Source organism: Brucella sp. TWI559 (assembly GCF_039674265.1).
Taxonomy (GTDB): Bacteria; Pseudomonadota; Alphaproteobacteria; order Rhizobiales; family Rhizobiaceae; genus Brucella; species Brucella chromiisoli.
The window spans coordinates 1-115,343 of sequence record NZ_JBDJNE010000004.1 but is presented as its reverse complement, the minus strand read 5'-3'; the positions used below and the strand labels follow the sequence as shown (position 1 = coordinate 115,343).

The window sequence follows — 115,343 nt, the reverse complement described above, 5'->3', positions numbered from 1 at the left end:
AGGTTTCAGCCCATCGTAAGGCTGAAAATGCTCGTAACTTCACCCAGTGCGACAGTCTCCTGATCGGCAACGATTGCGGAGCGCATACCGTGCCCTATATCGAGGCGAAAAACGCCACGGCACAGTTTGAGCACGAGGCAACCACCTCCAAAATTTCCGAAGACCAGCTGTTCTACGTTATGCAGCGCGGTATTCCGGAAGAGGAGGCAATCGCCCTCATCGTCAATGGTTTTGTGAAGGAAGTTATTCAGGAGCTGCCAATGGAATTCGCCGTCGAGGCGCAGAAGCTCATTGGCATTTCGCTTGAAGGCAGCGTTGGTTAATCCGACGCGCTTTAACTGCCTTTCTCCAATTTTTCTGACCAGCCTTTTCCTGGTACAAGAACAAGGTTTATACCCATGCTTGAGATCAAGAACCTTCATGCAAAGATCGCTGACACGGATACTGAAATTATCCGTGGTCTGAACCTCACGGTAAACAAGGGCGAAGTTGCCGCCATCATGGGCCCGAACGGCTCGGGCAAGTCGACATTGTCTTACATCCTTGCAGGCCGCGATGATTACGAAGTGACCGAAGGCGACATCCTTTATAACGGCGAGTCGATCCTCGAACTGGATCCTGCTGAACGCGCTGCCAAGGGTATCTTCCTTGCGTTCCAGTACCCGATGGAAATCCCAGGCGTTGCCACGATGGAATTCCTCAAGGTTGCCATGAACAGCCAGCGCAAAGCGCGCGGCGAGCCAGAACTCAAAATTCCTGAATTCATCAAGCGCGTGAAGGAAGCGGCTGGCGGCCTTAACATCGATATGGACATGCTCAAGCGTCCGCTCAATGTGGGCTTCTCGGGGGGCGAAAAGAAGCGCGCTGAAATTCTTCAGATGCAGCTTCTGGAGCCAAGCCTCTGCGTTCTCGACGAAACAGACTCCGGCCTCGACATTGATGCGCTGAAGATCGTTTCCGATGGTGTGAATGCGCTGCGTTCGCCAGACCGGGCTGTGATCGTGATCACCCACTATCAGCGTCTGCTTGATTATATCGTTCCAGACAGCGTGCATGTTCTTTACAAGGGACAGGTCATCAAGTCGGGTGACAAGACCCTTGCAAATCACCTTGAAGAAAACGGCTACGCCGACATTATTGGCGAAGTAGCCTAAGGAGGCGGATTATGAATATCCAGACCTCAAAGCCAAGGACGCAAGCCGAAAGCGCACTGATCGACAGTTTCGCGACCCGTATGGGCGAGCTTCCGGGCAATGCCGATGTCGTGGTTGCACGCGACAATGCGCTGGAATCGTTGAAAGTGAACGGTCTTCCGTCGCGCCGCATTGAAAGCTGGCATTACACGGATTTCCGCACGTTGCTCAAAGGCGTTGCTGATTTCAACCCGAGTGCAGGCACCAATGCGCTTCCCGCATTGCTGGCAGGCTCTTCTGTCATTGCGGTGAGCAATGGTGCAACGCTTGCAGCCAAGGCACCGGAAGGTGTGACCTTGACTGCCGTGCGTGACCGGCTTGCTGATGGTTCGCTCGTTTCGCAGCTTAACACTCGGGGAACCGATGATACGATTGGCCAGATCAACGCTGCCTATGTCAGCGACGGCTGGGGATTGTCGATTGCGGCTGACACTGAGCTTGAAGCACCACTTGAACTTCAGAACATCCAGAAGACCGGGCAGGGCCACACGCGCTTTCCTGTTGAAATTGGGGCGAACGCCAAGGCAACGATCATTGAACGTCAGTCAGGTGGCGAAGGCGATGCTTTCTCAACCTCTGTCAGCCATGTGAGCGTTGGCGATGGCGCTGATGTCATCTGGGTTATTCTGCGTGATTTTGGTCAGGCAACGCAGCTTGCTCAGTTCAACGCAACCATTGGCACGGGTTCGAAGCTCACGCTTTACATCGTCAATGCTGGCGGCAAGCTGGTTCGGCAGGAAGTGCATCTGACAGTGGCAGGCGAAGATTCGGATTTCGAGCTTCGCGGCCTCAATCTGCTGGCAGACGATTCCCACACCGATGTCACCATGACGGTTGCACATCTTGTTGAGAACACGCGTTCGACCCAGATTATCCGCAACGTGGTCAAGGATCACGCACGCGGCGTTTTCCAGGGCATGATCCGTGTTGCACAGATCGCCCAGAAAACCGATGCGCGTATGGCCTGCAACACGCTGCTTCTATCGGATGATGGCGAGTTCGATGCAAAGCCAGAGCTGGAAATCTTCGCTGATGACGTGGCTTGCGGCCATGGTGCAACGGTTACCGAGCTGTCGAAAGACTACCTCTTCTATTTGATGGCGCGCGGTATTCCGGAAAATGAAGCACGCGGCTTGCTGATTAAAGCATTCATCGCCGAACTGATAGAAGAGCTGGAAAACGAAGCTTTGGTTGAGGCGCTGGAAGACGTGCTCTCGAACTGGCTTGCAGCCCACGCTTGATTGAACAAGGCGGAGTCATGCTTGCTCCGCCTTTTCTGCCTCAAGGGTAGAAGGAACGGTCATGGATCATAAGAATCCGCTTGTAGCGCGCTATGATGTTGAAGCGATCCGCAGAGACTTCCCCATCCTGTCACGACAGGTTCATGGAAAGCCGCTTGTTTATCTGGATAGTGGTGCTTCTGCACAAAAGCCGCAAAGCGTCATCGACGCTGTCACACATGCCTATGCAAATGAATACGCAAATGTGCATCGCGGCCTGCACTTTCTTTCCAATGCTGCCACAGATGCTTACGAAAAGTCGCGCGAAACCGTGCGCCGCTTTCTGAATGCTGGCTCTGTTGACGAAATTGTCTTTACGAAAAATGCCACCGAAGCGATCAACACGGTCGCTTACGGCTACGGTATGCCCAATATCGGCGAGGGTGATGAAATCCTTCTGTCGATCATGGAGCATCACTCCAATATTGTGCCGTGGCATTTCATCCGTGAGCGGCAGGGTGCAAAGCTTGTCTTCGCGCCGGTGGATGACGAAGGCGTGTTTCATATTGAGGAATTTGAAAAGCGCCTGACCGAACGCACGAAGCTTGTGGCAATCACCCATATGTCCAATGCGCTTGGCACAGTGACACCGATCAAGAAGATCGTTGAACTGGCCCATGCACGCGGTATTCCGGTGCTGGTCGATGGCAGCCAGAGTGCTGTCCATATGCCAGTTGATGTGCAGGATCTGGGCTGTGACTGGTATGTGTTTACTGGCCACAAGGTTTACGGCCCGTCAGGAATCGGCGTTCTCTTTGGTCGTGCTGAAATGCTCGAAAAGATGCGCCCGTTTCAGGGCGGTGGCGAAATGATCGAAGAAGTGACGGAGGAAAACGTTACGTATAATCATCCGCCGCACCGTTTTGAGGCTGGCACACCACCAATCGTTCAGGCGATTGGGTTAGGCGCAGCGCTTGAATATATGGAAAAGATCGGCCGTCATGCGATCGCAGCCCACGAGGAAGACTTGCGCAACTATGCGCATGAGCAACTGGGTAAGATCAATTCACTGCGCATTTATGGCAATGCACCCGATAAGGGTGCGATCATCTCATTTGCGCTTGATGGCATTCACGCGCATGATGTCTCGATGGTCATTGACCGGGCAGGGGTCGCGGTGCGTGCGGGCACGCATTGCGCACAGCCACTCTTGAAACGCTTTGGCGTTACCTCTACATGCCGTGCATCTTTTGGCATGTATAACACCCGTGCTGAAGTTGACGTGCTGGCAGAAGCCTTGGAAAAGGCAAGGAAGTTTTTCGGATGACCGAGACCGAGCAAAAAGTTCAGGAACAGACTGAAGCCAAAGCCGATGATGTGAATGCATCGGCGGATGGAAAGTCTGTTTTTTCCGCCTCTGCTATTCCTCAGGAAGAGCTGCTTCGGCTGACCGATGACATCATCAGTGCGTTGAAGACGGTCTATGACCCTGAAATTCCAGCGGATATTTACGAGCTCGGTCTGATCTACAAGATCGACATCGAAGATGACCGCACGGTTAAAATCGAAATGACACTGACGGCTCCCGGCTGTCCGGTTGCAGGCGAAATGCCGGGATGGGTCGAGAACGCGGTTGGAGCTGTCGAAGGTGTTTCCATGGTCGAAGTCACCATGACCTTCGATCCACCATGGTCTGCTGACCGCATGTCGGAAGAAGCACAGGTCGCTGTCGGCTGGTACTAAAGCGTGTCGCGCTTAATCGTACCCGATACGCTCACTCTATCTTCTTATTTTAACGCATGTCGTTGTCGGATCGTGGCGGGAATAGCAATCAGTCCGGTTGGACTGATTTCCCCGCGAAGGCGGTCCCCACTTTTCCGTGACATGCTCTAATAGTCAAAGAGAAGCCCCTCGCATTGCGTGGGGCTTTTTCTATTTGGCATTAAAAACCAGTCGTATTGGCGTAATGAAGAGATTTTCTTCCAAAACACCCCTGAAACAGACCAACGACGCCACCGAGAGCCGTGGCCGCTGAAACAAGGCCTTGGCCGCCCCTGAACGGTATGGAGAGGCTTGCGCCTAAAAACTTTAACCCGCGGCCTGCAATCTTGAGCGGCAGCTTTTTAAGTGTCTTATTGGGGTTTTCCCGATAACGCGCACCGAACTCGGTAATATTATGATCGCGATTGCGGCGATAATGATAGCTCAGTGTCAGGCGAGACGGGGGTACGGTTTCGTAGACGATGGCATCACAAGCCCAACCAGTTTTGGCGCCAAGCGACTTTGCTTTCGTCCAGAGGTTCCAGTCTTCGCCGCCAGTCAGGCCAAAATGGGAATCAAAACGCAAACCGGTCTCGCGGAAAAAGTCCAGTTTTCCCATCCAGCTTCCCGTCGCAACTTTGATCGAATCGCCACGCCCCATTGCGCATTTCTGTCGGCACTTGCGCTCGGATTTATAGCCACTGCGTTCGATCCCCGACCAAACAAGTTTCTGAACAATTGTCAGGTTCTCATCAAATGGCTTCGGCCTTACTGGAGAGCCGACAATATCGAGATCAAGTCGGTCACGCTCTGAAAAAAGTTTCACGAGCCAGTCTGCCTCTACAAACTCGTCGTCATCCACATAGACAAGATAATCAAAACCCTGTTCAATGGCGTGGTTCAGCGCACGGTTACGCGCCGATGATATGCCTAAAATGACCTCGACAACATAGTCGATCGGATCGTTTGGCATAAGCGCACGAAAATCTTCGATGGTTCCATCAAGCGTAGGGGAGGCGTTATTCTCGACGACAAGGAAGGATACATCTGTATCGTTTGGCTTCTGAATAGAAGCCAAAGACGAAAACAGATTACAGAGCATCTTAGGCCTGTTCCTCGTGACGACGGAAATGCAGATACGCCGTTGATGCATGATTAATCAGCCTAAGTGATCATTTGATATATTCAGTAAGCTTAATATACAATTATTATGGAGGCAATAGTTGTATTGAGCGTAAATATAGCCGCGATAATGGCTGACATCTATTACAGGGTAAGTTATTTTTTTTGAAAAAATACAGTGTTCATACACAACTGCTTAAAGTGGTGCCCCCAGAGAGACTCGAACTCCCGACCCCCTGATTACAAATCAGGTGCTCTACCAACTGAGCTATAAGGGCAGCACTGGCGTCGAATTAGCATAATTCTGGCGCGTGTAAAGCAAAAATTCACATCGAGCAGGGAATAGTCAGCAGGTTTTGCATATGATAGCCATTAAGCCTGTGGAAACAGCATCTTTTTGGGCGCATTGGAACCGAATAATATGAACGATAAATCTCTGGCGCTTCACTTTTTGCCATCTGGAACAGAAGAATCACTGGCTGCACAAAAAGAGCTGGTGAAGCGCTATGGGCATGTTGCGGCTGAGGATGCGGATGTTGTCGTGGCACTCGGGGGCGACGGCACCATGTTGCAGGCACTGCGAGATTTCATGAATAGCGGGGTGCCTGTCTATGGCATGAACCGTGGTTCGGTCGGCTTCCTCATGAACGAGTTCAGCATTGAGGATTTGCCCACGCGCATTCTCGCCGCACAAAAGGAAACGATCCGCCCGCTCGAAATGATTGCAGAGACGGAAGATGCGCCGCCTTTCAAGGCGCTGGCAATCAACGAAGTGTCGCTTTTCAGGCAATCCTATCAGGCGGCAAAGGTTCGGATCACCATTGATGGCAAGATACGGCTTGATGAACTTGTCTGCGATGGCGTGATGGTTGCCACGCCTGCGGGTTCTACCGCCTATAATCTCTCGGCACAGGGGCCAATTCTGCCGTTGGAAGCGCCTCTACTCGCCTTGACACCCGTCAGCCCATTTCGCCCCCGCCGGTGGGGTGGCGCGCTTTTGCCAAAACATGTGACCGTGCGCATGGATGTGCTTGAAACGGAAAAGCGCCCCGTGAATGCGGTTGCTGACAACAACGAGGTTAAATCAGTAAGATCAGTCACAGTGCGCGAAGATCTGGACAGTCAGGTTGCGATCTTGTTTGATCAAAATCATTCTTGGGATGAGCGAATTCTAACAGAACAATTTAGACATTAGTTGGCTATGATTTTAGTAAATTCACGCATTGGTGTTGGAGGAAGCACAATAAAATACAAATAATAAGCATTTTTATATTCTTTGATGGTATTTTAGTTGACTTTTGCACGCTGTGGACGTAGGCGATGCTACGTGAAAACGCTTTTTGCGTTGCAGACGCCTTTTCTGCCTTGGTTCCTGCGCCGGATGACGCGGCTGCAATGACAGGATGGGTGCAATTCATTTCCAAAAAAGAGAGCTGCGCCTCCATTGACGACATTTGCCGAACTCGGTCTTTCCCCGAAAGTGCTCGCCGCTGTTGAAGCTGCGGGTTACACCGCGCCAACGCCTATTCAGGCAGGTGCCATTCCTCCCGCGCTGGAGCGCAAGGATGTGCTCGGCATCGCCCAGACAGGCACGGGTAAGACTGCATCTTTCGTTTTGCCAATGCTTCATCTCTTGGAAAAGGGGCGTGCACGTGCTCGAATGCCGCGCACGCTTATTCTTGAACCGACGCGCGAGCTCGCAGCGCAAGTTGAAGAGAATTTTGTTAAATATGGCGTCAATCAGCGTTTGAATGTAGCGCTGCTGATCGGTGGCGTCTCGTTTGATGAGCAGGAACGCAAGCTTGAGCGCGGTGCAGATGTACTCATCGCGACCCCAGGTCGTCTTCTTGACCATTTCGAGCGCGGTAAACTGCTTCTGACCGGCGTTGAAATTCTGGTTATCGATGAAGCTGACCGTATGCTTGATATGGGGTTCATTCCTGACATTGAGCGTATTTGCAAGCTGATCCCATTCACCCGCCAGACGCTGTTCTTCTCGGCGACCATGCCGCCGGAAATCACCAAGCTGACGGAGCAGTTTCTGCATTCGCCGACGCGCATTGAGGTTGCAAAAGCATCCTCAACTGCCAAAACAGTGACCCAGCGTCTTGTGAAGTCTGGCAAAAAGGATTGGGACAAGCGCGCAGTGCTGCGTGATTTGATTCGTGCTGAAGGAGATTCGTTGAAGAATGCGATCATTTTCTGCAATCGCAAAAAAGACGTATCCGAACTCTTCCGCTCGCTTGTTCGCCACGAGTTTGATGCCGGTGCTCTGCATGGTGATATGGACCAGCGCGCGCGCATGGCGATGCTTGCCGGTTTCAAAGAGGGTAAATTGCGGCTTCTCGTGGCTTCGGATGTCGCAGCCCGTGGCCTCGATATTCCTGACGTCAGCCACGTCTTCAACTATGATATTCCGATCCATTCGGAAGATTATGTGCACCGTATCGGTCGCACAGGGCGTGCAGGCCGTTCGGGCAAAGCTTTCACGCTGGTGACTGCTTCGGACACGAAATACCTCTCGGCAATCGAATCCATGATTGGCGAAAAAGTTGAATGGCATGACGGTGATCTTTCGACCTTGCCAGCAACTGACGAATCTGACGATACGTCACGCAAGGGCAAGAATGCTCGTGGCAAAGGTAAAGACGCCAGGGGCAAATCGAAAGATAAGCAGAAGGTCGAGACACCTGTGATTGTTCAGGCAGATGAGCCGCAGCCGGTAATCAGCGAAATCAAAGAACGCCGTGATCCGATCCGTACGTCAAATGATGATCGCCGCGGCAGGCCGCAAAACGATCATCACAAGCGTCGTCGTGATCGTGATGATGATGACGGTCCGGTGCCGATTGGTTTCGGCAATGATATCCCAGCATTTATGCTGATCCCCACCGGGGTTCTGGCATAAGACAATAAAAGCCGATCTGGTTAAACCAGGTCGGCTTTTTTAGTGTGTTTCCCACAAACGTGCGAAGTGTTTTGCGCGGAATAATGACGAAAACCAGATAGTTAGATTATTTCCACTGTTTCAATTCAAACAGAAAATGCTTTAGTTTTTCGTACGGGAGCGAAGACTGGCTGCAAATGCCAGTTTTACCCAGTCGGCCATGATTTCCGGGTCATCAAAGGCGTCATCGGGTACGCTCCAATAGGGCATTGCGACCGGCTTACCGCTCTTTCGGTTATCATATGACCATTGTCTTGATCCAGCCTCTATGAAAGCTGGCGCTGTTTGTGCGTCCACCTTCAAAAGCAGCTCGTCGTTAACAACGAGCGCTACGATCAGACCCTGGTGATAAATGCCTTTGCCGCCAAACATACGGCGAATGCTGATCGCACCTAAGCCTTCAAAAAACTCCCGAAGAGATTGGTCATCCATCCAGCTTTAAACAGCGTCCTGAATTTGGTGCAGCCTTTCGGCTGATGCAGGCTGAATCTCAACAGATTCACCACAGCCACAAGCCGACGTCTGATTTGGATTGTTGAAAACAAATCCTGTTCGCAAAGTTGTCACTTCAAAGTCCATTTGGGTGCCCAGCAGGAACAGCACAGCTTCGGGCGCGATATAGACCTTCGCATCATCCTTTTCGACACAATCATCACCGGCTTTTGGCTCTGTGACGAGATCGATTGTATATTCCATACCGGCACAGCCACCTTTTTTCACGCCCACGCGAATGCCCAGTGAGCCTTCACGGGAGGCCATGATTTCACGAACGCGCGCTGCGGCTGCATCGGTAAGCGTCAAGACTGAGAAACGGCCCATTTTCATCTCTTCCGGTGTTGTGCTGGTTTACGATTGAAGAATCATTCAATCTGCCCGAGGCAAAGCGCTTTTGTGTTAGGTTGCCACGTTTTTACTATAGTTAGTGTTGTAACATCATTACTGCAAGACGCCAAATCAGAGAGCCGCGATAACCGGCCTACACAAGTTGGTGTGCTGTAACAAAAGAATTGCTGGAAGAGGAAAAGCGAATGTCGATTAAGCGCATGCAGCCTTTGATACTTGCCGGAGTTGCCGGCGTTTTCAGCACGATTTTTTTTATATCTGGCACTCAAGCGCAGGATGCGCCGAAAAAGGCCACTTCCGCACAGGAGCAGGTCAACCCTGTCGAGGAAACCAAACCCTCAGAGCAGACACAAGACGTAGCTGATGGTGCGATTCTTCCTGATTATCGTGATGATCGCTCAACACCACAGGCACTCATTGAATCCTATTATAACGCCATTAACCGTCAGGAATATGCCCGCGCATACGGGTATTATTCGGAAGAGGGGCGTGAGCCTGACTTCGCGAAGTTCGTCAAAGGTTATAAGGGTACGAAGAGCGTAAAGGTTGCCGTTCGGAAGGTTGAGCCAGATCCGGGCGCAGGACAGATCTACTGGAGTATGCCGGTCGCGATAGAGTCGGAGAGCGAGGATGGCAAGAAGCAGGTATTCACTGGCTGCTACACGATCAACCTGACCAATCCCGGCATTCAGGCAGTGCCTCCATATAAGCCAATGCAGATTATGACGGGTTCTTTGACCAAATCGCCGATAGAAATTGAAAAAAGCGTACCGGAGAGCTGCGAAGCACCATAGTCAAATTATTGGCTTGACCTTGCCACGATGGAAAGCTGCATCATGGAAAAAGTTCAGACAAGGAGTAATTTGAATGGTGACGTTTTCAATCCCAACGATGAAATGTGGCGGCTGCGCGAAAAGTGTTACAAGCGCTTTGCATGAAGTTGATCAAGCAGCCAAAGTGACGGTTGATCTCGATAAAAAGGAGATCACCTTGGACAGCGTTGCATCCGAACAGCAAGTGCTGGATGCGCTTAAGGCTGCCGGTTATCCAGCAACCATCGCGTAATGATTTGACATAAATTTGATTGTACGTGTCTCGTAACACAAACATACAAAGCACAATTGCCGGACCTTTAACACGCCCGGCATTTTATGAGAGCGCTCTGCACCCAAAAGGGTGTACGGCGCTCTAAGACCATGCGGGATTGGCGACCAAGTGTTGCAGTCGGTCGTGCGTTTCTTGTGTTTGATTGACTGTAGGGCCGTTTTTTGCCACATCAACGACAAATCTCGTTTATGGTACCCGTAGCGACAGCGAATTTCGATGGGACGGCTTTGCCGTGCCAACAGGGGCTGGTCGTAAAAGGGGATCGGAACATACAATCATCGCATGACCGCGATAAAGAAGGATGTAAGGCATGGCTATGGTAGCCGATTTCCAGGATCTTCGCACGAAGATGGTTGATAATCAGATCCGCACAACGGATGTCACGGACCTTCGGGTTATTGATGCTTTTCTGACCGTTCCCCGTGAAGTCTTTGTTCCTGCAAACCGTCAGGTCCTTGCCTATATCGACGAAGACCAGTTGCTTGAAGGCGAGGGCGCTGCGCCGCGCTATCTCATGGAGCCGTCGCCTTTCGCGAAGCTGGTACAGCTCGCAAAAGTGAGCAAGGACGATGTCGTTTTGGATGTCGGCTGCGCCACTGGATACTCTTCGGCTATTCTTTCTGAGCTCGCAGGTTCGGTTATTGGCCTTGAAAGTGATTCCGCTTTGTCCGCTGTTGCAGCGGCTCGTTTGCAGGAACTTGGCCATGACAATGTTGTGATCGTTTCAGGTGATCTGAATAAAGGTTATGCATCGGAAGCGCCCTACGATGTGATTTTCATCGAGGGTGCAGTTGATTTTGTACCTGAAGTACTTTTCAATCAGCTTAAAGAAGGTGGCCGTCTGGTCGTTGTCGAAGGGCGTGGAAATGCCGGAATTGCGCGACTTTACGTAAAAGAAAACGGGATTGCTTCGGGGCGCACCGTTTTCAATACGGCAGTTCGTCCGCTTCCTGGTTTTGAACGCGTTGAGCAGTTCGAGTTTTGATCCAGCGCGTGGGGCAATTCTGCAACGATGTGAAAATTGTTTGTGAAAGCACTGGTGGGAAAGATGGAAATAACCGAATTTACACGTTATTAAGTCTTCCCGAACCAATCGGTTCGATTGTGGATTCGTTTGTTCTTATATGAGGTATACGGTGTTCAAAGCGTGCAAAGGACTTATGGCAGCAGCAATCCTTCTGTCGGGCACCGTATTATCGGGACAGGCCGCTCTGTCAGAGACGCTGACTGGCGCTCTCGTGAAAGCCTATAAGAACAACGCGACACTCAACTCGTCGCGTGCTGGCGTTCGTATTCAGGATGAAAACGTAGCGATTGCGAAATCCAATTATCGCCCGCAGGTGACCGGGTCTTATAATGTTGGCCGCAGCAAGTCGCCCGTTTCAGGCTATCGCACAACCGGCACATACGGCATTGAGCTCAATCAGATGCTGTTCGACGGCTTTCAGACGAAGAATAACGTCGCAGCCGCAGAAACCACTGTCTTTGCGCAGCGCGAAAACCTGCGTAACACTGAACAGAACACACTTCTATCGGCTGTTCAGGCTTATATGAATGTGTACCAGCTTCGTCAGATTGCAGTGCTGCGTGAAAAAAATCTTGCAGCTATGAACGAGCAGGTTCGTGCTTCGCGCGCGCGTCTTGATGTTGGTGAAGGTACACGCACTGACGTTGCTCAGTCGGAAGCGCAGCGTTCGACTGCTATCGCACAATTGAATGCAGCCCGCGCTGACGTTAAGTCTGCAGAAGCGACATATGTTCAGATTGTCGGTGCACAGCCTGATCGCCTTTCACTGGCACCAGCAGCTAAAAACCTGCCGCGTTCTCCAGAAATGGCTTTTGCGAATGCAAAGAATATTCATCCCGGCATTCTTGCAACTCAGTATGCAGTTAACGCACAGGGCTATAACGTCAAGGCCAAGGAAGGCGCATTGCTTCCGACTGTTGGCTTGACCGCGAGCGCAAGCCACCTCGACACTTATGCCGGTACCAATGCAGGCGATGGCAACTCGGCATCGGTCGGTCTCGGTGTGAGCATTCCGATTTATACCGGCGGACGCACATCGGCACAGGTCCGTCAGGCGAAGGAACAGTTGGGGCAGGCTCGCATTGAGGTTGATGTTATTCAGGATCAGGTTCGTCAGGCAATCAGCTCTGCTTGGTCGCAGCTGGAGGCAGCGCGTGCTTCTGTGAAGGCTAATCGCGACGGTATTGCCGCTGCTCAGCTTGCACTTGATGGTGTTATCGAAGAGCGCAAGGTCGGTCAGCGGACCACACTTGATGTTTTGAATGCGCAGAATGCTCTTGTTGATGTTCAGATCGCGCTTGTGCAAGCAGAACATGACTCGATTGTCGCGAGTTATGCACTTCTGGCTGCCAGTGGTCGTATGACAGCGCAGGATATGCAGTTGCAGGTTGCTCAGTATAAGCCGGAAGAGCATTACAATGCAGTCAAAGACAAATGGTTCGGCCTGCGTACGCCGGATGGTCGTTAAGCAATTGCTGCAATAAAGTTTACCGAACGGCGCCAAGGGCGCCGTTTTTGATTCTCGAAACAAAGCATAATTCTTAATAAATTGATAAAGCTGTGGGTTCGGATTGCACATGGCTGTGCAGGGATTCTCAAATCATCGAAGGTTCTGTACCCTTAATCCATTGATTCTTTGCCTCTGCAGGCAATTGACAATAAGGAAAGACGGACAGCTATGGCACAAACATCAAGCGCGGCGCGTGAACCGTCAATGGAAGAAATTCTCGCTTCCATTCGCCGGATCATTGAAGACAGTGATGTTTCCCGCCACCCGATTGTTGCCCCGCCTTCGTTTTCGGCGCGTAGCGAGGTTGCAAAATTTCGCAAGCCTGTTTCCGTTCAGGAAACTCTGCCCGAACCGGGCATCCTTTCTGAAGAGACCGTACTGCGTGGTTCCATTCAAGAACCGGCACTGAAAGAAATCAGAGCAGTGGAAGCACCGGAGGCGGACGACGACGAAGATTTCGTTCTGGATGCACAGAATGATGACAAGCGTAGCGACGTTTTAAAACCTGCCGCCAGGATCGATGATATGCCTCCACTTGAAACGCAGATTGCGAACGAACTGAAGGTTTCGGAGCCAGTTGAAGAGCGCAAGCCGCAGGTTGAAGTCCCGCCTGCCGATTTGAAGCCGCAGAGTGCCGCACATATTTTATCGGAAGGTACGGAGCGAAAGGTCGCTGCCGCATTTCAGGATTTAAACCACGCTGTTCATTCAGAACCGCGGCGTTCGTTCGATGATATTGCGGCTGATATTCTGCGTCCGATGCTACAAGACTGGCTCGATAAGAATTTGCCGACGCTCGTCGAACGGCTCGTTCGCGAAGAAATCGAACGCGTGGTGCGTGGCGAACGCTAACAAAACTGCACCAGAGCGGACTATTTGACCCGTCTGTCTTGCAGGCGGGTTTTCACTTTTAGGGTGATTTGTTGGCTGTTAGTTGCTATTGAGCCGTCAATCAATTCATTCCGAATTCAGACCGGATATTTCTATGCTTGAGAAGACTTATGACGCTGCGGCTGTAGAGCCGAAAATCGCTGAACGCTGGGAAGAAGCCGGCGCTTTCAAGGCGGGTGCAGGTTCAAAGCCGGGCGCTGATCCTTTTGCAGTCGTCATTCCGCCACCCAATGTGACGGGCTCGCTGCATATGGGCCATGCGCTGAACAACACCGTTCAGGACATCATGGTTCGCTTTGAGCGTATGCGCGGCAAGAATGTTCTCTGGCAGCCGGGCCTCGACCATGCGGGTATCGCCACGCAAATGGTGGTTGAGCGTCAGCTTGCAGAACGGCAGGAGCCGAACCGTCATGCCATGGGCCGCGAAAAGTTCATTGAACGTATCTGGCAGTGGAAGTCTGAATCGGGCGGAATGATTTCTAATCAGCTTCGTCGTCTTGGCGCATCCTGCGATTGGTCGCGTGAGCGTTTCACGATGGACGAAGGTCTGTCGCGCGCTGTCATCGAAGTCTTTGTTTCGCTTCATAAGCAGGGACTGATTTATCGTGACAAGCGGCTCGTGAATTGGGATCCAAAGCTTCTGACCGCGATTTCCGATATTGAAGTCGAATCCCGTGAGACCAAGGGTCATCTTTGGCATCTGCGTTATCCGCTGGAAAACATTCCGTTTGATCCCGAAAACCCGCACACCTTTATCGTGGTTGCAACGACCCGTCCTGAAACTATGCTGGGCGATACAGGGGTTGCTGTAAACCCGAAGGACGAGCGTTATCACGCCTCTGTCGGCAACAACATTGTTCTGCCGCTTGTTGGCCGTCTCATTCCCGTTGTTGCGGATGATTATGCTGATCCTGAAGCAGGTTCCGGTGCCGTCAAGATCACACCGGCACATGACTTCAACGATTTTGAAGTCGGCAAGCGCAATGATCTGCGCGCGATCAACATCCTGACACCATCGGCTGCCATCACGCTGAAGGACAATGTTGACTTTCTGGAAGGTCTGGAACTGACGTCCGAACTTAACGCGCTGATAAGCGTGTTTGAAGGTCTCGATCGCTTTGCTGCGCGCAAGCGCCTTGTCGAAATGCTTGATGAACAGGGCTATCTGGAAAAGATTGAAGATCACACTCACGCCGTTCCGCATGGTGATCGTGGTGGCGTGCCGATCGAGCCTTATCTGACAGATCAGTGGTATGTGAATGCCGCAGAGCTGGCAAAGCCTGCCATGGCTGCCGTTCGTGATGGCCGCACGCAGATTGTACCCAAAAATTGGGAAAAGACCTACTTCGACTGGATGGAAAACATTCAGCCATGGTGCGTTTCACGTCAGCTCTGGTGGGGACATCAGATTCCGGCATGGTACGGCCCAGACGGCAAATACTTCGTTGAAAAGAGCGAAGAGGAAGCCAAAGCCGCTGCGCGCGCGCATTATGGCGAAGAGGTTGAACTTGAACGCGATACCGATGTTCTGGATACCTGGTTCTCGTCGGGTCTCTGGCCATTCTCCACACTTGGCTGGCCCGACAAAACGCCTGAGCTCGCAACTTATTATCCAACAAGTGTTGTGGTAACGGGTTTCGATATTCTGTTCTTCTGGGTCGCCCGCATGATGATGATGGGCTTGCATTTCATTGAGGAGGTTCCGTTCCATACGGTCTATCTTCATGCACTCGTGCGCGACAAGCACGGCGCCAAAATGTCCAAGTCCAAGGGCAATGTCATTGATCCGCTGGAACTCATGGACGAGTACGGCGCGGATGCGTTGCGCTTCACCCTTGCCATCATGGCGGCGCAAGGCCGTGACGTGAAGCTCGATCCAGATCGGATAGCAGGCTATCGCAATTTTGGTACCAAGCTCTGGAATGCAACGCGTTTTGCACAGATGAACGGCGTAAAGCTTGACCCGAATTTCAAGCCGGCTGATGCAAAGCTTGCCGTCAATCGCTGGATTTTGACTGAACTGACCAAAGCAGCTGCTGCTGTTACGGATGGTATTGCAACTTATCGTTTCAATGAAGCGGCAGGCGCTGCTTATCGTTTCGTCTGGAACCAGTTTTGCGACTGGTATCTTGAGTTGCTCAAGCCGATTTTCATGGGTGAAGATGAGCTGGCCAAGGCGGAAGCGCAGGCAACGGCTGCTTACTGTCTGGATGAAATCTACAAGATTTTACACCCATTTATGCCGTTCATGACCGAAGAGCTCTGGACGCTGACCGCAAGCGAGGGCGAAAAGCGTGATACAGTTCTTGCTTTGGCGAAATGGCCGGAATTGACGTTCGAGGATGGAGACTCCGCTAACGATATCAACTGGCTGGTTGATCTTGTTATGGGGATTCGCTCTGTTCGTGCAGAGATGAATGTTCCTGCGCGCGCGGTCGCTCCGATTGTGGTCCTCGAGGCCAATGCCGCCACTGTTGATCGGTTTGCGCGTCACGATGCGGCAATCAAGCGTCTGGCACGCGTTGAAAGCGTATCATTTGCACAGGAAGCGCCAAAAGGTTCTGCCCAGTTGGTACATGGTGAAGCGACGATCTGCCTGCCGCTTGGCAGCCTGATTGATCTTACGGCTGAAGCAGCGCGTATGGCCAAGGAAGCGGGTAAAATTGCCGCCGAAATGGAAAAAATCGAGAAGAAGCTCTCGAATGAGAAGTTTGTGGCCAATGCCAAGGAAGAGGTCGTTCGGGCCGAACGTGAACGCTTGACCGAACTAAAGGATGCTGCCGCACGCGTTGCGACGGCTCAAGCACGTATCCGCGAAGCAGGCTGATTCAGGCTTCCAGCTGAAGCCTAAATCGAATCAAGCACCCGGCAGCTCTGTGTTGCCGGGTGTTTTCGTTAAACATGTTGGTAAATGGCCCCTTTCAAGGAGCCTGTGCCCTCATCGAACCACGGTTTCGATTGTTTTTTACTGATGTTGCGCTTTAGCAACAAGGCGGAAAAAGGGCTTAAAAGTGGCCGAAATTGGCAATTCTCGAACGTTTATCTCCAGGAAACTTAGCAGAATTCCTGCTCGCTCCCATTATTTTGGGGTTTTCGATAAACCTAGGCTCCGATAGGCCGAACCTGTTCCATTTATGCATCTTGCAGCTTGAATCATTCCTGATTTACGTTTGCGTCAAAGTAAAAGTTTCGGGTTCACGTTATTTTGTTTGGGAGGACATTTCATGAAGGCCAACAGCCTGAAAATAGCGGGTATTGCAACTGCGCTGCTTGGGAGTGCGGTTGTTGCACATGCAAGCGGCCTGGAGCGCAGTTCGCAGGATTTTGATATCCTGTTTGAGCAGGGCACGGTCGTTGATACGACAGGAACGTTTGTTGCCCCGCAACGTAAGCTCAAGAATATTCGTGGTTCGGCCGTGGGGGCAGCAACTGGGGGCATTAACCCAATCACCAGACAGCCTTATGGTACTGAAGTTGATGAAGCCAAGAGTTATTGGGTTCCCAAATTTTCAGCTAAGGTTGATCTGACAAACGACCTCGCTTGTGCTGCACAGTACCGCCAGCCTTGGGGTATTCATACCGACGTTGGCACTGACACAGTGCGTATGTTTACGGCCATTGAGCAAAAAATTTCTTCACATGATTATGGTCTGAACTGCTCGTACAGGTTCTCCGCAGGTGAAAAAGGTTTTTTCCGCCTTCTCGGTGGCGTTAGTTATCAGGAGCTTAGTGGCGAGCAGACGCGCATGATCCCACCGGGATCGGCTTTTGGTGGCTCGTTCCGTGTGGCTTCGCTTGATGTGGAAGATAAGTCATTCGGCTGGCGTATTGGCGCTGCCTATGAACTCCCTGAATATGCAATCCGCGCAAGCGTTGTCTACCAGTCGGAAGTGAAATACACTCTTGAAGGCACCATTGATAATCTGGCTCTAAGCCCGATTACCGGGCGTGGGCTTCCGATTAGCGTTGCTGGCGATGTCTCAACGCCACAGTCAGTGGAATTCAAGTTCCAGACCGGTATTGCCCCGGATTGGCTTGCTTTCGGTTCGGTCAAATGGACTGATTGGTCAAGCGTCGAGAAGGTTGCATTCAATTCTTCTTCAAACCTTCAGCTGGCACCGGGTGTTGTTATTCCTAAGGGAACAAATATCACCAACCTGAACCTCTACTATCAGGATGGCTGGACTGTCAGTGGTGGTGTCGGTCATAAGTTCAATGAACAGTGGTCTGCGGCTGCAACGGTTACGTGGGATCGCGGGACGACAACCGGGCTTACATCGCAGACAGACGTTTGGCTGTTTGGTCTCGGAACAAACTACAAGGCAACGGATAATTTCGAAGTTCGTCTTGCTGGTGCCGCTGGCTGGCTGACGTCCGGTGAAATGGACGACACTTATATCAATGGTAAGTTCAATCCGACTGGTTCTAAGGGCGATTTTGGAAACGATTTCGTGGGCGCTTTGTCGCTGACGGCCAAGGTCAAGTTCTGATCGTTTAATGTCGACAAAAAAGCCCGGCTCGAAGCCGGGCTTTTTTGTTCAGAGCAGCGTTTTATTACTCAAGGCGTGCAAGCAGTGACGATGTATCCCAGCGTCCGCCACCGTTTTTCTGGACTTCCTTATAGAACTGATCAACAAGCGCTGTGACGGGCAAAAGCGCACCGTTTCGGTCCGCTTCGTCAAGGCAAATTCCCAAATCCTTGCGCATCCAGTCGACCGCAAAGCCAAAGTCATATTTGCCTTCATTCATGGTGCGATGGCGATTTTCCATCTGCCACGAACCAGCTGCCCCTTTGGAAATGACCGCAATCAGCTTTTCTATGTCGAGGCCGGCCTTCTTACCGAAGTGAATGCCCTCGGCCAGCCCTTGCATGAGACCGGCGATGCAAATCTGATTGACCATCTTCGCCAACTGACCAGAGCCGACAGGTCCCATCAACCCAACGGAGCGCGCATAGGCTTCGATGATTGGCTTGGCACGGTCGAAAATTGGTTCCTCTGCGCCGACCATTACAGTGAGAACGCCGTTTTCAGCACCTGCCTGACCGCCGGAAACCGGGGCGTCTATGAAATGAAAGCCGCGCGATTGCGCTTCTGCGTCGAGCTCGCGCGCAACCTCTGCGGAAGCCGTTGTATTGTCGATGAAGATCGCTTCTTTTTTCATGGCGGAGAAGGCGCCATTTGCCCCCACCGTCACTTCGCGCAGATCATCATCATTGCCGACACAGCAGAAAATGAAATCGGCATCTTTCGCTGCTTCCGCCGGAGAGGCTGCATGCTTGCCGTTAAACTGTTCTGCCCATTTGATCGCTTTCGCATCTGTCCGGTTATAGACCGTAACGTCATAGCCACCTTTGTTTTTAAGGTGGCCTGCCATTGGATACCCCATGACGCCGAGGCCGAGGAAGGCTACTTTAATTGCAGTCATTGTCTGTTACCTCCGAGAGGGAATATAAGAATGCTTAAAAGCAGGGATAAATATATGTCGCTGTGCAAGTGCCGCGGTTAGGTTAGGGGCGTCATCACGGCTTTCCGATAGGCCGCGCGCTGCGAAAGGCGCTGATACCAGTCTTCAAGATGAGGCATTGACGGACGTGTGATCGGAAACGCGAACCATGCATAGACATAGCAACCAAGTGGTATGTCACCAATGCCGAAATTTTCCCCCGATAACCATTTCTGCTGGGAAAGAGCATGATCTGCAATCTTGAGCGATCGCGTCAGGCCCTCAATTCCGTGCTGCGCAACGGCCTTGTCGCGCTTGTCTTCGGGAAGCCGGATCAAATTTGCCATCACATTGCGAAAATCCGCATAAAGCGTGGAGGATGCCCAATCCATCCACTTTTCCGCCTGCGCACGTTCGGCAGGGGCTTCAATCCAAAGGCCGCTCTTTGCATGCGTTGCTGCAAGATAGCGAACGATCACATTGGATTCCCAGAGTGTTGTGTCTCCATCTTCGAGAAGCGGAATGAGAGCATTTGGGTTACGAGCGAGGAAACTCGCCTCCTGCAGGCCACCAAACTGCCCGCCTAAATTGATCTGCTCATAGTCGAGCCCGAGTTCTTCAGCTATCCAAAGCACCTTTTTGACATTGGTGGAATTGGTTCGACCCCAGATTTTCAGCATGATTAAGCCTGTCGATTTGCGATTGAAAGACGTGCGTTGCGCTTAAGAGAGGTATGTATTTAAAGCAGATCGCCCCCGGTAGCTGCAAGGCGAACGGGGGCGATAAATTTTCTTTATTCGTAATCTCAGCGGATCAAATGCCGTGTCAGGCGCCTTTCTAGGAAGTCCCAGACGTGCCGGAGACATTCAACGATAATCAAATAGATGACTGCCGCCCAGATATAGGTCTGAAAGTCGAATGTGCGCGAATAAGCGCGGCGCGTCTCTCCCATAAGATCGAGCACAGTGATGATCGCGACAATAGCCGATCCCTTGATCATCAGAATGATTTCGTTGCCATAAGGGCGCAGAGCAACGATCAGAGCCTGTGGCAGGATCACTTTAACAAAAGTCACGCGTTTGGAAATGCCGAGCGCTGCAGCGCCTTCCCATTGGCCGAGTCCAACGCTTTGAATGGCCCCGCGCAGGATTTCTGCCTGATAGGCGGCCGTGTTCAGCGAGAAGGCGAGGATCGCGCAATTCCACGCATCACGGAAGAACACCCAAAGACCGACGCTTTCAAGAAAAGGGCGGAATGTGCCAAAGCCGTAGTAGATCAGGAAGGTTTGAGCCAGAAGCGGTGTACCGCGAAAGAAATAGACGTAGCCAAACGCAAGGCTGCGCAGCCAACGGTTTTTGGACATACGCGCAGCCGTAATCGGTAGCGACAAAATCGCTCCAATCACGATGGAAATAGCAACCAGTTGCAGGGTAACGAGAAGCCCCGACCAATAGCGCGGTCCATAGGTCTCAAAAAGATCAATGCGCCAGCTGTTATAGAGATAAATTGCAAGACCGAGGAACATCAAAGCCCAGAAGGCAACGATGATATGTCCGGCAATTCGTGTGCGTGTCCAAACTTTTGCAACGGGGGGCGGGGCCAGAACTTTTGCAGTGCCTGCAGAGATGACTTCACTCATAATCATGCTCCCCGCGATGCATTGTTACTGGCATCGGCCCAGCGAGCGATGCGGTTTATGAAATAGGACGAGATAATCGCAAGTCCAAGATAAAGCAGACAAGCCACGCCAAAAAACAGGAAGGGCTCTTTGGTGACGCGTGCGGCAATCGATGTCTGACGTAAAATATCCGACAATGTGATGACGGACACCAAAGATGTGTCTTTAAGCAGAACCAGCCAGAGATTGGCGAGGCCGGGAAGGGCAATGCGGATCAATTGCGGAAAAATGACTTTGCGCATGGTCTGCCAATAGGAAAGACCGACGGCATAACCACCTTCATATTGTCCGCGTGGAATGGCGCGGAAAGCCGACAGAAACACTTCACTCGAATAGGATGAAAACACAAAGCCAAGCGCAATCATGCCCGCTACAAAAGCGTTGATCTCAATATTCGCATTGATATTGAAAAAGGTGAGCAATTGCTGGAGCAGAAGCGACGCACCGAAATAGACGAGAAAAAGCGTCAGAAGCTCCGGCAGGCCACGAAAAATAGTGGTGTAGATATTGCTGGCCAGTCGCATCGAGCGTTCACTCGACTGCTTTCCTAAAGCCACAATAAAACCCAGAACAAGACCGACGGGCAAGGTTGCAAGGGCCAGACTGATTGTGACGACAAATCCCCAAGCGATACTTTTACCCCATCCCCCAGGGCCAAAGCTTAACAATGTGGCGTAATGTTCCATGCGCCTAATCTCTTTCTGAGGGCTTCAAATCGATTGCGAAAATGCGATTTGACAACTTTTGAAAGTTTCTCATTATAGCCCAAATAGTTACGCCGGTTTACGTGGGCGTAAACCGGCGTCTGATATTAAGAAATTTTAATTTTCTGCACCGTAGGCGTCGAAATCGAAGTACTTGTCATTGATTTCTTTGTACTTGCCGTTGGCGCGGATTGCCTTGATGGCTTCATTGAATTTTTCGATGAGTTCCGGGCGGCCTTTTTTGAATGCAACGCCTGCACCCGGACCGTGAATCTCGATCACCGGCGGGAACGTGCCGACCATCTTGCAGCATGCACCATCTGGGGTCTTGAGCCACTCGGAAAGCGTCACGCTGTCGTCGTTGACGGCATCAAGTCGACCGTTTGCAAGATCCAGACGATATTCTTCGGCCGTTGGATAGGCTTTGATCGTGCTGTCGGTAAAGGTTTTTTCCGAGTAATTGGCATGCGTGGTTGATCCCTGCACGCCAATGGTCTTGCCAGCGAGGTCTTCCTTGGTCACGCCTTTGATGTCGGTGTCTTTCGGAGCCGCAATGCCGGGAGGGGTGTTGTAGTACTTGTTGGAGAAATCGACCTGCTTCTTGCGTTCATCCGTGATGGACATCGAGGCAATAAAGGCATCGAACTTGCCCGACTGAAGGGCAGGGATGGCGCCATCCCAATCCTGGGTTACGAATTCACATTGGGCCTTCATTTCATCGCAAAGTGCCCTGGCAATATCTACGTCGAAACCGGAAAGCGTGCCATCTGGCTGAATGAAGTTGAAGGGAGGGTAAGCGCCTTCTGTACCAATCTTAAGCTTCAGAGGCTCCTGAGCATTGGCAATGCCCGCGCTCATGCTGCCAAGAGTAATTGCAAGTGCTGCTATTGATGTCGCCGCAGCGATACGCTTAATAACGCGCATTCTTAGTCCTCTCGTTTTGTTTCGGCTGGCTCCCTGATTATTTTTCTGGTTCAGCCGTATTTAAGGAGCATTATCGACGAGGATTGTTCGGTCGCAGGTCTGACAATGTGATCCCTGATTTCTATAATTAGATGCTAGAGCTGATAACGCGCAATAATTATTCGCACTTATGCCCATCCATCCGCCCATAACCCCATAATCCCACCATTTTTCATCGAATGGCAAGACGGTTTGAGTAATTTAATTTTTAGCGTAAAAAGGGATTTTCCAAAGAAAAGGCATGATCGAAAGATGTTTTTCAGTGTTTTCCGTGTCGATATAATCAATTGTTAGTGAAAACCTCAAAGCTCCATCAATTGTTGAATGAAGTCTGCAATTTCTTCGATTTGATCAAGATGAAACACCGGTAATCTTTCATGGCTTTGCATATGATCGCTGGCAATGGCAACAATGCTGGAATCGCTATCGCAAAGCGGTGGCCCTTCGTGGCTGCCAATACGCCTAAGTTCGATCTTCTTATGAGGTTCGTTTTTGTAGCCTTCAATCAGAACCAGATCGCAGGGGGCCAGCTTGCTGACAATGACTGGTAATGACGGCTCTTCTTCGCCAAGATTTTCATGCATGATCGCATAGCGTGCAGATGAAACGATTGCGACTTCCGCAGCGCCAGCATTGCGGTGCCGCCAGGAATCTGTCCCGATATGATCAATATCAAAATTATGATGAGCGTGTTTTACCGTCGAGATGCGATAGCCACGTTTGGTCAGCGCCTGAACGAGGCTTTCCGTCAGTGTGGTTTTGCCAGCATTTTTCCAACCGGTGATTCCGAACAGTTTATGGGTCATTGGATGGCCTCAATCAGCAGCTTTGCTACCTCAAGATCTTCAGGTCTGTTGATGTTGAAGAAGGGGTCATAAACTGCGCCATTGGATGTAAGTGCCACGAGCGCAAACACCACCTCTTCAAAACCGACATTTTGCGCGAAAGCAAGCACACTGGCCGTTTCGGTGCGTGCCAGCCAGTCAATAAGCGGTTGCAGCAGCTCTGTTTTCCAAAGCCCGCAAGTCGGATGAACACGGCCATTGGAACACGCAAGCACAATGCTGGCACCGGTTTTTGCTTGCTGCTCGTAAAGCCGCGATACAAGGTCAAGCGGCAGAAAGGGGCAGTCGGCTGCAACACTCAGGAGCAACGGGAAACCGGCGGCATATTCCAATGCTGTCTTGAGCCCCACAAGTGGCCCACCATGCGCGGAAATGGAGTCCGCTGTCACAGGTATCCCTAGTTTTGGAAGACGGCCATGATCGCCATTGGCGTTTAGAAAAAGCTGATCGACCTGCGGTGAAAGGCGCTTTGCAACATGTTCAAGAACTGTCTTTGTGCCGAGCTTTTGCAAAAATTTATCACCCGGCACACCGCCCGCCTGCATGCGGCTGGACTGGCCTCCGGCAATAATGGCACCTGCGATACGGTGCGTCTTTCCTGTCACGTGGGTTCTACTCCCGTGGGCGCAGCAGCCAGTGTGCTTTTATAGTGTTCCCGCTTTTTGAGAACATTTTCGCGGTACACCATATAAATACCGCTGCTGACGACAAGAATTGATCCAAGGATTGTATAAGTGTCTGGCGCTTCATTGAAGATCACAGTGCTTAGCAGGATCGCCCAAAGCAGGCTCGAATAGCGGAATGGCGAAACAAATGAAATTTCACCTTCACGCATCGCCAATATGATAAAGTGATAGCCAACCAGCAAAAGTGCTGCCGCCACAGCCATGAAAAGAATTGGCTCAAGGCCGATGGGTTGCCAGCCGCCCATAGGCACTATGAGTGCTCCACCTGTGAGTGCAATGGCACCAGCAGTGAGCGTTGAGAGATAAAGTGTCGGCACATGTGCCGGGACGCGGCGTGTCGCAATATCGCGCATCGCTGCAAAGCAGACGCTGGAAAGCAAAATCCCCACGGCGGCAAGCGTTGTTGAGGTGTCAGCGCCAGGACGAATGATAATCAGAACCCCGATCAACCCGAATGAGATACACATCCAGCGCCGCCAGCCGACTTTTTCATTCAGAAAAAGCACGGCGCCAACGGTCACAACCAAGGGCGTTGCCTGAAATACGGCTGAACAGAAAGCCTGTGAAAGATGCCCGAGCGAATAGATATATGTGACTGTCGCCAGCACTTCGCCCAGAACACGCAGCAACGTCATCTTATCCATCGACATGTTGCGAAGCGCTCCGTTGCGCCATGCGAGCAGCGCGATTGCCGTTGTTGCAAATATTCCTCGAATGAACATGTACTGACCACTGTTCATATGGATCAGCAAATATTTGGTAATTGAATCGCCGATGGTGAATGTCCCCATGGCGAGGAGCATGAAAATGCTTGCACGAAAATTTGCAGTTTGCGGCACAATATAAAATCCGATTTTGGGACTTTCTATCGCTACCTTATGATTTAGATAACGTCCAATGCATATGTGTTGCGAATTGATTTAAATTATTTATCCGCCAGTCAGGCTCATGTGGCGTGCAACGGCCGGACGATTATGGTCGCGATCAATGATGAAATCATGGCCCTTGGGCTTGCGTGAAATGGCCTCGTCAATCGCATCATTGAGAACGCTGTCACTTTCGCTTGCACGCACTGCGGTGCGCAGATCCGCATCATCGTTCTGACCAAGACACATATAAAGCATGCCTGTGCATGTCAGGCGCACACGGTTGCAGCTTTCGCAGAAATTATGCGTAAGGGGTGTGATAAAACCGAGCCGGCCACCCGTTTCTTTTATGGTGACATAGCGGGCAGGGCCACCGGTATGATAGGAATTGTCGGTTAGTGTGAACTGCTTGCCAAGATCGACACGAAGCTGCGAAAGCGGCAGATATTGATCCGTGCGATCAATCTCTATTTCACCCATCGGCATGGTTTCGATCAGCGTCATGTCCATGTCACGACCATGCGCCCAGCGGATCAGCTCTGGAATTTCAAACTCATTGAAGTTTTTCAGCGCAACAGCGTTGATTTTAATGCGAAGACCGGCCTTCTGCGCAGCGTCAATACCTTCAATGACGCGATTAAGATCACCCCAGCGGGTAATAGTACGGAATTTATCAGGATCAAGCGTGTCCATCGAGACATTGATACGCTTTACACCACACTCAGCGAGTTCATCAGCATAACGGACAAGTTGCGACCCGTTGGTTGTGAGCGTCAGCTCTTCCAACGCGCCGGTTTTGAGGTGACGCGACAGCCCGCGGATCAGATGCATGATGTTTTTGCGAACAAGCGGCTCACCGCCTGTCAGGCGCAACTTGCGCACACCCTTATCGATAAAGGCGCTGCAAATCCGATCCAGTTCTTCGAGCGTCAGCAGGTCTTTTTTCGGCAGAAACGTCATATGCTCTGCCATGCAATAGGTGCAGCGGAAATCACAGCGATCTGTCACTGAAACGCGCAAATAGGTGACAGCGCGTCCAAACGGATCAATCATATCTCCGGTCGAAGAAACAGCAGGCAATGTCTGAGATTGATTCATAGAATAAGCCATTGTTTCAAAACGCTGCAAAGTCACCCTCTTCAAGAGATAAGTTCCCTTGAGGAGTTTGTCCAGTTTATGTGACTGTCATCCTGTATATTGCAGAATCAAACGCAGCGGGAATGACGGAGAACAATTATGAGTGATGTCTGGCCGACCGAGTTGCGGGTGTCGAAGGATCGCAAGCTTTTGACGGTGGCTTTCGAAAACGGTGAGCGTTTTGAGCTGACAGCAGAATTCTTGCGTGTGCTCTCTCCTTCGGCAGAAGTGCAGGGCCATTCACCAGAACAACGGGTCACGGTGGGCGGCAAGCGCAATGTGGAAATCATGCGTATGGACCCGGTCGGCAACTATGCCGTCCGTATTACTTTTGATGACATGCACGATACCGGACTGTTCTCGTGGACTTATCTGCACAAGCTGGGCACTCAGAAGGATACTCTCTGGCAAACCTATCTGGACGAGCTTGTGGAAAAGGGGCTGAAACGTGACCCGAAATAAAAAAAGGGGCGATAAACGCCCCATTTTTAACCGAGATTGAGCTCTTTGAAAAAGTCATTGCCTTTGTCGTCGATGACGATAAAGGCTGGAAAATCGACCACTTCAATGCGCCATATGGCTTCCATGCCGAGCTCTGGATACTCGACCACCTCAACCTTCTTGATGCAGTCCTGAGCAAGGCGGGCAGCAGGGCCACCAATCGAACCCAGATAGAAGCCGCCATGTCTGCCACACGCTTCACGGACCTGACGCGAGCGATTGCCCTTGGCGAGCATCACCATCGAACCGCCAAATGACTGGAACTGATCGACATAAGAATCCATGCGGCCAGCCGTCGTCGGCCCAAAGGAGCCGGATGCATAACCGGTTGGCGTCTTGGCTGGGCCTGCATAATAAATCGGGTGGTTCTTGAAATAATCCGGCATAGGTTCGCCGTTTTCCAGCCGTTCGCGGATTTTCGCATGCGCCAGATCGCGTGCGACGATGATTGAGCCAGTCAAAGAAAGCTGTGTCTTTACAGGGTGTTTCGACAGTTCCTTAAGTATCTGCTCCATGGGCTGGTTGAGGTCAATTTTGACCACATGCGATGAGAGCTTTTCCTCGTCAATCTCTGGCATATACTGCGCGGGATTGGTTTCGAGTTTCTCAAGGAAGATACCGTCTTTCGTGATTTTGCCTTTGGCCTGCCGGTCGGCAGAGCAGGAGACACCCAGACCAATTGGCAGCGATGCGCCATGGCGGGGCAGGCGGATAACGCGCACATCGTGGCAGAAATACTTGCCGCCAAACTGTGCACCGACGCCAAGCGACTGTGTCAGCTTATGGATTTCAGCTTCCATCTCCAGATCGCGGAAAGCATGACCGTCTTCCGAACCCTTGGTTGGGAGACTGTCGAGATAGCGCGTGGATGCGAGCTTCACCGTCTTGAGGTTCATTTCAGCGGAGGTTCCGCCGATAACGATTGCCAGATGATACGGTGGGCAGGCCGCAGTGCCGAGGCTTAAGATCTTATCCTTAAGGAAATCAATCAGGCGGTCATGCGTCAGCAACGATGGTGTGCCCTGATACAAGAACGTCTTGTTGGCAGAGCCACCGCCCTTGGCAACAAACAGGAATTTATAGGCGTCTTCGCCCTCTTCATAAATGTCGATCTGCGCAGGCAGATTGTTCCTGGTGTTCTTTTCTTCGAACATCGATAACGGGGCGAGCTGCGAATAACGCAGGTTCTTCTTGTTATAGGCATCCAGAACGCCGGCAGCGAGCGCATCAGCATCACCGCCTTCTGTCCAGACACGACGGCCTTTTTTACCCATGATGATTGCTGTGCCGGTGTCCTGGCACATGGGCAACACACCGCCGGCCGCAATATTGGCATTTTTCAGCAGGTCATAAGCCACGAAGCGGTCATTATCGGTGGCTTCCGGGTCTTTCATGATATTGGCAAGTTGCTGCAAATGGCCGGGGCGCAGCAGGTGATTGATATCCGCAAAGGCAGCTTCCGACAGAATGCGCAGGCCTTCAGCATCAACGCTCAGAACTTCCTGTCCCTTAAACATATCGACCGAAACATGATCAGATGTCAGTTTGCGATAAGGAGTGTTGTCTTCGCCAAGTGGAAAAAGATCAGCGGCGCCTGCTTCTGCCATTGTGGTACCTCGCGTGCTTGCCAGTTACATATTCTCGCCGGGCTTTTAGCGTGATGCTGGATGGATTCCACTGCGGCACTTTGTGCAGATCCGGAATTAATCGTTTGTTATGTGTCTGCAAAAACGCTTCTCAAGAAAAATTGATAGAACTGCCCGAAAAAAAATGAGGAGATTGCGTTAACGTTAAAAGATTCTATACGAGATTCATCAATTCTATGGGCGAAGATTGACGCAGGCCGCTATAGCGGTTGTACTGAATTGGCGGTTGGAATGCAGTTCTCCAGAAATTTGAATCGGAACGTTGAAGATAATCGCAAACGCGGTCCTTATGTCCGCAAAGCGATGGCTTTCGCACTGGCCGCATCGACACTTTTCTCGACAGCGCAGGCGCAGGCAGCAAATTCGCTGCTTGAGCTGTTCCAGCAGCGCCGTCAGCAGCAAGCCCAACCGGTTCAACCGCCAGTGCAGGCCGCACCGGCACCCAAGATTGCAAAGCCGGTTTCCATGCCCAGAGCCGCCATACCGCCCGCACAGCGTGTGACGGTTAAGGGACCGCAGATATACGATTACAAGCCGGACGCCTTGATTAATATCGATTTCAGCGCGCTCGATATGCAGGTGACCGCAGCTGTCGCTGCTGCGCAAACAGATCCTCTGACATCAGGCATGTCGCCGATTGGCCCAACAAAGAAGGTGACGGAAACACCGGCTGAATTAGCTTTTGATGCGGCGGCGGATTATCTCAAGACTGTTAATGTGAAAGCAGAAAAGCAGATCGCGGACGCCATCGTCAGCTTCTATTCTGAAAACCGCAAATTCCTCTGGTCAGCTGATAATAAGGCTCTTGATAAGGCACGCAGCGTCGCCGCGTTCTTTGCGCAGTCGGATGAAGATGGGTTCAACCCCGAGGAATATGAAGTTTCAATTCCCGGCGATCATTTTGATGAATCGCAGCTTGCAGAACGCCAACAAAAACTCACGGATTTTGAAATCCGCATGTCAGCGCGCGCGCTGCGTTATGCAATCGACGCAGGCGAGGGGCGTATTGTTGCTGACCGCTTGAGTGGCTTTCACGACCTGCCGCGTAAGCGCGTCGATCCAAAGGCGGTCCTTGCTCGTCTGGCGACGGAAACTGATCCGGTCGCCTATCTGAAAAGCTTTCAGCCAAACAATGAGGCCTATTCGGCCCTGAAGCGCGAACTGGCGAACACAGAGGCGCCAGCAGGCAAACCAATTCGCATTTCACTCGATAAAGCCATTCGTCCGGGAGATACCAGCGATCAGCTGGCCAAGGTTGTGGCGCTTATTACGCATCATGCACCGTCGAGCTATATCGAACAGCATCGCGATGTGTTGCAGGCCCATGCCGATACAACCATTTACGACCCGGAGCTGACCACGGCCATCAAGGATTATCAAAGGCTTTCGGGCAGCACGCCTGATGGCATCATCGGCAAAAATACGATCGCAGCGCTTCAGGGTGAGCAGGATTCGATCAAGCGTGATCGTATTCTCTATTCGATGGAACGTCTGCGCTGGCTGCCACATGATTTCGGATCGCGCTATGTGATGGTCAATCAGCCATCCTATCGCGCTGAATATTTCGAAAACGGCAAAGAAAAGCTGGCCATGAATGTCGTGATCGGTTCACCAACGCATCAGACCTATTTTTTCTACAACAAGGTGCAGACCGTTGTGTTCAACCCATCGTGGGGTGTGCCGCGCTCAATCATCCTGAATGAAATGTTGCCCAAAGTGATGCGCGATAACAGCTATCTCGACCGCAATGGCTATGAAGTTTATGTTGGCGGCAAGAAGGTTTCGGCAAGTGCGGTTAATTGGAATGCCGTTGCCGCAGGCAAAGCCCATGTTGGCATCCGACAGAAGCCAAGCCTTGATAACGCTTTGGGTGAACTCAAGATTTTGTTCCCAAATGCCCATGACATTTATATGCATGACACACCGGCAAAATCTTATTTCAGCCGCGACATGCGTGCCTTAAGCCATGGCTGTATTCGTCTAGAGCGTCCGCGTGATATGGCGGCGGCGGTTCTTGGTAAGCCTGTTGCAGACCTGAGCAAATATTTCGGCAAGGATGAGCGCGGCATCAAAGTCGCTGATCCTGTTCCGGTTTATATTGCCTATTTCACCGCATGGCCTGATGCATCAGGCACAGTTCGTTTCTACAACGATGTTTATGGCCGTGATTCCGGTTTGCAGAAGGCTTTTGATAAAACGGCTGAATCGCGATTAGCTTCTCTTTAAGTCGCTATCTTATTTATTGACTGATGGCATTTGAAAAAGGCGGACTTAGAGCGCATTTCGATCTGATTGGATCAGATCAGCGCCCCAAGTCCGCCTTTTTAACTTCAATTTTGAATATAGCAGGCTTTTCCCTGACCCCGCGCCGGATCACCGAAAGTCTGATTGTTACATGGTACGCCGTCACGGAAAACGCGTTCTACGAAACGCCCTTTCGCACCATAACGAACGAGCTTGCGGCCATAAAAATCGCAAAAGCCATTTTCTTTGGCGCATTGCTGCCATTGACTACGGCCCCGGTCGTCTCGTCTACCACCACGCCAGTCGTTTCGTCGATCATCACGACGATCCTCGTAACGCTCACGCACGACATATGAGCAACTTTTTCTTCTCTTGGGCGCAGGATCTCCAAAAACGCGGTTCGAACAGCGAACTTCCGGGCGGTCGATAAAGCGCGATGTACCCTGCCCATCAGCGCCGTAAATAACCTCGGTCGGGTAAGGCAATTGGCAAATGCCGTTTTCCGATGCACATTTTTGTAGACGCGCTGCTTCTGCGGAGGCAGGCGCGAGCACATACATGGATGCGATGAAGGCTGATATGCCTGCAATCAGGCTGAGCTTGTTAGACAGAAGAGCTGCCATGCGAACACCATTGTTTGAGTATTGATCTGCTGAAAAATATAGAACCCGCATATTGAATATAGAGTGAACGATAATTCACGTCTCTATCTATCTGAATTTGATGCACGCGTCGTTTTATTTGAGAGAAATGATTGTAAAATCCCGTTGCCGCAGTTTCCTTTCTGTCTTGAATCCGCAACAGTGCACCTGAAGGTTTCTCGTCAGTAAGGTCGTTTGAAATGCATGGTGAATATAAGGTCCACGGTGGAAAGCTGGTCGTTATCGATCTGGAGGTTCAGGACAATAAACTCTGCAACGTACAGGTTGCCGGTGATTTTTTCCTCGAACCCGGCGAAGCCCTTGATGATATTCGCAATGCATTGAATGGCCTGCCTGCAACGGCGTGCGCTGAAGAAATCGCGGATGCCGTGCGCAAAGGGCTTCGTCCCGATGCCTTCATGATTGGTTTCAGCCCGGAGGCGGTGGCCATTGCGGTTCGTCGCGCTCTCGGCGTTGCAAGGACATGGCGCGATTACGAATGGCAGATCATTGATATTCCGCCACTCAGCCCGACAATGCATCTGGCGCTTGATGAGGTTCTGGCGCGCGAAGTTGCTGCCGGGCGCCGTGCACCCACATTGCGCTTTTGGGAGTGGGAGCGTCCTTCAATCATCATTGGTGCATTTCAGTCACTGCGTAATGAAGTGGACATGGATTCGGCCGAAGAAATGGGCGTGGAAACGGTGCGTCGCGTAACCGGCGGCGGTGCTATGTTTGTCGAACCTGGCAATACGATCACCTATTCACTTTATGCGCCTGGGGATTTGGTCCGCGATATGAGTTTTGCCGATTCCTATGCATTTCTTGATGAATGGGTGCTGAAATCCCTCAACTCGCTTGGAATTGACGCTTTTTATAAGCCGCTCAACGATATTGCGAGTTCGAAAGGCAAGATCGGAGGAGCCGCTCAAAAGCGTTATTCCGGTGGAACCGTTCTGCATCATGTCACGATGGCTTATGATATGGATGCAGAAAAGATGGTGAAGGTCCTGCGGATCGGCCGTGAAAAACTCTCTGACAAGGGCACGGCCAGCGCCGTCAAGCGCGTCGATCCTGTCCGCAGTCAGACCGGCTTGCCGCGCCGCGAGGTCATTGATCGTATGACGGAGACATTCATCTCGCTTAATGGCGGTGTAAGCGGCACGATTACGCCGGAGGAATTTGCCGCAGCAGAGCAGCTCGTGGAAGAAAAATTCGCGACTGAAAAATGGCTGCATCATATTCCGTAAGCAAAGAATAGCTGCAAGCTGCGCAGCGCCGCGTGACAGCGGCGTCAAGCCATGTCATAGGGATGCCGAGTTTTCACAAGGCCTCCCGCGCATATGATCCGTTTAGACAATATCAGCAAGTCCAATAGCCATCGCATTCTGTTTATCGAAGCTTCAGCCGCTTTGAACCGCGGCGAGAAGATTGGCCTCGTCGGGCCGAATGGTGCTGGCAAGACAACGCTTTTCCGCATGATTACCGGCGAAGATCTGCCTGACGAAGGGCAGGTCAATGTCGAAAAAGGTGTAACGATTGGCTATTTCAACCAGAATGTTGGTGAAATGGGTGGGCGTTCGGCTGTTGCCGAAGTGATGGACGGGGCAGGGCCGGTAAGCAGTGTCGCGGCTGAATTGCGCGAACTTGAAGCCGCCATGTGCGACCCCGATCGTCTTGATGAGATGGATGCCATTATCGAGCGTTATGGCGAGGTGCAGGCTCGTTATGAAGAGCTTGACGGTTACGGGCTGGATGGCCGTGCGCGTGAAGTTCTGGCAGGGCTTAGTTTTAGTCAGGAAATGATGGATGGCGATGTCGGCAAGCTGTCCGGCGGCTGGAAGATGCGCGTGGCGCTTGCCCGTATTCTGCTGATGCGCCCGGATGTTATGCTGCTTGACGAGCCAAGCAACCACCTTGATCTCGAAAGCTTGATCTGGCTCGAATCCTTTCTTAAAAACTATGATGGCGCGCTGCTCATGACATCGCATGACCGCGAATTCATGAACCGCATCGTGACCAAGATTATCGAAATTGATGCCGGGTCGCTGACCTCTTATGCGGGGGATTACGCCTTTTATGAAGGCCAGCGCGCACTCAACGAAAAGCAGCAGCAGGCGCAATTCGAGCGCCAGCAGGCAATGCTCGCCAAGGAAATCAAGTTTATCGAGCGTTTCAAAGCGCGTGCATCACATGCTTCGCAAGTGCAAAGCCGTGTCAAGAAACTCGAAAAGATCGACCGTGTGGAGCCTCCACGCCGACGCCAGACGGTTGCTTTTGACTTTGCTCCTGCACCGCGCTCAGGCGAAGATGTGGTCAGCCTCAAGGGCGTCAGCAAAACCTATGGAAGCCGAACGATCTATGATGGTCTGGATTTTATGGTTCGGCGCCGCGAACGCTGGTGCATTATGGGCGTGAACGGAGCAGGCAAGTCAACGCTGCTTAAACTTGTGACGGGTGCAACCGAGCCGGATCAGGGCATTGTGAATCTTGGTGCGAGCGTGAAACTTGGCTATTTCGCGCAGCACGCCATGGATATTCTGGATGGTGAAAGCACCATTCTTGAATGGCTGGAGCAGCGTTTTCCAAAGGCAGGACAGGCACCTTTACGGGCATTGGCTGGCTGTTTTGGTTTTTCCGGCGATGATATTGAAAAGAAATGCCGTGTGCTGTCCGGTGGTGAAAAAGCGCGCCTGGTGATGGCGGCAATGCTGTTTGATCCGCCGAATTTCCTCGTGCTTGATGAGCCGACAAACCATCTTGATCTCGACACAAAGGAAATGCTGATCAAGGCGCTTTCAGCTTATGAAGGCACAATGCTGTTTGTATCGCATGATCGCCGTTTTCTGGCAGCTCTGTCTAATCGGGTTCTGGAACTCACTTCCGATGGCATTCAGCAATATGGTGGTGGTTACACTGAATATGTCGAAAGCACCGGGCAGGAAGCGCCCGGTTTGCATGTCGGATAAAACAAACAAAGGCGGGACATTCCCGCCTTTTCTTTTGCGCTTTTATCGCAAGCGGCAAAGGATCATCTTTGATATTAAATTAGCGCAGCGACCTTTTCATGATCAGAGGCCCATCTGTTTTCTGCTCAACATATCGCATAATGACCCGCACAGTCCGTGAACGCACCGAGGTTTTGCTGGCGCACTTTAAAATGGCATCCTGTGCCGAAACAGCAAACTCTCGTCCCGCTTTTCTAACCGGCTGAAACTCCACTGTTAAAATGCGCGTCAGTTGGCCATTTCCGTCATAAGTAACTTCGAAAGTTGCAGACGCACGGCTGTAGTTCGCATCTTCCGGCAATTGCCAACACTGTTCGGCCATCTCGGTCACAATTTCAGAGTCAGTTGCGGCCGTTGCAATTGTTGGGATAAGCCAAAGTGCAAAAACGACAATTCCGATTAACTTTTTCATTCGTCTCCCAAGCAGCTTCGCCTCTGGCTTTGTTTAAGATAGGCATTCAGAAAACAAATACCAATCATAAGGCCGATAATTGCTTCGGCAACAGCGGATACCATTTGCACTTGTAACACTAAGCAATATCACGGAGGTCGGAAATAAGAGGGGATGATGTTTACCGGTTAAATGACTAAAATGGCGCACCCGACAGGATTCGAACCTGTGACCTCTGCCTTCGGAGGGCAGCACTCTATCCAGCTGAGCTACGGGTGCATCACCGGGAGGCGTGAGCCTCGTCTACCGAGGTTCTAAACGAAGCGATTGATTGCTTCAATGGCCTATTTGGGAAATTCTAATGGTTTATCCGCAAATTTTGCACGTTCAGGATTTTACGCTCGAACTTTAATGACACCACCGCCAAACCGCTCAAGTCTCTCGGTGTAAAGCAACGGTGCTGTCAACACTTGTCATCACTCCCAAAAAAGTCCCTAAAGGCAGATCATCACTAACACGCTGCCAATCCTGATATCCAGTTGAGCTGCGACCTTTTACGAGATATGAAGCTGGTGAAGGCTTGGAAAACGGAATATCGCGGGTCAGCTCCAGATATTCCCCATGTGAAATAAGGCCGCCATCAGCCATTAATTGTTCACGCAGCTTTCTGACATTTAACGGTAAACTATCTGTAGCCCTGGCGTTTATTTTTGAACCAGCCTTGAGAGTGTAAGCACCATCTTCATAGCGTAAAAATGCCTTCTCGTTTTTTCTGTTCGGTAGCGTTGCATAAAGATCAAACGGCGCTATTTCCGATACTTCACTTTGGTTTATTGGTGCCGGGGAAGCTGTAATACGCTCCTGCACTGAGAATAAGTCGTAGCCAAGTGCCTCAAGCACATAGATCATGTTGCGAAGATAGGTTTGCATAGTTGCAATGTCTGCGCGTGGCAAATTTGAGCCGGTCGGCCGGTTAGAATTGGCAACGAGTGCCTTGCCACTATTATCTTTTAAAATAGCCCAGAGCTTCTCTTCCAGCCATTTGACGTGGGCACGCGTCAGATTGTCGTCCTTGCTGGTGAAGATCAGGAAGGTATCAAACGCGATTGGAAACTTGCTGTTCGTATAGCGTTGCGAGAAGTCGTCACTTTCACCAACATAAATTGCGGGTAAATCATCCTCAGCGCCAGATCTGATGAGAAGATAAACGCACGAACGGCTAAGGACTTCATCCTGAAGCGCTCGCTTGAAGAACTCGGGTTGCCCCGTGATAGCAACGCCTGTCCAGTTGTCGAGCTCGACAGTGCGAAGACTGCGCGGATCTTGCCCTGTGATGAAAATCTTTACGACACGACCGAACGCTTCATTGGAACTCATATTATTCTGACACAGCCCCCCAGATTTCGAGATGTATTCTTTAACATAACGCACTGGCGTAATGTCAAATTCGATTCGGAATAGCAGGTGGAAATTGAAGCATGTTCACAGGTGAAATTCGCTCAATAGTTGATCAGGTCTGGAATGCTTTCTGGGCAGGTGGGATCACCTATGCCATGCTACGGTGGTCGCGTTTCAAGAATGACGGCCCTGCGCGCATGTTTTTCATTGTGTCGGAAAATGTTTTTCAGTCGCGGTACGGCCTGGTACACTTCTGACGCTTACCAACTTCGAGGAAGTGCAAACTAAGTTTCTCTCCGCTGGTATTGGTGCTGCCATGCATTTGGAGAAAGCGGCGGAGATAGCGGATGGCTCTGGCGCGTTCGTCCGCTTGCTCGTCAGCCTTGACAGCGCGGCCGGGTAGTTTTTTCAGTGGTCTTGATTGGATGCGATCGCGAGATATGGCTGTCTTCAGATGTATTTTTACTGCCTCGCTTTGGGTGGTTCTGATTTAACCAGTCAGCCGGTACAATGACTATGAATGTTCTCAACGCAGGCGCTCAGTTCGAGCGCGATCGGCTAATTGAACGCACGCAGTATGGCCTCAAGCAAGTCAAGTCTGAACGGAAAAATTTAGGGTGTCCATCGACGCTTGGGATAAACAGAAACAGGACGTGCACGCTGATTTTGTAGCAGGCATACATATTTCAGCTATAACTCGAAAATTTGTGACCACTCGACAAACGGTCATGCGCGACAAGGGGGGGCTGTTAAAAATGTTGGGAAAATTGATGACAAATGAATGCTGGCAATCGTTCAAAAAGCTTACTGAGCGCTTGGAGTTGCGTCTGGTCACGGTATCAGATAGCGCGGCACTGCAAAAATTAATGACGCCTGCGATTAGCCGGTGGGTGGCCGCTTGGCCATATCCTCTTACACAAGAAGCTGCTGAAAAGATAATTGATAAAGCCCTCACTGGTCATGCAGAACAGCGTACGCTTCCACTCGTAATCGTGAACCAAGCTGACAATCAGGTCATTGGATGGATCAAAGTAGATTTTGAAGAGTTTGATGGAAAGCGAGTTGGCGAAATCGGCTACTGGCTCTCTGAAGAAGTTCATGGCGTGGGATTGGGCTATGAAGCCGCCCAAGGACTAATTGCAGCTTGCTTTGAAGGATTGAGAGTACATTCAATGCGAGCAGGCGCGCAAACCGAGAATACCATTTCTCATAATCTCCTAATGAAATTGGGAATGCACAGAATTGGGGAGCAGCTTGTCTTTGCACCGGCTCGAAATAGAGATGAATTGTGCACTTATTTCGAAATGATGAGAACCTGATTATGGCTTTCTGATTTAACCGCATAACGACTACGAGTGTGGCATCTGATGGCGCGCTCCTGTATGTTCTTCATCCGTTTGAGCTTGTTGTATGATTTATAACTGCTCTTGTTTCGGTCCCGTTAAGGCAAACAGATCACGTATTTTCAGCGTTTCAATCAGAACAGGAGATGCTCTAAGATTTCAAAACTCTCCGAGTTAAGCGGCCTATGGGCTGCTTTTTTTGCATAAGCAATAACTGCATCGGTGAGATAAAGAAATTTAGTTCCAAACATTCCTCTGCTAAGAGAGGAATGGCGCGAGTGACGGGGCTCGAACCCGCGACCTCCGGCGTGACAGGCCGGCACTCTAACCAACTGAGCTACACCCGCGCATTGTTCTGATGTCTTTCGATCAGGAACGCTGCTCATGTATTCGGGAACTTGGTCAGCGTCAATCGTTTCCGCACGTAAGATGATAAAAAAGTTGGGATAATTCTAATTTAGGCTCATAACTGTGGAAAATGCAGTCATTTTGCTGCCATTTTAAATTTGCCGCTTCTGTGCAGGCGTGAATTTGGCAGAAAAAGCGGCGCCCTAACATAAACGTCGCTCGTTTTAGATTCGAGCTGCGGACAGATTCGCCAGTCTTAGGATCAATCTTAATTTCGACCGTCGCGTCATTTTTATGAAACTGTCTATTGCCACGCGCCAAAATGCGTCTGCAAATAGCAGCCAAACACAAGAAAAGCAGCAATAGCCAAAACAAATAAGAATATCTTCATATTATGAATATCTACATTATCGACATCACAAACAAGAAAACTCTATGTGAACTGTCCCCGGCTATGCGCAGGGCTTTTCACGCCCATTGCAGGGCTGTGACGTTTAACCATTAAAAGCGTTAAAAAGAATTCATAAGCCTTCCCATTGATATCCGAAAATCCATCGCCATTTGCGCTGTTCAATACCTCAATTTAAAAATTCCAACGGGAACCTATGGCCACATCCTCCAAGCGCCGAGCATTGCTGATTGTCAATCCAAAAGCCCGCAATGGCAAAGGGTTCAATGCGGATATGCGCGCGATACTCGAACGTGGAAACCTTGCTCTCATCGAGAAGACAGTCCGGGGCGATGAAACCATTTCGGATGTTATTCGTGCGAACACCGATGTGGACATGGTTATTATTGGCGGTGGCGATGGTACGCTAAACGCAGCAGCGCGAGGGCTCGTCGAAACGAAACTGCCGCTTGCCATATTGCCGTTTGGTACGGCCAACGATTTCGCCCGCACGATTGGCATTCCTGCCAATCCTATTGAGGCAACACGGCAATTGCTCACCTATCATCCACATCCAATTGATCTTGGTGAGGTCAATGGCCATCTTTATTTCAATGTCGCCAGTATTGGCTTTAGTGCAGAGCTTGCACAACAACTCAGTTCTGATGCCAAGAAAAAATGGGGCAAATTCGGCTATGCGATTGCGGCAGGCCGTATTCTCATGCGTTCGGAATTGTTCACAGCCTATCTTGAGCATGACGGGATGACCGAAACGATCAAGACGCTTCAGGTATCGGTTGGGAATGGCAAATTTTATGGCGGCGGTATGGCTGTCCAAAAAGACGCAGCCATTGATGATGGCAAACTCGATTTTTACAGTTTGGAAGTTGATGGTTGGTGGGAGTTGCTGCGTCTGCTTCCCAGCCTGCGTCAGGGAACCCAGTCGAAATGGGATGATGTGCGCGCTTTTCCAACACAGGAAGTCATTATTCGCACAAAAAAACCGCGTCCGGTCAACACAGATGGTGAGCTTACGACCTGGACGCCCGCGCATTTTCGCCTGCACCGCGAGGTGATCCGCGCCTATCGGCCTGCATCATTTTAAATTCACAAAAAATGGCCCGCTCTTGAAAGAACGGGCCCAATTCATGACGTTAGGTGATTGGCTCGGAGGTCAGAAGAGCCGTCAATATAACGCTCAATGCCCCCCAGTGTTCCATCATCAGAAGAAAAAATACCAGATAAACAGAACTGCGATGAATGGTACGCCAAGAAGCCAGAGGATAAGAGCTCGGAACATTTTGTTTCTCCTTCATGTTGAAAAATTAACGCGCAGGCAAACCGAAAGTTCCCCGTTGGATGTGTCAGAAATATGCGGATAGCTGACGACTCATTATAGGGATTTGCAAAAGCTTTAATGATCCGTCAATAATTCAGTGACATCACTATTTTCTAAAAGATAAGTTCGATCTCTCGATCAACGAAAAATTGCGGGCGTATGGCGTATGAGTTCTAACGGGTGGCGAAACCGTGCTGAAAGTGCGGAACTGTCGATAAGGCGCGATAAGCGTGCACCGGCTGCGATGTTGACCTTTGTTGCGCTGGCTCTTGCTCTTGCAGGCTGTGCAAGTGCTCCACAGCCAAAATCGAAGAAAAAGCACCCAAAAGAATATTTTGCTGAATCCAAATATGGCGTCAAAGCCAGTCCCCGTGTCACCAGTGTTCAGGGCAAACCGCTGCCGCGTGGCGGTGGGCGTGATCAGATTGGCAAACCCTATCAGGTTAAAGGCCGCTGGTATTATCCGAAAGAGAACAAGAATTATGCCTCAACGGGTCGCGCTTCCTGGTATGGCAGCGCTTTTCATGGCCGGTTGACCGCCAATGGCGAAATCTATGACATGACGCATTTGACAGCAGCGCATCCAACGATGCCGCTGCCAAGCTATGCGCGCGTTACCAATATGTATAATGGTAGCTCGATCATCGTTCGTGTGAATGATCGCGGACCATTCGAGCGTGATCGCGTTATTGATCTGTCGCAAAAGGCGGCTGAGATGCTGGATTACCAGCATCATGGTACTGCTGACGTGAAGGTGGAATATGTTGGACGCGCTCCGCTTGACGGGCAGGATGATGCCTATCTGATGGCATCCTATCGACCAGGCAATGCTGATCCGATCGGACAGCCAGCCACAGGCGTCATGATGGCAATGAATGCACCGACACCAACACCGGCAGGCATTGCGGCTATGCCTATTCCGCAATCATCACCGTTTGAAGTCAATCAGGCTTATGGCGATGGTGAAATGCCTTTGTTACCCGCGAGTGTTCCCGTTCCGTCACAGCGTCCGGCTCATAGCTTTGGTGTTGCTACAGCCGCAAATATTGGTGGATTGGGGTATGCTTCTGATCGTTTGGCGGCATCTGCCTATGCAGAAGAACGCACTTACGGCAGTATTTTGACTGAAAGTGCGATTTCAAACGCATGGAAGCGCAAAGACGCGGAAGAGCCGCGTGAATATGTTGAACTGGGCACGTTTAATACGCTGGAAGATGCGTTGAAGCTTCAGAAATCCCTGCCTCGGTCTGCGCGCGTCACGCGCACGAAAACACCGACAGAGCAGGGCGATGTTTACGAACTGACGGCATTTGCCCAAAATGGCAACAACGACGATCTGCTTCGTGCAGCATGGAAGGCTGGAGCGAGCGACGCTTTTGTCGTTCGTGCCGATTGATTCCAGCTGCAAATACCGCGTGGCTTCATTCGAAAATGACGAGGGTAGGATGCAACGGCCTAAAAGCGTGAAGTTTGTAACGGCGGTTGCCGTTTCGTTTCTTTTCGCTTTGCCAAGCTATGCGCAGACTGTACCGGCAGAGTTCGCCACCAAAGCGCCGCAGGTCCTTTTGTTGGACGATAAAAGTGGCACGGTTCTTCTTTCCAAAAATCCGGATTTGAAAATTCCACCAGCGTCACTTGCCAAGCTGATGACGGCGGAGGTTGTTTTTGAGGCGCTTAAAAAAGGCGAAACAACGCTCGAAACCGCCTATCCAGTCACGGAATATGCGTGGCGCACTGGTGGCGCACCGTCACGAACGTCCACCATGTTTGCAGCGCTCAAATCGACGCCAACTGTCGCCGATCTTCTTCAGGGTATGATTGTTCAGGCAGCCAATGATGGTGCGATTATTCTTGCCGAAGGCTTGTCCGGCGATGAGACTGCCTTTTCAAAGAAAATGAATGAACGAGCGCAAGAATTGGGACTTACAGGCTCGCATTTCGTCAACGCTACCGGATTGCCAGCGGACGGACAGACTGTAACGCTCTCTGATCTCATAAAGCTTGCGCGACATATCTACAGTGCGCATCCAGAGGCTTACACGTATTATGCACAGGAAGCATTTACCTGGAACAAGATCATGCAACGCAATCGAAACCCGCTCTTGCGGCTCGATATTGGTGCCGATGGCATGGCGACGGGTTATACGGAGGCATCGGGGTACGCGCTTGTAGGGTCAGCAAAACAGAATGGGCGACGGCTTTTTTTGGCCATGAGTGGCTTAACCAGCACCAAAGAGCGTGAAGAAGAGGCCAAAAAGCTCATTCAGTGGGGTATGACCTCCTTTGATGCCATCAATATTTATATGGCGAACGATGAGATCGGTGCAGCACAGGTTTTCGGCGGTTCGGCGTCCAGTGTCCCGCTGAAAGTGAAAGATAGCGTTGAATTGTTGCTCCCAAAGGAGGGGCGCGACAAGCTCAAAGCTCGCATCACTTACGAAGGTCCGTTAAACGCGCCGGTCGATGCAGACACACAAGTCGGAACGATGCAATTTGAGTTAAACGGCAATGTGGTTCAGGAAATACCGCTATATACGGCGCAGGACGTCGCAATTGGTACGCTCTCGCAGCGCGCCAGAGGCGCTGTGATGGAGCTTGCGACCGGCTGGTTGAGGAAATATCTCTAAACCCTCGACGTTCCAGTTAAACGCCGATAAACAGAACAGAGATTGTTTTGATCGGAACTCAATTTTGCGGAAGTCAGTTTGACCGGATTGTTCATTACATTCGAGGGTGGGGAAGGCGCGGGTAAATCAACCCAGATCGCCTTGCTGGCAGATCATTTGCGTTCCCTTGGCTTCGATCCACTGATCACGCGTGAACCCGGCGGTTCTGCGGGAGCGGAAGCCGTCCGCCATGTGATTCTGAGCGGCAATGCCGAAAGCTATGGCCCGGCCATGGAAGCATTGCTGTTCGCCGCCGCCCGTGCTGATCATGTCGATCAGCTGATCCGCCCGGCGCTCGCTGAAAATCGTATCGTGCTTTGCGACCGTTTTATCGATTCGAGTAGAGCCTATCAGGGGGGCACGGGTAATCTTGATGCCACTTACATGGCGGCGATTGAACGTATCGCCATCGATGGTGCCATGCCTGATCTCACAATCATTCTCGATATTCCTGCAGAAAAAGGCCTTTCACGAGCCAATAAGCGCCGTGGTGCTGACGTGGCGGATCGTTTCGAGAAAGAAGCGATTGCCGTGCATGAAGCACGCCGTCAGGCTTTTCTTGCTATTGCGAAAGCGGAGCCGGAGCGCTGTAAAGTGGTGAATGCCGACCGTATTCAGGATTCGATTTCAGCAGATATCATCCGAATTACCGATGAAATTCTGAAGAAAAGGGGACTTCTGTGATCGAAGAACTCGACGTCCCCAAAGCGCATGATTCCATCGAGGGCGTTGCAGAGCCATCTGCCAGCGATTATCTCACTGGTCACAGCGAGATTGCGGCTTTCCTTGCGCAGGCCTATCGTGAAGGCAGGATGCATCATGCCCTGCTTTTTGAAGGTGAGCAGGGGATCGGTAAGGCAACGCTGGCCTTTCATCTGGCGGGCCATATGCTTGAACATAGCGATCAGGTTTTGGCACCCGAAACCATTGGCGCACCTGATTTTAACAAGCCACTATGGCGACAGATTGCAGGCGGCATGCATCCGGCTGTGCTGCATATCAATCGGCCTTTTGATCAGAAGACGGGCAAGTTCAAAACTGGCATCCCGGTTGAGGAAATTCGCCGTGTTACCCATTTTCTCACCCGCACCGCATCAGACGGCGCATGGCGCATTGTCATTGTCGATCCGGCAGATGACATGAACCGCAACGCGGCCAATGCGCTTCTCAAAACACTGGAAGAGCCGCCCGCCCGCGCAATCTTCATTCTGATCTCGCATTCATCGGGAAGATTGTTGCCGACAATCCGTTCGCGCTGCCAGAGCATCCAGTTCAAGCCGCTTGGCGATGATGCGCTCACCGACGCACTCGTTCACATCGGGCCAAGCGTCGGCCTTGATGCGGATAACATTACACCATCGCTTCTCGGTCGTTCGGAAGGCAGCGTGCGCAAGGCGCTGCTTCTCGTGGCGCATGGTGGTCTGGAAATATCCGATACGGTCGATGCAATCTTGCAGAGACAGAATTTCGACCTGCCGAAAGCGCAGGCTCTCTCAGGTGTTCTGAACGGCCGTGAAGCAGAAGTTCAGTATGAATTGTTCCGTGATTATCTGATGAGCCGGATTGCCGATGAAGCGCGTCGCTATGCAGATTCGGGTCAGTTGCGCGAAGCCGATCAATGGTCACGCTATTGGAGTGAGTTGACCCGCGAAATTTCCAATGCCGAGACCTATAATCTCGACCGAAAGCAGGCCGTTATGATTCTTTTGGAAAAAACGCATCGTGCTTTTCGGTCAGGCCTGCCTCCGCTTACGTGACATGCAGTCCTACATGCGTTATGTCACCGCTAACGTTTTTTGAATATCACACTTGAAGAAGCCGGATTTCCGATGAGCCGCGAAAAATTCTACATCACCACTGCGATTGCTTACCCGAATGGCAAGCCGCATATCGGCCATGCTTATGAGTTGATTGCGACCGACGCCATGGCGCGTTTTCAGCGTCTGGATGGCAAGGATGTTCACTTTCTGACCGGCTCGGATGAACACGGTATCAAGATGTTGCAGAGTGCGCGCAAGGAAGGCATAAGCCCGCGCGAACTCGCAGATCGCAACACCGCTGCTTTCCAGCGCATGGGCGAGTTTCTGAACAGCTCGCATGATGACTATATCCGCACCTCGGAAGAGCGTCATTACAAGGCCAGCCAGGCAATCTGGCAGGCAATGTCTGCCAGCGGTGACATTTATAAGGGCGGTTATGCGGGCTGGTATTCAGTACGCGACGAAGCCTATTACGGCGAAGAAGAAACTGAAGTCCGCGCCTATAATGTTCGTTACGGCCCGCAGGGTACGCCTGTCGAATGGGTTGAAGAAGAAAGCTATTTCTTCCGTCTGTCGAACTATCAGGACAAGCTCGTTGAGCTTTATGAAAACAATCCCGGCTTCATCATGCCTGCGGAGCGTCGCAACGAAATCGTTAGCTTCGTAAAGTCTGGCCTGAAAGATCTGTCGATTTCGCGCACGACATTCGACTGGGGTATTCCTGTTCCGGGTGATGAAAAGCACGTCATGTATGTCTGGGTTGATGCGCTGACCAACTACATCACAGCACTCGGCTATCCAGATACGACCAGTGACAAGTGGGCTTACTGGCCTGCTGATGCGCATATCATCGGCAAAGATATTTCGCGTTTCCACGCGGTTTACTGGCCAGCATTTTTGATGTCGGCAGGCATTCCGCTGCCAAAGCGTGTGTTTGCGCATGGCTTCCTGTTCAACCGCGGTGAAAAAATGTCGAAGTCTCTCGGCAACGTTATCGATCCGTTTGAGCTGGTTGAACGCTATGGTCTTGATCAACTGCGTTATTTCCTGATGCGCGAAGTGCCATTCGGTCAGGATGGTAGCTACAGCCACGATGCAATCGTCAACCGTACCAATGCCGATCTCGCCAATGATCTTGGCAATCTCGCACAGCGCTCGCTGTCGATGATTGCAAAGAACTGCGACGGTAAGGTTCCAGTTCCGGGCGCCTTCTCGGAGGCAGACAAGGCTATTCTTGATCAGGCCGATGCAGCATTGGAAACCGCACGCAAGGCTGTCGGCGATCAGGCATTGCACATCGCACTCGGTTCCATCTTTGCCGTTGTTGCGGAAGCAAACCGCTATTTTGCGGGGCAGGAGCCTTGGGCGCTGCGCAAGACCGATCTGGAGCGGATGGGTACGGTGCTCTATGTGACGGCAGAAGTGATCCGCCGCGTTGGTATCATGGTTCAGCCTTTCATTCCACAATCGGCGGAAAAGCTGCTCGATACTCTGGCAATCCCGGCAGACAAGCGCCAGTTCTCAGACGTAGCGGCAAGCCCGCTTGTTGGCGGCGCGGAACTGCCCGCACCGCAGCCGGTTTTCCCGCGCTATGTGGAAGCGGAAGAACAGAACTGAGCTGAATATGCTGGTTGATAGTCACTGCCATCTCGACTTTGCGGATTTCGAACCGGAGCGCGACGCTGTCGTTCAGCGTGCCCTCGACGCCGGTATCAAACGCATGGTCACGATTTCAACACGGGTGCGTAAGTTCGATACGATCTTAGCACTCGCTGAAAAATATGAGTCCGTCTATTGTTCGGTTGGCACCCATCCGAACAATGCCCATGAAGAACTGGATGTGACTGCCGACGATCTTGTGCGGCTGGCCGCGCATCCGAAGGTTGTCGCCATAGGCGAAGCGGGGCTTGATTATCATTATGATTATGCGCCGCCAGAAGCCCAGCGTCAGGGCTTCCTCGTGCATATTGAAGCGGCGCGCCGCACGCAGTTGCCGCTTGTGATCCATGCCCGAAGCGCTGATCAGGACATGGCCGATATTCTGGAAACTGAGACGGCGAAAGGCGCATTTCCCTTCATTCTGCATTGTTTCTCGTCAGGTCGTGCATTGGCAGAAAAAGGCGTAGAACTAGGCGGATACGTCTCATTCTCCGGCATTTTGACATTTAAGAATTCGGCCGATATTCGCGAAATAGCGCAGATTGTTCCGCGTGATCGTTTGCTGGTTGAAACGGATGCGCCTTATCTCGCGCCTATGCCGCATCGCGGCCAGCGTAATGAGCCGTCATTCGTGCAGCACACAGCCGCCGTGCTGGCTGAAACAATCGGCGTAAGCAAAGAAGAAATCGCGGACATGACCAGTGAAAATGTCTTCCGGCTTTTCTCCAAAATGCCAAAGCCTGCCGGGGAATAATTATCGTGATATCGCCTCGCAATTGTCTGCGTTTCACAATTCTCGGGTGCGGTTCGTCGCCCGGTGTACCGCGTATCAATGGCGATTGGGGCAATTGCGATCCGAAAAACCCGAAGAACAAGCGTCGCCGTGCCGCTTTGCTGGTTGAGCGCTTCAATGCTGAGGGAAGTAGCACGGTTGTTGTTATCGACACTGGCCCGGATTTCCGGGACCAGATGATCGATGCCAATGTCACGTCGCTTGATGCAGCCATCTATACGCATCCACATGCCGACCATATTCATGGCATCGATGATTTACGCACCTATGTGGTTGAAAACCGCCGACTAATGGATGTCTATGCCAACCGGCTGACACGCAATCGTCTGTTTGAGGCCTTCGGCTATTGTTTTGAAACGCCCGTTGGATCGAGCTACCCGCCGATCCTGTCAATGCATGACATCATGGCTGAAACGGCTTTCTCGATCACGGGTGCGGGAGGGCCGATCCGCTTTGAGCCATTTACACAGGTTCATGGCGATATTGAATCGCTCGGTTTCCGTATTGGCGATGTTGCTTATTGCACGGATGTCAGCGCATTCCCGGATGAGAGCCTGAAATATATTCGCCATGCTGATGTACTGATTATCGGCGCGCTGCAATATCGCCCGCATCCAAGCCATTTTTCGCTGGAACAGGCGTTGGAATGGGTCGAATTTTTCGGGCCTAAACGCGCAATCCTGACGCATATGCATGTGCCACTCGATTACGACACGGTCATGCGCGAGACGCCCGATCATGTGGAGCCCGGTTATGACGGGCTAAGCTTTGAAGTTCCAATTGCATAGAAAAAGGCCCAGAACGGGCCTTTTTCTATGAGTTTAAGCCTATCAGGCAACCGATCCCTTGACCGGGAAAGGCATTACATTGCTTTCTTCAACGTCTTCTTTCTTGGCCTTTTCCGACTTGTCTTCAAGCTGCAAACCACCAGCGCGAAGCAGATCGGAGAAGCGGCCACCGCGAGCAGCGAGTTCATCAAAGCTGCCGCGCTCAACCAGATGGCCCTTGTCCATGAACAAGACGATATCAGCAGAACGAACAGTCGACAGACGGTGCGCAATGATGAAGGTCGTGCGGTTTTCACTCAGATCATCAACGGCCTGCTTGACCTTTTCCTCGGTTTCAACGTCAAGCGCACTGGTCGCCTCGTCGAGTACGAGAATTGGCGAATCTTTCAGGATAGCGCGTGCAATTGCCAGACGCTGACGTTCACCGCCTGAAAGCTGCGAACCACGTTCACCGACAACCGTATCGTAGCCATTGCCCTTTGCGAGAATGAAGTCATGGGCCGCGGCAGCCTTGGCAGCGGCCTGAACCATTTCACTCGTCGCATTTTCATTACCAACACGGATGTTTTCTTCAATCGAACGATTGAACAGACCTGCATCTTGGAAAACAGTGGCAATGGCATGACGCAACGAGCGACGGCTGACGGTGCGTGTATCAATGCCATCAATCAGAATGCGGCCGGCGGCAGGATCGAATACGCGCTGAAGGATATTGATCAGCGTCGTCTTGCCTGCACCCGTTGGGCCAACGATAGCCACGGTCTGCCCCGGCTTCACTTCAAACGAAACGTCATAGACGCCCTGACCCGAATTCGGGAATTCAAAGGTCACATTGTCGAAAACAATATCGCCCTTGACGTTTTCAAGATCGGTCGCGTCCTGTGGCTCCTGACGGTCAGCGGTCGCGTCTTCCATCTCGAAGAATTCTTCAAGCTTGGCGCGCGCCGTCACAGTCTGGTTGATAAAGGCGCTGATCTGGTCAAGACGGCCGATCATCAGCTGGGCAAAACCGATAAAGGCAATCACGTCACCAACACGCATCTGGCCCTTGGTTACGAAATACGCACCAAGCAGAAGCACGATAACCATCGAGAAGGTCGAAGCCATGCGGTTAAGGCCGCTGGCAAGCGCCCACCAGTTGAGAACCGGGAACTGAACGTTTTCGAGGTTCTTTGCATATTCGCGTAGTGCCTGCGTTTCCGAAGCAATGCGATTATAGCTCTGCACGACCGAAACGTTGCTGATTGTATCGCTCACATGCTCAAACAGCTTGTGGTGGTGCTTTTCAACAGCAGACTGGCCGTCCTTGGTTTTGCGCATGACGAGCTGGCCAATCATCACATAGATGACACCAAGCACGATCAGCACCATAGACATGCGAAGATCCATGCTCATAGCGACCGGAATAAGCGCCACCAGTGCCACCACGGTGGTCAGGTGCTGACGCATGAATTCGAGCCAGAGAGTGAACAGCGAGTCCGTTGCGCGGATCAGCGTATGCAGCGCATTCGACGTGCCGCGCTTCTGATGCCAAGCAAGTGGCATGGTGATAATGCGTTCATAAGAGTCGATCATCACACCCAAACGGCGACGATGGGCGAGGCGGTCAGCCCCACGCGCAACAAAGACCGCTGCGATGATGTTAAACGCACCGAGAGCTGCCCACATGGCGAGCTGCGTAACGATATCGCCTTTGTCGGAAATCGCCTGAATGACCCGACCAAAAAGGATCGGCTCGGCCAGCATGACAAGGGCAACCAGTACGCTTGCAACGCACATGGTTATGGTTGCAGCTTTCTCTGCTGCAAGATATTCCATGGCACGCCAGTAGATTTTGAACAAAGACACCGTGGGACTCCCGCCGTTCTATTTCAAGGGACTAAATGGTGCAGTCCCGTTATTCTATCAACATGCAATGAAGGCAAGACGTGGCAATTGGGTGTCATAGTCGACCATAAATTAAAAATGCATGTAACCGAGCGTGAAGATTCATAGCGTATTGGCATATTCTTGGCAGGGTGTTTAACAGGGCGAGAATTCCATTTTTGCCAAATATGCCTAGCAATCCGCCCTTGGCGCGTCTATTGACAGACATAAATGAGCGGCACACTGGCTTGTGCTGAAAAAATATTGATCGGGTTTTTCCATGGCAGGCGTTGAACAAAAGAGTGTGGACACAGACGAAGCGGGCATGCGGCTCGATCGCTGGTTCAAGGTCCATTTCCCAGGATTGGGCTTTGGGCACCTGCAAAAACTGTTGCGCTCCGGTCAGATCCGCATTGATGGCAGCCGCGCCAAGTCAGATACACGCTTGCAGGCAGGCCAGATGGTGCGCATTCCGCCGCTGGAAGTCGACGAAAAGGCCGCAGGGCCGATGACGGCGAAAACCATTCGCAGCCAGCAGGATGGCGATGTTCTCAAACAGATGCTGATTTATGAAGATCCGAAGGTTTTTGTGTTCAACAAACCGGCGGGTCTGGCAGTGCAGGGCGGTTCTGGCCTTGTGCGCCACGTGGACGGTATGCTGGAAGCGTGGCGCAATAAGAAAGGTGAAAAGCCTCGCCTCGTGCATCGTATCGACCGTGACACTTCTGGTGTGCTGGTGGTTGCGCGCACGCGTGGTGCCGCACAGGCATTGACAGCATCATTCCGCGAACGCGACACTAAAAAGACCTATTGGGCACTGGTAAAAGGTGTTCCACGTAAGCGCGAAGACAAGATTTCAACCTGGCTGGTCAAAGAGCAAACGCCAGATGGTGATAAGATGCGTGTTTGCCAGCATGGTGAGCCGGATTCGGATCATGCAGTTTCTTATTACCGGATCATCGAAAAGATCGGTAACAATCTGACATGGTTGGAAATGGAGCCTTATACAGGCCGCACCCATCAGCTGCGTGTTCATGCGGCGCATATCGGCCATCCGATCATCGGCGATCCGAAATATTTTGAAGCTGACCAGAACTGGGAATTCCCTGGCGGCATTCAAAAGAAGCTGCATCTTCATGCGCGCCGCATTCGCATTCCAAACCCGTCAGGTGGCATCATTGATGTGACAGCACCGCTGCCGCCGCACATGGTACAATCGTGGAACCTGCTTGGCTTTGATGAGGCAAACGCGGAAGAGTAACAATGTCGGGTGCGGCACGGGGAAGTGTTCAGGGCAGGGTGTCATTCGACGGACTGGCAATTGCCCTCGTGATGTTTATCATGTTCACTTGGGGGCTTAATCAGGTTGCCATTAAGATTGGTAATCGTGGGTTTAACCCCATGCTCATGGCTTCCGGCCGTGCAGCACTGGGTGGTGTCTGCGTTTTTCTCTGGTGCTATTGGAAGAACATTCCACTGTTTGGCCGTGACGGAACGCTGAAGCCCGGCATTCTTGCGGGCCTTCTTTTTGGCGTCGAATTCGTCATGATCTTCCTTGCGATGGAGCTGACCAGCGTCGGGCGTGTCACGCTGATGATGAATGTCATGCCGTTCTGGGTGGCAATCGGCAGCCATTTTCTTTTGGGCGAGCGTATGTCGATGCGTGCTTTCATCGGCATGTGTGTGGCGTTTATCGGTGTTTTCGTGGTGTTCTCAGACCATATCAGCCGTCCGGGTCCGAATGCACTCTACGGTGATCTGCTGGCGCTGATTTCCGGTATGCTTTGGGGAATGACCACGCTCGTCATTAAACGGTCGAAGCTTGCAAGTGCTGCGCCTGAAAAGACATTGCTCTATCAGCTGGTCGTGGCTGCATTCGTGCCGTTGCCATTGCTGTTTTTCAGCGGCCCATTGATCCGCGACCCGGATATGCTCTCGGTGCTGTCATTTTTGTTTCAGTCAATGTTCGTGGTGGCTGTGACCTATCCGCTGTGGTTCTGGATGATAAGCCGCTATCCGGCTTCCAAATTGTCAAACTTTGCTTTTCTGACGCCTGCTTTTGGCGTGTTGCTGAGTGGATTGCTGCTTCATGAACCACTGGGTTGGAAAATCCTTGCAGCGCTTGCCCTGATTGGTCTGGGCCTCATTATTATTAACCGCCCAGCAAAAGCCGGAGCCGCTTCATGAAACTCGTTCTTTTTGATTGTGACGGCACACTTGTCGATAGCGGTGACACGATCCATCATTGCATGGCAGCGAGCTTTGTTGACGCTGGGCTGGCACCGCCTGAAATCGAACAGACACATTCAATCATCGGTCTTTCGCTGCCGATAGCGATTGCCCAGCTGCTTGGTCGCGAAGTTGATGAGAAGGCGCACTGGCTCACGCAGCGCTACAAGGAAAATTTTGTAAAACTTCGCCAGACGCCGAATTTTACCGAGCCACTTTACGAGGGTATTCTGCCTCTTCTGACAGAGCTTGGCCGCCGCGATGATCTTCTTTTGGGAATTGTCACTGGCAAGTCGCAGCGTGGCGTTCGCTCGATTTTTGAACGCCATGGCATCGGACATCATTTCATGATCGTTCGTACCGCTGATGATTGCCCGTCCAAGCCTCATCCGGCCATGGTGCTTGAATCCTGTTCCGAAATGGGGATAGAACCAGAGCAAACAATCGTGATCGGCGATGCGATCTACGATATGCAAATGGCTCGCTCGGCAGGCGCGCGCGCCGCAGGTGTTTCATGGGGCTATCATGGCCCGGATTCACTTGTGGAAGCAGGCGCTCATCACGTTTTGAACAAGCCAGAAGAACTTCATGCAATCCTGCATGAAATGGATACCTCTATTCTCTAATGAACCGGACAATATTATGCGCGACACTCTGAGCGACCCGCAAGCTGAAATGCCAATCTCCCAGAAAGACCCGGTGGCGCGCTCGCAGGAACTGATGCGAACACCACTGCCAAAACGTTTTTATGAAAAGGCTGAGGTTGCCGAAGTTGAAGGCGGTTTCACCGTGCACCTTGATGGTCGTCCGGTCAAAACCCCGGCGCGGGCCGTTCTGCTTCTGCCAACCCGGGAAGCTGCGGAAATCATTGCGGAAGAATTCCGCGCACAGGAAAAGGTTATCGATCCGTCCAAAATGCCTGCGACCCGTCTGGTGAATACGGCTGTTGATGGCATTGCGCAGGACCCGCAAGCGGTATTTGAAGACATTCTGCGCTTTGCCGGAACGGACATGATCTGCTATCGCGCGGCAAGCCCGAAAGAACTTGTGGCCCGGCAGACGGAACAATGGGACCCGCTGATTGACTGGGCGGAAAGCCTTGGCGCCCGTTTTGCACTTGCAGAAGGTGTGATGCATGTCGAACAATCACGTGAAGCGATTGCAGCTTTCGGCATTCATCTTGCAGAATTCAAAAATCCGATTGCGCTGGCATCGCTGCATACCATGACAACGCTGACCGGCTCCGCACTGATCGCTCTGGCAATCGCCAAAGGCGAAGTGTCTGTTGAGGATGGCTGGAAACGCGCGCATCTTGATGAAGACTGGACCATTGAGCATTGGGGTGAGGATGCTGAAGCGCGCGCACGCCGTACAACGCGTGAGAGCGAAATATTGGTTGCTGCCCGCGTCTTGCAAGCGCTCTAGTTATTATTTAACTGATAACTATAATATACTGATTGTAAAAGAATACCCGGCTTTCGCCTGGTTTTCTTTCGCGCACCTTCTGGCACGTCGTTCCCCTCGGTAATGGCCTTAACCGGAGTGAGTGGCAATTGTTCATTGCCACCCGCAATCCTGATTAAACCGAGTAGTACATGTCGAACTCGATTGGATGTGGCGTTGTTTCATAACGCATCACTTCCGCCATCTTGAGTTCGATGAAGCTGTCGATCTGATCGTCTTCGAATACACCGCCAGCCTTCAGGAACTCACGATCCTTGTCGAGGGACTGAAGCGCTTCACGAAGCGAACCACAAACGGTTGGGATCTTCTTGAGCTCCTTTGCAGGAAGATCATAAAGATCCTTGTCCATCGCCTGACCTGGATGAATCTTGTTCTTGATACCGTCAAGACCAGCCATCAGCAGCGCTGCAAAGCAGAGATATGGGTTTGCTGCCGGATCAGGGAAGCGAACTTCAAGGCGCTTCGACTTCGGCGACGAGCCGAAAGGAATACGGCAGGAAGCCGAACGGTTGCGAGCCGAGTAAGCCAGCAGAACTGGTGCTTCATAACCCGGGACCAGACGCTTGTAGGAGTTGGTCGATGGGTTGGTGAATGCGTTCACGGCCTTTGCGTGCTTGATAACGCCACCGATAAAGAACAGGCAGTTTTCCGAAAGGCCGGCATATTCATTGCCCGCGAAGGTTGGCTTGCCATCTTTCCAGATCGAGAAGTGGACGTGCATACCCGAGCCGTTGTCACCGAAGACTGGCTTTGGCATGAAGGTTGCGGTTTTGCCGTAGGCATTGGCAACCTGATGCACAACATACTTGTAGATCTGCATCTTGTCGGCGTTGCGAACGAGCGTGTCGAACTTGACACCCAGTTCGTGCTGAGCGGACGCCACTTCGTGGTGATGCTTTTCAACGGTTACGCCCATTTCCGTCAAAACGGTGAGCATTTCCGAACGCATATCCTGCGCGCTGTCGATTGGCGGAACAGGGAAGTAACCACCCTTGACGCGTGGACGGTGGCCGAGATTGCCGGTTTCGTAATCGGTGTCATCGTTCGATGGCAGCTCGGTTGAGTCGAGCTTGAAGCCTGTGTTGAATGGATCAACCTTGTACTTCACATCATCGAATACGAAGAATTCAGCTTCTGGGCCAACATAAACAGTGTCACCGATGCCGAGCGACTTCATGTAGGCTTCGGCCTTCTTTGCAGTCGTGCGTGGATCGCGGCCATAAGCTTCACCCGAAACCGGATCAAGAATGTCGCAGAGAATGACCAGCGTGGACTGAGCGAAGAATGGATCAATGTGAGCGGTTTCCGGATCTGGCATGAGAACCATGTCGGATTCGTTGATGGCCTTCCAGCCAGCAATCGATGAGCCGTCGAACATAACGCCATCAACGAACATGTCTTCGTCGACGAGGCCGATATCCATCGTAACGTGCTGCAGTTTGCCCTTAGGGTCTGTGAAGCGGAGGTCGACAAACTTAATGTCGTTATCTTTGATCTGTTTCAGAATGTCATTGGCAGTCGTCATTTTAATATCCTGTTTGCACGACGATGTTCGGTAGGCTGGTTTTATTAGATGGCATCCACGCCGGATTCACCGGTACGAATGCGGATAACTTCTTCGATATTGGAGACGAAAATCTTACCGTCACCAATGCGCCCTGTCTGGGCTGCCTTGCGAATAGCTTCAATGGCGCCATCGACGGTTTCATCGGCGACGATGACTTCAACTTTCACCTTGGGAAGAAAATCGACGACATATTCCGCGCCGCGGTAAAGCTCGGTATGGCCCTTCTGTCGGCCAAAACCCTTAGCTTCAATTACAGTAATTCCCTGCAAACCAACTTCCTGAAGGGCTTCCTTCACTTCATCCAGCTTGAAAGGCTTAATGATGGCTTCGATCTTTTTCATCAGAGAATGGTCTCCGCTCTTGTTCGGAAATGGGCGTCGTGCCCGTTTCGCTGATATAGAAGCATGAACTGTGCCAACTTGTTAGGTGACAGCCATTTTTTTTAAGTTTTGCGTTGTTTTCAGCAAATTTTGCCGAAATTTTCGCATCTATTCAGCTGAAAAGGGCGCTGATATTGAGGCTAGCGCATTTTCAATAATTTCAGAAGTCTAACCTTCCTTGCAGCAGAGTGGCATTTTTTTTGTCATCCCGGCAAGGCAATCCGTATGAAAGATTTTCAACGGCAGTTTTATGCTCTGCACAGTGATTAAAAAATAGACAATCTGCCATGAACTTAATCAGACTTGCATCAAAGCGAATGGCGCGCGATTAATCAACCAACAACCAGGGGAAATATGAGTCATGCTGGAACTGTTGACGCCGGAACAAATGTCGCGTGCAGACAAAATGACAATTGAAAGCGGCACGCGTGATGGTTTTTCACTGATGCTCGCAGCAGGGCATGCCGTTGCAGATGTAGCCCAGCGCATGTTCCTTGCCAGAGGCCGGGTCGCCGTTCTCTGTGGCCCCGGAAACAATGGTGGCGATGGCTATGTTGCGGCCCAATTCCTCGCTAAGGCCGGATATGCCGTTACCTGCTTCGGAACAGCGCAGCCCCGCCCGGACACCGATGCGATGAGGGCACTCCACTATTATAAAGGAGATGTGCGGCGTATCAGTGCGTTTGAACCCAAAGACTTTGTCGGCGTCATTGACGCGATTTATGGCGCAGGTCTGGCGCGCGCGGTGGAAGGCGCTGAAGCCAGCGCAATAGAAGCAGTCAATGCTTCGAACATTCCCGTGCTGGCTGTGGATTTGCCAAGCGGCATATCCGGCAAAGACGGGCAGGTTTTGGGAACCGCTGTTTGGGCACGCGCAACCGTGACATTCTTCCGTAAGAAACCCGGTCATCTCTTGCAGCCGGGCCGGGCGCATTGTGGCGTGCTTCATGTGGCAGACATTGGGATTCCCGATACGGTGCTGGAAAGCATCGCTCCAGATACTTTTGAAAATGCGCCGGAGCTTTGGCAGGACCAACTGCCCATACTTGCAATCAATGCCCACAAATATAGTCGCGGCCATGCGGCAGTTTTTTCCGGGCCTGTGCATTCAACAGGTGCGGCACGTTTATCGGCAAGGGCGGCAGCGCGCAGTGGTGCAGGGGCTGTCACATTGCTTTCGCCACCTGATGCAGTTTTAACCAATGCAGCCCATCTGACGAGCATCATGCAGCGCGAGACACGCAATATAAAGGATGTTGAAACTTTTTTGGTGGAGCGCAAGGTTGCAGCCTGCGTGCTTGGACCGGGCTACGGCAATCCGTCATTTGCCCGCGATCATGCCTTGATGCTGTTGACAGCTGTCAACGGGCGCTCTGAATATCTAAAAGGCGTGGTTTTGGATGCCGACGGCATCACGGCTTTTGAAAATCAGCCGGAACAGCTTTTCAAAGCTCAAAGAAATACCGACACGGCGCTTGTTCTCACGCCACATGAGGGCGAGTTTCGGCGTCTTTTTCCGGATATTGCAGCCGGGAACGAAATGTCAAAGCCAGATAGGGCACTCAAAGCAGCAAAACGGGCAAATGCCGTTGTGATCTATAAAGGGCCGGATACGGTAATTGCAGCACCTGACGGGCGCGCCATTATCAATGCGAATGGCACACCATTTCTCGCAACGGCGGGATCGGGCGATGTGCTGGCTGGCATTGTATGCGGATTGCTTTCACAGGGAATGCCAGCCTTTGAAGCAGCAGGCACTGCCGTATGGATCCATGCAGATGCAGGCCGACGCTTCGGACATGGGCTAATTGCAGAGGATTTGCCAGAGCAGTTACCCGCCGTCTGGGCTTCGCTCTAGAGGATTTTCAGCAAAAGTGCGAAGCGGTTTTGCGTGGGATAATGCGTAACAAATTGATAGAGCCTTTCCAGGGATTCAATCAAAATACGAAATGCTCTATCGCCCGGATGTTCGGCTATTGCCACTCCCCACGTCAACGGTAACGCTGCCGGAAATCGAAACATCAGTATTGCCAACGCGGAAATTTTTCCAACTTCCCGCTGGCTGACTATCGGGTTCAGGTGCAGGTGGTGGTGCCGATACGATCGGCTTTTGCATCTTCACGCCCGGTAGTCCCGTCTGTGACGGCTCATTTGCAAAAGCACTTGCTGATAACGCTATTGAAGAAACAGCGGTAAATATAAGAATTTGCTTCATAATAGCGTTACCTTGTTTCAGACTTTATCTGCAACGGCTTCCAAAAGCTGCTCAGTCATTTCAAGTGTGAATTCATCATAATGCGAGATGACGCGGCTTGGCTCGTAATGCTGAACCGGCAAATCAGTATAACCGAAATCTACGGCAACAACAGGGATACCGGCTGCTTTCGCCGTATCAATATCTGTACGGCTGTCTCCAACCATCACGGCGCGATCACGGTTTCCGCCCGCCTTGGCAATTGTTTCGATCAAATGGCGCGGATCTGGCTTGCGGAATGCAAATGTGTCTGCACCGCAAATTGCCGCAAAGCGATGAGCTTCACCCATTGCAGTCAAAAGCTTGACCGACAATGTTTCAAACTTGTTGGTGCAAACCGCCAATGTGTAACCATTCGAAGAAAAACGATCCATGGCTTCAAGGACGCCCGGATAAAATGCCGAGTCGCCCGGCATGTGTGCCGCATAATGCTCGCGGAATTCTTCAACAAGGTGATCAAGCTTCGCATCATCAAGCTGTTTTTGCTGCGCTGCAAAAGCGCGCTCGATCATAACGCGGCCACCTTGTCCCACAAAGCGGCGCAGCTGACCATGGTCAGCCGTTTGCAAGCCCGAGATTGCAAGGCAGTGATTCAAGCTGCCCAGAAGGTCTGGCGCTGTTTCAACCAATGTGCCATCGAGGTCGAAAACGATAATGGGCTTGGAGTTGGCAGCGGACATGATGCTTCTTTCGGGAAAAAATCTGTGTTGATGCAGTGCTAGCTGATCTTCGAGATAGGCTCAAGTTCGTACCTTCTCAAGACAGAGATGAAATAAGAGTTCATCGCAAAAATAACGATAATTCATATTGAGAGCTTTGTTGCGATGCTCCCGCATGCTAGAGGCGTTGCCGGAGACGGATAAGAATCCGATGGGAAGATAGAAATTCAGGCATGGATATTTCAGGCATGGATGAAGCACGAAAGCTCAAAATCGCCGCTGCCGCCGAGGCATTGACACATGTCAAAACTGGAATGCGTCTGGGAATTGGAACCGGCTCGACGGCAGAAGAATTTGTGCGTCTGCTTGCAGAAAAGGTAAATTCCGGCTTTAAAATCATTGGCGTACCGACATCGGAACGCACAGCTGATCTTTGCAGAGAATTGGGGGTTCCACTCACGACTCTGGAAGAAACGCCGCATCTTGACCTGACCGTCGATGGCGCTGATGAAGTCGATCCTAATCTTTCAGTCATCAAGGGCGGAGGTGGTGCATTGCTGCGTGAAAAGATCGTCGCTGCCGCTTCCGACTCAATGATTGTTATTGCAGACGGGTCGAAAGTTGTTGAGACGCTTGGCCGTTTTCCGCTGCCGATTGAAGTCAATCGTTTTGGACTTGGCGCAACTTTACGCGCTATTGAACTGGCTGCTTCGCAATGCGGCCTTGCAGGTCCGTTGGTCCTGCGTTTAAAAGACGGCTCACCATTTGTAACGGATGGTGGGCATTATATCGTGGATGCATCTTTTGGCCGCATTCCCGATCCAAAGATTCTATCTGACGCTCTCTTCGCCATACCGGGCGTTGTCGAGCACGGACTTTTTATCGGACTGGCACGGGCCGCAATCATTGCAGGCGCTGACGGCATCCGAACCATGACCCGGCCTTAAACCGCCTATAAGAATTGTTTGAACGGAGTACTGACCATATGATCCCGGCAACTGGCTTCCGCCGTCTGATTGCACCGTTTTCCGCACTCGTCCTGCTGTCAGGCGTTCATGCGGCCTCAGCACAGGAAATTTCCGCTTCGCATCTGGACGCTGCCCGCGCGGCAATTGCTTCCATTCAGGCGACTGAACAGTTTGATGAGATCCTGCCGAGTGCCGCACGGGCGCTGAAGGGGGAACTTATTCAGAAAGACCCAAATCTTGAAGCGCTCATCACCAAGACTGTTGATGACAAAGCGCTCGCGCTTGCTGCTCGCCGCGCTGATCTCGAAACTGAATCGGCTCGCGCTTATGCAAATGCGTTCAGCGAAGATGAACTCAAAGCAATCGCTGCATTCTACAATTCCGAAGCAGGCAAAAAGCTGCTTGCTGAAGGCCCGATTGTAACGCGCGAAGTCGTTAAGGCTGCCAATATCTGGCAGAACGGAATTGCCCGCGATCTCGCGACTTCGGTTGCAGAAGTTCTCGCAGCCCAGGCAGGTGCTACGGCTACGCCTGAACAGCCTGCTCAGCAGTAATTTCTTATTGTAACGCAGATTTTAAAAGCCCGGCGACTTGGCCGGGCTTTTTCTTTTGCTTACATAAGTGTCACGCATCAGATTTAAATGGAGAGTCCCATGGCCGGTTATGATTATGATCTTTTTGTTATCGGTGGTGGGTCCGGTGGTGTGCGGGCAGGGCGCCTGGCCGGTGCAATGGGCAAAAAGGTCGGTCTGGCCGAAGAGTACCGTATGGGCGGCACCTGCGTTATTCGTGGTTGTGTCCCCAAAAAACTCTTCGTTTACGCCTCGCAATTTCCCGAGCACTTTGAAGATGCGGCCGGATATGGCTGGAATGTTGGCAAAAGCAGCTTTGAGTGGAAAAAGCTTCTCGCGGCGAAAGACAAGGAAATTGATCGGCTTGAAGGTCTTTATCGCAAAGGTCTTGAAAACTCGAACGTCGATATTTTTGCAAGTCGCGCAGAACTGATCGATGCACACACAATCGAACTCAAAGCTGACGGGCGCCGTGTCACTGCGGATCAAATTCTGATTGCAACGGGCGGTCACCCAAGCGCGCATGACGCGCTGCCCGGCCATGAATATTGCATTACGTCTAATGAAGCCTTTCATCTGGAAGAGTTGCCGAAATCCATCGCCATCGCTGGCGGCGGTTATATCGCAGTCGAATTTGCCAATATTTTCCATGGTCTTGGTGTTGAAACGACAATCGTCTACCGCGGCAAAGAAATCCTCTCGCGCTTTGACCACGATCTGCGTCAACTGCTTCATGAAACCATGGTTTCTAAAGGCATTCGCATCATCTGCGGCGCAGTTTTTGAGAAGGTCGAAAAGCAATCTGATGGCGCATTGAAAGTTTCGCTGACCAATGGCGAAACACTCGATGTCGGTCAAGCCATGTTGGCAATTGGCCGCAAACCCAACACCGCGGGCCTTGGTCTTGAAAAGGCAGGCGTAAAAACCGACGCGCTGGGTGCCATCGAAGTCGATGATTATTCCCGCACAAGCGTTTCCAATATCTGGGCTGTTGGCGATGTTATCAATCGCGTTCAGTTGACGCCGGTCGCGATCCACGAAGCAATGTGCTTCCTTGAAACAGCTTTCAAAGATAATCCAACGAAACCCGATCATGAGCTTATTGCCACGGCAGTTTTCTCGCAGCCTGAAATCGGCACTGTTGGCTTGCCGGAAGATGAAGCTGCAAAGAAATATGCTGAGCTGGAAGTTTATCGCGCTTTGTTCCGGCCAATGAAGAACACGCTTTCAGGCCGCAACGAAAAAACGCTGATGAAACTCATCGTTGATGCCAGGAGCCGGAAGGTTGTCGGGGCCCATATTATGGGGCCGGATGCCGGTGAAATGGCACAGCTGCTTGGGATTTCGCTCAAAGCTGGTGCAACCAAGGGCGACTTCGACCGCACCATGGCGGTTCACCCGACAGCGGCGGAAGAACTGGTTACAATGTATAAGCCGACCTACCGCGTGGTGAACGGGCAAAAGCTCGAAAGTTGAACTTTCGTATCACTCCCATCCTGTTAACGATTCTCGCTGGTATAAAGTGAGCGTCTGCATTATATCAACGCGATCACGCGTGCTGTTATGCGTGCACAGACATTGAATTGTCTTGCACAAACGCATTTCAGCTTTCGTGCAAGGAGGAACTAATCCGAGAGAAATCGCGCGGATAATTAAAACAGGTGTGAAATGACGAAGAACTGGACCCCAAATTCCTGGAGAGACAAACCGATCAAGCAAGTGCCGTCTTATCCAGACGCACAGGCTCTGACCGATGTTGAGGCTCGCCTTCGTACCTATCCACCGCTCGTATTTGCAGGCGAGGCCCGCAAGCTGAAAAGCCAGCTGGCAGACGTTGCCGAAGGCAAGGCATTTCTGCTTCAGGGCGGCGATTGTGCGGAAAGTTTCGCAGAACATGGCGCGGATAATATTCGCGACTTTTTCCGCGTCTTTTTGCAGATGGCCGTCGTGCTGACATTCGGAGCATCCAAGCCTGTTGTTAAGGTGGGCCGTATTGCCGGTCAGTTCGCCAAGCCGCGTTCTTCCGATATGGAAACACTCAATGGTGTCGAGCTGCCATCATACCGTGGCGACATCATCAACGGCATCGATTTCGACGAAGCATCGCGTATCCCTGATCCGCAGCGTCAGGACATGGCTTATCGCCAGTCCGCTGCGACACTGAACCTGCTGCGTGCCTTCGCGCAGGGTGGTTATGCGAACCTTGAAAACGTACATCAGTGGATGCTCGGCTTTGTTGGCAAAAGCCCGCAGGCAGAGCGTTACGCTGCACTGGCGCAGCGCATTTCGGAAACGATGAATTTCATGCGGGCGATCGGCATCACCTCTGACAGCAATCATTCGCTGCGTGAAACCGATTTCTACACCAGCCATGAAGCGCTGCTGCTCGGCTATGAAGAAGCACTGACGCGCGTCGATTCGACCTCTGGCGACTGGTACGGCACTTCGGGTCACATGATCTGGATTGGCGATCGCACACGTCAGGCTGATCATGCGCATATCGAATATTGCCGTGGCATCAAGAACCCGCTCGGTCTGAAATGCGGTCCATCGCTACAGCCCGATGATCTCATCCGGCTGATCGATCTTCTCAACCCTGAAAACGAAGCTGGACGCCTGACGCTCATCGCGCGTTTTGGTTACGACAAGGTCGGCGATCATCTGCCACAGCTCATCCGCGCCGTTGAACGTGAAGGCCGTAAGGTTGTCTGGTCTTGCGACCCGATGCACGGCAACACGATCACAGCAGGCGGTTACAAGACGCGTCCATTCGACCGTATCCTCAAGGAAGTTGAGTCCTTCTTCGCGATCCATCGCGCCGAAGGTTCACATCCGGGCGGTATCCATGTCGAAATGACCGGCAAAAACGTCACCGAATGTACGGGCGGTGCGCGTGCGATTTCAGCAGAAGATCTGCATGACCGCTACCACACGCATTGCGACCCACGTCTGAACGCCGATCAGGCGCTTGAACTGGCTTTCCTTCTGGCAGAACTGCTCAAGAAGGAACGGGATCTGGGCTCGGAGAAGCAGGCCGTTAACGCCTGATTGAATAAAGTCACTTTGAAACAAGCGCAGGGCGGAGAATTCACTCTCCGCCCTGTTGTGTTTCAAATGAATTCGCTTATTGGTTTTGGCGAAAACTCATTTGGGGGCATCAATGAAGCGAATTTTTCTGGCGTTTCTCAATTCAATGCGTGCTCTTCGCTACTTGGCCGCTCATGAAAAGGCAGTTCAGCAAGAACTGGTGCTTTTCCTGTTATCAGTGCCAATCGCATTCTTTCTTGCTCCGAGCGGGCTGGCATTTCTGCTCATGACAGGATCGATCCTATTTCTCATTCTTGTTGAAGTGCTCAACACCGGTATTGAAGCCACTTGCGATGCTGTTTCGCGTGATTTTCATAAGGAAATTCAGATTGCCAAGGATTGCGGCTCGCTCGCTGTTCTGATCGCGATTGTTTTTGTCGCCGCCACATGGGGCTATATTCTGATCACAACCTATATGATCCGATAAAGAACGACTGTTCTTGAACGCCATCCGTTGCAATTAATTGCACAAGCGCGCTAAAGCTGACGCATGATCAGCGTAAACGAGAATCTCGACATGCTTCGTATTGCCGTTGCACAGCTCAATCCTGTTATGGGCAACATCGCCGGAAATCTTGCCAAGGCGCGTGCAGCCCGCGCAGAAGCAGCCAAAATGAACGCCGACCTTGTGATGTTCACGGAGCTGTTTATTGCAGGTTATCCGCCGGAGGATCTGGTTCTCAAAACGGCCTTTGTCGCAGCCTGTGAAAAGGCTGTGGCTGCGCTTGCCAAAGACACAGCAGATGGTGGACCAGGTGTCATCATCGGGACACCGATGCAGCGTGACAGTGGCCTGCATAACGCTGTCGCTGTTCTGGATGGCGGTGAAATCATTGCCGAGCGTTTCAAGGTCGATCTTCCCAACTATGGCGAATTTGACGAAAAACGCGTCTTCCAGTCGGGCCCAATGCCCGGACCAGTCAATTTCCGCGGTGTCCGCATCGGCATTCCGATCTGCGAAGATATATGGGGTGATCTCGGTGTTGCGGAAACACTGGCCGAAAGTGGTGCTGAACTCCTGCTGGTGCCCAATGGTTCGCCTTATCACCGCGCCAAGATCGAGCGCCGCTATCAGGTGGTTCTGAAACAGGTCATCGAAACCGAGCTTCCCATGCTCTACGCCAATCAGGTGGGCGGGCAGGACGAACTGGTCTTCGATGGTGGCTCATTCGTATTTAACGCCGACAAGACGCTTCGCCTGCAAATGCCGCAATTTGCAGAAGCCATTACACTGACCATATGGAAGCGGGACGGCGAGGGCTGGCATTGCGAGGAGGCCGAAAAGGCTACGCTGCCGGAAGGTCTGGAAGCTGATTATTCGGCCTGTATGCTGGGCCTGCGTGATTATGTGAACAAGAACGGCTTCAAGGATGTTGTGCTTGGTCTTTCAGGCGGTATCGACTCGGCGATCTGCACAGCGTTAGGCGTCGATGCGTTGGGCAAGGATCGCGTGCGCTGCGTGATGCTGCCCTATCGTTACACGTCCGAAGAGTCGCTCAAAGACGCTGCCGATTGCGCCAAAGCGCTCGGCGTGCGTTATGATATTGTGCCGATTGCCGAACCTGTCGAGGGTTTTCTGTCTGCACTCAAGCCTTTGTTTGAAGGCACAGAAGCCGGTGTGACGGAGGAAAACCTCCAGAGCCGTGCCCGTGGCACCATTTTGATGGCAATCTCCAACAAGTTTGGCTCGATGGTTGTAACCACCGGTAACAAGTCCGAAATGTCGGTCGGCTATGCAACGCTTTATGGCGATATGAATGGCGGCTTTAACCCCATCAAAGATGTCTATAAAATGCAGGTCTATGCGTTGTCGGAATGGCGCAACAACAATGTTCCGGCGGGCAGCCTTGGGCCTGCAGGCGAGGTGATTCCACAAAACATCATCTCAAAGGCTCCATCCGCAGAATTGCGTGAAAACCAGACCGATCAGGACAGTCTGCCACCTTATCCGGTGCTGGATGACATTCTTGAGTGCCTCGTTGAAAACGAAATGAGCAATGCTGAGATTGTCGCGCGCGGCCATCAGCTTGAAACGGTACAACGGATCGAGCACCTGCTTAATCTGGCGGAATACAAGCGCCGCCAGTCTGCGCCCGGTGTCAAAATTACCAAGAAGAATTTTGGACGTGATCGTCGTTATCCAATAACGAACCGCTTCCGCGACCGCTGAAAGATTGAGTCATGACTGTTACAGTTCGTTTTGCACCGTCGCCGACGGGTTATATTCATATTGGCAATACACGTACCGCGCTCTCAAACTGGCTCTACGCCAAAAAGAATGGCGGCAAATTCATTCTGCGTTACGACGATACCGATGTAGAGCGTTCTAAGCAGGAATATGCTGACGCCATTGCTGTCGATCTTGCATGGCTGGGTGTGACGCCTGACCGGATCGAATACCAGTCGAAGCGATTTGATGTGTACGCCAAGGCTGTCGAAAAGCTGAAACAGGCCGGTCTTCTCTATGCCTGCTATGAAACAGCCGATGAACTTGAACGCCGCCGCAAACTGCGTCTCGCGCGTCGCCTTCCGCCTGTTTATGGCCGTGAAGCCCTGAAGCTGACGGATCAGGAGAAGGCAGCTTTTGAAGCCGAAGGCCGCAAGCCACATTGGCGCTTCCTTTTGCCGAATTTCGAAAGCGACCCTTTTACGACCACCCGCACCGAAGTCCATTGGGACGATCTGGTGCGCGGACCACAGACTGTCGATCTGGCTTCCATGTCCGATCCGGTTCTGGTTCGTGAAGACGGTACCTATCTCTACACACTGCCATCAGTTGTCGATGACATTGATCTTGGTATTACCCATATCATCCGCGGCGATGATCACGTCACCAATTCAGGCGTTCAGATTGCCATCTTCAAGGCGCTTGGTGCAGAACCGCCCGTCTTCGGCCATCATAATTTGCTGACCACCGTTTCAGGCGAAGGCCTTTCAAAACGATCCGGCGCGCTGTCAGTCGGCTCGCTGCGCGAAAGCGGGTATGAACCGATGTCCGTTGCCTCACTGGCAATCCTCATTGGAACCTCGGAATCTGTTTCGGCAGCCAGTGACATGAATGCGCTCGCAGAACGCTTTGATCTGGCTGCCATTTCAAAATCTTCGGCAAAATTCGACCCAGCCGAACTGGATACGCTTAACCGCGCTTTGCTGCATGAAATGCCTTTCGAGAAAGCAAAAGAGCGTCTCGAAGCACTGGAAATTTCAGGCGATCAGGCAGAACCATTCTGGCTGACTGTTCGTGGTAATCTTGAGCGCTTCAACGATGCAGCTCATTGGTGGCAGATTATCAATGGCGAGCTGCCTGAAAAGCCTGAACTGTCCGAAGAGGATCAGGCATTTGTGCAGCAAGCGTTTGAATTGCTGCCTGCTGCCCCTTGGGACAAGCAGACCTGGAAAATCTGGACCGATGCTGTGAAGACCGCAACCGGACGCAAGGGCAAGACACTTTTTATGCCCCTGCGCGTCGCGCTTACGGGGCAGGCGCATGGTCCGGAGCTTGCGGATTTGCTGGTTTTGATTGGTCCGGAAAGAACGAAGAGCCGATCACTCTGACCTTGGCACTATCCGAATATGCCCGTTCAACAGGCGGCGTCGCTTCTACAGGTGCGATGTGCGCTGGCGCTTGCAACACCGGTGCGGATGCTGTGTAAGCGACCGGCTCTGTTGCGCTTGAGCTATAGGACGAATAGGCCGGCACGACATAATCCTCAACCGGAAGCCCGTCAGTTTGTACTGGCTTTTTCGCCTGCGCACTGGCAACCTTAACCGATGCTTTTGCCAATTTTCTGCTTGGCGCGGCTTTCTGAACGCTGCGCTTCGGCAGCCAGCTGGCCGAGCAGGATTTTACATGCTTGCCAGGATGAGACATTCCGGCAATGGCAGCATTAATTTCTGACAGTCTTTCAGAAAGTGTCTGGTTTTCAGACACAAGCTTTGCTTCCTGCGTTTTCAAGCGCTCACATTTCGGTGACTTATTTGCAGGTGCAAACAAATTTCCCGTACAACGTTCTTTTGCCTGCTCGGCACGAATACGTGAAATTTGTATTTTATTTCTATCCAGTCGTGCATTCGTTGGCGTGATTTGTGCATGCAACCTTGCCGCTTCCTGACTGGTGCAGGGCTGTGAAGGTTGCGTTGTTGTACAGCCACTCAATAAGCCAACTATCGTAACAGCGAATACTGCTGAAGGTAAGTTTGTAAATTTCTTATAAACACTCATCATAGAACAAGCCCATCCCGTTGTTCGTATGTGTCAATGTTTATTTATTACAGTTAAAAAAAACATAAACGCCAAGTATTATTTGAATACTTGGCGTTTATTACGTTTTAATTATAAAGATCTGTCTAAATTATTTATTCTGATTGCCTTCACCGGATCTTTGTAATGCTTCAACAACTGCAAGCGCTGTCATGTTGACGACACCGCGCGAAGTAACCGAAGGCGTAAGAATATGAGCAGGGCGTGCTGCGCCCAGCAGGATAGGACCAACATGCAATGCATCAGTGACAGTCTTGACCACGTTAAGTGTGATATTCGCCGCATCAAGATTAGGGAAGACAAGCAGATTTGCTTCGCCTTTGAGACGTGAGCTTGGAAATACACGGTCACGAAGCGCCTGCGACAATGCAGAGTCACCATGCATTTCGCCGTCAGATTCAAGATCAGGCGCTTTCTCCGCAAGCAGTGCTGCAGCCCGGCGCATCTTCTCTGCACTGGCAGATTCCTTGGAACCGAAGTTTGAATGCGAGACCAGAGCAACCTTTGGCTCAATACCAAAGCGGCTGATTTCTTTTGCAGCCAAAATGGCCATCTCGGCAATATGGTCGGCATCAGGTTCCACATTGACATATGTGTCTGTTAGGAACAGGGCACCGCGCTGCGAGATAAGCAAACTCAATGCGGAATAATCGCTGATGCCCGGCAGCTTGCCAATGATCTGCTTTACAACGCGCATATGGCGCTCAAAGCGGCCTTCCAGACCACAGATCATTGCATCTGCTTCATCACGCATAACGGCGAGGGCGGCGATTGCAGTCGAGTTTGTACGGACGATCGTGCGTGCTGCTTCAGGTGTTACGCCCTGACGCCCCGTGAAAGACAAATAAAGATCGACATAATCGCGGTAGCGCGGATCGTCTTCCGGGTTGATCAGTTCAAAATCCTTACCCGCCCGAATTTTCAAACCATAACGGTTCAAACGTGTTTCAATAACATTCGGACGACCAACGAGGATTGGCGATGCAATGCCTTCTTCAATCACCACCTGCGCAGCGCGCAATACGCGCTCATCTTCACCATCAGCATAGATCACGCGCATTGGATTTTTCTGTGCACGCGCGGCAGCAAAGACCGGCTTCATGATAAGGCCTGAGCGGAACACGAAGCGGGTCAGCCTGTCCATATAGGCTTCCCAGTCCTCAATCGGACGCGTGGCAACTCCGCTCTCCATCGCAGCCTTGGCAACAGCAGGCGCGATACGCAGAATCAGCCGCTGATCGAACGGCGAAGGAATGATGTGGTTTGGTCCGAAAGTTGGCGTATCGCCCGAATAGGCGCGTGCGGCGACATCAGAAGGTTCTTCACGGGCAAGTGAAGCAATGGCACGGACGGCCGCAAGCTTCATTTCCTCGTTGATTGCAGTGGCGCCAACATCAAGTGCACCGCGGAAAATGTAAGGGAAGCAGAGAACATTGTTCACTTGGTTCGGATAGTCTGAACGTCCGGTGCAAATCATGGCATCAGCGCGCGCTTCGCGTGCAGCCTCTGGCATGATTTCCGGGTTCGGGTTGGCCAGCGCCATGATAAGCGGCTTTTCAGCCATCTGCTTAAGCAGTTCTGGCTTCAAAACACCCGCAGCCGAAAGTCCAAGGAACACATCGGCATCGCCAATGACATCGGCGAGCACGCGCGCATCCGTCTTCTGCGCGTAAACATCTTTCCAGCGGTCCATAAGCGTATTGCGGCCTTCATAGACCACGCCTTCAATGTCACAGACCCAGATATTTTCGCGTTTTGCACCAAGTTTAACCAGCAGATTGAGGCAGGCAAGGGCTGCTGCACCAGCACCAGACGTTACAATCTTCGCTTCACTGATCTTCTTGCCGGCCAGTTCCAGACCGTTCATAACGGCAGCGGCAACGATAATTGCCGTTCCGTGCTGGTCGTCATGGAAAACCGGAATATTCATCTGCGCGCGAAGCTGTTCTTCAACTTCAAAACACTCAGGTGCCTTGATGTCTTCGAGATTGATGCCGCCAAAAGTTGGCTCAAGCGCCGAAATCACGTCGACCATACGGTTGATTTCAAGCGCTTCAATTTCAATGTCGAACACATCAATATCTGCGAATTTCTTAAAGAGAACGGCCTTGCCTTCCATCACCGGCTTGGATGCAAGCGCGCCGATATTCCCAAGTCCCAGCACAGCCGTACCATTGGATATGACAGCCACCAGATTGCCGCGCGCCGTATATTCGGCAGCAGTGGATGGATCTTCTTGGATCGCAAGGCAAGGCGCTGCAACACCGGGCGAATAGGCGAGTGCCAGATCGCGCTGATTGCCAAGCGGCTTTGTCGCCTGAATTTCGAGCTTTCCCGGTTTCGGGTAGCGGTGAAAGAACAGGGCCGCTTCGTCAAAATCTGAACGCGTGGAAGTGGAGGGGGTCTTTTTGTCGGTCATTTTAGCATCGCTTTCCAGTTCATACGCGCAGCCGGAGGGAAACCGCGTGAGGACGCCTATTCGCGTCATGTGAGCCAATATCGTTTTTATCTCAAACTATCAAATCACTATAGGCCCGATTTCGAGAAGCAGTTGTTCCGCAATCCAACGGTATTTTGAACGAAACTGCTTTTTATGGCCGTAGACATGCCACTAAGCCGATGTGGCAATCAACCGGATTCTGGTTGACGCGCGGAAATGTCCAACAAATCCTCACTCAAAAATGCCGTCATATGTTTGTGACATGAATCGGGTTTTCTTCATTCAAATTCGGGTTGCCAGTCGGAAGGACAACCAAATGAGCGAAGAACAGATCGATCCAAAAAAATATCGCACCCTGTTCATTTCAGATGTGCATCTTGGTTCCAAAGCAGCTCAAGCTGAGCTTTTGCTTGATTTTCTGCGCTATCACGAGGCGGAAACGATCTATCTGGTTGGCGACATTGTCGATGGCTGGCGCCTGCGTCGCAACTGGCACTGGCCGCAGGAGCATAATGATGTTGTGCAGAAACTGCTACGCAAAAGCCGCAAAGGCGCGACAATCATTTATATCGCCGGCAATCACGACGAATTTCTGCGAAATTTTCAGGGTACACATTTTGGCGGCATCGAGGTGATGAACCGCGCCATTCACGAAGCTGCGGATGGCCGCAAGTTTCTGGTCATCCACGGCGACCAGTTCGACGTGGTTGTGCGCAATGCGCGCTTTATCGCCTATCTGGGTGACTGGGCCTATGACACAGCGATCTGGATCAACACGGTTATGAGCCGTATACGCGCGACGTTCGGATTGCGTTATTGGTCATTTTCCGCATGGGCCAAATTTCGCGTGAAGAAGGCTGTCAATTTCATTGGAAAATTTGAAGACGTGGTTTCCGATGAAGCAAAACGCATCGGCGTGGATGGTGTGATCTGCGGTCATATTCATCACGCAACCATCGGAAATATGAATGGTGTTGAATATATCAATACCGGGGACTGGGTCGAAAGCTGCACAGCGGTTGTCGAGCATTTCGATGGTCGCATGGAATTGCTTGAATGGACGCAATGTCTCGCTCAACGCCCATCGATCCCGGCTGATCGGGAAAGCAGCAAGATAATCAGGCTTCCAAAACAAACTCGAAAAGCGGTGAATAGCAACAGATGAAGAAACTCGTCATCGTGACAGACGCGTGGCATCCGCAAGTGAATGGCGTGGTGAGAACGCTGACAAAATGCTGTGAACTGATGACAGCACGTGGCTACGAGGTGATTGTTGTTTCGCCGCTGGATTATCGCTCTGTTCCGTGTCCGACTTATCCAGAAATTCGTCTGGCCATGACAACACCGGCTGCCGTCCGGCGGCGATTGCTTAAGATGCAACCCGATTATGTGCATATCGCAACCGAAGGTCCGCTTGGTTTTATGGCGCGCAGGGCATGTCTTAAGATGGGCTGGAGCTTCACGACAAGTTTCCATACGCGCTTTCCGGAATATCTTCAGGACCGCTTTCCCATACCACCAAAATGGACTTATGCATTTTTACGCCGCTTCCATAATCTTGCATCGCATACACTTGTTCCGACCCAATCCATTCTGGATGACTTGCGGGAGCGCGGCTTTACGGGATTGGAATTATGGACGCGCGGTGTTGACCGCACGCTGTTTCATCCGCGTGATGATGTGGCAAGAGACCTTCCAAAGCCAGTTTTCATCTGTGTTGGACGCGTTGCGACAGAAAAAAACCTGCCAGCATTTCTCGAGCTTGATCTGCCCGGCACAAAACTGATTGTCGGCGATGGCCCTGCGCTCAATGATTTCAGGTCGCGTTTCCCGGATACGGTATTTATCGGAAAAAAAGAGGGCAAAGAGCTGGCGCAAGTCTATGCATCAGCGGATGTTTTCGTTTTTCCAAGCAGAACCGATACATTCGGCCTTGTTCTGCTGGAAGCTATTTCATCAGGCCTTCCTGTAGCGGCCTATCCTGTTCCCGGATCATCCGATGTTGTGGGTGCCACAGGCGCAGGCGTTCTTTCGGAAGATTTGCAGACTGCTTGTCTTGCTGCCCTTGAAATGCCTGCCTTTAACCCTGCTGAAGTCCTCAAACCCTTCACATGGGAGGCCTGCGCGGATATTTTCGAGAACGTGCTCTCATCAGCAACGCGCCTCACGCAGGCAGCACAGGATGCCCATAATCAACCCCAGACGGCCGCTTCCGGCGGATAAACAAGAGCACCATCATAATGAAGGCCGGGAATGCGATCCTGCGCCAAGAGCAGTGGACCATCGAGATCAACGACATTGGCTTTCTGTGCGAGCAACACGGCCGGAGCCATACCCAGCGATGTGCCGACCATACAGCCAACCATGATCTGCAATCCAAGCGCAGTTGCCTTTTCGCGCATGATCAGCCCTTCTGTCAGACCGCCGGCTTTGTCGAGCTTGATATTGACTGCATCATAACGCTTTGCGAGGTCTTCAAGACCAATCGACGTATGCACGCTTTCATCGGCACAAATGATGACCGGACGTTCAATTCGGCTGAGAATTTCGTCCTTGCCAGCGGGCAGGGGCTGTTCGATCAGAACCACACCGGCCTTTGCGGCAGCGGCCATGTTTTCTATAATGTTGTCATCAGTCCAGCCTTCATTGGCATCGATGATAATGCGGCTGTTGGGAGCAGCCTTTGCAACAGCCAAAATACGCTCAATGTCATTATCGCCCCCCATCTTGACCTTGATCAGCGGATAATGGGCAACCTTAGCCGTCGATTCAGCCATTTCAGCAGGCGTACCGAGCGACACCGTAATCGCAGTTTCAAGCGGGCGGGTCGGTGTTCCAAGCAAGTCTGCAACACGTTTGCCAGATATTTTTGCTTCCAGATCCCAGAGCGCGCAATCAACCGCATTGCGCGCGGCACCGGCGGCCATAATTGTCTGTATTTCCTGACGCGTTGCACCCTTTTCAAGGGCCTTACGCACGACCTCAATCTGTTCGCTCACACTCTCAATCGATTCGCCATAGCGTGCATAGGGCACACATTCGCCACGCCCACGCTTTCCTTCATGGCTTATCTCGCACACGATGACCGAAGCCTCCGTCTTGGAGCCGCGGGAGATTGTGAATTTCCCGGCAATAGGATAGCGTTCATGAATGATTTTCAAGTTTTTGTGCATGGCTATGGCTTCCAGTACGCAGTATTTCGGTCGCGCAACGACTCGTATAAGGGTTAGGCCATGTTGACCGACACCGACGACAAAGCAAGTGCTGCCGCCAATGTCGCGCCAAAGATTGATTTGGCCGAGCAGGATAACTTACGTCTCATAAACCTGAGCGGACATTGGATTTCTCAGAACGTTGGCGTTGTCGACAAAAAAATGCGCGAGCTCGAAAAAATTGGCGGCTCACAGGCAGCGATCATCAACGTTGCGGGTGTGGAAAGTCTTGATACGGCTGGTGCCTGGCTGATCGAACGCCTGCGCCACCGTCTGTTGTCTCAAAAGATTGATGTTGAACTCCAAGGCGTTAAGCCAGCATGGCTGCCGCTTGTGGAAGAGGTCGGCAAATCCGTCGAACGCACGCTGGATGTGCCACAGACCAAGAAGCCTTTCTTATTTATCAAAATGCTGGATTCCATCGGGCGTGGCGTCACCTCGATGTTTCAGGATTTCCTGATGGCAATGCACATTCTTGGTGCAACAATTCGCGGTGCGCAGCTGAAAGCCGGGCGCGGCAGTGGCATTCCGTTTCCGGCAATCGTTAAGCAGATTGACCGGATGGGCGTGGGCGCGATCCCGATTATTGTGCTTATGTCAACAATTGTTGGTGCCATCATTGCACAGCAGGGCGCCTTCCAGCTTCGCTATTTTGGCGCTGAAATTTTCGTGGTTGATCTGGTCGGCATTCTGGTTCTGCGTGAGCTCGGCGTGCTTCTGACTGCCATCATGATCGCCGGACGATCCGGCAGTGCGATCACGGCTGAAATCGGCTCGATGAAAATGCGGGAAGAAACAGATGCGCTCACCGTTATCGGGCTTAATCCGGTCGGTGTTCTTGTCTTTCCGCGACTTGTCGCGCTTGTGGTGATTCTGCCGCTTCTGACAATCATTGCAGATCTTTCAGCTTTGGTAGGCGCTGCAGCGGTTACTTATTTCTACTCCAACATCTCGCCGGAAGCATTTATCAGCCGCTTGCATGATGCCGTTGCACTCAACACCTATTTTGCAGGTCTTATTAAAGCACCGTTTATGGCGATGATTATCGGCATACTCGCTTCTGTTGAAGGCATGAAAGTCGGCGGCAGCGCAGAATCACTGGGCAGTCGCGTAACTGCCTCTGTGGTTAAATCAATTTTCATCGTCATCGTTGTCGATGGTTTGTTTGCGATATTCTACGCTGCAATCGACTTCTAAGTCTTCAATATCCCTCTATATAAGGAATTGTGGGGCCTTTCGGACACAGTTCCAGACAGAACTTATATAGCTTTGTTTCATACTGTTCTGTCGAAGCGCACGCTCAGGTAAAGAGTAAATATGGAGACTATCATCGATAACCAGCAGCCAATGCAGGATACACAAAGCAGCGAAGCGCCTGTGCCGATCATTTCGGTGCGGGATGTTACCGTTGGCTTCGGTGGCCGCGCTCCTGTACTCGATAGCTTATCGCTCAATATTTATAAGGGCGAAGTCCTTGGCTTCATCGGGCCGTCAGGTTCTGGTAAATCTGTGCTGATGCGGACCATTCTTGGACTGAACAAAAAGCAGTCGGGTGAGATCGAGATATTGGGACGCAATATCGACAAGATCACAGAAGCCGAGAAAATGGCAATTGATATGCGCATGGGCGTGTTGTTTCAGCATGGCGCCTTATTTTCAGCACTCAGTGTGCTTGAGAACATTCAGGTTCCGATGCGCGAATATCTTGATCTTCCGCCCAAGCTTATGGATGAACTTGCGCGTCTCAAAATCGATCTGGTGGGCCTAAGTCCTGATGCGGCTGATAAATTTCCATCTGAACTTTCCGGCGGCATGATCAAGCGTGCGGCATTGGCACGTGCTCTGGCGCTTGACCCGGACATTGTATTCCTTGACGAGCCGACATCTGGTCTTGATCCGATTGGGGCGGCAGACTTTGACGAACTGATCGCCAATCTGCGCGATACAATGGGGCTTACCGTTTATATGGTGACGCACGATCTTGACAGTCTGTTTGCGATTTGTGATCGCATTGCCGTTCTGGGTAACAAAAAAGTTTCGGTTAGCGGTTCCATTGAAGACATGCTGGCTGTAGACGATCCATGGGTTAAATCCTATTTTCGAGGAAAGCGCGCACGTCAGATCGACACCTCTGCGCCAAGCAGAAGACGGCCCGGCAGCGGCAGCCGCTTGCAGACTGGATAAGATATGGAAACGAAGGCCAATTATGTACTGGTAGGAGTTTTCACGCTGATCGTCAGCCTGCTGGCTTTCGGTTTCGTGTACTGGATCGCGCGCTATGGCGAAGCCAGAGACTCCGTAGAGCTTGATGTACGCATACCTGGATCGGTAACGGGTCTGGGGATCGGTAGTCAGGTTCTGTTTAACGGTATCAAAGTCGGTGACGTCCGCTATCTTCACCTCGACGAGACAAATCCGGGTATGGTGATCGTTAAAACGCGTGTGAATGCAACAACACCGATTACCCGTTCAACTGAAGCGACGCTGGGCTTTCAGGGTCTGACAGGTCAGGCCTATATTGAGCTTAAGGGTGGGCGGCTTGACGAGCCAAACCTTCTTACCGAAGCTGCAAAAGAAGATACGGTTGCACGCATTGATGCCGATCCATCTGCCGTGAACAATCTTCTGGCGACCGCGCAGGATATTTTTGCGCGCGCAAACAGCGTGCTGGGCGAGCTTGAAGGCTTTGTCACAGAAGCGCGCGGGCCGCTGACTGACACGATCAAAAACACCAAGACCTTCACAGATGCACTGGCAAAGAATGCCGATGTGATTGATGAGCTGGGCTCCAACGCGGACAACATCAACCAGATCGTTTCTGATGCCAAAGAAATGATGGGGCGCTTGAATGCTGCTTCATCGCGCATCGAAGATGTGATTGCGAAGGCGGACCATTTGCTCTCCAGTGACGATAAGGACGGTGTTGTGGCGCAAGCCAAGGCAACGCTTGAATCCATTCGCCAGCTATCCAGCAATCTGGACAAGCGCATTTCACCCATTGCCAGCAATCTTGAACGCTTCTCCGGTCAGGGCTTGACCGATATTCAGGCGCTGATTGGTGATAGCCGTCGCGCTGTACAACGTGTAGAACAGGCTGTATCCGATATTGAGCGCAATCCGCAGCGATTGTTCTTTGGTGGCCCCGGCAGCGTACCGCAGTATAACGGAAGGACGCGTCATTAATGTCCAATACAGGTTCTGTGGTGGTAAATTCCCATCGTCGTTTCATTATGCCTCTTCTGCTTGCAACCTTGCTGGCAGGTTGCGGGACGACAACACCGCTCGACACATTCAGCCTTTCCGCACCGCAGCAATCGCAGTCCGCATCGGCGAACCGCAAGAACCTTCAAATTCTGGTGCCCCCACCAAGCGCTTTGAAAGCGCTTGATAGCCAGAACATCGTCGTCAACACTGCGCCCGGTGCCATTGAATATCTCAAAGGCGCGCAATGGGGCGACAGGCTGCCAAACATCGTTCAGTCGCGTCTTGTGCAGGCCTATGAAAATACCGGCGTATTTGGCGGTGTTGGGCGCCCCGGTGACGGTTTGGCCATCAACTATCAGATCCTGAGCGATCTTCGCGTATTCAGTATTCAGGCCTATGGTGCTCAGAGAGCCGCAGTGGTGGAAATCGCCGTCAAGCTTATGAATGACAAGAATGGTGAAGTCCGCGCCACACGCGTTTTCCGTGCCACAACACCAGTCTATGGCACGTCCAACAACGAATATGTCAAAGCGCTGGATAGTGCTTTTGAACGTGTCGCCAGCGAAATTGTTGGCTGGACAATTTCTTCACTCTAAGCGTTAAAACATAAAAGGCAGCTTGTTTTCACAAGCTGCCTTTTTTCTCGCCCGTCACTTCTGAAGTTCATACAGAACCGTCAGTTTAAACCAGCACCGGGCAACACCCGAACCCCAAGCTTTTCTAAAAAAACTGGACATAAAAAAACGCGGCCCATGAGCCGCGTTTTCATTACTTTATTGGCTTTTCTTACCGCAGGCGACCGCTTGCATGGGCCAGCATCGTGTAAACTTTACCGGTATCTGACGTCAGGTAAGTCTGCGTCACCATGTTATCGCGGTCATTGCGCGCAACGTCTTCAAGCAGACGCTGGAAGTCGTCCATGTAACGATCTACAGCGCGACGGAACTCACCATCCGTCTGATATTTACGCTTGATGTCGTCAAAGGTCTGCTGTCCCTTGAGCGTATAGAGACGACGGGTAAAGACATTCCGTTCACCGCGGCGATAGCGGTCCCATAGCTCAACGGATGCTTCATGATCGATTGCGCGGGCAATATCGACCGAAAGCGAGTTGAGCGATTCAACCACATGGCTTGGCGAGCGAGGGGCCTGCGTAGGCTGTGCCTGCGATGGGGCGGCCACCTCATCCTCGCGCGATGCGCGGGCAAGAAGGTCAGAAACCCAACCGCGTGGCTTATCAGAGGATACAGCTGGCTGTGCGGGTTTAGGGGCTTCTACCGGACGGGTGCGAACAGCGACGTCGGCCTGTGGCTGCACTGCCATGATAGGAGCCTGAACCGGAGCTGGCCTCTGGGTCTGAACCGGACGCGAAACAGGGCGATCTGCGCGGCTTTCACCAACATCAACCAAACGTCCCGACTTGTTGACGATTTCAGCAAGTTCCTTGAGAGCATTGATCTGCTCGCCAACGGCTTTGCGCATTGCGCTCGTCGTTTCCTTGGCTTCCGCAGGCATATCCAGAACGCCGCGCTTGAGTTCACCACGGGTTGTGTCGAGCTCTGTGCGAATTTCTGTTGCCGTGCGGCGGATATCGTCGGTCGCAGCGGAGAACTTCTGCGATGCCTGTTCGACGATCTCAGCAATGCTTTCACGCATCTTCTCAGCCGAAGAACGGGTCTGGCCCTCTGCGCGCTGGAAGGCCGATGCCACGATCGTTTCAAACGACTGCATCAGATTCTCAATGCCTTCCGACTTCTCAACAAGGCCCGAAGCAAGCTTGTCAAGCGCGAGATGGCGATCTTCAAGCGTACCGGCAAGACCATTCTGTGCCGAGCTGATCATATCCGAAGCAGTTGAGAGAACCTTGCCATGCTCTTCAAAGCGCTCGGCAATATCAGCAATCTGCGACAGTGTACCATCGGAAAGCGCGCGCAGCGTGCCAATATTGTTGTCGATGAGACCCGTTGAGGCCTGGAACATCTGTGCTGCGCGGTTTGCATTTTCAACGAAGCTGCTTGTCGTTTCAACAAGGCGGCCGTCAATGCTTGTCAGGTTGCGCGCAGCAGATTCGATCAGCTTGCCAAGTTCGCTATTTGAAGCGGCGAGGCGATCAATCAGCTCGCTTACATTGTCTGACAGTCCCGTCTTTGCCTGCTGCACGGCTGCAATGGTTTCTGCCGTACGGCTGGCCAGTGCATTGACGAGCGCTGCGTTCTCAGCACGCAGACGATCAGTGGCTGCATGGGTCGCTTGTTCAAGCTGTTCTGCCAATCCGCGACCGCTATCCGCCAGACGCTGCACAAGAGGCTCGGCAGTGTCGCTGAGAATCTGTGTGATTTCCTGCGAGCGCGCTGCCAGAACTGCATTGAGTTCACGTGTGCGTTCTTCAAGCGTAACAGCCGTTGTATCTGTTACCTGAGCGATACGTGCTTCAACGGAACCCAGTTCCATTGTGATCCGCGAGCCAATGTCACCAAGGCGTGTGGCAATGGCATCAGCACGTTCGGTGAGACGCGCTTCTGTGCCGGACAGGTTTTCGGTAACGCTTGATGAGAATGCTTCGCTGTGACCGGCCAATGTTTCACTGGTCCGGGTCGCCGTGTCAGCAATACGCGCTTCAATCGCCGAAAGTTCGCCGGTGAGGCGGCTTTCAATGGCTTCAAGTCCACCGGCAATAGCGCTTGCACGCTCACTTAGACGGGCTTCTGTGCCTGCCAGATTATCGGCAACACTTGCTGCAAATGCTTCGCTATGACCGGCAAGTGTTTCGCTTGTCTTGCTCGCCGTATCAGCAATGCTGCTTTCAATCTGGGCCAGACGCGATGCAATTGCATTGGCTCGCTCACCGAGGCGTTCCTCAGTCGCAGCAAGATTGGTCGTCAGATCAGCGCTGAAATTCTGACCAAAACCGTCGAGCGATTCACCAGCCTTCGCCGCTTCTGCGGACAGAATGCTGGCAGCTTCCGTGATCTTCTCGCGCAGCGAACCAGCAACGACGCCTGCACTGTGTTCAAGTGCACGGCGAACATTGTCAACGCCCATCGTGAGCGCCTTTTCCATGGTCTGCGTGCGCTCTTCGATAATGCCAGTCTGACCTTCGAATGCACGGCCGATCGCATGGCTGCTGTTTTCAATCGCATGATGCAAATTGGTCGTGCGTTGCGAGAGAATTTCGCCATGGTCCTGAAGCGTCTGGCTCAGAGATGCAGTGGTTTCAGTGAGCGTTTCGCGGATGGCAGCAGCACGACCTTCAATGGTCTGTTCATGTCCATCAAGAATATGGGCAAGGGTGCTGTTGTGATCGTTGAGAACCGAGCGAAGACCGCTCGTACGTTCTTCTACACGCTGAACATGATCGGTAAATGTCGCCTCGAAAGCATCACGGCTTGCGCCGATGGTTTCGCTGATGGCTTGCGAACGCTCATCAAAGACACGCGCCAGCTGCTGCTGATTGTCTGCAATAAGCGTCTGCAAAGCGGTGACGCGCTCATCGAATGTGCGTGCCAGAACTTCGCGATTTTCATTGAAGTTATCGCGCAACACGCTTGTGCGTTCATCCAACAACTGAGCAAGCATGGCCTGATTGCCGGCGATCACACTGTTGAGCGAGGCTGCACGTTCATCAAGCGAACGGGCATGATCAGTAAATGCTGCATCAAGACGCGATGCATTGTTTGCCATTTCTTCCTGAAGAACATTTGTTCTGTCAGCAAGGATCGCAGCATGGTGCTCTGCGGCTGAATTGAGCGCAGATGCGCTGCTGTTGATGGCGTTTTCAATGTCGCTCGTGCGAGCAGCCAACGTATCGGCATGACCACGAATGACAGCCGAAACACGCTCAGTTTCGCCTTCAAGCGAAGAAGCCAGTACGTCGCGGCTTTCCGCAAGCTTGCCTGCAAAGGCTGAAGCCTTTTCGTTGAGAACGTTGCCAACGCTCTCGCTGATCGAATTCAGTTCATCGCTGATCTTCGTCTTGGTTTCATCGATCATACCAATCATTGCATTGCGCCCACCTGAGAAGGTTTCGGCAATTTCACGGGTACGGGCAATGAGATTTTCATTGATCTGGCGTGAACGGGTTTCAAGGGCCGCGTTGAGCTTTTCCGTGCTGCTGTCAAGCGCATGCGCACGCGTTTCAAACTCGGTCAGAAGCGAGCGACCACGTTCATTGAGTGTCGTATCAAGCTGCGCGAGACGTGTATCGAACTCGCTGACCATTGACTGGGTTGCACCACCGAGCAGTGTCGCAATGCCCGCCGTGCGTTCGTCCAATGCCGAGCTTACACGTTCCGAAATCTCGCGCGACTGCTGGTCAAGCGTTGTGATGCGGGTATCAAGCTCTTTCGAGAAAGATTCACCGGAACTGGTGATGCGGCTCGCAATATCGCCGGTACGCTTTTCAATAGCATCAGCAATGGCTCCGCCACTTTCATTGATGCTGCCGATCAGACGCTCGCCGGAATCGCCCAACAGCGCACTGAGCTGTTCAGATGCGGAGGCAACATTATCGCGTATGATATTGGCTGCGCTCGACAATTCTTCCTTCAGCTGCTCATGCGCACCCGTAATGGAAGAGCGAACGCGTTCAGCATGGCTGACCACGGCTTCGCGTTCATTGCCAAGATCGCTGACAAGCGAACGAATACGGACTTCGTTGTCGCTGTACGCACGTTCAAGCTGATTGACCTCTGATTGAACAAGGGTCTCAAGTTCGACAGCACGCGCCAGCGTACGTTCGATACCTTCGTTCATTGCAGCAACTTCGCGGCGAACGGCTTGGCTCAGCGTGGAAACGCGATCACCCGCTGCTGCTTCAGGCTGCAACAGTTTCAGCGCTGCTTCCGACATGCTGCGTGCTGCAACATGCATTTCCTGTGCACGACGAACAATATGGGCAAAGCCCCAGAACATAGCGATAGGCAGCGCCACGCCTGCGGCGACGCCAATACCGGATGGGGATGTGAAGAAATTCGTCGTTGCCTGGAGGCTTGAGAAAACGTCCGGGCTGATTGCTTTGCTGATTGCAACACCGCCAGCGGCCCAAAGGACACTCATGGCTGTTGTGGTCCAGTAAAGCCTGGATGAGCGTTCGGTTGCGCGGCGCGGCGCTGTCGCGATGGCTCGGCCATTGCGTGAATCATCATTGGCTGGCGTCAGGGCTGCGGCAGGCGTGGCGGCGACAACAGATGGCGCAGGAGAGGCCGAAGAGGTTGCAGGCTTCGCTGCGGCGTCCTGAGCGATAGGCTTGGATTTATTGGCAGGCTTTGGCGCAACGTTGGCTGCTTCTGGTAAGGCGGAAGAAGCTGTTGTGTTGGCGACCGAAGCGATCGGAACAACCGGCGGCATTGGGGGGGCAGCCGGGCTTGCAATCACAGAAACGGTTGCGATCGTCTCTGCCTTCGCTGTTCCCTCTGTCGTAATATCAACGGAAGAGACCTGCGCGGCTTGAACCACTTTCGTGTTCTGCTCTGCGACCAGTTCTTCGGTCGCGCGCGAAATCTGCTCTTCGAGGTCATCGACTGAGAAATCTTCGTCAAACGCACTCATATCCATGTCGATGTCGAAATCGTCACCGAAATCAATGTCGAGTGCCTGTTCAAGTGCCTGTTCAACCTCATGGTCGAGCTTTTGCGCTTTGGATTTTGAAGCCATAGCCTTGCCTACCTCGTACTCAATTACTGCGACGGCCGGAACAACTCAGAGCCGTTACAAAACTTACTCCGCCATTTTTTATCGTACTGACTCAGGCTTGTTAAGGAAATAGGCACCCGGGCCAGATGTCTAAAACTTTAAATACAAGGTTAACAAAAATGAGTGAGCCTGTAAAAAATCCCGGAGTTCCGGCGTTTTTAGATGGGTGATCATTCTGTGGAAATCAAAACAATGTGCGAAATGACTATAACGCATCCTGTGTAAAAGGTTAACAAAATTACGCGCGGAAGGTGAACTGGTACTTTTCCGCCACCCACAGTTTGATTCATGCTCCTGCGCTTTGTCTTGTGATCGTCAATACTGCCGACCAGCTAGAACGGCATATTGGCGCAGTTCTCTGCCAAGCTGGTTCCCGTGGTTGAAACTCCTGGCATAAGACCGTATTTGCCTCTGCAACATATCAAAGAAGCTTGTTGCAGCTCAAAGGGGTTGTTAAACAGCTTTCAATCGCGCCCTCTTGGCGTGTTCAGGACCTTAAAATGACAAAGATTATCTTCGTATCCGCTGATGGCGCATCCCGCATAGAAGTTGACGCTGACAATGGATCAAGCGTGATGGAAGCTGCAATCCGCAACGGTGTTCCGGGTATTGATGCGGAATGTGGCGGTGCCTGCGCCTGTGCAACCTGCCATGTTTATATTGATGAAGACTGGACTGACACGGTTGGCGGCCCGGATGCGATGGAAGAGGATATGCTGGATTTCGCTTGCGAACCCCAGCCGAACTCGCGGCTTTCCTGCCAGATCCGCGTGCGCGACGAGATAGACGGCCTCGTCGTCACCGTGCCTGAACGCCAGAACTAAAGCGCATCCCGAAAAGGGTGAAGCGGTTTTCTGAACAAGATGCGTTTTAAAACAAACAGATAGAGCCGTTTTGGCTTACTGGCTCATTTTTTCAAGTTTGTAAGTCAGGAGCCGCTCAAAACGGCGCTCGAAGTTGATCGTTTCAACGCGATCAAATTGCTCTTGCGCCTTATCATGGGCTGTCATCAACTGCTCGGTCACTTTGTCGATGTCAGCGCGCAATGTCGAACAATCTTTACGGCTGCGAAGCGCACGTATCTCACGTTCCATCTCGCTCGCATGACTGCGGGCGATCACGATGTGGCTTTCTTCGTGGCGGCGAATATCCTGATAAAGGGTATCCCAGATCAGTGCGAGTTCGGGCGATGCTTTCCGGCGCTGTTTCCAGCGCGGCAGCATGACCTTCGCATGAACATTGACATAAACGTCCTGAACCTTGCAGGCGCGATCACCGGTCGCGCGACCATAACGCACTTTGGCGTCAAAGCGAATCTCGGCTGCGCCGGGATGATGCTGTCCGGTCTTTTTCAGAAACGGGCCGCTGCGCGACAATGCCTTGTCGAGATCTTCCGCAGTCTTTCCGTTGACATTATAATAACTGAACGTTCGGAAAATGGAGGCGGCTTGAGCCTGTGGTGCAACGACAGCCAGCGCCACTGTAATCGCCAGAACCCGTTTTTTAAAAGACATGTTCCGGCACCTCTTCATATAACCAGAAAGAAATTTGCAAATTCAACGATGAGCAACATGGCATGCAATCGTCAAGAGAACTATAACAACCACCATAAAACATTGTACTTGTTTTCTGGCTGCATTGTTTCCGACAAAAAAGACAATTGGAATATTCGTAAATGATGAAAGAATGGCAACTTGCCCATGGTCGTAACCTCCAATTGGGGACAAAATCTGTCATCATGGGCATTTTAAATGTCACGCCGGATTCATTCTCAGATGGCGGCCAATATAACGATGTCGATAAGGCTTTGGCGGTTGCTGAAAAGATGCTCGATGATGGCGCGACCATTATTGACGTGGGTGGCGAGTCGACCCGTCCGGGCGCTGAAGCGGTGGATGCTGAGACCGAAGCGGCACGCGTTGTTCCGGTTATTCGTGCGCTGACCGAGCGCTTCGGCTGCATCATTTCTATTGATACCTATCGCGCCTCAACCGCCCAACGTGCGATCGAAGCAGGCGCGCACATCGTCAATGACGTATGGGGGTTGCAAAAAGAGCCTCAATTAGCCGAAGTGGCACGGGAAACCAGCGCCGGGCTGGTCATCATGCATAGCAGCCGCGACAGGGACACCAATCCCGATGTGATAGCCGACCAATTTGAATTTCTTGGCAGATCATTGGAAATCGCGGGCAGGGCAGGTATTGAAACCTCGCGCATTGTGCTCGATCCTGGTTTTGGCTTTGGCAAGGATAAGGACGACGACATTGCACTGATGGCACACATGGAAGCGTTGCAGCGTTTTGGCTATCCTCTGCTTGTCGGCACATCGCGCAAACGCTTTATTGGTGCAATCACCGAGCAGGCCGACCCTTTGAAGCGTGATGTGGGAACCGCGGCAACATCCGTGGCGACGCGTCTCGCCGGAGCCAGTATTTTCCGCGTCCATAATGTCGCTTTTAATAGGGATGCTCTTGCAGTCGCTGATGCTATCCTGCAAAGCAAAGCAAGTTCAAAATAGGAAATCAGGCCGTGTACACAATCCGTATCATGAATTGCGCATTCTTTGCGCACCACGGCGTCTTTGACGAGGAACATAAGCTCGGCCAGCGATTTTATGTCGATGCGATCCTTGATGTCGATCCCGGTGATTCCCTGGAAAATGACGATATTGAAGGCACGGTTCACTATGGGATCGCCTTTGCCGTCATTAAGGATATTATCACCGGGCGTCAGCGTTATTTGATCGAAACACTTGCGCTTGATGTCGGAAAGGCACTCAAAGAGCGTTTTCCGCAGATTAAACGTGCGGAAATTACCATTCGCAAGCCCAATGCACCGGTTCCGGGCATACTCGATCATGTCGAAGTCACTGTGGTATATCCACGTTGATCGACGAAGACATGCCTTATCGCGCCTGGCTGGGCCTTGGCGGCAATATTGACGACCCTGTTGCGTCTATGGCCAAAGCATTGAAATTGCTTGATGGCCGTAAAGACACAAAGGTCGTCGCCGTGTCGAATGTCTATCGCACACCGCCATGGGGCAAAACTGATCAGGCGTGGTTTCACAATGCCTGCGCGGAAATAGTGACCGCGCTTGAGCCCCTCAAGCTTATCCAAATATGTCTTGATGTCGAACGTTCACTCAAGCGTGTGCGACTGGAGCGCTGGGGGCCGCGCATCATCGACATTGATATTCTCGCAATGCAAAACAAAGCGGGCGAGGCGATCATCATGAATGAGACCGACCTTGAACTGCCGCATCCGCGCATTCAGGAGCGCGCTTTTGTGCTCGTGCCGCTTAATGATATTGCGCCGGAACTGGAAATCGCCGGTAAAAGCGTTTGCCAATGGGAAGCGGCCTGTAAGAGCGCTGAAATAGAAAAAGCCCGCACGGATGCGGGCTGGTGGCTTGAACAATACTAGTCTTAATTCTTGGCGATGCTGCCGACAGCCATGTTGTCAACGCGCTTGAGGCTCATGCCGATCACCGGAACCAGTTCCTTTTCGACGCGAACAGACACCGTGACATTCATAGTGTTTTTATCGGCAACGCGTGCGAGCATGGCACCATTAAGTTCCTTGCGGTTAAGACCAAGCACAACCTTGTTGCCGCTGACCGAACCGGAAGTCACATTGAGACCTTTGCCTTCTGCTCCGTCATTGAACTTACCGGAATAGCTGGAGCCAGTGCGTGTAACCGTTGCCTTCATCGGCTGCGAGAAAACACCAACCCGGCAAGAACCATCCAGCGTCATGCCAACCGTATCATCGGGCATGGTGCCTGCCAGCGTACAGACGAACTTCGTGCCTTTGTATTTTCCGGCAACGATCTCACCCGGACCCGACCATTGGCCTTCGATTGTCTGGAAAAACTGTTCATCCTTGTCTGCAGCCGATGCAGGCGCAGCAAAGAACGATGCGGGCAGTAGCGTGAGGCATGCAACGATGTAATTTTTCATATTCAGCTCTGTCCCGGAATTTCTACCATTAAGGGCGCATTCCAATAGATTATTTCAATACACGCCAACACAAATACGCAGCGTGTTTCGAAGGGGCAGGAATCGCAGATTCGAGCCCCCAATATTCTGACCTTATAATCGTCGCGAATGGTTAATGCTTCGTTGTTGCCGTTCGCAAAGTCAACGGATTTGCATCATTATATGTTGTGCCTAGCCACGATTTTTTGGCTTTGGATCCTTATCACTATTTATGCGCGCAATATCGCCGATAAAGTCGCCAATACCGGGTCTTTTCTCAGCATTGAATGGAAAGGGGCGCACAACGTCCATGGCCGCAATCCCGATGCGGGCGGTCATCAAGCCATTGACCACGCCTTCACCGAGCTTTGCCGAAAGCCGTGACGCCAACCCATGGCCGATAAGCTGCTGAATGACACTATCCCCCATAGCGATTGTTCCGGTCACAGCCAGATGCGCCACAACGCGCCGCGCAAGCTTCAAAAAGCCCAGTGTTCCGGGACGTCCACCATAAAGCTGTGACAGTCTGCGGATGAGACGTGCCGATTCAAAAATCACATAACCAATATCAACCAGCGCCCGCGGGCTGATGGCTGTCACGATAGAAACGCGCTTAGACGCATTGAGGATCAAGGCACGCGCTTCGCGATCAAGGGGGCGCAGAATTTCTGTTTCGGCAAGCTGGATGAGATTGCGGCCATCAATTATTTCGTCGCTCAGCCCATCCAGCATCTGCCGTCCGCGCGCGGTTTCAGGCAAACCGGCTGCAATTGCACGCAATTCATCCACAGCTTTGCGCGCTGCGGCCATATCATCACGTTCGGCAGCATCGGCTGCGTCCTTGCGCAGATGCTGAACCGATGCGAGCCTGCGCAAAGCCAGCAACTCCCGCACGATAATGGCGAGGAAGGCCACAAGTGCAACCACGGCAACAGCCAGAGCCGTCCAGCCAAGCCAGTCGGATCGCGCAAACAGCGCCTGAATGAGATCCTCGATCCAAATACCGATGGCAAACGAAACCAGAATACCCAAGGCACCAAACAATATCCTGCTCAACGACCAACGACGCGGCGGCGGCGCTTCAAAGGACGGATCAAGAATTTCAAGTTCTGCCGCTTCATCCTCACTGAGCGCAAAGATATCCACCTCAGGGACAACCTTTTCCAGATCCGTGACGGCGCGTGGGCGGCGCGGCGCATCTTGTTCCATGTCCAGAGCCGAAACCGTCTCAACGGGTTTTTTGACGGTAAACGATGTCGGTTTGCGCGGAGGCTGCTCACTCATGCCAAACGATCTCCGATAAGAAACTGGAGTGCGCGATCAAGCCGGATATGCGGCAAGGAAAGCGTGATGCCTTCCGCAGTGCGTTCAAGACGCGGAGGGCGGAAGCGGACAAAGCGGATGGCTGACTCTGCGCTCGAAAGCAACGGCTCGAATATTACATTAGGATTTTTTGGTAAATCACCGGGAAATATAGCAGTTTCTGTTTTTCCATCGAATGTTTCACCATCAATACGCTCGCCTTTAAGCGGCGTTCCAATGATCACAGGCAGCGTATCCTTGCCTTCTTTTACAGTGGCTTCGCGGGTGGCACGGACGGCGGCCATAGCCAGCACTTCGATATCGGCACCGGAAAAATCGGCACGCTCAATGGCGCGCTCCACAAGCCTGCGAACAATCGCCTGCAACCGGTCATGACTTTCATGATGCAGATGATCGGCTTTTGTTGCTGCGACCAGAATACGCCCGATACGGCGTTGAATAAGCCCTGTCAGCAGGCTGGCGCGTCCCGGACGAAAGCACGAAAGAATATCAGTGAGCGCGCGTTCGAGGTCGGCTACCACAGCACCACCGGCATTCATGGCCTGCATGGCGTCGATGAGGATAATCTGTCGATCAAGCCGCGCGATATGTTCGCGAAAAAAGGGTTTGACCACATGTGTTTTGTAAGCCTCGTAACGGCGCTCCATCATCGCACCCAGACTGCCCGTCTTGAAATCATCTGCTTTTAAATCGGGCAAGGGAGCGAAAGTAAGCGCAGGCGAGCCCTCAAGGTCGCCCGGCATAAGAAAACGCCCCGGCGGCAATGTAGACAAGGCGCGTTCATCGGCCTTACCGGCCCTTAAATAAGCCGTGAAACTCTTTGCCAGCCTCTGTGCGGTCAGTTCGTCTGCACTGTCTGATGCGATGACCATCTGAGCCTCTCTCAGCCAGTCCTGCGCCAGATCTTTATGAGTTGGCTCATTGGCCAGTGCAAAAGAATCTGCGCTGAACTCACGATAGTTTTTACCCAGCAAAGGCAGATCAAGCAGCCATTCACCGGGATAATCAACAATATCGATGGACAGCCGTCCCGGTGAAAGCCAGCGGCCCCATGCCGATGCGCTCTCATATTCAATGGTCAGCCGAAGCTGCGATATGGCGCGCGTCGAATCCGGCCAGATGCCTTCATCAAGCAGCGCCGAAAGATGCTCTTCATATTGAAAGCGCGGCACCGCATCATCGGGCTGCGGTTCCAGCATGGAACGGGAGATCCGCCCGGATTTATAAGCTTCAAACATCGGCAGGCGACCGCCATGCACCATATTGTGCACAAGGGCCGTTATGAAGACCGTTTTGCCCGCGCGTGAAAGACCGGTAACGCCAAGTCTCAGCGAAGGAGACATCAGCCCGGTTGCGCGATCCGTCAATGTATCAAGTGCGATCCGTGTCTCATCGCTGAAACTGGTCAGTTTTGCCAATTGTTGCCTCGCAAGAAAACCGTTCTATCACACTCATACATAGGAACCCGTGCGGCATATCAACAAGGCCGCCGTTAAATGCTTCAACTCCGCTTATGCACCCGGCAGCGGAAAGCTTTCGAGAAAACCTTTGCCACGCGCAATTTCTGACAGCGGCCCATCAAACCGCATGATGGCAAGGGCAGACGTTGGAAATCCGGCACCAAGTCGGGACATGCTCGCAGCTTCACCATCGCCACAGAGCGCAAGTGCCAAATCTTCAATGCTTGGATTGTGTCCCACCAGCATCAACTGCCCTGAACCGGCATTGGCGCGAATGGCCTGCATATACTCGTTTGGCCCCCCGCTATACATAGTCTCGTCAATGACTGTTTCGACGTTAATGCCAAGCCGCTTGATAAGACCGAACGCGGTTTCACGTGTGCGGCATGAAGCCGAAAGCAGAATTTTTTCAGGAAGAACCCCAGATGACAGCATGGCTTCAGCCAGTCTATCCAGAGAGCAATTCCCCTCATTATCCAGCGGCCTGTCAAAATCACTCATTGATGGCTTAGCCCATATAGCCTTCGCATGGCGGAGAAGAAAAAGACGACTCATGAGGGGCTCCCAGCTGCAATTTGAAAGGCGCTAAAGGGAATTAATGCCACAATTTCTGCAAACTTTCTCGCAATCGCTCTCGTTTTTGATGATTTTTTTAAAGCTTCGGGAAATATTCACAGGTAGTTTTGCTCTTTTATTGGGCATAAACTGGATGATTGGTTGTTCTTCATTCGTAATTATGTTTCGTGAGTACCAGCCTAGACAATATTTTGAAGGCATTTATAAAAACAAAAACTAACAAACTATACACTTAATATAAATTGCGTATTTTTTCATCAAAATCATACAATTTTGATGGATTAAAAAGTCGTGAAGCGCGCGTGTTTAATGTTGTGTCGTCGTTGCGATGGACTTATATAACCGCTCGCGTCTCCTAGATGTGGGGTGATTCAGAATGAGTGAATTAATCGACCTTGACTATAGGCCCACTGAAGACGAACCGTTCATGAATGAACGGCAGAAGTCTTACTTTCGTGCAAAGCTTGTTGCATGGAGGAATGATATTCTTCGCGAAGCGCGCGAAACTCTCGATGCGCTACAGCAGGAAAATGCAAACCACCCGGACCTGGCGGATAGGGCATCCTCCGAAACGGATCGGGCAATTGAGCTTCGCGCTCGTGACAGGCAGCGCAAACTGATTTCCAAAATTGATGCAGCCATTGGCCGTATTGAAGAGGGGACTTATGGTTTTTGTGAAGAAACCGGCGATCCGATCAGTTTGAAACGACTTGATGCACGACCAATCGCAACGCTTTCTATTGAAGCGCAAGAGCGCCACGAGCGCCGCGAAAAGGTCTATCGCGACGATTGATCTTCATCCAGTCGGCTATACAAATTCAAAGGCTGCGGGTTCGCAGCCTTTTTTCTTTGTGTTTTTATGATGCACAAAAAAGGGTATCAGCCCATCGGAATGATACCCTGATATTGCCAAAGGCAGTCTGATCAGAAATTGCGTGTTTCGTTTCTGGTAAGCTCACCGAGAAGCTTTTCCATTTCATCCTCAATCGCATCATCCCGGCGTGCATTTGCCTCGTTCTCGTTCGGAGAAATATCAAGCGAACCGAGCAGCTCTTCTTCAAAAAAATCAACTTCGAGCATTGACGGTTCATCATCAGCAGAACGTGCCTGAGTTTCCGTTTCAAGGTCAGCCATGATGGCATCATGCAACGCGCCGCCAATATCGCCCAGATCATCGTCAGTAAGATCCGGCTCGGAATGTGCCGAAACCATAGCCGGCTCTGTTTTGGTCGCAGATGGCGTATTGGCAGCCGGGCTCTGCTGGATATTGCTGATTTCAGGAACAGGCGATTTTACGCCCGTTGGCTCACGCTCCGGCGTTACGCCGCCAAGGTCGGAAGAAGCCGCGACAGTTGCAGCTGCTGCCGCACCGGCACCAAGACCAGATGTCGAGCTGAGAACCCCACGCGATACCTGGCTAAGCGGATAGGCAGGATGCAGACGCGGAGACTGTAGCTGTTCTGCCGGGCGCGCTTCGGGCAGAACCGTGCGCGGCTGTGGCGGGTAATTCGGGGCAGGTCGTGGCGGCTGAGGGCGACCCTGAACCGCTGGTGCTTCGCCTACCTTGGGTGCCTGAGGCGCAACCGGCATAACAGGTGGCACAGGCGGCGCCCTAAACTGCTGCGCTTCAAATGTTGCCTGCTGCACAACCGTCTCGCGCACGATTTCTGGCTTGCGCGGTAACGGTGTTTCAATCGGAGAATTAAGCTGAATGGCTTCGTTTTTCTCCACAGGCTGCGGCACCTGCTGCGAAATACCCGGACGCTCTCCCGCCTCTGAAGTGAGACTTGCCTCATGCTGTCGGAAACGTTCGATATGTTCCGCTTCAATACGGGTTGCTTGCGAGCGCGAATTGGCACGTGATTCCATGACGATATTTTGCTCAACAACAACGTCGGTGGGGCCACCGATAAGCAGAAGATGCTCAACATCGTCACGACGGATCAGAACCAGCTTACGACGGCTATCCACCGCTGCAGCATCCATCACCGACAATCTTGGCTGGCGCCCGGTTCGTGCATTAGAGGCAAATCCTCCGCCGCTAAAGCGACGGATAATACTCAGAACAACGAAAATTCCGCCTAGAATGATCGCAAAAATAAGGATGAAGCCGACAATATTTGCCGTGCTTTCGCCAACAAGACCGCTGAGCCATTCCTTCATGCGGGTAACCCTCTCATACTAAAACCAATAATGTCCGGTTGACGGAAACCACAAATTCCCCGCGCTTCAAATCACCGCGACAACACATGTCCTGTAGAACACTAATTCAATTTGCCTTGCATGGGAATGTTCTATGAATTCATGAGAAACATATGATCCCCAGCCAAAACAGTGCAAAACGCTGCTCTTCGTGCTGTTTTATACGAGCCATGCTTGTGCTGTCAGGCAATTAACGCATTCTGCGAATCGTATATACCCTGCAATATGCGTCAAAATCTGGCACAAGATATAAAGCTGGAAAACGATGCAGGGAACGTGATTGGTTTTGCTTGATGAATAAGATAGCGCTTGAGCTGGAAGAAACAGCGAATGGACGATACGTCGTCCATGCAGTTCAGCCAAACAGCATGAAAGGGCAGTGGGCCTGATGTCGCGACATACGGACAATAATTATCCGAAACCGCTCGTCATGCCGAAGCGTGGCTCCAGTTCAGCTTTGAGGCTGCTGATCATCGGCGTCGTGCTGACCATGGCAGCCCTTGTCTATTTCCTGTTTCGCGATCAGCTTGGCGATGGTTTCGCAATCGTTTTAATGGGCATATTGTCCATGATTGGCGTTTTCTATCTTTTTGGTGCGGCCACGGGGCTGATCCAGTTCAGCCAGCGGCATGGTGGGCAGGATCTGGCGCATGTTTTCATGGATACACAGCCGGAAGGCACCGTCATTTCAGATGCACGCGGGCAGATTGTCTATGCAAACAATGCCTATGCCAGAATGACCGGCGTTGCATCCGCTGATGGTGTTCGCTCGCTCGATAATATTCTGACCACCGAACCTGCTGCTTCAGATGCTATTTACCGGCTGACAAATGCCGTGCGTGACGGGCTTTCGGGGCAGGAGGAAGTGCGTATTTCCGGTGGCCTTTCACGGGACGCTCAAGGAGCGGATGCTCCTGTCTGGTATCGTATCAAGGCACGTCCCGTTGACGGCGGACAGGACTTCAAGGGAACGCTTGTCGCCTGGCAGATTGCGGATATTTCGGACGAGCGCGCCGAACAGGAGCGATTCTTTCAGGAGTTGCAGGAAGCAATCAACCACCTTGATCATGCGCCTGCCGGATTTTTTTCGGCTGATCCTTCGGGCCGTATCATCTATCTCAATGCAACCCTTGCCGAATGGCTTGGCGTAGACCTCACGCAATTCACCCCCGGTTCTCTCACGCTCAATGATATTGTCGCTGGCAGCGGTATGGCGCTTATCAAAGCCGTCAAAGCAGAACCCGGCACCAGCCGTAACACTGTGATCGATCTCGATCTGATCAAGCGCAATGGTCAGAGCCTAGCTGTGCGCTTTTATCATCGCGTCCAGGCTGCGCGCGATGGCACACGCGGCACCAGCCGCACGATCGTGTTGGATCGTGCAGAGGGTGATGATTCCTCCGCAGCACTGCGCTCGGCAGAAGTCCGCTTCACGCGCTTCTTCAATTCCGCCCCAATGGCCATTGCAGCCGTGGATGCGCAAGGCCATACGCTGCGTACCAATGCGCGCTTCCTTGATATTTTCGCGCCGGTCGTGGATCGCGATGCGGTGGATAACCGCATCAAGCTCGAAAATGTCGTCCATGAACGTGATCGCGATACGTTCAACAAGGCGCTGGCAGCGGCCTTTGCAGGCCAAGCCAGTATTTCGCCCGTCGACACCGTTCTTCCGGGCAATGAAGACCGTCACATTCGCTTTTATCTGAGCGCGGTCACTGATCTTGGCGAAACAAGCGAAGAAGCAGCGATCGTGTCGGCGGTAGAAACCACCGAGCAGAAGGCGCTCGAAAATCAGATGGCGCAAAGCCAGAAGATGCAGGCTGTCGGCCAGCTTGCCGGTGGTATCGCGCACGACTTCAACAACGTCCTGACCGCGATCATCATGTCATCGGACCTGCTGCTGAGCAATTATCGCGCTTCCGACCCGTCCTTCCCTGACATTATGAACATCAAGCAGAACGCCAATCGGGCCGCCTCGCTCGTGCGTCAGTTGCTTGCATTCTCGCGCCGTCAGACGCTTCGCCCAGAGGTTCTTGATCTTACCGATGTTCTGGCCGATCTGCGTATGCTGTTGGCGCGTCTGGTGGGTAAGGATATCAGCCTCAAGATCGAACATGGACGCGATGTCTGGCCTGTTAAGGCCGATCTTGGCCAGTTTGAACAGGTCGCCGTCAATCTCGCTGTGAATGCCCGTGACGCAATGCCGGAGGGCGGCGAGATCACGCTGCGCACACGCAACGTCAAAGCACATGAGGCAGCCAAGCTCCACTATCGTGATCTGCCCGAAGCCGACTATGTTGTCTTTGAAGTCGAAGATACCGGTACGGGAATTCCGGCCGATGTGCTCGAAAAAATCTTCGAGCCATTTTTCACCACCAAGGAAGTGGGCAAAGGCACCGGCCTCGGTCTCTCCATGGTCTATGGCATTATCAAGCAAACCGGCGGCTTCATCTATTGTGATTCCGAAGTCGGCAAGGGCACGACCTTTAAAATTTTCCTGCCACGCCATATTGAAGAAAAAAGTGCAGACAATGCACCTGTCACAATCAAGGAAAAGAAGGTCGAAAAGGCCGCTGACCTTTCCGGCTCGGCAACTGTTCTGCTTGTCGAGGACGAAGACGCCGTGCGCATGGGCGGCGTGCGTGCGCTGCAATCGCGCGGCTACACCGTTCATGAAGCAGCCTCAGGCGTCGAAGCGCTGGAGGTTCTGGAAGAACTCAACGGGCAGGTGGATATTGTTGTCTCTGACGTTGTCATGCCTGAAATGGATGGACCGACGCTGCTGCGCGAATTGCGCAAGACCCATCCCGACATCAAATTCATCTTCGTATCGGGTTATGCGGAAGACGCATTCGCGCGTAATTTGCCAGCTGACGCCAAGTTCGGCTTCCTGCCAAAACCTTTCTCTCTCAAACAGTTAGCAACTGCTGTTAAAGAAATGCTGGAGAAAGAAGATTGATGCCGAAACGCGGTTCGCAAAGCAATGCGTAAGCGTATAATCGCAATTTTCGGCGGTGGACCGGCAGGGCTGTTTGCCGCCGAAAAATTGTCGGCGCTTGGACATTCGGTCACTGTTTACGAGCAGAGGCCGACGGTCGGGCGCAAATTTCTGCTGGCGGGAAAATCGGGTCTTAACATTACCCATTCAGAAGATTTTGCCCGTTTTACACAGCGCTATGGTGCAAGCAGTGAACGGCTTCAGCCAGCTTTGCAGCAATTCACGCCGCAGAATTTACGCGCATGGGCGGATGCGCTCGGCGCTGAAACCTTTGTCGGCTCATCGGGCCGCGTGTTCCCAAAAGCGATGAAGGCTTCCCCGCTTTTACGCGCATGGTTGCGTCGTCTGGAAGCGCAGGATGTGACCATACTGACCCGCCATAAATGGGTCGGGTTCCGCACCGGCAAGCCGGTAATTGAGACATCGACTGGCACTCAAACCATATCCTGTGATGCAGCACTGTTTGCGTTTGGCGGCGCAAGCTGGCCCAAGCTTGGCTCGACTGGCGCATGGACAGAATTATTCGCAGCGCAAGGCGTCGACATTGCACCTTTTCGATCCGCCAATTGCGGCTTCGATGTCCACTGGAGCGATTTCTTTGCAGAACGATTTGCCGGAGAGCCGGTCAAGTCGGTAACGATCAAAAGCGCAGCAGGTGTTTCACAAGGCGAATTTGTGATCACATGCGGCGGTGTCGAAGGAAGCCTCGTCTATGCGCATTCAGCGGTTTTGCGCGATGATCTTGAACGCGATGGCCACGCCAGTCTGGAGCTTGATCTTGTGCCGGGGCGCACGCTTGAACGCCTGACACTTGATCTTTCGCGACAGGATAAGAAGCTAAGTATCAGCAATCTCTTGCGAAAAGGTGCAGGCCTAACGGGTGTCAAAGCAGCACTCGTGCTTGAGTTTTTGCGAGATAAAGACCCAATCACACTCGCCCAGACCATCAAGTCACTCAAAATTCCACTCCTTCGCCCGCGACCAATTGAGGAAGCGATATCCTCTGCTGGCGGCATAAAATGGAGCGAGATCAATGAACACTCTATGCTTGAAAAACTGCCGGGCACGTTTGTCACTGGCGAAATGATCGACTGGGAAGCCCCCACCGGCGGTTATCTTCTAACCGCTTGTTTTGCAATGGCGAAGGCTTCTGCAAACGGTATTCATAGCTGGCTTGCGAAATCCGGTTAGAGCCTGAGAAACGATATAGGTGGCAATCATCAGGGCTTTGCAACAGGCGCGGTAAGGTCCGCAAGCTTGAGCTTGCGGAAGTCTCCACCACTGGGGTTCTGGAATGGATAAAGGCCAAATTCCGGCATCACCGCATAAAGGTGGTCGAAAATATCAGACTGGATTTGCTCATACGATGCCCAGACAGTGGTGTTAGTGAAGCAATAGATTTCGAGCGGCAATCCATCTGGCGTGGGGTCCATCTGGCGCACGAGCAGGGTCATGCCCTTGTGAACAGCGGGATGGTTTCGCAGATAGGTCTCGACATAGGCGCGGAACGTCCCAATATTGGTAAAACGGCGCGTATTAACCGGGTTCTTCGCCTTATCGCCAAGCTTCGCATTCCAGTCGGCGATTTCCTTTTCTTTTTTCGAAAGATAGCCTGTGAGCTGATCAATCGAGGCAAGGCTTTGAAGCTCATCTTCACTGAGAAAACGGATGGTTGCCTGATCGATAAACAAGGCGCGCTTGATGCGTCTGCCACCGGATTGCTGCATCCCGCGATAGTTTTTCATCGGTTCGGTGATGAGTTTGCGGATGGGGATAGTCGTAATCGTCTTGTCGAAATTCTGCACTTTGACCGTATAAAGCGCAATCTCAACAACATCGCCATTGGCATCAAGATTCTTCATTTCAATCCAGTCGCCAACCCGCACCATGTTGGAAGAGGCTATTTGCATACTGGCGACGAGTGAAAGCAGTGTATCCTGAAACACCAGAATAAGCACGGCCGCCATCGCACCCACACCAGACAACAGGATTACCGGTGAGCGATCCAGAAGTGTCGCGATAATCAGCACCACCGCGACGATATAAATTGCAAGCTTGCTGACCTGAACATAGCCTTTGATCGGCCGATCTTTCGACTCTTCACGGCGGCTATAGAGCGTTTCCACGACGCTCAAGACAGCGCTTAAAGTGAAGGCCAGAGTCAGAATGATAAAGGCAATTGCCACATTATTGATCACCGTCAATGCGATGTGTGGCATTCCGGGAATTGCAACAATCCCAGTCGAAATAATGAGCGCCGGAACAATATTGGCCAAATGGCCGACGACGCCATGCTGCTTTATTTCCTCATCCTGCCCGAAAGGCGTTTTCTGAACAATACGATCAAGAACCTTGAGCAAAACAGCTTTAACAAGGAAATTGGCGACAAAAGCCGCAAGAAAAAGGCCCAACAGCAATGCAACTGTCTGCGCCCATGGGTGAGCAATAAAAAATTCCGACAATAGAGTTTCCCGGATGCTTTGGCCAAATTGATTGGGCCTGAATGATTTGGTAATTTATAAAAGTCCTACGTGTACGCGGTGCTGAAATCAACCTTTCGACTTTATTTCAAAAAAATCCCGGCCCAAAGGCCGGGATTTTTATCGATATACCGAAACACATTACTGCGCCGGAGCAGGGGTTGCGGGCGTGGCAGGTGCCGTCGCATCTGGCGCTGCCGGTGCAGGCATTGTTGCTGGTGCGTTCATTTCAGCGGCTGCATTTGGATCTGCAACACCGTCCTTGAAGAGCACGCCACGATCAAAGGTCGGCGCCTCCGTCAACTGTTCCTTGCTTGCCTTGATGACCAGCCATTTTTTACCGTCGCTTCGGGTTGCCAGCTGCAACTGATCCGGGCTGACCGCAACGTCCTTTTCACCCACGCCGAGAAAACCGCCAACACCAATCACAGCAGCCTGAATTTCGCCCTCAGGGCTTACAATTAGATCGTTGAGATTGCCGACAGACGCCGCATCGGCTGCGTCACTTTCATAAACTGTCTGTCCGATAAAGCTCGAAACGAGAAGCTGTCCATCCTTGGCTTCGACAAAGCCAATCTTTTCAGATTCCGCAGCAGGCGGACTACCGAACATGTTCTGAGAAGAAACCGGAAGCTCCGAAGCCGCAGGGGCTGCTCCCATCGGTGCTGGGTCTGCTGTCTGGGCGAAGGCTGCCCCTCCGATAAACAGCGCACACGTCGTTGTCAGAAGTGTTGTTCTAAGCATAACCATCTCCTTTATACGTTCGGTTTCACTAAACAAACGTAGAGAATGGCGAGGGGTTCCAATTTTTTTCAAAATTTTCATACAAAAAGGGTGAGAAAGAATAGAAAAAATGACGGATAAAAAATAAAACAGGCCGATATTAACCGGCCTGCCATTTGTACTTTATATTACTCTATCTTAACTGCAGCCACTTGTAGAGCCGCATGTATCACACTTCAAACAAGTTCCATTACGGACCATGGTGAAGTTCTGGCATTCTGTGCAACTATCGCCGGTGTAACCCTGCATCATCGACTTGATACGACGATCCGCTTCAAGCTTTTTGGCAACATTTGTTGTTTCTGCGCGAGCTGACGCTGCATCGGCAGCCGCCTTATCAGAGAACAATTCCGTTGCAGCCATATTTTCCTGTTCAGCGGCGGGTGTCGGCTGTTCTTCAAACTCACGCTTGAAGGCCGTGGCACCATCCGTCACAAGACCAACCGTCGCCGAGCGAGCCGAAGAAGACTTGAGCGTCGTTACATTCGACACCTGTTGTGGTGTTGAAGCAGCCGAGCCCTTCGATTCTGTACCGGGCAGGGTGGTCGAGACAAGCGTTGGCTTGTAGCCGCGCGTCCAGCCGGTCGACACAAGATTGGTCTTGCCTTCCTGAATACCCTTACCAAGTGCGGTATTGGAGAAGTCGCTCGTATCAACATGGGCGAGATCGTTGCGTCCGAGATAGGAAACTGCCAGCTCGCGGAACACATAATCAATGATCGACGTTGCGGTTTTAATCGCATCGTTACCAATCACCATGCCAGCAGGTTCGAACTTGGTGAAGGTGAATGCCTCAACATATTCTTCGAGCGGCACACCATATTGCAGGCCCAGCGACACAGCGATTGCGAAATTGTTCATCATCGCACGGAAAGCAGCGCCTTCCTTATGCATATCGATAAAGATTTCGCCAAGACGACCATTACCAAATTCACCTGTGCGCAGATAAACTTTGTGACCGCCAACAACAGCCTTCTGTGTGTACCCCTGACGACGGTTCGGCAGCTTTTCCCGCTCATGAACAATCTTTTCGATGACCTTTTCGACAACACGCTCGGTGACGTGAACGGCACGCGCAGCAGCTGGCGCTTCGATCAGTGCATCAACCGCATCATCTTCATCTTCATCATCTGCAATCAGCGATGCATTAAGCGGCTGCGAAAGCTTGGAGCCATCGCGATAAAGTGCATTCGCCTTGAGTGCCAGCTTCCATGAAAGCATGTAAGCGCTCTTGCAGTCTTCAACCGTTGCTTCATTCGGCATGTTGATCGTCTTGGAAATCGCGCCCGAAATGAACGGCTGCGCCGCAGCCATCATCCAGATATGGCTTTCAACCGAGAGATAACGCTTGCCGATCTTGCCACAGGCATTGGCGCAATCGAAAACCGGATAGTGCTCTTCTTTGAGGAACGGTGCACCTTCCAGCGTCATCGCACCGCAAACATGAACATTTGCTGCTTCAATATCCTTGCGGGCAAAGCCAAGCGCTGGCAGCATCTCAAACGAGAAGTCGTTGAGCTGCTCATCGGTCAGCTTCAGGATGTCCTTGCAGAAATCTTCGCCCAGCGTCCACTTGTTGAAAGCGAATTTGATGTCAAACGCACTCTTGAGAGCGGCATTCAGTGCTTCAATCTTCTCGTCCGTAAAGCCCTTGGCCCTCAATGTTGAAGGATTGACACCCGGTGCCTGATTAAGATTGCCGTGACCGACAGCATAAGCCTCGATTTCAGCAATCTGGCTTTCCGAATAACCAAGCGTGCGCAGTGCTTCAGGAACAGCGCGGTTGATGATCTTGAAATAACCACCGCCGGCAAGCTTCTTGAACTTCACCAGCGCGAAGTCAGGCTCGATACCGGTCGTGTCACAATCCATGACAAGGCCAATCGTGCCGGTCGGCGCGATAACCGTTGCCTGCGCATTGCGATAACCGTGCTTTTCGCCCAGTTCCAGCGCCTTGTCCCAGGCAGCACGTGCATGCGCGATCATGTCTTGATCAGGGCAATTTTCTGCAATCAGACCAACGGGGTTAACGGCCAAACCTTCATAACCGTCATTTTCACCATAAGCAGCACGCCGATGATTGCGAATAACGCGCAGCATGCTTTCAGCATTCGGCTCATAGCTTGGGAAAGCACCCAGCTCCTTCGCCATTTCAGCAGATGTGGCATAGGCAACGCCGGTCATGATTGCGGTCAGTGCACCGCAGATCGCACGACCTTCGTCTGAGTCATAAGGAATGCCGGATGTCATCAGCAGGCCGCCAATATTGGCATAGCCAAGGCCGAGTGTACGGTATTCATAAGACAGACGGGCGATTTCCTTGGAAGGGAACTGCGCCATCATCACCGAGATTTCGAGAACCATCGTCCAAAGGCGCGCAGTGTGCTCATAAGCACTAATATCGAACGAGCCATCCTTATTGCGATAGGTCAGCAGATTGATCGACGCCAGATTACAAGCCGTGTCATCAAGGAACATATATTCCGAACACGGATTGGACGCACGGATTGGGCCAGCCGCAGGGCAGGTGTGCCAATCATTCATTGTGGTGTTGAAATGCAGACCCGGATCAGCTGAGGCCCAGGCTGCATAACCGATCTTTTCCCAAAGATCGCGCGCCTTGAGCGTCTTCATAACGCGACCATCGCGGCGCGCAGTCAGGTTCCAATCGCTGTCGTTTTCAACAGCGCGCAGGAATTCATCCTTGAGCGAAACCGAATTGTTTGAATTCTGTCCCGAAACAGTCAGATAGGCTTCAGAATCCCAGTCCGTGTCGTAGGTCTTGAACTCAATGTCCGTGTAGCCCTGACGTGCAAACTGAATAACACGCTTCACGTAGTTTTCAGGAACCTGATTCTTTTTTGCAGCCTTGATTTCGCGCTTGAGAACCGGATTTTTGGATGGATCAAAGCAATCGTCATTGTCTGCTTCGCAATTAACGCAAGCCTTCATAATGGCAGTCAGATGCTGCTTGACGATCTTGGAGCCCGTGACAAGAGCCGCAACTTTCTGCTCTTCTTTCACCTTCCAGTCGATATATTCTTCAATATCCGGGTGATCAATATCGACAACCACCATCTTGGCGGCGCGACGTGTTGTACCACCTGATTTGATTGCGCCCGCTGCACGATCGCCAATTTTCAGGAAGCTCATCAAACCCGACGATTTGCCACCGCCCGAAAGCTTTTCACCCGCGCCACGCAGGTGCGAGAAGTTCGAGCCAGTGCCGGATCCATATTTGAACAAACGTGCTTCACGGACCCAGAGATCCATGATGCCGCCTTCATTGACGAGATCATCGCCAACCGACTGAATGAAGCAGGCATGCGGCTGTGGATGTTCATAAGCGGACTTGGATTTTGTCAGCTTACCGGTCTGCCAGTCAACATAGAAGTGACCCTGCCCAGGACCGTCGATGCCATAGGCCCAATGCAGGCCGGTGTTGAACCATTGCGGGCTGTTTGGTGCCACGCGCTGCGTCGCAAGCATATAAGCAAGCTCATCGCGGAAGGCGCGCGCGTCTTCTTCCGAATCGAAGTAGCCACCCTTCCAGCCCCAATAGGTCCATGTGCCGGACAAACGGTCGAAAACCTGACAAGCATCCATTTCAGAACCGAAACGCTCATCTTCCGAAAGTTTCGCGAGAGCCTCTTCATCAGGCACAGAACGCCAGAGCCATGATGGCACGTCGTTTTCTTCAACCTTTTTCAGACGGGCAGGAACACCGGCCTTACGGAAATATTTCTGCGCAAGAATGTCTGCGGCAACCTGACTGAATTGCGCAGGGACATTGATGTCCTCAAGGCGAAACACCACCGAGCCATCGGGATTCTTGATCTCACTCGTCGCCGTACGGAATTCGATCTCCGCATAAGCCGACTGGTTTTCTTTCGTGAAACGGCGTTCGATCTTCATCTGTCCCATCCAAACGTTCTATATATGGTAGCCTGGCTGAAAAATTTCAGCCCCGGCATTCCAGCCACGATACGTGCCTGCATATTCACTTCGAATGTCCTCATATATCAAAGGACAACCATGATTGAGGAGCTGGCTCCTCGAGAATTCTTTCAATCGATTTCGATCATGCGAAACCCAAACAACGCCACGGCCAAAAGACCGCTTTCATCCAAGCCTGCGGACAAGGTTTCCCTCATCTGGTATATTACCATGACCAAAAATACTAAATCTAGTATTAATACGTCATTGGCATCAATAAAATTCATCCGCCACGCAGCGCTGACATAGCAAATTTCAGACGCAAAAAAACTCGTGCGATCCACGCCTTTTCGACGCAACGCCCGTTGTCAACTCCACTGATTTGAAGAAAAGACCGACAAATTCTTTACGCTCGGCCACGCCACTAACGCAACGATGTCGTTATAAAAAACGACTCGGACATGAGCGTCAAGCTTTGGTTTACCATTAAGCCCCCGGCGCTAGATATTGTGATTAAGCCGCGAGGCGAAATGTGGATAACGGGGAGAATGACAGATATATGAAGCTCGGCGTATTTAATTCCAAGACACATGCCAATCAGCAACACAAAGCATGTCTTTAATCCCGATCCCGGAACTGGGTTCAAATTTTGGACGACAAATCGCGGGTAACCTATTGCACAATAAGAAGGGGCAGGGTTCCTTTCCCGCCAAAAGCTATTATTCGGCAGCCGCCGCCGTCAGCGAACCGTCAAAATCAAGAAGAATCCGTTTCAGATCAATTTCATCGACGCGTTCTGCAGCCTCGAGCGGCGAAACCCACTCACACACACGCATCTCCCGCTCTGGCCAGTCTTTGGCGCGCTCCACATAGTGTAGTGTATAGACGGCCACTGAAAACTGATTGATGCTTTCAGGCGGAAGATCGTTTTTGCAATATTCGAAGCTGCCGATAGGGCGTGACGAAATCTCACCGCGAACACCAGCTTCCTCGAAAGCCTCACGTGCGGCAGTTTCTGCAAGCGTGCGCCCAACCTGTGGCCACCCTTTGGGGATAATCCAGCGGCCCGTACCGCGGCTGGTGATAAGCAGAGTTTGCAGATCGTCCGCATGAAAACGATACACAAGTGCCGCAACTTGCTGCAAACGACCAGAAGGCGTCAGAATACGCTTCTCCGTTGCAACAAATTTTTTAGCCTGTGTTTTCACCGCGAAAGTCCCACCATTTTCCAAACAGAATGGATTGATTCTCCGAAATGACAATGGATTTGTTTGCAGCCCCTTGAAACAAAACTATAAAAAATATTTATTTTCAATGACTTAATAAAAACAACGATCACTTCGCTTTCAATAAAAGATCAGTGATACGCCTCCACCGCTTTCCGGCTGACTTTCAATATAGTGTGATTGCGGTCGCTTTACCACCGCAATCACCTTTCATTTTTTTTCGTTTAGCCGCGTTTTCCGCCAGCAATAGGTTCTTGATAGGTGAAACCCATATCCCATGGAAAATAAATCCACGTATCCTGCGAAACTTCGGTTACGAATGTATCGACCAATGGGCGGCCTTTTGGCTTCGCATAAACGGTGGCAAAATGCGCCTTTGGCATCATCTCACGAACAATAGCTGCCGTTTTGCCGGTGTCGGTCAGGTCATCGACCACGATCACGCCTTCACCGCCATTTTCGAGAAGCGGCGCGCTGATTCCCTTGAGAATTTCCATTTCGCCTTGCGATGTATAATCATGGTAAGATGCAACGCAGACAGTTTCGATCAAACGAATCCCGAGTTCACGGCAAACGATTGCAGCAGGAACCAGCCCACCGCGCGTGATCGCAACGATCGCACGCCATTCGCGATCCATATCTGCAATACGCCAGGCCAACGCACGGGCGTCACGGTGGAACTGATCCCAGGAAACGGGAAAGGCTTTATCGGGCAACGACATCAAAACGCTCCATGGAAAATCCGAAAACATCGTTCCGGACTTAATCAAACCAAAAATGCGCGATGACGCTTGCCATTCGCGCTGAACTGTCTGGATCTGCAGCTTTCCTCTATGCGCGCACAGCATTTCATGTGCATGCTGCACAACAAGGAAAGGCTTTCCGCCCGGCACAGTCAGCGCCGGGTGATGCTGATAACCGCAAAAATACCTGTAGCGCAAGAGCGGCGTGAGACGACATGTTCATTCCACGCCAAAAATATTGCACCAGACCGCGCGAAGCAGCCCGGTCAGACGTGTTATTTGTTTAACGCGAAAACAGCGTCAGAATTGGCAGTTCATTGAGCATGGAGCGTGTAACACCGCCAAAAACCAGTTCGCGCAATCGTGAGTGGCTGTAAGCCCCCATAACGAGAAGGTCTGCACGCTGTGCAATGATGTGCTCACGCAGCACATCCTGTGCATTGCGGCTATTGGATGCGAGCGGTGTAACACTGGCCTCGATTCCATGGCGTGACAAGGCCTGCGCCAGTTCACTTCCGGCAAGGGCTTCGTCTTCACTTTCACGCTCCGGCGGATCAATCCATATGACTTCCGTGCGGCTCGCATTTTTCATAAGTGGCTTGGCGTCGAAAGCAGCGCGTGCGGCCTCCCGCTTGCCATTGAATGCCACAACAATGCGATCAATCGCTTCCATGGGCAAAATCGGCGCGTACGGCACCAGCAGAACCGGGCAACTCGAATTGAAAACAAGTGTGTCGGCGGTTTCATCATTGGTTGCCGGATCGTCAGGATCTGGCTGGCCAGCCACCAGCAGTTCAGCGCCAAGGCACGATGTCAGCACACCATCCGCAGCCGTACCGGTTTCTGAGCGCGTGACGCGGAATTCGTGATGCACAGCCTGACGGCGCATCTCTTCTTCAAAAAGCAGCTTCAGGCGTTCGGAGATTTCCTTATGCTGCTTGTCATGCAACTCAAACATGCCCGGATCAATGAAACCATTGGGATCAGCATACACGATAGGAGAGGGAACCGAATAAAGGCCGATGACGTGAATGTCAGGCGTTTTGCGCGTCAACAATGCGACTGCCGACAAAACCCGCTTTAACTCGGCATCACTACGGGCATAAGCCACCACCGTCTTATAGGACATATCCGATCTCCTTCCGGCTATTTTCCGTTTTAGTATATAACAATTCAGTCCGACAAACAGGCAAAAATCCTGGGCTCAAGCTGCGCCTTGCGTCTGCAAGGTGATAATCATCGCCTCAATTGCACACACTGCCAAATCGATTTTGGTCTCATCGCTGCCGCGAACAACAAGCTCTGTGCTGAATTTTCCATTTTCGAATTTCGGATAAGAACCGATAATCGTTTCAGGATTTTCCTTCTGGATTGCCGAAAGAGGGGCGCCAATGACGCCTTCGCCAAACGGGCAGGGAACAGTTTTGGACAAAAGCTTACGGCCAGTTTTAAGCGTTGGAAGAACATTGTCGAGCATCGCCTGAAAAACCGAAGGCACCCCCGCCATGACATAGACATTGCCAATATGAAAACCGGGCGCTGTGGATACGGGATTGTCGATGTGCTCCGCCCCCTCAGGCATGCGCGCCATGCGCTTGCGAGAGTCGGTAAACTCCAAATCACGTCTGGCATAAGTTTCTGCCAGAAGGGTCATCGCCTTTTCATCATAAATACAAGGCACATTAAAAGCGCGCGATACGGCATCCGCAGTGATGTCGTCATGGGTCGGACCAATGCCGCCGGAAGTGAAGACATAGTCATATCCTGGACGCAACGCATTGAGGGCTGCAACAATGGCATCTTCATCATCCGCAACGATACGAACCTCTTTAAGATCAATTCCTGCGGCCGTCAGAACCTCGGCCAGATGGCCTATATTCTTGTCTTTCGTGCGCCCTGAGAGAAGCTCATCGCCAATGGCAAGCATTGCAGCGGTAACGGCCTTTTGCGGGATAGTCGTCATGCCCAGACTCCATTCTGTTTCATCACAGTTAATCCGTGGCTGACACAAGCTGCAACTGATTTTCTATAATTCTCAAACTAACGCGCCCGCATATGATCATTCACTTTTACACGAGCTTACATTCTAAAAAATCGTTGCGAACAATTTGTTGAATAATATCCACTGTCAGCAAAACCAGTTGTTGTAAGCGTTCAAAACAGCTTGAATTTGTTTTACAAATCATGACATAGAATTCCTCAGCTGCGGTCGTGGCGAAATTGGTATACGCAACGGACTTAAAATCCGTCGCCTTTTAGGCTTGCGGGTTCAAGTCCCGCCGACCGCACCACCTATCTTCCCTGATAAAACATTGCGCTTTTACTCATGTTTACTGTTTCAAGCTTGTTTGAAACAGTAAAGCAATGTAGCGATGCGCAAATCTTCAAGAGAATGCAGAAAGCTGATTGATGAACGCCTTCGTAAAAGCCGTAGCTCAAGCTGAAACTGCCATGCGTGCGCTCTTTCCAGAGACGCCATTGCAGCGCAATGACTATCTTTCACGGAAATACGGCGCGGAAATTTGGCTCAAGCGCGAAGATCTGACGCCGGTTCGCTCCTATAAGATACGCGGTGCCTTCAACTTCATTTCACGCGCAGTGAAAACTGCCGACGAAAATGCGATATTTGTCTGCGCCTCAGCAGGCAATCACGCGCAGGGCTTTGCCTTTGCTTGCCGACACTTCGGTCGTAAAGGCGTGGTATTCATGCCCGTGACAACACCGCAGCAGAAAATCGACAAGACCCGCGCTTTCGGTGCAGAATTTATCGAAATCAAGCTCATCGGCGATATTTTCGACGTCTGCTATGCCGCGTCGCAAGACTATGCGGAGGCAAACAAGGGCGTAATGGTACCGCCTTTTGACCATGCTGGCATTATCGAAGGGCAGGCGACTGTTGCGCTCGAGATCGAGCGCCAGCTGCCCGATGGCAAAAAGCCGGATTTTGTGTTTTTGCCCGTTGGCGGCGGTGGTTTGTCGGCAGGTGTGACCCAATATTTCGATGGCCTTGGCTGGAAAATTGCCTACCGCTTTGTCGAGCCTAAAGGTGCTGCGAGCCTCAAAGGCAGCCTTGAAGCAGGCAAGCGGATCAAGCTCAGTCAGGTTGATAATTTTGTCGATGGCGCAGCTGTGGCAGAGATCGGCAAAGAAAACTTCAAGCTTCTCAAAGGCTTCGACAAAGATATTGTCATCACGGTTCCAGAAAACCGCCTATGTTCGACAATGGTTGAAATGCTAAATATCGAAGGCGTGGTCCTTGAACCCGCCGGCGCGCTTGGCATTGATGCGCTCAAAGATTTCAAGAAAAGCGAACTTAAAGGCAAGCGCATTGTCATCGTCGTATCAGGCGGCAATTTTGACTTTGAACGCCTGCCGGACGTCAAGGAACGCGCGCTTCGCTATGAAGGTCTGAAGAAATATTTCATCTTCCGCTTCCCGCAGCGTCCCGGGGCACTGCGCTCATTCCTTGATCTGCTCGGTCCGGAAGACGACGTGGCCCGCTTTGAATATCTGAAGAAATCCGCACGCAATTTCGGTTCCGTCCTGATCGGCATTGAAACCAAAAATGCGGCGAACTTCAAAATTCTCGAAAAGAAATTTGCCGAAGCCGGATGGGCCTATCAGGATATAACGGACAATCAGGTGCTTGCAGATTTCATCATCTGACAAAGCATTAAATAAAAATCATTTGCTTTTTGGGGTAAAACGCCCCATATGCCTGCTCAGGCGCATGGGCTGAACTGTTTCAGCCTTCCCGGAATCGGACTTGTTGCGTCTCGCCTCTTGCAGTCAGAATGGTCTGAGAGCAGGGGAGACCCGACTGGTTTCGGGCACGGCAGCGCAAGTCGACCGGATGTTTCCGGCGTCCCGTCGTATCATCACAAAGCTATTTTTCGGCAAGTTGCGCTTGTCCGAAGTTTTTAAAGCGGACTGCAATTTTGCGGTGCCGCCGAAAGAGTTTAAATTGACTACTGAAAACATTGGCGGCTTTGCCGCTCTTGGCGTTACTGGCGTACTCCTTAAGGGCGTTGAAGCTGCTGGTATGACCGAGCCAAAACCGATCCAGACACAGGCCATTCCGCATCAGCTGGAAGGTCGCGATATTTTAGGCATCGCACAGACAGGTTCCGGCAAGACCGCTGCCTTCAGCCTGCCGATCCTGCAGAAAATCATTGGGCTTGGCGACAAGCGCAAGGGTAAGACGGCACGCGCGCTGATCCTTGCACCAACCCGCGAACTGGCCGTGCAGATCGAAGAAACGATCCGTACCGTTGCCAAGCAGGCGCATATTTCGACTGCGCTCGTTCTCGGCGGCGTATCGCGCCTGAGCCAGATCAAGCGCATGCAGGGCGGCGTTGATGTTCTCATCGCAACACCGGGCCGTCTGACTGACCTGGTGCGTGAGAACTGTATTGATCTTTCGGAAACCCGTTGGTTGGTTCTCGATGAGGCGGACCGTATGCTTGATATGGGCTTCATCAATGATGTGAAGCGCATTGCCAAGGGCACGCACAAAAACCGTCAGACCGCACTTTTCTCGGCAACCATGCCAAAGGAAATCGCAGCACTCGCACAGAGCCTGCTGCGTGATCCGGTTCGCGTTGAAGTGGCTCCACAGGGCACAACAGCGGCTGAAATCACACAGGTTGTGCACCCTGTTCCAACCAAGGAAAAGCGTCGTCTGCTCTCCGGTCTTCTGGGCGACAAGACCATGAAATCCGTTATCGTGTTCACCCGTACAAAGCACGGTGCCGATGCGGTTGTGCGTCATCTCGAACGTGACGGTTTCGATGTTGCAGCGATCCACGGCAACAAATCACAGAACGCCCGCCAGCGCGCGCTGAACGGCTTCCGCGATGGCACATTGCGCATTCTGGTTGCAACCGACATCGCCGCTCGCGGCATTGACGTTCCGGGCATTAGCCATGTGGTCAATTATGACCTGCCGGATGAGCCAGAAACCTATGTGCACCGCATTGGCCGTACGGGCCGTAACGGCGCAAGCGGCGCATCGATCACGCTTTATGATGCTGCAACGGAAGATACAAAGCTTCGTGCCGTTGAACGCGTCACGCGCAGCAAGCTCACCATCAAGGAAGCGCCCGTCAAGCTCGCACCAGCACCGGCTCCAAAGTTTGATGATGCTGAAGACAAACCACGTTCGGATCGTAAACCCGGATCGCACAGCGTGCCACAGAAGCATCGTCGTCCGGCCAACAAGATGGCCAAGTCTGGCGAAAATCGTTCAACGCCAGCACCAAAGCCAGCAAACGGCGAAGCGGCTGCAAAGCCAAAGCGTCCATTCCATCGCAAGCGTCGTCCAGGTGGCGGCGGTGGCGGCCAGCGCGCTGCTTAATCGCAGCACACGTTTTTCTAAAAGCCGCCCTTAACGGGGCGGTTTTTTCGTTTTAGCTGGATTGATGAGTTCGTCATTGCAATTTCACCTGGAAAATTATTCCCCGCTTGCTTGAAGAACGTCATGCTTCCCCGTAGTTTCCTCTCAACCAGAAGGAACGGAAGCCATGCTCAATTCAGCACTCGATGCTATCGGCAATACACCACTCATCCGCTTGAAGAAGGCTTCTGAAATCACTAGTTGCGAAATCTACGGCAAGGCTGAATTTCTCAATCCCGGTCAGTCGGTCAAGGATCGCGCAGCGCTCTATATTATCCGTGATGCCGAAAAACGCGGACTTCTCAAGCCCGGTGGCGTTATTGTTGAAGGCACGGCAGGAAACACCGGCATCGGCCTCACCTTTGTTGCCAAGGCGCTTGGCTATCGCACTGTAATCGTTATTCCTGAAACGCAAAGCCAGGAAAAGAAGGATGCCTTGCGTCTGCTGGGTGCGGAACTGATTGAGGTTCCAGCAGCACCCTATCGCAATCCGAACAATTATGTGCGTTTGTCGGGCCGTCTGGCTGAACAACTCGCCAAAACCGAACCCAATGGTGCTATCTGGGCCAATCAATTCGATAATGTGGCCAACCGCAACGCACATATTGAAACCACAGCACAGGAAATCTGGCGTGATACCAATGGCAAGGTCGATGGTTTTGTCTCGGCTGTCGGTTCGGGTGGCACACTCGCAGGCACGGCCTTTGGCCTCAAGGACAAGAATGCGAATATCAAGATCGCTCTCGCTGATCCCCATGGCGCCGCCCTTTATTCCTTTTACACAACGGGGGAACTGAAATCGGAAGGCGATTCCATCACCGAAGGCATCGGGCAGGGGCGTATTACGGCCAATCTCGAAGGTTTTACGCCTGATTTTTCCTATCGCATTGGCGATGCCGACGCACTCGATATTCTGTTTGATCTGGTGCAGGAGGAAGGGCTTTGCCTCGGTGGCTCATCGGGTATTAATATTGCCGGTGCAATCCGCCTTGCAAAAGATCTCGGGCCGGGCCACACAATCGTGACGGTGCTTTGCGACTATGGTAATCGTTACCAGTCCAAGCTGTTCAATCCGGCTTTCCTGCGGGGAAAAGACTTGCCCGTGCCGGGCTGGCTTGAAACAAAAACCGAGATTGAAATACCATACGAGGGATAATCATGGCATACGAGACTGAAGCACTGTTCCGCGAAGATGCATATCTTAAAAGCGCGGAGGGTTCGGTCCTTGCCCTGACAGAGTCCGGCGGCATCATTCTCGATCAGACAAATTTTTATGCCACGTCCGGCGGACAGCCGGGAGATACGGGCTATTTTGAACGTGCCGATGGCTCGCGCATTGAAATTGCTGCAACTGTAACCGGCGAAAGCAAAAATGAAATCATCCATGTGCCAGTCGAAGGGCAGGCGGTGCCCGAAATTGGCGAGAAGCTGGTTCTGCAACTCAATTGGGAGCGCCGCTACAAGCTGATGCGTATGCATACCGCCTGCCATCTTCTTTCTGTCGCATGTCCGTTTCCAATTACCGGTGCCGCAGTTGGTGAAGAGGAAAGCCGTGTCGATTTCGATTTGCCAGATGCGAGCTATACCAAGGAACTGGTGACAGAAAAACTCATGGAAATGGTCAAAGCCAATGATCCCGTTACGCTGCGCTGGATTACCGACGAAGAATTTCTGGCCAATCCTGATATTGTGAAATCAAAGAATGTACGTCCGCCTGTTGGCACGGGACATTTGCGTCTGGTGGTTATCGGCGAAAATGGTTCGGTGGATTCGCAACCTTGCGGCGGCACACACGTTTCTCAAACACAGGAAGTGGGTGAAATCCACATCGGCAAGATCGAAAAGAAGGGCAAGGAAAACCGCCGCTTCCGCATTCGATTTGGCAATGCACCGCAAGCTTGAGAATTTCAGGAGCAATCATGTCCGACAAAAGCGCATTTGTTATTTCCCGCGATGATCTGAAAGCCCGACTGGGCGAGCCGGGCCTCGCAATCGTGGATGCATCGTGGTATTTGCCCGCAGCCGGTCGCAACGGACGCGATGAATATGATGCAGCGCACATTCCGGGTGCCGTCTTCTTCGATCAGGACGTGATTGCCGACAAGGATTCAGGCCTTCCCCATACCTTGCCCTCACCAGAGCTTTTTGCGCGCCATGTCGGTGCAATGGGCATCACGGCAGATGAAACCATTGTTGTTTATGATAGTCCCCGCATGTTCTCCGCACCGCGCGTCTGGTGGATGTTCCGCGTGATGGGCGTGAAGAACGTTCTGGTTCTCGATGGCGGTTTTGATGGCTGGAAAACAGCAAACTTCCCCGTCACCGATGAAGTTACAAAAATCGCTGCAACACTTTTCACGCCTTCATTCGATGCGGCCAAGGTCGTTGATTTTGCAGAAATGAGCAAAATCGTCGATGAACGCAGCTCTCAGATCGCCGATGCGCGGGCGGCGGGCCGTTTCACAGGCCGCGATGCAGAGCCGCGGGAAGGGATGCGCTCCGGTCATATGCCGGGCGCACGCAACGTTCCCGTTGGATCGTTGTCTGAAAACGGTCAACTCAAGAGCCTCGACAGCCTTCGCGAAATTTTTCGCAGTGCCGGTGTCGACCTCAACAAACCTGTTATTACAAGCTGCGGCTCCGGCGTGACAGCTGCGGTCATCACCCTCGCGCTGACTTCGCTTGGCCATGAAGACAATCGGCTTTATGATGGATCCTGGAGCGAGTGGGGCAGCAGGCAGGATACGCCTGTCGTGACCGGCGAAGCAGAATAAAATGCCACAAAAAAAGCTTACCGCCAGAGTAACCCATCTGGAAATGACGGCACGGTCGTCACTGTCTGTTCCGGTGCCATCTGGGGTGCGCCTTGCCATCATGCGATCGACCGAAATGCCCGTGCATTTCTATCGCTACCTTTATGAACAAATCGGGCGTCAGCATCACTGGATGATGCGACGCGTGCAAAATGATGCAGAAGTGGCCGAAGCAATTCACGCCGAAACCACCGAAATTCACGTTCTCTATGTCGATGGCAATCCGGCCGGTCTTTTGGAGATCAATCTCGCTGCCTTACCCGAAACGGCTGAAATTCTCTACTTTGGCCTCATGCCGGATTATCAGGGGCGGGGACTGGGAAAATTCTTTCTCAATGAAGCGATTTCCACGGCGTGGTCACATGAGCCGCAAAAAATTTCAATTCATACCAACACGCTCGACAGTCCACGCGCGTTGCAGCTTTACCAGAGAATGGGATTTGTGCCTGTCGGCTGGTCGGAAGAAGAAGTGATAGCGTGGGAATAAGGTTAGCCCCGCGCGACTTCGCGTCCGTTGGTGATTGAAACGACAGACGCGCTCGTAATACGTCCGCTTTCTTCATCAAACACCACGCAATTTCGACCGCGCTGCTTGGCCATATAAAGGCAACGGTCAGCCCGGCTCAACACCTGAGAATTGGATTCATTCTTTGGCGCAGATGCCACACCGATACTGATTGTCAGCGGGTATATCTGATATTCGGTGGCATGGAACGGTGTGTTTTCCACCTCTGAACGTATTCTCTGCGCAACGCGCATACCTGTTTCTCCCGTAGCCCCGGGAAGAAAAACGCAAAACTCCTCGCCACCAATACGCCCGACAAGATCACCCTTGCGCGTCACATTTTGAAGCGCAAATGCAATCAGCTTGAGTGCACGATCACCCACACTATGCCCGAATGTATCATTGATTGCTTTAAAATGATCGGCATCGATGACAAGCAAAGTTCCATTTTCAATGCGCGAGCGGCTGATTTTCATAGCGTCGAACAGTGCTTCGCGGTTGAGCAATCCAGTCATATGATCAACGCGCGAGCGCGCCTGCAATTCGGTATGCGCTTTTTCAAGCTGCGCATAGGCATCCTGAAGTTTGCTATAATGATAGAAAATATAAACAAGCGAAGGGAAGGCGGTAACTATCGGAATGCCTGCACTCAGGCTGATAGCTGCCCGTCCCGGCAGTGAACCGAAAAAGAATCCGACAACAAAGCTGGTTGCTAAGGAAAACAGAACCACACACAACGTTATGAACGCTGCCTTCCATAAAACCGTCTTCATATCTATGAAATCCCCCAACCCTATGAAGATATTTTAGGTGTCTGTTGCTGAACCCTGTATGAACAGACCAGATCGTTAGTGCACAGCCCCCAAACGCCAACCGCCGATGCTGAGAAACCAGTCCATAGGACTAATTTCTGATCCCATTGCGACCAGACAAGTTGCGCGCTGAAATAAAATCCGAACACGCCCCCGATACAATCAGCCCGAAACGCGCCCTCAGAGGCCTTATAGGAGGTGCAACATTTTGATAAAAGCTACATTCCTGCACGAATACAATTATTTATATATGTGTGCCATTAAAAACACAATCTAAAGTAGTGCATCATCAATATCTTACTCATAGATTCGTCTTGAGACAACAATCTTTAAAAGAAATAACATTTGCTGTAATTTTTCACATCGGTGCACAACCCGACTGAAGCGAAACAAAAGCCAATAAAATTATGCTTAAAATAGAATGATTTAGAGCAAATATCGGATTCAAGAAAATCGAAACGCGCTCTGGCGCGGTTCGATCTGACTGAATCAACGGGCGTGCTCTTTCTGTTTGGGTTCACGCATTATCCCACGCAAACCCACTTCGCCCTTTGGCTTGGAATGCTCTAAAAGACTGCCAGATATTTCAAGAGCGATACGATACCGATAATAATGACAATCACCTGGGCGATCTGTTTCACTTTCCCATCAAGCGGTAGCATATTGATGAGGTAAAGGACGAGAAAGATAACCAGAATTGTTATCAGAAGGCTAATGAGGATAGACATAAGCAGTCGGACCCTTCCCGGAACGGATGTTTCTTAACTCTTTCGGCGACCGTTCCATCTGGAGGCCGAACAGAGCGGTATGATAATGGGAAGCGCGGCCCGTTTCCGAGCCAATAACTGTCCCCAATCTCCATCATCCTGTTGCAAAGATGATATGCCGGTTAACGTTCCTATCAGAATAAGGTTCCAGTCATTTACGAAAGGAAATCGGCGACTTACGCCGCCGATGAGAGCAGATTTCGACCGGAATGAAAGGAAGGCCGATCTGATTCAATCAAATCGGTATTCCAAATACACAGCCGTTATTTTTGCATCGAACCCGTCTGCTTACGCCGGTCATGCCAGCTAAATGCTTCTTCAAGCAGGTGAGGGGTGTGACCGCCTCTGTTGCAGGCACGTTCAAAATAATCATTGAGCTGGTCGCGATAATCCGGGTGCGCGCAATTATTGATAATAAGCCGTGCCCGTTCACGTGGTGCAAGCCCGCGTAAATCGGCCAGCCCTTGTTCTGTCACAAGAATATCGACATCATGCTCGGTGTGATCGACATGGGTGACCATCGGCACGATAGACGATATGGCGCCATTTTTCGCTTCGGACTTGCTGACAAATATTGAAATGTAGGCGTTACGCGCAAAATCACCGGAACCGCCGATCCCGTTCATCATATGTGTGCCATCGACATGGGTGGAATTCACATTGCCGTAGATGTCAAACTCAAGTGCGGTATTGATGCCGATGATGCCAAGACGACGAATAACTTCCGGGTGATTGCTGATTTCCTGAGGGCGTAAAATCAGCTTGTCGCGATAGCGGTCAATATTACTAAACACGCGCTCGCCACAGGCAGGACTTAACGTGATGGATGAGCCGGAGGCGTAATCGAGTTTGCCAGCATCAAAAAGATCGAAAGTGCTGTCTTGCAGCACTTCACTATACATCCGCAGATTATGAAACGGACTATCCACAAAGCCATTGAGAACAGCATTGGCAATTGTACCAATACCTGCCTGCAAAGGATTGAGTGTCAGATCAAGGCGACCTGCATCGACTTCTTTGAGAAGAAACTCGATGAGATGCGAAGCAATGGCAATGGTTTCGCCATCGGCAGGTTCCACCGTCGAGGCGCTGTCGTTCTCATGGGTGATAACAATGCCGGCGATCTTCTCAGGCGGAATCGGAATATAGGGCAGGCCAACACGGCTGTCGCAGGCCGTCACCGGAATTGGATCGCGGGAAGGGCGCTTCGTGGGAATATAGATGTCGTGCAATCCCTCAAGCGCCAGTGGCTGATTGAGATTAACCTCGACAATGACCTTATCGGCCAGAATTGCGAAGCTCGCAGAGTTACCAATGGATGTTGTTGGAATAATACCGCCATTTTCAGTGATCGCCAGGGCTTCGACCACGGCGTAGTCAATGGGGCCGATCTGGTTCGAACGCAATTGTTCGACAGTCTCCGAGAGATGCTGATCAATGAACATGACTTCACCGCGATTGATTGCGGCACGCAAAGTACGATCCACCTGAAAAGGCATGCGACGCGCAAGCACATGGGCTTCGGTCAGCACCTTATCAACATCATGGCCAAGGGACGCGCCGGTAATCAAGGTGATCTGGAATGGATCATTTGCAGCACGCGCCGCCATCGCTAAAGGAACTGCCTTGGCATCACCTGAACGCGTAAACCCGCTCATGCCTATAATCATGCCATCTTTGATCAGGTTGGCAGCTTGTTCTGCCGTAATGATCTTATCACGCAGGGATGCGTTCCTGATACGTGCTTCCAACATGTAATCTACCTTCCTTGGAGACCGGCTTTAGGCCGGAAACAACACTCTCCGGTGCGCGAAGCATTTAAGCTGACGATCGGATTCGGCGCATGGGGGTAATAGCGCAAGTCAACAACGATTACACGCATGCTTTGGTCTTAGATCGACAATCAGCAGCCCTGTTGAAATCCGTAATAAGAGAAATGATTACGATCAAACAGAACCTGCTAAAGGCCTTGCAGGATAAGGGCTTTGACCTGCGAACATTCGTATTGAAGACCCCAACCGGCAATCGCATTGATGTCGGTCATAAAATATACCGTTCGTAAAATATGCAAATTAAAGGGTATTGGTTTTTATAAAATCCATGTACAGGGCAGGGCCATTAAAGCCCTGCCTTGCTATTATTTTAACGGCAGCGTGCAGTGTAAATCTGGCCACGGCTGTTTCTGTATTCGCATTTACCGTTGCGCAGATTGCGAACAAGCAAACCACCAATCGCACCCGCTCCGGCACCAATCAGTGCGCCACGGCCACCTCCAGCGATTCCGCCGATCGCGGCGCCAGCAACAGTTCCGATACTGACGTCTTTCTCTGAAGTTGTGCATCCCGCCATGATTAGCATTGCGATCAGCAATACTGAAATTTTACTCATGAAACTCATCCTCTCCATAAAATAATCTGCAAGCTCAATACCATGAGCTATGTATGAGTATATTCTTATAAACTCAAGCAGCCTAGAAAGGTCGCATCTCTAATTTGCCCATGTGTCGCATCTGTATATTGCCGTGGAAAAGCTACTCCAACTGCATCATGCCGGCGGTGAGGGTATCTGATTAAGCTGCTTCCTGCAAAAGTGTAGCAAAAGCCTCGGCGGGTGTCTTAAATCCAAGACACTTG

The 115,343-nt window shown here is 51.8% G+C and carries 99 protein-coding genes, 4 tRNA genes and 3 pseudogenes (1 of these 106 running past the window's edge); 60 read left to right on the top strand and 46 right to left on the bottom strand.

Annotated elements, in window-relative coordinates; all coding sequences use genetic code 11:
* The 5 genes from sufB to ABE530_RS07660 form a co-directional block, all read left to right on the top strand.
* A protein-coding gene (sufB, locus tag ABE530_RS07680; RefSeq protein ID WP_265983759.1) for a Fe-S cluster assembly protein SufB crosses the window boundary here: on the top strand, window positions 1–323 show its final stretch. 1,201 nt of this gene lie to the left of the window's left edge; only the last 323 of its 1,524 coding nucleotides appear in the window; its start codon lies beyond the left edge, outside the window; the stop codon is at window positions 321–323.
* Window positions 324–398: 75 nt separating this feature from the next.
* The gene (gene sufC / locus ABE530_RS07675) at window positions 399–1,154 is read left to right on the top strand and encodes a Fe-S cluster assembly ATPase SufC (protein ID WP_265983760.1); all 756 of its coding nucleotides are present in this window, start codon (window positions 399–401) and stop codon (window positions 1,152–1,154) included.
* A gap of 11 nt (window positions 1,155–1,165) precedes the next feature.
* Window positions 1,166–2,434: a Fe-S cluster assembly protein SufD gene (sufD, locus tag ABE530_RS07670; RefSeq protein WP_499694152.1), complete on the top strand. Its 1,269-nt coding sequence runs from the start codon at window positions 1,166–1,168 to the stop codon at window positions 2,432–2,434.
* Between the two features lie 61 nt (window positions 2,435–2,495).
* Window positions 2,496–3,740: a cysteine desulfurase gene (locus ABE530_RS07665; RefSeq protein ID WP_265983762.1), complete on the top strand. Its 1,245-nt coding sequence runs from the start codon at window positions 2,496–2,498 to the stop codon at window positions 3,738–3,740.
* Window positions 3,737–4,156 carry an SUF system Fe-S cluster assembly protein gene (locus ABE530_RS07660; RefSeq protein ID WP_265983763.1) on the top strand — a complete coding sequence of 140 codons (420 nt, stop codon included), beginning with the start codon at window positions 3,737–3,739 and terminating at the stop codon, window positions 4,154–4,156. The genes ABE530_RS07665 and ABE530_RS07660 overlap by 4 nt, the downstream gene beginning before the upstream one ends.
* Before the next feature lie 199 nt (window positions 4,157–4,355).
* Here the strand turns inward: ABE530_RS07660 and ABE530_RS07655 are convergent, their stop codons facing one another.
* Both ABE530_RS07655 and ABE530_RS07650 read right to left on the bottom strand, forming a co-directional pair.
* Window positions 4,356–5,327 carry a glycosyltransferase family 2 protein gene (locus ABE530_RS07655; protein ID WP_265983764.1) on the bottom strand — a complete coding sequence of 324 codons (972 nt, stop codon included), beginning with the start codon at window positions 5,325–5,327 and terminating at the stop codon, window positions 4,356–4,358.
* A 171-nt stretch (window positions 5,328–5,498) separates the two neighbouring features.
* A tRNA-Thr gene (locus tag ABE530_RS07650) sits at window positions 5,499–5,574 on the bottom strand.
* A gap of 143 nt (window positions 5,575–5,717) precedes the next feature.
* Here ABE530_RS07650 and ABE530_RS07645 point away from each other — a divergent pair.
* Window positions 5,718–6,491 (top strand): NAD kinase, encoded by a 774-nt coding sequence (locus tag ABE530_RS07645; RefSeq protein ID WP_265983765.1) that lies wholly within the window; start codon window positions 5,718–5,720, stop codon window positions 6,489–6,491.
* A 249-nt stretch (window positions 6,492–6,740) separates the two neighbouring features.
* On the top strand, window positions 6,741–8,204 hold the full coding sequence (locus ABE530_RS07640) for a DEAD/DEAH box helicase (protein ID WP_499694151.1): 1,464 nt from the start codon (window positions 6,741–6,743) through the stop codon (window positions 8,202–8,204).
* Window positions 8,205–8,345: 141 nt separating this feature from the next.
* Here the strand turns inward: ABE530_RS07640 and ABE530_RS07635 are convergent, their stop codons facing one another.
* Together ABE530_RS07635 and sufA are read right to left on the bottom strand one after the other, a co-directional pair.
* Window positions 8,346–8,675 (bottom strand): TfoX/Sxy family protein, encoded by a 330-nt coding sequence (locus tag ABE530_RS07635; RefSeq protein WP_499694150.1) that lies wholly within the window; start codon window positions 8,673–8,675, stop codon window positions 8,346–8,348.
* A 6-nt stretch (window positions 8,676–8,681) separates the two neighbouring features.
* Window positions 8,682–9,062 (bottom strand): Fe-S cluster assembly scaffold SufA, encoded by a 381-nt coding sequence (sufA, locus tag ABE530_RS07630; protein WP_499694149.1) that lies wholly within the window; start codon window positions 9,060–9,062, stop codon window positions 8,682–8,684.
* 209 nt (window positions 9,063–9,271) lie between these two features.
* Here sufA and ABE530_RS07625 point away from each other — a divergent pair, with 209 nt between their 5' ends.
* The 7 genes from ABE530_RS07625 to ABE530_RS07595 all read left to right on the top strand — a co-directional run bounded on the left by ABE530_RS07625 (window position 9,272) and on the right by ABE530_RS07595 (window position 18,111).
* Complete coding sequence (locus ABE530_RS07625) at window positions 9,272–9,880, top strand: Cif family virulence factor (RefSeq protein ID WP_499694148.1); 609 nt, start codon at window positions 9,272–9,274, stop codon at window positions 9,878–9,880.
* Window positions 9,881–9,953: 73 nt separating this feature from the next.
* On the top strand, window positions 9,954–10,151 hold the full coding sequence (locus tag ABE530_RS07620; protein WP_265983770.1) for a heavy-metal-associated domain-containing protein: 198 nt from the start codon (window positions 9,954–9,956) through the stop codon (window positions 10,149–10,151).
* A gap of 358 nt (window positions 10,152–10,509) precedes the next feature.
* Complete coding sequence (locus ABE530_RS07615; protein WP_265983886.1) at window positions 10,510–11,178, top strand: protein-L-isoaspartate O-methyltransferase family protein; 669 nt, start codon at window positions 10,510–10,512, stop codon at window positions 11,176–11,178.
* Window positions 11,179–11,317: 139 nt separating this feature from the next.
* A complete protein-coding gene (locus ABE530_RS07610; RefSeq protein WP_265983771.1) occupies window positions 11,318–12,688 on the top strand; it encodes a TolC family outer membrane protein in 1,371 nt (456 codons plus the stop codon).
* Between the two features lie 210 nt (window positions 12,689–12,898).
* Window positions 12,899–13,582, top strand: a complete 684-nt coding sequence (locus ABE530_RS07605) for a PopZ family protein (RefSeq protein WP_499694147.1) — start codon at window positions 12,899–12,901, stop codon at window positions 13,580–13,582.
* Between the two features lie 133 nt (window positions 13,583–13,715).
* Window positions 13,716–16,448, top strand: a complete 2,733-nt coding sequence (locus ABE530_RS07600; RefSeq protein ID WP_499694146.1) for a valine--tRNA ligase — start codon at window positions 13,716–13,718, stop codon at window positions 16,446–16,448.
* Between the two features lie 397 nt (window positions 16,449–16,845).
* Window positions 16,846–18,111 carry an OmpP1/FadL family transporter gene (locus ABE530_RS07595; protein WP_499694145.1) on the top strand — a complete coding sequence of 422 codons (1,266 nt, stop codon included), beginning with the start codon at window positions 16,846–16,848 and terminating at the stop codon, window positions 18,109–18,111.
* Between the two features lie 64 nt (window positions 18,112–18,175).
* Here the strand turns inward: ABE530_RS07595 and ABE530_RS07590 are convergent, their stop codons facing one another.
* The 9 genes from ABE530_RS07590 to moaA form a co-directional block, all read right to left on the bottom strand.
* Window positions 18,176–19,048, bottom strand: coding sequence for an NAD(P)-dependent oxidoreductase (locus ABE530_RS07590; RefSeq protein ID WP_499694144.1), 873 nt, complete (start codon window positions 19,046–19,048; stop codon window positions 18,176–18,178).
* 77 nt (window positions 19,049–19,125) lie between these two features.
* Window positions 19,126–19,746, bottom strand: coding sequence for a glutathione S-transferase family protein (locus ABE530_RS07585; RefSeq protein ID WP_499694143.1), 621 nt, complete (start codon window positions 19,744–19,746; stop codon window positions 19,126–19,128).
* Window positions 19,747–19,871: 125 nt separating this feature from the next.
* Complete coding sequence (locus ABE530_RS07580) at window positions 19,872–20,705, bottom strand: ABC transporter permease (RefSeq protein WP_499694142.1); 834 nt, start codon at window positions 20,703–20,705, stop codon at window positions 19,872–19,874.
* Between the two features lie 2 nt (window positions 20,706–20,707).
* The gene (locus ABE530_RS07575; protein WP_265983778.1) at window positions 20,708–21,430 is read right to left on the bottom strand and encodes an ABC transporter permease; all 723 of its coding nucleotides are present in this window, start codon (window positions 21,428–21,430) and stop codon (window positions 20,708–20,710) included.
* A 135-nt stretch (window positions 21,431–21,565) separates the two neighbouring features.
* Entirely contained in the window at window positions 21,566–22,372 is an 807-nt protein-coding gene (locus ABE530_RS07570) for an ABC transporter substrate-binding protein (protein ID WP_265983780.1), read from the bottom strand.
* Window positions 22,373–22,713: 341 nt separating this feature from the next.
* Window positions 22,714–23,217 carry a molybdopterin-guanine dinucleotide biosynthesis protein B gene (gene mobB / locus ABE530_RS07565; RefSeq protein ID WP_499694141.1) on the bottom strand — a complete coding sequence of 168 codons (504 nt, stop codon included), beginning with the start codon at window positions 23,215–23,217 and terminating at the stop codon, window positions 22,714–22,716.
* Window positions 23,214–23,861, bottom strand: a complete 648-nt coding sequence (gene mobA / locus ABE530_RS07560) for a molybdenum cofactor guanylyltransferase MobA (protein WP_499694140.1) — start codon at window positions 23,859–23,861, stop codon at window positions 23,214–23,216. The genes mobB and mobA overlap by 4 nt, the downstream gene beginning before the upstream one ends.
* Entirely contained in the window at window positions 23,858–24,745 is an 888-nt protein-coding gene (locus tag ABE530_RS07555; RefSeq protein ID WP_499694237.1) for a DMT family transporter, read from the bottom strand. Before ABE530_RS07555 ends, mobA begins: the two co-directional genes overlap by 4 nt.
* A gap of 126 nt (window positions 24,746–24,871) precedes the next feature.
* The gene (gene moaA, locus ABE530_RS07550) at window positions 24,872–25,906 is read right to left on the bottom strand and encodes a GTP 3',8-cyclase MoaA (protein ID WP_323054533.1); all 1,035 of its coding nucleotides are present in this window, start codon (window positions 25,904–25,906) and stop codon (window positions 24,872–24,874) included.
* Window positions 25,907–26,044: 138 nt separating this feature from the next.
* On the opposite strand from moaA, the gene ABE530_RS07545 reads away from it, so the two are divergent.
* A complete protein-coding gene (locus ABE530_RS07545; protein ID WP_265983783.1) occupies window positions 26,045–26,407 on the top strand; it encodes a gamma-butyrobetaine hydroxylase family protein in 363 nt (120 codons plus the stop codon).
* A gap of 26 nt (window positions 26,408–26,433) precedes the next feature.
* Here the strand turns inward: ABE530_RS07545 and ABE530_RS07540 are convergent, their stop codons facing one another.
* On the bottom strand, window positions 26,434–28,053 hold the full coding sequence (locus ABE530_RS07540; RefSeq protein WP_265983785.1) for a fumarate hydratase: 1,620 nt from the start codon (window positions 28,051–28,053) through the stop codon (window positions 26,434–26,436).
* A gap of 270 nt (window positions 28,054–28,323) precedes the next feature.
* Between ABE530_RS07540 and ABE530_RS07535 the strand changes: the two genes are divergently transcribed.
* Entirely contained in the window at window positions 28,324–30,318 is a 1,995-nt protein-coding gene (locus ABE530_RS07535) for a L,D-transpeptidase family protein (RefSeq protein WP_499694139.1), read from the top strand.
* Window positions 30,319–30,422: 104 nt separating this feature from the next.
* Here the strand turns inward: ABE530_RS07535 and ABE530_RS07530 are convergent, their stop codons facing one another.
* On the bottom strand, window positions 30,423–30,959 hold the full coding sequence (locus ABE530_RS07530; protein ID WP_265983786.1) for a hypothetical protein: 537 nt from the start codon (window positions 30,957–30,959) through the stop codon (window positions 30,423–30,425).
* A 218-nt stretch (window positions 30,960–31,177) separates the two neighbouring features.
* On the opposite strand from ABE530_RS07530, the gene lplAB reads away from it, so the two are divergent.
* Both lplAB and ABE530_RS07520 read left to right on the top strand, forming a co-directional pair.
* Window positions 31,178–32,227 (top strand): lipoate-protein ligase LplAB, encoded by a 1,050-nt coding sequence (lplAB, locus tag ABE530_RS07525; RefSeq protein ID WP_499694138.1) that lies wholly within the window; start codon window positions 31,178–31,180, stop codon window positions 32,225–32,227.
* A 93-nt stretch (window positions 32,228–32,320) separates the two neighbouring features.
* Complete coding sequence (locus tag ABE530_RS07520; RefSeq protein ID WP_265983790.1) at window positions 32,321–33,946, top strand: ABC-F family ATP-binding cassette domain-containing protein; 1,626 nt, start codon at window positions 32,321–32,323, stop codon at window positions 33,944–33,946.
* A gap of 79 nt (window positions 33,947–34,025) precedes the next feature.
* Here the strand turns inward: ABE530_RS07520 and ABE530_RS07515 are convergent, their stop codons facing one another.
* The 3 genes from ABE530_RS07515 to ABE530_RS07505 form a co-directional block, all read right to left on the bottom strand.
* Window positions 34,026–34,397 carry a hypothetical protein gene (locus tag ABE530_RS07515; RefSeq protein ID WP_499694137.1) on the bottom strand — a complete coding sequence of 124 codons (372 nt, stop codon included), beginning with the start codon at window positions 34,395–34,397 and terminating at the stop codon, window positions 34,026–34,028.
* 181 nt (window positions 34,398–34,578) lie between these two features.
* A tRNA-Arg gene (locus ABE530_RS07510) sits at window positions 34,579–34,655 on the bottom strand.
* Between the two features lie 153 nt (window positions 34,656–34,808).
* A complete protein-coding gene (locus tag ABE530_RS07505) occupies window positions 34,809–35,753 on the bottom strand; it encodes a DUF4357 domain-containing protein (RefSeq protein WP_499694136.1) in 945 nt (314 codons plus the stop codon).
* 101 nt (window positions 35,754–35,854) lie between these two features.
* Between ABE530_RS07505 and ABE530_RS07500 the strand changes: the two genes are divergently transcribed.
* Both ABE530_RS07500 and ABE530_RS07495 read left to right on the top strand, forming a co-directional pair.
* The gene (locus tag ABE530_RS07500) at window positions 35,855–36,031 is read left to right on the top strand and encodes a hypothetical protein (RefSeq protein WP_265984739.1); all 177 of its coding nucleotides are present in this window, start codon (window positions 35,855–35,857) and stop codon (window positions 36,029–36,031) included.
* Between the two features lie 360 nt (window positions 36,032–36,391).
* Complete coding sequence (locus ABE530_RS07495) at window positions 36,392–37,093, top strand: GNAT family N-acetyltransferase (RefSeq protein WP_499694135.1); 702 nt, start codon at window positions 36,392–36,394, stop codon at window positions 37,091–37,093.
* Between the two features lie 294 nt (window positions 37,094–37,387).
* Here ABE530_RS07495 and ABE530_RS07490 read toward each other — a convergent pair.
* Window positions 37,388–37,464: transfer RNA gene (locus ABE530_RS07490), tRNA-Asp, on the bottom strand.
* A gap of 606 nt (window positions 37,465–38,070) precedes the next feature.
* Between ABE530_RS07490 and ABE530_RS07485 the strand changes: the two genes are divergently transcribed.
* The 8 genes from ABE530_RS07485 (at window position 38,071) to ABE530_RS07450 (ending at window position 46,858) form a co-directional block, all read left to right on the top strand.
* Window positions 38,071–38,958 (top strand): lipid kinase, encoded by an 888-nt coding sequence (locus ABE530_RS07485; RefSeq protein ID WP_499694134.1) that lies wholly within the window; start codon window positions 38,071–38,073, stop codon window positions 38,956–38,958.
* A gap of 400 nt (window positions 38,959–39,358) precedes the next feature.
* Window positions 39,359–40,588, top strand: a complete 1,230-nt coding sequence (locus ABE530_RS07480; protein WP_499694133.1) for a septal ring lytic transglycosylase RlpA family protein — start codon at window positions 39,359–39,361, stop codon at window positions 40,586–40,588.
* 49 nt (window positions 40,589–40,637) lie between these two features.
* Window positions 40,638–41,819, top strand: a complete 1,182-nt coding sequence (locus ABE530_RS07475) for a D-alanyl-D-alanine carboxypeptidase family protein (protein ID WP_499694132.1) — start codon at window positions 40,638–40,640, stop codon at window positions 41,817–41,819.
* Between the two features lie 78 nt (window positions 41,820–41,897).
* A complete protein-coding gene (gene tmk / locus ABE530_RS07470; protein ID WP_499694131.1) occupies window positions 41,898–42,542 on the top strand; it encodes a dTMP kinase in 645 nt (214 codons plus the stop codon).
* The gene (locus ABE530_RS07465; protein WP_499694130.1) at window positions 42,539–43,615 is read left to right on the top strand and encodes a DNA polymerase III subunit delta'; all 1,077 of its coding nucleotides are present in this window, start codon (window positions 42,539–42,541) and stop codon (window positions 43,613–43,615) included. The genes tmk and ABE530_RS07465 overlap by 4 nt, the downstream gene beginning before the upstream one ends.
* Window positions 43,616–43,687: 72 nt before the next feature.
* Entirely contained in the window at window positions 43,688–45,235 is a 1,548-nt protein-coding gene (gene metG, locus ABE530_RS07460; protein WP_499694129.1) for a methionine--tRNA ligase, read from the top strand.
* Window positions 45,236–45,242: 7 nt separating this feature from the next.
* Window positions 45,243–46,031, top strand: a complete 789-nt coding sequence (locus ABE530_RS07455; protein WP_265984732.1) for a TatD family hydrolase — start codon at window positions 45,243–45,245, stop codon at window positions 46,029–46,031.
* A 5-nt stretch (window positions 46,032–46,036) separates the two neighbouring features.
* Window positions 46,037–46,858 carry an MBL fold metallo-hydrolase gene (locus tag ABE530_RS07450; protein WP_499694128.1) on the top strand — a complete coding sequence of 274 codons (822 nt, stop codon included), beginning with the start codon at window positions 46,037–46,039 and terminating at the stop codon, window positions 46,856–46,858.
* Between the two features lie 42 nt (window positions 46,859–46,900).
* On the opposite strand, the gene ABE530_RS07445 is transcribed toward ABE530_RS07450, so the two are convergent.
* Entirely contained in the window at window positions 46,901–48,706 is a 1,806-nt protein-coding gene (locus ABE530_RS07445; protein ID WP_265984730.1) for a glucan ABC transporter ATP-binding protein/ permease, read from the bottom strand.
* Between the two features lie 298 nt (window positions 48,707–49,004).
* Here ABE530_RS07445 and ABE530_RS07440 point away from each other — a divergent pair, with 298 nt between their 5' ends.
* The 4 genes from ABE530_RS07440 to ABE530_RS07425 are packed head-to-tail and all read left to right on the top strand — an operon-like array spanning window position 49,005 to window position 52,378.
* Window positions 49,005–49,985, top strand: coding sequence for an RluA family pseudouridine synthase (locus tag ABE530_RS07440; RefSeq protein WP_499694127.1), 981 nt, complete (start codon window positions 49,005–49,007; stop codon window positions 49,983–49,985).
* Between the two features lie 2 nt (window positions 49,986–49,987).
* Window positions 49,988–50,911, top strand: a complete 924-nt coding sequence (locus tag ABE530_RS07435) for a DMT family transporter (RefSeq protein WP_499694126.1) — start codon at window positions 49,988–49,990, stop codon at window positions 50,909–50,911.
* Window positions 50,908–51,579 carry an HAD-IA family hydrolase gene (locus ABE530_RS07430; protein ID WP_499694125.1) on the top strand — a complete coding sequence of 224 codons (672 nt, stop codon included), beginning with the start codon at window positions 50,908–50,910 and terminating at the stop codon, window positions 51,577–51,579. The genes ABE530_RS07435 and ABE530_RS07430 overlap by 4 nt, the downstream gene beginning before the upstream one ends.
* A 16-nt stretch (window positions 51,580–51,595) precedes the next feature.
* Window positions 51,596–52,378 (top strand): ATP12 family chaperone protein, encoded by a 783-nt coding sequence (locus ABE530_RS07425; protein WP_499694124.1) that lies wholly within the window; start codon window positions 51,596–51,598, stop codon window positions 52,376–52,378.
* Between the two features lie 154 nt (window positions 52,379–52,532).
* Here the strand turns inward: ABE530_RS07425 and glnA are convergent, their stop codons facing one another.
* Window positions 52,533–53,942 carry a type I glutamate--ammonia ligase gene (gene glnA / locus ABE530_RS07420; RefSeq protein WP_265984726.1) on the bottom strand — a complete coding sequence of 470 codons (1,410 nt, stop codon included), beginning with the start codon at window positions 53,940–53,942 and terminating at the stop codon, window positions 52,533–52,535.
* A gap of 44 nt (window positions 53,943–53,986) precedes the next feature.
* Complete coding sequence (locus ABE530_RS07415) at window positions 53,987–54,325, bottom strand: P-II family nitrogen regulator (protein ID WP_007874909.1); 339 nt, start codon at window positions 54,323–54,325, stop codon at window positions 53,987–53,989.
* Between the two features lie 400 nt (window positions 54,326–54,725).
* Between ABE530_RS07415 and ABE530_RS07410 the strand changes: the two genes are divergently transcribed.
* Window positions 54,726–56,222, top strand: a complete 1,497-nt coding sequence (locus ABE530_RS07410; protein ID WP_499694123.1) for an NAD(P)H-hydrate dehydratase — start codon at window positions 54,726–54,728, stop codon at window positions 56,220–56,222.
* A 96-nt stretch (window positions 56,223–56,318) separates the two neighbouring features.
* Here the strand turns inward: ABE530_RS07410 and ABE530_RS07405 are convergent, their stop codons facing one another.
* Window positions 56,319–56,579: a hypothetical protein gene (locus ABE530_RS07405; protein WP_323054544.1), complete on the bottom strand. Its 261-nt coding sequence runs from the start codon at window positions 56,577–56,579 to the stop codon at window positions 56,319–56,321.
* 17 nt (window positions 56,580–56,596) lie between these two features.
* The gene (locus ABE530_RS07400) at window positions 56,597–57,298 is read right to left on the bottom strand and encodes an HAD family hydrolase (protein WP_499694122.1); all 702 of its coding nucleotides are present in this window, start codon (window positions 57,296–57,298) and stop codon (window positions 56,597–56,599) included.
* 227 nt (window positions 57,299–57,525) lie between these two features.
* Between ABE530_RS07400 and rpiA the strand changes: the two genes are divergently transcribed.
* From rpiA to gltX, 7 genes are all read left to right on the top strand, one after another.
* Window positions 57,526–58,224, top strand: a complete 699-nt coding sequence (gene rpiA / locus ABE530_RS07395; protein ID WP_499694236.1) for a ribose-5-phosphate isomerase RpiA — start codon at window positions 57,526–57,528, stop codon at window positions 58,222–58,224.
* 38 nt (window positions 58,225–58,262) lie between these two features.
* Window positions 58,263–58,799, top strand: coding sequence for a DUF2059 domain-containing protein (locus ABE530_RS07390; protein ID WP_265984723.1), 537 nt, complete (start codon window positions 58,263–58,265; stop codon window positions 58,797–58,799).
* Between the two features lie 99 nt (window positions 58,800–58,898).
* The gene (gene gor, locus ABE530_RS07385) at window positions 58,899–60,293 is read left to right on the top strand and encodes a glutathione-disulfide reductase (RefSeq protein ID WP_499694121.1); all 1,395 of its coding nucleotides are present in this window, start codon (window positions 58,899–58,901) and stop codon (window positions 60,291–60,293) included.
* A 192-nt stretch (window positions 60,294–60,485) separates the two neighbouring features.
* The gene (locus ABE530_RS07380) at window positions 60,486–61,865 is read left to right on the top strand and encodes a class II 3-deoxy-7-phosphoheptulonate synthase (protein ID WP_265984721.1); all 1,380 of its coding nucleotides are present in this window, start codon (window positions 60,486–60,488) and stop codon (window positions 61,863–61,865) included.
* Window positions 61,866–61,977: 112 nt separating this feature from the next.
* On the top strand, window positions 61,978–62,331 hold the full coding sequence (locus tag ABE530_RS07375) for a diacylglycerol kinase (RefSeq protein WP_265984720.1): 354 nt from the start codon (window positions 61,978–61,980) through the stop codon (window positions 62,329–62,331).
* Window positions 62,332–62,394: 63 nt separating this feature from the next.
* A complete protein-coding gene (locus ABE530_RS07370; protein ID WP_499694120.1) occupies window positions 62,395–64,074 on the top strand; it encodes an NAD+ synthase in 1,680 nt (559 codons plus the stop codon).
* Window positions 64,075–64,085: 11 nt separating this feature from the next.
* On the top strand, window positions 64,086–65,459 hold the full coding sequence (gltX, locus tag ABE530_RS07365; protein ID WP_499694119.1) for a glutamate--tRNA ligase: 1,374 nt from the start codon (window positions 64,086–64,088) through the stop codon (window positions 65,457–65,459).
* Here gltX and ABE530_RS07360 read toward each other — a convergent pair.
* Both ABE530_RS07360 and ABE530_RS07355 read right to left on the bottom strand, forming a co-directional pair.
* Complete coding sequence (locus ABE530_RS07360; protein ID WP_499694118.1) at window positions 65,377–66,129, bottom strand: hypothetical protein; 753 nt, start codon at window positions 66,127–66,129, stop codon at window positions 65,377–65,379. The two genes, gltX and ABE530_RS07360, sit on opposite strands and share 83 nt — an antisense overlap.
* Window positions 66,130–66,256: 127 nt before the next feature.
* Window positions 66,257–68,584 (bottom strand): NADP-dependent malic enzyme, encoded by a 2,328-nt coding sequence (locus ABE530_RS07355; RefSeq protein ID WP_499694117.1) that lies wholly within the window; start codon window positions 68,582–68,584, stop codon window positions 66,257–66,259.
* Between the two features lie 337 nt (window positions 68,585–68,921).
* On the opposite strand from ABE530_RS07355, the gene ABE530_RS07350 reads away from it, so the two are divergent.
* Window positions 68,922–69,770, top strand: a complete 849-nt coding sequence (locus ABE530_RS07350; RefSeq protein WP_499694116.1) for a UDP-2,3-diacylglucosamine diphosphatase — start codon at window positions 68,922–68,924, stop codon at window positions 69,768–69,770.
* On the top strand, window positions 69,767–70,828 hold the full coding sequence (locus tag ABE530_RS07345; protein ID WP_499694115.1) for a glycosyltransferase family 4 protein: 1,062 nt from the start codon (window positions 69,767–69,769) through the stop codon (window positions 70,826–70,828). The genes ABE530_RS07350 and ABE530_RS07345 overlap by 4 nt, the downstream gene beginning before the upstream one ends.
* On the opposite strand, the gene dgcA is transcribed toward ABE530_RS07345, so the two are convergent.
* A complete protein-coding gene (gene dgcA / locus ABE530_RS07340; protein ID WP_499694114.1) occupies window positions 70,798–71,778 on the bottom strand; it encodes an N-acetyl-D-Glu racemase DgcA in 981 nt (326 codons plus the stop codon). The two genes, ABE530_RS07345 and dgcA, sit on opposite strands and share 31 nt — an antisense overlap.
* 60 nt (window positions 71,779–71,838) lie before the next feature.
* Between dgcA and ABE530_RS07335 the strand changes: the two genes are divergently transcribed.
* The 4 genes from ABE530_RS07335 to ABE530_RS07320 all read left to right on the top strand — a co-directional run bounded on the left by ABE530_RS07335 (window position 71,839) and on the right by ABE530_RS07320 (window position 75,617).
* A complete protein-coding gene (locus tag ABE530_RS07335) occupies window positions 71,839–73,014 on the top strand; it encodes an ABC transporter permease (protein WP_499694113.1) in 1,176 nt (391 codons plus the stop codon).
* A gap of 120 nt (window positions 73,015–73,134) precedes the next feature.
* Window positions 73,135–74,001: an ABC transporter ATP-binding protein gene (locus ABE530_RS07330; RefSeq protein ID WP_265984711.1), complete on the top strand. Its 867-nt coding sequence runs from the start codon at window positions 73,135–73,137 to the stop codon at window positions 73,999–74,001.
* Window positions 74,002–74,004: 3 nt separating this feature from the next.
* Window positions 74,005–75,000, top strand: a complete 996-nt coding sequence (locus ABE530_RS07325) for an MlaD family protein (RefSeq protein ID WP_265984710.1) — start codon at window positions 74,005–74,007, stop codon at window positions 74,998–75,000.
* Complete coding sequence (locus ABE530_RS07320; protein ID WP_265984709.1) at window positions 75,000–75,617, top strand: ABC-type transport auxiliary lipoprotein family protein; 618 nt, start codon at window positions 75,000–75,002, stop codon at window positions 75,615–75,617. The genes ABE530_RS07325 and ABE530_RS07320 overlap by 1 nt, the downstream gene beginning before the upstream one ends.
* Before the next feature lie 190 nt (window positions 75,618–75,807).
* Here ABE530_RS07320 and ABE530_RS07315 read toward each other — a convergent pair.
* Both ABE530_RS07315 and ABE530_RS07310 read right to left on the bottom strand, forming a co-directional pair.
* Window positions 75,808–80,178, bottom strand: a pseudogene (locus tag ABE530_RS07315) (apolipoprotein A-IV repeat region-like domain-containing protein); the annotation flags it as partial.
* A 296-nt stretch (window positions 80,179–80,474) separates the two neighbouring features.
* Window positions 80,475–80,673, bottom strand: a pseudogene (locus tag ABE530_RS07310) (hypothetical protein); the annotation flags it as partial.
* Between the two features lie 539 nt (window positions 80,674–81,212).
* Here ABE530_RS07310 and ABE530_RS07305 point away from each other — a divergent pair.
* Window positions 81,213–81,536, top strand: a complete 324-nt coding sequence (locus tag ABE530_RS07305) for a 2Fe-2S iron-sulfur cluster-binding protein (protein WP_499694112.1) — start codon at window positions 81,213–81,215, stop codon at window positions 81,534–81,536.
* A 75-nt stretch (window positions 81,537–81,611) separates the two neighbouring features.
* On the opposite strand, the gene ABE530_RS07300 is transcribed toward ABE530_RS07305, so the two are convergent.
* Window positions 81,612–82,226 (bottom strand): DUF922 domain-containing Zn-dependent protease, encoded by a 615-nt coding sequence (locus ABE530_RS07300; protein ID WP_265984706.1) that lies wholly within the window; start codon window positions 82,224–82,226, stop codon window positions 81,612–81,614.
* A gap of 161 nt (window positions 82,227–82,387) precedes the next feature.
* Between ABE530_RS07300 and folP the strand changes: the two genes are divergently transcribed.
* Genes folP through folK form a run of 3 tightly spaced genes read left to right on the top strand, consistent with a single transcriptional unit; the run spans window position 82,388 to window position 84,137 of the window.
* Complete coding sequence (gene folP / locus ABE530_RS07295) at window positions 82,388–83,230, top strand: dihydropteroate synthase (protein ID WP_499694111.1); 843 nt, start codon at window positions 82,388–82,390, stop codon at window positions 83,228–83,230.
* A gap of 11 nt (window positions 83,231–83,241) precedes the next feature.
* Entirely contained in the window at window positions 83,242–83,601 is a 360-nt protein-coding gene (folB, locus tag ABE530_RS07290) for a dihydroneopterin aldolase (protein WP_396996588.1), read from the top strand.
* Window positions 83,602–83,612: 11 nt separating this feature from the next.
* Window positions 83,613–84,137 carry a 2-amino-4-hydroxy-6-hydroxymethyldihydropteridine diphosphokinase gene (folK, locus tag ABE530_RS07285; protein ID WP_499694235.1) on the top strand — a complete coding sequence of 175 codons (525 nt, stop codon included), beginning with the start codon at window positions 83,613–83,615 and terminating at the stop codon, window positions 84,135–84,137.
* 2 nt (window positions 84,138–84,139) lie between these two features.
* Here folK and ABE530_RS07280 read toward each other — a convergent pair whose 3' ends face one another.
* The 4 genes from ABE530_RS07280 to ABE530_RS07265 all read right to left on the bottom strand — a co-directional run bounded on the left by ABE530_RS07280 (window position 84,140) and on the right by ABE530_RS07265 (window position 88,029).
* Window positions 84,140–84,673: a hypothetical protein gene (locus ABE530_RS07280; protein ID WP_499694110.1), complete on the bottom strand. Its 534-nt coding sequence runs from the start codon at window positions 84,671–84,673 to the stop codon at window positions 84,140–84,142.
* A gap of 210 nt (window positions 84,674–84,883) precedes the next feature.
* Window positions 84,884–85,975, bottom strand: coding sequence for a YcjF family protein (locus tag ABE530_RS07275; RefSeq protein ID WP_499694109.1), 1,092 nt, complete (start codon window positions 85,973–85,975; stop codon window positions 84,884–84,886).
* Window positions 85,972–87,432: a YcjX family GTP-binding protein gene (locus ABE530_RS07270; protein WP_499694108.1), complete on the bottom strand. Its 1,461-nt coding sequence runs from the start codon at window positions 87,430–87,432 to the stop codon at window positions 85,972–85,974. The genes ABE530_RS07275 and ABE530_RS07270 overlap by 4 nt, the downstream gene beginning before the upstream one ends.
* 93 nt (window positions 87,433–87,525) lie before the next feature.
* The gene (locus ABE530_RS07265; protein ID WP_499694107.1) at window positions 87,526–88,029 is read right to left on the bottom strand and encodes a SixA phosphatase family protein; all 504 of its coding nucleotides are present in this window, start codon (window positions 88,027–88,029) and stop codon (window positions 87,526–87,528) included.
* Window positions 88,030–88,426: 397 nt separating this feature from the next.
* Here ABE530_RS07265 and dksA point away from each other — a divergent pair, with 397 nt between their 5' ends.
* Complete coding sequence (gene dksA / locus ABE530_RS07260; protein ID WP_094507171.1) at window positions 88,427–88,843, top strand: RNA polymerase-binding protein DksA; 417 nt, start codon at window positions 88,427–88,429, stop codon at window positions 88,841–88,843.
* Window positions 88,844–88,974: 131 nt separating this feature from the next.
* Here dksA and ABE530_RS07255 read toward each other — a convergent pair whose 3' ends face one another.
* Window positions 88,975–90,213 carry a flagellar biosynthetic protein FliO gene (locus ABE530_RS07255; RefSeq protein WP_499694106.1) on the bottom strand — a complete coding sequence of 413 codons (1,239 nt, stop codon included), beginning with the start codon at window positions 90,211–90,213 and terminating at the stop codon, window positions 88,975–88,977.
* Window positions 90,214–90,640: 427 nt separating this feature from the next.
* Here ABE530_RS07255 and cckA point away from each other — a divergent pair, with 427 nt between their 5' ends.
* Together cckA and ABE530_RS07245 are read left to right on the top strand one after the other, a co-directional pair.
* Entirely contained in the window at window positions 90,641–93,211 is a 2,571-nt protein-coding gene (gene cckA, locus ABE530_RS07250) for a cell cycle histidine kinase CckA (protein WP_265984698.1), read from the top strand.
* 24 nt (window positions 93,212–93,235) lie between these two features.
* Window positions 93,236–94,441 (top strand): TIGR03862 family flavoprotein, encoded by a 1,206-nt coding sequence (locus tag ABE530_RS07245; protein ID WP_499694105.1) that lies wholly within the window; start codon window positions 93,236–93,238, stop codon window positions 94,439–94,441.
* Between the two features lie 29 nt (window positions 94,442–94,470).
* On the opposite strand, the gene ABE530_RS07240 is transcribed toward ABE530_RS07245, so the two are convergent.
* The 7 genes from ABE530_RS07240 to ABE530_RS07210 form a co-directional block, all read right to left on the bottom strand.
* Complete coding sequence (locus ABE530_RS07240; RefSeq protein ID WP_499694104.1) at window positions 94,471–95,712, bottom strand: mechanosensitive ion channel family protein; 1,242 nt, start codon at window positions 95,710–95,712, stop codon at window positions 94,471–94,473.
* A gap of 159 nt (window positions 95,713–95,871) precedes the next feature.
* On the bottom strand, window positions 95,872–96,474 hold the full coding sequence (locus tag ABE530_RS07235) for a PRC-barrel domain-containing protein (protein ID WP_499694103.1): 603 nt from the start codon (window positions 96,472–96,474) through the stop codon (window positions 95,872–95,874).
* A 177-nt stretch (window positions 96,475–96,651) separates the two neighbouring features.
* Window positions 96,652–100,428: a vitamin B12-dependent ribonucleotide reductase gene (locus ABE530_RS07230; RefSeq protein WP_499694102.1), complete on the bottom strand. Its 3,777-nt coding sequence runs from the start codon at window positions 100,426–100,428 to the stop codon at window positions 96,652–96,654.
* 740 nt (window positions 100,429–101,168) lie between these two features.
* Window positions 101,169–101,657 carry an NUDIX hydrolase gene (locus ABE530_RS07225; protein ID WP_265984693.1) on the bottom strand — a complete coding sequence of 163 codons (489 nt, stop codon included), beginning with the start codon at window positions 101,655–101,657 and terminating at the stop codon, window positions 101,169–101,171.
* 242 nt (window positions 101,658–101,899) lie between these two features.
* Entirely contained in the window at window positions 101,900–102,397 is a 498-nt protein-coding gene (gpt, locus tag ABE530_RS07220; protein WP_007875001.1) for a xanthine phosphoribosyltransferase, read from the bottom strand.
* Window positions 102,398–102,701: 304 nt separating this feature from the next.
* Window positions 102,702–103,547 carry a universal stress protein gene (locus ABE530_RS07215; RefSeq protein ID WP_499694101.1) on the bottom strand — a complete coding sequence of 282 codons (846 nt, stop codon included), beginning with the start codon at window positions 103,545–103,547 and terminating at the stop codon, window positions 102,702–102,704.
* 75 nt (window positions 103,548–103,622) lie between these two features.
* Entirely contained in the window at window positions 103,623–104,381 is a 759-nt protein-coding gene (locus ABE530_RS07210) for a competence/damage-inducible protein A (protein ID WP_499694100.1), read from the bottom strand.
* Window positions 104,382–104,623: 242 nt separating this feature from the next.
* Between ABE530_RS07210 and ABE530_RS07205 the strand changes: the two genes are divergently transcribed.
* From ABE530_RS07205 to ABE530_RS07175, 7 genes and pseudogenes are all read left to right on the top strand, one after another.
* Window positions 104,624–104,709 (top strand) — tRNA-Leu (locus ABE530_RS07205).
* A gap of 115 nt (window positions 104,710–104,824) precedes the next feature.
* Window positions 104,825–106,084, top strand: a complete 1,260-nt coding sequence (gene ilvA, locus ABE530_RS07200) for a threonine ammonia-lyase IlvA (RefSeq protein WP_265984690.1) — start codon at window positions 104,825–104,827, stop codon at window positions 106,082–106,084.
* 48 nt (window positions 106,085–106,132) lie between these two features.
* Window positions 106,133–107,774 (top strand): annotated as a pseudogene (locus ABE530_RS07195) (DEAD/DEAH box helicase).
* A 166-nt stretch (window positions 107,775–107,940) separates the two neighbouring features.
* Window positions 107,941–108,969 (top strand): cysteine synthase A, encoded by a 1,029-nt coding sequence (locus ABE530_RS07190; protein ID WP_499694099.1) that lies wholly within the window; start codon window positions 107,941–107,943, stop codon window positions 108,967–108,969.
* A 2-nt stretch (window positions 108,970–108,971) separates the two neighbouring features.
* Entirely contained in the window at window positions 108,972–109,715 is a 744-nt protein-coding gene (locus ABE530_RS07185; RefSeq protein ID WP_265984688.1) for an alanyl-tRNA editing protein, read from the top strand.
* A 17-nt stretch (window positions 109,716–109,732) separates the two neighbouring features.
* Entirely contained in the window at window positions 109,733–110,587 is an 855-nt protein-coding gene (gene sseA, locus ABE530_RS07180) for a 3-mercaptopyruvate sulfurtransferase (RefSeq protein ID WP_499694098.1), read from the top strand.
* 1 nt (window position 110,588) lies between these two features.
* Window positions 110,589–111,113, top strand: a complete 525-nt coding sequence (locus ABE530_RS07175) for a GNAT family N-acetyltransferase (RefSeq protein WP_265984686.1) — start codon at window positions 110,589–110,591, stop codon at window positions 111,111–111,113.
* Between the two features lie 2 nt (window positions 111,114–111,115).
* On the opposite strand, the gene ABE530_RS07170 is transcribed toward ABE530_RS07175, so the two are convergent.
* From ABE530_RS07170 to ABE530_RS07155, 4 genes are all read right to left on the bottom strand, one after another.
* Complete coding sequence (locus ABE530_RS07170) at window positions 111,116–111,904, bottom strand: GGDEF domain-containing protein (protein ID WP_265984685.1); 789 nt, start codon at window positions 111,902–111,904, stop codon at window positions 111,116–111,118.
* A 605-nt stretch (window positions 111,905–112,509) separates the two neighbouring features.
* Entirely contained in the window at window positions 112,510–112,671 is a 162-nt protein-coding gene (locus ABE530_RS07165) for a Thivi_2564 family membrane protein (protein ID WP_265984684.1), read from the bottom strand.
* Window positions 112,672–112,973: 302 nt separating this feature from the next.
* The gene (gene scpC / locus ABE530_RS07160) at window positions 112,974–114,464 is read right to left on the bottom strand and encodes a succinyl-CoA:acetate CoA-transferase ScpC (protein WP_499694097.1); all 1,491 of its coding nucleotides are present in this window, start codon (window positions 114,462–114,464) and stop codon (window positions 112,974–112,976) included.
* A 388-nt stretch (window positions 114,465–114,852) separates the two neighbouring features.
* Window positions 114,853–115,098, bottom strand: a complete 246-nt coding sequence (locus ABE530_RS07155; RefSeq protein ID WP_499694096.1) for a hypothetical protein — start codon at window positions 115,096–115,098, stop codon at window positions 114,853–114,855.
* Window positions 115,099–115,343: the final 245 nt, after the last annotated feature.

Bases quoted from the DNA above. Each gene is read 5' to 3' on its own strand.
- ABE530_RS07350 (WP_499694116.1), top strand. From the start codon at position 68,922: ATGAGCGAAGAACAGATCGATCCAAAAAAATATCGCACCCTGTTCATT.
- ABE530_RS07320 (WP_265984709.1), top strand. From the start codon at position 75,000: ATGTCCAATACAGGTTCTGTGGTGGTAAATTCCCATCGTCGTTTCATT.
- ABE530_RS07520 (WP_265983790.1), top strand. From the start codon at position 32,321: ATGATCCGTTTAGACAATATCAGCAAGTCCAATAGCCATCGCATTCTG.
- ABE530_RS07155 (WP_499694096.1), bottom strand. From the start codon at position 115,098: ATGAGTAAAATTTCAGTATTGCTGATCGCAATGCTAATCATGGCGGGA.
- ABE530_RS07185 (WP_265984688.1), top strand. From the start codon at position 108,972: ATGGCATACGAGACTGAAGCACTGTTCCGCGAAGATGCATATCTTAAA.
- ABE530_RS07435 (WP_499694126.1), top strand. From the start codon at position 49,988: ATGTCGGGTGCGGCACGGGGAAGTGTTCAGGGCAGGGTGTCATTCGAC.
- rpiA (WP_499694236.1), top strand. From the start codon at position 57,526: ATGGATGAAGCACGAAAGCTCAAAATCGCCGCTGCCGCCGAGGCATTG.
- sufA (WP_499694149.1), bottom strand. From the start codon at position 9,062: ATGGGCCGTTTCTCAGTCTTGACGCTTACCGATGCAGCCGCAGCGCGC.
- ABE530_RS07645 (WP_265983765.1), top strand. From the start codon at position 5,718: ATGAACGATAAATCTCTGGCGCTTCACTTTTTGCCATCTGGAACAGAA.
- glnA (WP_265984726.1), bottom strand. From the start codon at position 53,942: ATGACGACTGCCAATGACATTCTGAAACAGATCAAAGATAACGACATT.
- dksA (WP_094507171.1), top strand. From the start codon at position 88,427: ATGAGTGAATTAATCGACCTTGACTATAGGCCCACTGAAGACGAACCG.
- gltX (WP_499694119.1), top strand. From the start codon at position 64,086: ATGACTGTTACAGTTCGTTTTGCACCGTCGCCGACGGGTTATATTCAT.
- ABE530_RS07580 (WP_499694142.1), bottom strand. From the start codon at position 20,705: ATGAGTGAAGTCATCTCTGCAGGCACTGCAAAAGTTCTGGCCCCGCCC.
- dgcA (WP_499694114.1), bottom strand. From the start codon at position 71,778: ATGCACAAAAACTTGAAAATCATTCATGAACGCTATCCTATTGCCGGG.
- ABE530_RS07455 (WP_265984732.1), top strand. From the start codon at position 45,243: ATGCTGGTTGATAGTCACTGCCATCTCGACTTTGCGGATTTCGAACCG.
- ABE530_RS07300 (WP_265984706.1), bottom strand. From the start codon at position 82,226: ATGTCTTTTAAAAAACGGGTTCTGGCGATTACAGTGGCGCTGGCTGTC.
- ABE530_RS07590 (WP_499694144.1), bottom strand. From the start codon at position 19,048: ATGACTGCAATTAAAGTAGCCTTCCTCGGCCTCGGCGTCATGGGGTAT.
- ABE530_RS07280 (WP_499694110.1), bottom strand. From the start codon at position 84,673: ATGAAAAATTACATCGTTGCATGCCTCACGCTACTGCCCGCATCGTTC.
- ABE530_RS07345 (WP_499694115.1), top strand. From the start codon at position 69,767: ATGAAGAAACTCGTCATCGTGACAGACGCGTGGCATCCGCAAGTGAAT.
- moaA (WP_323054533.1), bottom strand. From the start codon at position 25,906: ATGAATCAATCTCAGACATTGCCTGCTGTTTCTTCGACCGGAGATATG.
- cckA (WP_265984698.1), top strand. From the start codon at position 90,641: ATGTCGCGACATACGGACAATAATTATCCGAAACCGCTCGTCATGCCG.
- scpC (WP_499694097.1), bottom strand. From the start codon at position 114,464: ATGTTGGAAGCACGTATCAGGAACGCATCCCTGCGTGATAAGATCATT.
- ABE530_RS07635 (WP_499694150.1), bottom strand. From the start codon at position 8,675: ATGGATGACCAATCTCTTCGGGAGTTTTTTGAAGGCTTAGGTGCGATC.
- mobB (WP_499694141.1), bottom strand. From the start codon at position 23,217: ATGACCCATAAACTGTTCGGAATCACCGGTTGGAAAAATGCTGGCAAA.
- ABE530_RS07375 (WP_265984720.1), top strand. From the start codon at position 61,978: ATGAAGCGAATTTTTCTGGCGTTTCTCAATTCAATGCGTGCTCTTCGC.
- gpt (WP_007875001.1), bottom strand. From the start codon at position 102,397: ATGTCGTTGCCCGATAAAGCCTTTCCCGTTTCCTGGGATCAGTTCCAC.
- metG (WP_499694129.1), top strand. From the start codon at position 43,688: ATGAGCCGCGAAAAATTCTACATCACCACTGCGATTGCTTACCCGAAT.
- ABE530_RS07575 (WP_265983778.1), bottom strand. From the start codon at position 21,430: ATGGAACATTACGCCACATTGTTAAGCTTTGGCCCTGGGGGATGGGGT.
- ABE530_RS07335 (WP_499694113.1), top strand. From the start codon at position 71,839: ATGTTGACCGACACCGACGACAAAGCAAGTGCTGCCGCCAATGTCGCG.
- ABE530_RS07485 (WP_499694134.1), top strand. From the start codon at position 38,071: ATGGCCACATCCTCCAAGCGCCGAGCATTGCTGATTGTCAATCCAAAA.
- ABE530_RS07425 (WP_499694124.1), top strand. From the start codon at position 51,596: ATGCGCGACACTCTGAGCGACCCGCAAGCTGAAATGCCAATCTCCCAG.
- ABE530_RS07615 (WP_265983886.1), top strand. From the start codon at position 10,510: ATGGTAGCCGATTTCCAGGATCTTCGCACGAAGATGGTTGATAATCAG.
- ABE530_RS07540 (WP_265983785.1), bottom strand. From the start codon at position 28,053: ATGGCAGAAGCAGGCGCCGCTGATCTTTTTCCACTTGGCGAAGACAAC.
- ABE530_RS07595 (WP_499694145.1), top strand. From the start codon at position 16,846: ATGAAGGCCAACAGCCTGAAAATAGCGGGTATTGCAACTGCGCTGCTT.
- ABE530_RS07235 (WP_499694103.1), bottom strand. From the start codon at position 96,474: ATGCTTAGAACAACACTTCTGACAACGACGTGTGCGCTGTTTATCGGA.
- ABE530_RS07370 (WP_499694120.1), top strand. From the start codon at position 62,395: ATGATCAGCGTAAACGAGAATCTCGACATGCTTCGTATTGCCGTTGCA.
- sufD (WP_499694152.1), top strand. From the start codon at position 1,166: ATGAATATCCAGACCTCAAAGCCAAGGACGCAAGCCGAAAGCGCACTG.
- ABE530_RS07625 (WP_499694148.1), top strand. From the start codon at position 9,272: ATGTCGATTAAGCGCATGCAGCCTTTGATACTTGCCGGAGTTGCCGGC.
- ABE530_RS07190 (WP_499694099.1), top strand. From the start codon at position 107,941: ATGCTCAATTCAGCACTCGATGCTATCGGCAATACACCACTCATCCGC.
- ABE530_RS07475 (WP_499694132.1), top strand. From the start codon at position 40,638: ATGCAACGGCCTAAAAGCGTGAAGTTTGTAACGGCGGTTGCCGTTTCG.
- ABE530_RS07570 (WP_265983780.1), bottom strand. From the start codon at position 22,372: ATGCGCGTTATTAAGCGTATCGCTGCGGCGACATCAATAGCAGCACTT.
- ABE530_RS07585 (WP_499694143.1), bottom strand. From the start codon at position 19,746: ATGCTGAAAATCTGGGGTCGAACCAATTCCACCAATGTCAAAAAGGTG.
- ABE530_RS07210 (WP_499694100.1), bottom strand. From the start codon at position 104,381: ATGACGACTATCCCGCAAAAGGCCGTTACCGCTGCAATGCTTGCCATT.
- ABE530_RS07535 (WP_499694139.1), top strand. From the start codon at position 28,324: ATGCAGTTCTCCAGAAATTTGAATCGGAACGTTGAAGATAATCGCAAA.
- ABE530_RS07175 (WP_265984686.1), top strand. From the start codon at position 110,589: ATGCCACAAAAAAAGCTTACCGCCAGAGTAACCCATCTGGAAATGACG.
- ABE530_RS07305 (WP_499694112.1), top strand. From the start codon at position 81,213: ATGACAAAGATTATCTTCGTATCCGCTGATGGCGCATCCCGCATAGAA.
- ABE530_RS07265 (WP_499694107.1), bottom strand. From the start codon at position 88,029: ATGAGTCGTCTTTTTCTTCTCCGCCATGCGAAGGCTATATGGGCTAAG.
- ABE530_RS07275 (WP_499694109.1), bottom strand. From the start codon at position 85,975: ATGAGTGAGCAGCCTCCGCGCAAACCGACATCGTTTACCGTCAAAAAA.
- ABE530_RS07415 (WP_007874909.1), bottom strand. From the start codon at position 54,325: ATGAAAAAGATCGAAGCCATCATTAAGCCTTTCAAGCTGGATGAAGTG.
- ABE530_RS07400 (WP_499694122.1), bottom strand. From the start codon at position 57,298: ATGTCCGCTGCCAACTCCAAGCCCATTATCGTTTTCGACCTCGATGGC.
- ABE530_RS07165 (WP_265984684.1), bottom strand. From the start codon at position 112,671: ATGTCTATCCTCATTAGCCTTCTGATAACAATTCTGGTTATCTTTCTC.
- ABE530_RS07360 (WP_499694118.1), bottom strand. From the start codon at position 66,129: ATGATGAGTGTTTATAAGAAATTTACAAACTTACCTTCAGCAGTATTC.
- ABE530_RS07655 (WP_265983764.1), bottom strand. From the start codon at position 5,327: ATGCATCAACGGCGTATCTGCATTTCCGTCGTCACGAGGAACAGGCCT.
- ABE530_RS07505 (WP_499694136.1), bottom strand. From the start codon at position 35,753: ATGAGTTCCAATGAAGCGTTCGGTCGTGTCGTAAAGATTTTCATCACA.
- folK (WP_499694235.1), top strand. From the start codon at position 83,613: ATGCCTTATCGCGCCTGGCTGGGCCTTGGCGGCAATATTGACGACCCT.
- sseA (WP_499694098.1), top strand. From the start codon at position 109,733: ATGTCCGACAAAAGCGCATTTGTTATTTCCCGCGATGATCTGAAAGCC.
- gor (WP_499694121.1), top strand. From the start codon at position 58,899: ATGGCCGGTTATGATTATGATCTTTTTGTTATCGGTGGTGGGTCCGGT.
- ABE530_RS07515 (WP_499694137.1), bottom strand. From the start codon at position 34,397: ATGAAAAAGTTAATCGGAATTGTCGTTTTTGCACTTTGGCTTATCCCA.
- ABE530_RS07410 (WP_499694123.1), top strand. From the start codon at position 54,726: ATGCTGGAACTGTTGACGCCGGAACAAATGTCGCGTGCAGACAAAATG.
- ABE530_RS07500 (WP_265984739.1), top strand. From the start codon at position 35,855: ATGTTCACAGGTGAAATTCGCTCAATAGTTGATCAGGTCTGGAATGCT.
- ABE530_RS07545 (WP_265983783.1), top strand. From the start codon at position 26,045: ATGAGTGATGTCTGGCCGACCGAGTTGCGGGTGTCGAAGGATCGCAAG.
- ABE530_RS07380 (WP_265984721.1), top strand. From the start codon at position 60,486: ATGACGAAGAACTGGACCCCAAATTCCTGGAGAGACAAACCGATCAAG.
- ABE530_RS07325 (WP_265984710.1), top strand. From the start codon at position 74,005: ATGGAAACGAAGGCCAATTATGTACTGGTAGGAGTTTTCACGCTGATC.
- ABE530_RS07555 (WP_499694237.1), bottom strand. From the start codon at position 24,745: ATGCTCCTCGCCATGGGGACATTCACCATCGGCGATTCAATTACCAAA.
- ABE530_RS07440 (WP_499694127.1), top strand. From the start codon at position 49,005: ATGGCAGGCGTTGAACAAAAGAGTGTGGACACAGACGAAGCGGGCATG.
- ABE530_RS07660 (WP_265983763.1), top strand. From the start codon at position 3,737: ATGACCGAGACCGAGCAAAAAGTTCAGGAACAGACTGAAGCCAAAGCC.
- ABE530_RS07330 (WP_265984711.1), top strand. From the start codon at position 73,135: ATGGAGACTATCATCGATAACCAGCAGCCAATGCAGGATACACAAAGC.
- ABE530_RS07605 (WP_499694147.1), top strand. From the start codon at position 12,899: ATGGCACAAACATCAAGCGCGGCGCGTGAACCGTCAATGGAAGAAATT.
- ABE530_RS07390 (WP_265984723.1), top strand. From the start codon at position 58,263: ATGATCCCGGCAACTGGCTTCCGCCGTCTGATTGCACCGTTTTCCGCA.
- ABE530_RS07245 (WP_499694105.1), top strand. From the start codon at position 93,236: ATGCGTAAGCGTATAATCGCAATTTTCGGCGGTGGACCGGCAGGGCTG.
- ABE530_RS07620 (WP_265983770.1), top strand. From the start codon at position 9,954: ATGGTGACGTTTTCAATCCCAACGATGAAATGTGGCGGCTGCGCGAAA.
- ABE530_RS07530 (WP_265983786.1), bottom strand. From the start codon at position 30,959: ATGGCAGCTCTTCTGTCTAACAAGCTCAGCCTGATTGCAGGCATATCA.
- ABE530_RS07230 (WP_499694102.1), bottom strand. From the start codon at position 100,428: ATGAAGATCGAACGCCGTTTCACGAAAGAAAACCAGTCGGCTTATGCG.
- ABE530_RS07665 (WP_265983762.1), top strand. From the start codon at position 2,496: ATGGATCATAAGAATCCGCTTGTAGCGCGCTATGATGTTGAAGCGATC.
- ABE530_RS07215 (WP_499694101.1), bottom strand. From the start codon at position 103,547: ATGTCCTATAAGACGGTGGTGGCTTATGCCCGTAGTGATGCCGAGTTA.
- ABE530_RS07255 (WP_499694106.1), bottom strand. From the start codon at position 90,213: ATGAAGGAATGGCTCAGCGGTCTTGTTGGCGAAAGCACGGCAAATATT.
- ABE530_RS07170 (WP_265984685.1), bottom strand. From the start codon at position 111,904: ATGAAGACGGTTTTATGGAAGGCAGCGTTCATAACGTTGTGTGTGGTT.
- ABE530_RS07600 (WP_499694146.1), top strand. From the start codon at position 13,716: ATGCTTGAGAAGACTTATGACGCTGCGGCTGTAGAGCCGAAAATCGCT.
- ABE530_RS07430 (WP_499694125.1), top strand. From the start codon at position 50,908: ATGAAACTCGTTCTTTTTGATTGTGACGGCACACTTGTCGATAGCGGT.
- ABE530_RS07355 (WP_499694117.1), bottom strand. From the start codon at position 68,584: ATGACCGACAAAAAGACCCCCTCCACTTCCACGCGTTCAGATTTTGAC.
- lplAB (WP_499694138.1), top strand. From the start codon at position 31,178: ATGCATGGTGAATATAAGGTCCACGGTGGAAAGCTGGTCGTTATCGAT.
- ABE530_RS07480 (WP_499694133.1), top strand. From the start codon at position 39,359: ATGAGTTCTAACGGGTGGCGAAACCGTGCTGAAAGTGCGGAACTGTCG.
- ABE530_RS07610 (WP_265983771.1), top strand. From the start codon at position 11,318: ATGAGGTATACGGTGTTCAAAGCGTGCAAAGGACTTATGGCAGCAGCA.
- sufC (WP_265983760.1), top strand. From the start codon at position 399: ATGCTTGAGATCAAGAACCTTCATGCAAAGATCGCTGACACGGATACT.
- ABE530_RS07405 (WP_323054544.1), bottom strand. From the start codon at position 56,579: ATGAAGCAAATTCTTATATTTACCGCTGTTTCTTCAATAGCGTTATCA.
- folP (WP_499694111.1), top strand. From the start codon at position 82,388: ATGATGAAAGAATGGCAACTTGCCCATGGTCGTAACCTCCAATTGGGG.